The sequence below is a fragment of the Sphingopyxis fribergensis genome (assembly GCF_000803645.1).
Taxonomy (GTDB): domain Bacteria; phylum Pseudomonadota; class Alphaproteobacteria; order Sphingomonadales; family Sphingomonadaceae; genus Sphingopyxis; species Sphingopyxis fribergensis.
Window position 1 is genome coordinate 2,537,089 of record NZ_CP009122.1, and the last position, 111,956, is coordinate 2,649,044.

105 protein-coding genes, 3 tRNA genes, 1 pseudogene and 1 riboswitch (2 of these 110 only partly in view) are annotated in these 111,956 nt (G+C 64.5%); of the genes and pseudogenes, 52 read left to right on the top strand and 57 right to left on the bottom strand.

Features of this window, described 5'->3' with window-relative positions; genetic code table 11:
- Together SKP52_RS11725 and SKP52_RS11730 are read left to right on the top strand one after the other, a co-directional pair.
- On the top strand, positions 1–430 hold the 3' portion of the coding sequence (locus tag SKP52_RS11725) for an RNA polymerase sigma factor (protein ID WP_081997317.1). Its footprint begins 83 nt before the window's first position; the window shows 430 of its 513 coding nt (coding positions 84–513); its start codon lies beyond the left edge, outside the window; the stop codon is at positions 428–430.
- Positions 430–1,005 (top strand): sigma-70 family RNA polymerase sigma factor, encoded by a 576-nt coding sequence (locus SKP52_RS11730; RefSeq protein WP_160292405.1) that lies wholly within the window; start codon positions 430–432, stop codon positions 1,003–1,005. The genes SKP52_RS11725 and SKP52_RS11730 overlap by 1 nt, the downstream gene beginning before the upstream one ends.
- 22 nt (positions 1,006–1,027) lie before the next feature.
- Here SKP52_RS11730 and SKP52_RS11735 read toward each other — a convergent pair whose 3' ends face one another.
- Together SKP52_RS11735 and SKP52_RS11740 are read right to left on the bottom strand one after the other, a co-directional pair.
- Complete coding sequence (locus SKP52_RS11735; RefSeq protein ID WP_039574925.1) at positions 1,028–1,285, bottom strand: conjugal transfer protein TraD; 258 nt, start codon at positions 1,283–1,285, stop codon at positions 1,028–1,030.
- Between the two features lie 22 nt (positions 1,286–1,307).
- The gene (locus SKP52_RS11740; RefSeq protein ID WP_039574926.1) at positions 1,308–1,613 is read right to left on the bottom strand and encodes a conjugal transfer protein TraD; all 306 of its coding nucleotides are present in this window, start codon (positions 1,611–1,613) and stop codon (positions 1,308–1,310) included.
- Positions 1,614–1,786: 173 nt separating this feature from the next.
- Here SKP52_RS11740 and traA point away from each other — a divergent pair, with 173 nt between their 5' ends.
- Positions 1,787–4,732 (top strand): Ti-type conjugative transfer relaxase TraA, encoded by a 2,946-nt coding sequence (gene traA / locus SKP52_RS11745; protein ID WP_039574928.1) that lies wholly within the window; start codon positions 1,787–1,789, stop codon positions 4,730–4,732.
- A 9-nt stretch (positions 4,733–4,741) separates the two neighbouring features.
- The gene (locus SKP52_RS26755; protein WP_052208166.1) at positions 4,742–5,818 is read left to right on the top strand and encodes a DUF6118 family protein; all 1,077 of its coding nucleotides are present in this window, start codon (positions 4,742–4,744) and stop codon (positions 5,816–5,818) included.
- Here the strand turns inward: SKP52_RS26755 and SKP52_RS11755 are convergent.
- The 5 genes from SKP52_RS11755 to SKP52_RS11775 all read right to left on the bottom strand — a co-directional run bounded on the left by SKP52_RS11755 (position 5,815) and on the right by SKP52_RS11775 (position 15,360).
- Positions 5,815–8,085 (bottom strand): TonB-dependent receptor, encoded by a 2,271-nt coding sequence (locus SKP52_RS11755; protein ID WP_228383624.1) that lies wholly within the window; start codon positions 8,083–8,085, stop codon positions 5,815–5,817. The genes SKP52_RS26755 and SKP52_RS11755 overlap by 4 nt on opposite strands.
- A gap of 382 nt (positions 8,086–8,467) precedes the next feature.
- The gene (locus tag SKP52_RS11760) at positions 8,468–9,703 is read right to left on the bottom strand and encodes a CaiB/BaiF CoA transferase family protein (protein ID WP_039574932.1); all 1,236 of its coding nucleotides are present in this window, start codon (positions 9,701–9,703) and stop codon (positions 8,468–8,470) included.
- Positions 9,700–12,957 (bottom strand): carboxyl transferase domain-containing protein, encoded by a 3,258-nt coding sequence (locus SKP52_RS11765; protein ID WP_148309109.1) that lies wholly within the window; start codon positions 12,955–12,957, stop codon positions 9,700–9,702. The genes SKP52_RS11760 and SKP52_RS11765 overlap by 4 nt, the downstream gene beginning before the upstream one ends.
- 1 nt (position 12,958) lies before the next feature.
- The gene (locus SKP52_RS11770) at positions 12,959–14,041 is read right to left on the bottom strand and encodes a phosphotransferase family protein (RefSeq protein WP_052208169.1); all 1,083 of its coding nucleotides are present in this window, start codon (positions 14,039–14,041) and stop codon (positions 12,959–12,961) included.
- A gap of 14 nt (positions 14,042–14,055) precedes the next feature.
- Positions 14,056–15,360 carry a spinster family MFS transporter gene (locus tag SKP52_RS11775; protein WP_052208171.1) on the bottom strand — a complete coding sequence of 435 codons (1,305 nt, stop codon included), beginning with the start codon at positions 15,358–15,360 and terminating at the stop codon, positions 14,056–14,058.
- Between the two features lie 246 nt (positions 15,361–15,606).
- Between SKP52_RS11775 and SKP52_RS11780 the strand changes: the two genes are divergently transcribed.
- Positions 15,607–16,554 (top strand): LysR family transcriptional regulator, encoded by a 948-nt coding sequence (locus tag SKP52_RS11780; RefSeq protein ID WP_052208175.1) that lies wholly within the window; start codon positions 15,607–15,609, stop codon positions 16,552–16,554.
- Positions 16,555–16,572: 18 nt separating this feature from the next.
- Here SKP52_RS11780 and SKP52_RS24630 read toward each other — a convergent pair whose 3' ends face one another.
- Positions 16,573–17,217, bottom strand: a complete 645-nt coding sequence (locus SKP52_RS24630) for a TetR/AcrR family transcriptional regulator (protein WP_081997318.1) — start codon at positions 17,215–17,217, stop codon at positions 16,573–16,575.
- Between the two features lie 359 nt (positions 17,218–17,576).
- Between SKP52_RS24630 and SKP52_RS11790 the strand changes: the two genes are divergently transcribed.
- The 6 genes from SKP52_RS11790 to SKP52_RS11820 all read left to right on the top strand — a co-directional run bounded on the left by SKP52_RS11790 (position 17,577) and on the right by SKP52_RS11820 (position 25,577).
- Complete coding sequence (locus SKP52_RS11790; protein ID WP_052208184.1) at positions 17,577–18,338, top strand: alpha/beta hydrolase; 762 nt, start codon at positions 17,577–17,579, stop codon at positions 18,336–18,338.
- A 34-nt stretch (positions 18,339–18,372) separates the two neighbouring features.
- Positions 18,373–19,608, top strand: coding sequence for an acyl-CoA dehydrogenase family protein (locus SKP52_RS11795; RefSeq protein ID WP_039574934.1), 1,236 nt, complete (start codon positions 18,373–18,375; stop codon positions 19,606–19,608).
- Positions 19,587–22,256, top strand: a complete 2,670-nt coding sequence (locus SKP52_RS11800; RefSeq protein ID WP_081997320.1) for a beta-glucosidase — start codon at positions 19,587–19,589, stop codon at positions 22,254–22,256. The genes SKP52_RS11795 and SKP52_RS11800 overlap by 22 nt, the downstream gene beginning before the upstream one ends.
- Positions 22,257–22,298: 42 nt before the next feature.
- On the top strand, positions 22,299–23,990 hold the full coding sequence (locus tag SKP52_RS11805) for a class I adenylate-forming enzyme family protein (RefSeq protein ID WP_081997556.1): 1,692 nt from the start codon (positions 22,299–22,301) through the stop codon (positions 23,988–23,990).
- Positions 23,991–24,378: 388 nt separating this feature from the next.
- Positions 24,379–25,139, top strand: a protein-coding gene (locus tag SKP52_RS25390; protein ID WP_148309110.1) for an IS5 family transposase whose coding sequence is annotated in 2 segments (ribosomal slippage) — positions 24,379–24,703 and positions 24,703–25,139 — 762 coding nt in all. Because the reading frame shifts where the segments join, the coding sequence is not laid out codon by codon here.
- Between the two features lie 126 nt (positions 25,140–25,265).
- On the top strand, positions 25,266–25,577 hold the full coding sequence (locus SKP52_RS11820; protein ID WP_039574940.1) for a GIY-YIG nuclease family protein: 312 nt from the start codon (positions 25,266–25,268) through the stop codon (positions 25,575–25,577).
- 163 nt (positions 25,578–25,740) lie between these two features.
- Here SKP52_RS11820 and tig read toward each other — a convergent pair whose 3' ends face one another.
- Positions 25,741–27,354: a trigger factor gene (gene tig / locus SKP52_RS11825; RefSeq protein ID WP_039580839.1), complete on the bottom strand. Its 1,614-nt coding sequence runs from the start codon at positions 27,352–27,354 to the stop codon at positions 25,741–25,743.
- An 87-nt stretch (positions 27,355–27,441) separates the two neighbouring features.
- Positions 27,442–27,526 (bottom strand) — tRNA-Leu (locus SKP52_RS11830).
- 166 nt (positions 27,527–27,692) lie between these two features.
- On the opposite strand from SKP52_RS11830, the gene SKP52_RS11835 reads away from it, so the two are divergent.
- Together SKP52_RS11835 and SKP52_RS11840 are read left to right on the top strand one after the other, a co-directional pair.
- Complete coding sequence (locus SKP52_RS11835; protein ID WP_039574941.1) at positions 27,693–27,890, top strand: hypothetical protein; 198 nt, start codon at positions 27,693–27,695, stop codon at positions 27,888–27,890.
- A gap of 170 nt (positions 27,891–28,060) precedes the next feature.
- Positions 28,061–28,831, top strand: coding sequence for a hypothetical protein (locus SKP52_RS11840; protein WP_052208189.1), 771 nt, complete (start codon positions 28,061–28,063; stop codon positions 28,829–28,831).
- 37 nt (positions 28,832–28,868) lie between these two features.
- On the opposite strand, the gene gatB is transcribed toward SKP52_RS11840, so the two are convergent.
- From gatB to SKP52_RS11865, 5 genes are all read right to left on the bottom strand, one after another.
- Positions 28,869–30,341 carry an Asp-tRNA(Asn)/Glu-tRNA(Gln) amidotransferase subunit GatB gene (gatB, locus tag SKP52_RS11845; protein ID WP_039574943.1) on the bottom strand — a complete coding sequence of 491 codons (1,473 nt, stop codon included), beginning with the start codon at positions 30,339–30,341 and terminating at the stop codon, positions 28,869–28,871.
- Between the two features lie 7 nt (positions 30,342–30,348).
- The gene (locus SKP52_RS11850) at positions 30,349–30,915 is read right to left on the bottom strand and encodes a hypothetical protein (protein WP_039574945.1); all 567 of its coding nucleotides are present in this window, start codon (positions 30,913–30,915) and stop codon (positions 30,349–30,351) included.
- 1 nt (position 30,916) lies between these two features.
- The gene (gatA, locus tag SKP52_RS11855) at positions 30,917–32,398 is read right to left on the bottom strand and encodes an Asp-tRNA(Asn)/Glu-tRNA(Gln) amidotransferase subunit GatA (RefSeq protein WP_039574947.1); all 1,482 of its coding nucleotides are present in this window, start codon (positions 32,396–32,398) and stop codon (positions 30,917–30,919) included.
- 102 nt (positions 32,399–32,500) lie between these two features.
- Positions 32,501–32,803, bottom strand: a complete 303-nt coding sequence (gene gatC / locus SKP52_RS11860) for an Asp-tRNA(Asn)/Glu-tRNA(Gln) amidotransferase subunit GatC (protein WP_039574949.1) — start codon at positions 32,801–32,803, stop codon at positions 32,501–32,503.
- Positions 32,804–32,984: 181 nt separating this feature from the next.
- A complete protein-coding gene (locus SKP52_RS11865) occupies positions 32,985–34,754 on the bottom strand; it encodes a DUF4153 domain-containing protein (protein WP_039574951.1) in 1,770 nt (589 codons plus the stop codon).
- Between the two features lie 179 nt (positions 34,755–34,933).
- Between SKP52_RS11865 and SKP52_RS11870 the strand changes: the two genes are divergently transcribed.
- From SKP52_RS11870 to SKP52_RS11895, 6 genes are all read left to right on the top strand, one after another.
- Positions 34,934–36,217, top strand: coding sequence for a DUF3089 domain-containing protein (locus tag SKP52_RS11870; RefSeq protein WP_039574952.1), 1,284 nt, complete (start codon positions 34,934–34,936; stop codon positions 36,215–36,217).
- A gap of 112 nt (positions 36,218–36,329) precedes the next feature.
- Positions 36,330–36,791, top strand: a complete 462-nt coding sequence (gene ruvX, locus SKP52_RS11875; protein WP_039574953.1) for a Holliday junction resolvase RuvX — start codon at positions 36,330–36,332, stop codon at positions 36,789–36,791.
- Complete coding sequence (locus SKP52_RS11880) at positions 36,788–37,081, top strand: DUF1294 domain-containing protein (RefSeq protein WP_039574955.1); 294 nt, start codon at positions 36,788–36,790, stop codon at positions 37,079–37,081. Before ruvX ends, SKP52_RS11880 begins: the two co-directional genes overlap by 4 nt.
- Before the next feature lie 154 nt (positions 37,082–37,235).
- Positions 37,236–38,231 (top strand): aspartate carbamoyltransferase catalytic subunit, encoded by a 996-nt coding sequence (locus tag SKP52_RS11885; RefSeq protein ID WP_039574956.1) that lies wholly within the window; start codon positions 37,236–37,238, stop codon positions 38,229–38,231.
- A complete protein-coding gene (locus SKP52_RS11890; RefSeq protein WP_039574957.1) occupies positions 38,222–39,445 on the top strand; it encodes a dihydroorotase in 1,224 nt (407 codons plus the stop codon). Before SKP52_RS11885 ends, SKP52_RS11890 begins: the two co-directional genes overlap by 10 nt.
- Positions 39,446–39,805: 360 nt before the next feature.
- On the top strand, positions 39,806–40,969 hold the full coding sequence (locus SKP52_RS11895) for a helix-turn-helix transcriptional regulator (protein ID WP_039574958.1): 1,164 nt from the start codon (positions 39,806–39,808) through the stop codon (positions 40,967–40,969).
- A gap of 264 nt (positions 40,970–41,233) precedes the next feature.
- Here the strand turns inward: SKP52_RS11895 and SKP52_RS11900 are convergent, their stop codons facing one another.
- Genes SKP52_RS11900 through SKP52_RS11910 form a run of 3 tightly spaced genes read right to left on the bottom strand, consistent with a single transcriptional unit; the run spans position 41,234 to position 44,096 of the window.
- Positions 41,234–42,622, bottom strand: a complete 1,389-nt coding sequence (locus tag SKP52_RS11900; protein ID WP_039574960.1) for an SPOR domain-containing protein — start codon at positions 42,620–42,622, stop codon at positions 41,234–41,236.
- A gap of 23 nt (positions 42,623–42,645) precedes the next feature.
- Positions 42,646–43,356 (bottom strand): hypothetical protein, encoded by a 711-nt coding sequence (locus SKP52_RS11905; RefSeq protein ID WP_039574962.1) that lies wholly within the window; start codon positions 43,354–43,356, stop codon positions 42,646–42,648.
- 17 nt (positions 43,357–43,373) lie between these two features.
- Positions 43,374–44,096 (bottom strand): ParA family protein, encoded by a 723-nt coding sequence (locus SKP52_RS11910; RefSeq protein ID WP_039574964.1) that lies wholly within the window; start codon positions 44,094–44,096, stop codon positions 43,374–43,376.
- A 268-nt stretch (positions 44,097–44,364) separates the two neighbouring features.
- Between SKP52_RS11910 and SKP52_RS11915 the strand changes: the two genes are divergently transcribed.
- Positions 44,365–45,612: an SPOR domain-containing protein gene (locus SKP52_RS11915; RefSeq protein ID WP_039574966.1), complete on the top strand. Its 1,248-nt coding sequence runs from the start codon at positions 44,365–44,367 to the stop codon at positions 45,610–45,612.
- 15 nt (positions 45,613–45,627) lie between these two features.
- On the opposite strand, the gene SKP52_RS11920 is transcribed toward SKP52_RS11915, so the two are convergent.
- Both SKP52_RS11920 and bla read right to left on the bottom strand, forming a co-directional pair.
- On the bottom strand, positions 45,628–46,734 hold the full coding sequence (locus tag SKP52_RS11920; protein ID WP_052208191.1) for a TonB family protein: 1,107 nt from the start codon (positions 46,732–46,734) through the stop codon (positions 45,628–45,630).
- A gap of 79 nt (positions 46,735–46,813) precedes the next feature.
- A complete protein-coding gene (gene bla / locus SKP52_RS11925) occupies positions 46,814–47,683 on the bottom strand; it encodes a subclass B3 metallo-beta-lactamase (protein ID WP_039580852.1) in 870 nt (289 codons plus the stop codon).
- A 95-nt stretch (positions 47,684–47,778) separates the two neighbouring features.
- Here bla and SKP52_RS11930 point away from each other — a divergent pair, with 95 nt between their 5' ends.
- Complete coding sequence (locus SKP52_RS11930) at positions 47,779–48,651, top strand: LysR family transcriptional regulator (RefSeq protein ID WP_039574968.1); 873 nt, start codon at positions 47,779–47,781, stop codon at positions 48,649–48,651.
- A 152-nt stretch (positions 48,652–48,803) separates the two neighbouring features.
- Positions 48,804–49,259 carry a nuclear transport factor 2 family protein gene (locus tag SKP52_RS11935; protein ID WP_039574970.1) on the top strand — a complete coding sequence of 152 codons (456 nt, stop codon included), beginning with the start codon at positions 48,804–48,806 and terminating at the stop codon, positions 49,257–49,259.
- 106 nt (positions 49,260–49,365) lie between these two features.
- Here the strand turns inward: SKP52_RS11935 and SKP52_RS11940 are convergent, their stop codons facing one another.
- Together SKP52_RS11940 and serB are read right to left on the bottom strand one after the other, a co-directional pair.
- Entirely contained in the window at positions 49,366–49,716 is a 351-nt protein-coding gene (locus SKP52_RS11940; RefSeq protein ID WP_039574972.1) for a DUF2200 domain-containing protein, read from the bottom strand.
- Between the two features lie 202 nt (positions 49,717–49,918).
- Positions 49,919–50,803, bottom strand: coding sequence for a phosphoserine phosphatase SerB (gene serB / locus SKP52_RS11945; RefSeq protein ID WP_039574974.1), 885 nt, complete (start codon positions 50,801–50,803; stop codon positions 49,919–49,921).
- On the opposite strand from serB, the gene miaA reads away from it, so the two are divergent.
- The 7 genes from miaA to SKP52_RS11980 all read left to right on the top strand — a co-directional run bounded on the left by miaA (position 50,802) and on the right by SKP52_RS11980 (position 58,668).
- The gene (gene miaA, locus SKP52_RS11950) at positions 50,802–51,764 is read left to right on the top strand and encodes a tRNA (adenosine(37)-N6)-dimethylallyltransferase MiaA (RefSeq protein ID WP_039574975.1); all 963 of its coding nucleotides are present in this window, start codon (positions 50,802–50,804) and stop codon (positions 51,762–51,764) included. The two genes, serB and miaA, sit on opposite strands and share 2 nt — an antisense overlap.
- Before the next feature lie 75 nt (positions 51,765–51,839).
- On the top strand, positions 51,840–53,594 hold the full coding sequence (gene ilvB, locus SKP52_RS11955) for a biosynthetic-type acetolactate synthase large subunit (RefSeq protein WP_039574976.1): 1,755 nt from the start codon (positions 51,840–51,842) through the stop codon (positions 53,592–53,594).
- A gap of 163 nt (positions 53,595–53,757) precedes the next feature.
- Complete coding sequence (gene ilvN, locus SKP52_RS11960) at positions 53,758–54,273, top strand: acetolactate synthase small subunit (RefSeq protein WP_039574978.1); 516 nt, start codon at positions 53,758–53,760, stop codon at positions 54,271–54,273.
- Between the two features lie 119 nt (positions 54,274–54,392).
- The gene (ilvC, locus tag SKP52_RS11965) at positions 54,393–55,433 is read left to right on the top strand and encodes a ketol-acid reductoisomerase (RefSeq protein ID WP_039574981.1); all 1,041 of its coding nucleotides are present in this window, start codon (positions 54,393–54,395) and stop codon (positions 55,431–55,433) included.
- A 56-nt stretch (positions 55,434–55,489) separates the two neighbouring features.
- Entirely contained in the window at positions 55,490–56,674 is a 1,185-nt protein-coding gene (locus tag SKP52_RS11970; protein ID WP_052208956.1) for an 8-amino-7-oxononanoate synthase, read from the top strand.
- The gene (gene bioD, locus SKP52_RS11975) at positions 56,671–57,279 is read left to right on the top strand and encodes a dethiobiotin synthase (RefSeq protein ID WP_039574983.1); all 609 of its coding nucleotides are present in this window, start codon (positions 56,671–56,673) and stop codon (positions 57,277–57,279) included. Before SKP52_RS11970 ends, bioD begins: the two co-directional genes overlap by 4 nt.
- A 132-nt stretch (positions 57,280–57,411) precedes the next feature.
- Entirely contained in the window at positions 57,412–58,668 is a 1,257-nt protein-coding gene (locus tag SKP52_RS11980) for an adenosylmethionine--8-amino-7-oxononanoate transaminase (RefSeq protein WP_039574985.1), read from the top strand.
- A 9-nt stretch (positions 58,669–58,677) separates the two neighbouring features.
- Here the strand turns inward: SKP52_RS11980 and SKP52_RS11985 are convergent, their stop codons facing one another.
- Positions 58,678–59,166, bottom strand: coding sequence for a GAF domain-containing protein (locus SKP52_RS11985; protein WP_039574987.1), 489 nt, complete (start codon positions 59,164–59,166; stop codon positions 58,678–58,680).
- Positions 59,163–61,325: a prolyl oligopeptidase family serine peptidase gene (locus tag SKP52_RS11990; protein WP_039574989.1), complete on the bottom strand. Its 2,163-nt coding sequence runs from the start codon at positions 61,323–61,325 to the stop codon at positions 59,163–59,165. The genes SKP52_RS11985 and SKP52_RS11990 overlap by 4 nt, the downstream gene beginning before the upstream one ends.
- Before the next feature lie 75 nt (positions 61,326–61,400).
- Between SKP52_RS11990 and SKP52_RS11995 the strand changes: the two genes are divergently transcribed.
- Together SKP52_RS11995 and SKP52_RS12000 are read left to right on the top strand one after the other, a co-directional pair.
- Entirely contained in the window at positions 61,401–61,781 is a 381-nt protein-coding gene (locus SKP52_RS11995; protein ID WP_160292407.1) for a hypothetical protein, read from the top strand.
- Between the two features lie 267 nt (positions 61,782–62,048).
- Positions 62,049–62,459, top strand: coding sequence for a hypothetical protein (locus SKP52_RS12000; protein ID WP_039574991.1), 411 nt, complete (start codon positions 62,049–62,051; stop codon positions 62,457–62,459).
- A 217-nt stretch (positions 62,460–62,676) separates the two neighbouring features.
- Here SKP52_RS12000 and SKP52_RS12005 read toward each other — a convergent pair whose 3' ends face one another.
- Entirely contained in the window at positions 62,677–63,783 is a 1,107-nt protein-coding gene (locus SKP52_RS12005) for a helix-turn-helix transcriptional regulator (RefSeq protein WP_052208193.1), read from the bottom strand.
- 180 nt (positions 63,784–63,963) lie between these two features.
- On the opposite strand from SKP52_RS12005, the gene SKP52_RS12010 reads away from it, so the two are divergent.
- From SKP52_RS12010 to leuA, 4 genes are all read left to right on the top strand, one after another.
- On the top strand, positions 63,964–64,605 hold the full coding sequence (locus SKP52_RS12010; RefSeq protein WP_039574993.1) for a YceI family protein: 642 nt from the start codon (positions 63,964–63,966) through the stop codon (positions 64,603–64,605).
- Between the two features lie 189 nt (positions 64,606–64,794).
- Positions 64,795–65,148: a hypothetical protein gene (locus tag SKP52_RS12015; RefSeq protein ID WP_052208195.1), complete on the top strand. Its 354-nt coding sequence runs from the start codon at positions 64,795–64,797 to the stop codon at positions 65,146–65,148.
- 129 nt (positions 65,149–65,277) lie between these two features.
- Complete coding sequence (locus tag SKP52_RS12020; protein WP_052208197.1) at positions 65,278–65,763, top strand: rhodanese-like domain-containing protein; 486 nt, start codon at positions 65,278–65,280, stop codon at positions 65,761–65,763.
- A 297-nt stretch (positions 65,764–66,060) separates the two neighbouring features.
- Positions 66,061–67,728 carry a 2-isopropylmalate synthase gene (gene leuA, locus SKP52_RS12025; RefSeq protein WP_039574997.1) on the top strand — a complete coding sequence of 556 codons (1,668 nt, stop codon included), beginning with the start codon at positions 66,061–66,063 and terminating at the stop codon, positions 67,726–67,728.
- Position 67,729: 1 nt separating this feature from the next.
- Here leuA and SKP52_RS12030 read toward each other — a convergent pair whose 3' ends face one another.
- Together SKP52_RS12030 and SKP52_RS12035 are read right to left on the bottom strand one after the other, a co-directional pair.
- Positions 67,730–68,719 carry a GTP pyrophosphokinase gene (locus tag SKP52_RS12030; protein WP_039574999.1) on the bottom strand — a complete coding sequence of 330 codons (990 nt, stop codon included), beginning with the start codon at positions 68,717–68,719 and terminating at the stop codon, positions 67,730–67,732.
- Complete coding sequence (locus SKP52_RS12035; RefSeq protein WP_039575002.1) at positions 68,716–69,777, bottom strand: nucleoid-associated protein; 1,062 nt, start codon at positions 69,775–69,777, stop codon at positions 68,716–68,718. Before SKP52_RS12035 ends, SKP52_RS12030 begins: the two co-directional genes overlap by 4 nt.
- Positions 69,778–69,992: 215 nt before the next feature.
- On the opposite strand from SKP52_RS12035, the gene SKP52_RS12040 reads away from it, so the two are divergent.
- A complete protein-coding gene (locus tag SKP52_RS12040; protein ID WP_039575003.1) occupies positions 69,993–70,976 on the top strand; it encodes a hypothetical protein in 984 nt (327 codons plus the stop codon).
- Positions 70,977–71,147: 171 nt separating this feature from the next.
- On the opposite strand, the gene SKP52_RS12045 is transcribed toward SKP52_RS12040, so the two are convergent.
- On the bottom strand, positions 71,148–72,059 hold the full coding sequence (locus SKP52_RS12045) for an AraC family transcriptional regulator (protein WP_039580871.1): 912 nt from the start codon (positions 72,057–72,059) through the stop codon (positions 71,148–71,150).
- Positions 72,060–72,235: 176 nt separating this feature from the next.
- On the opposite strand from SKP52_RS12045, the gene SKP52_RS12050 reads away from it, so the two are divergent.
- Positions 72,236–73,198 (top strand): SDR family NAD(P)-dependent oxidoreductase, encoded by a 963-nt coding sequence (locus SKP52_RS12050; protein ID WP_039575004.1) that lies wholly within the window; start codon positions 72,236–72,238, stop codon positions 73,196–73,198.
- Positions 73,199–73,253: 55 nt separating this feature from the next.
- Here the strand turns inward: SKP52_RS12050 and SKP52_RS12055 are convergent, their stop codons facing one another.
- Positions 73,254–73,538 carry a hypothetical protein gene (locus SKP52_RS12055; protein WP_039575006.1) on the bottom strand — a complete coding sequence of 95 codons (285 nt, stop codon included), beginning with the start codon at positions 73,536–73,538 and terminating at the stop codon, positions 73,254–73,256.
- Positions 73,539–73,857: 319 nt separating this feature from the next.
- A riboswitch (cobalamin riboswitch) is annotated at positions 73,858–74,061 on the top strand.
- Positions 74,062–74,174: 113 nt separating this feature from the next.
- Between SKP52_RS12055 and metE the strand changes: the two genes are divergently transcribed.
- The 4 genes from metE to SKP52_RS12075 all read left to right on the top strand — a co-directional run bounded on the left by metE (position 74,175) and on the right by SKP52_RS12075 (position 77,576).
- Entirely contained in the window at positions 74,175–76,487 is a 2,313-nt protein-coding gene (metE, locus tag SKP52_RS12060) for a 5-methyltetrahydropteroyltriglutamate--homocysteine S-methyltransferase (RefSeq protein ID WP_039575008.1), read from the top strand.
- The gene (locus SKP52_RS12065) at positions 76,474–76,884 is read left to right on the top strand and encodes an acyl-CoA thioesterase (RefSeq protein ID WP_148309111.1); all 411 of its coding nucleotides are present in this window, start codon (positions 76,474–76,476) and stop codon (positions 76,882–76,884) included. The genes metE and SKP52_RS12065 overlap by 14 nt, the downstream gene beginning before the upstream one ends.
- Positions 76,885–77,034: 150 nt before the next feature.
- Positions 77,035–77,346, top strand: coding sequence for an RNA-binding protein (locus tag SKP52_RS24640; protein WP_052208199.1), 312 nt, complete (start codon positions 77,035–77,037; stop codon positions 77,344–77,346).
- An 8-nt stretch (positions 77,347–77,354) separates the two neighbouring features.
- Entirely contained in the window at positions 77,355–77,576 is a 222-nt protein-coding gene (locus SKP52_RS12075) for a hypothetical protein (protein WP_228383625.1), read from the top strand.
- Here the strand turns inward: SKP52_RS12075 and SKP52_RS12080 are convergent.
- The 5 genes and pseudogenes from SKP52_RS12080 to SKP52_RS12100 all read right to left on the bottom strand — a co-directional run bounded on the left by SKP52_RS12080 (position 77,527) and on the right by SKP52_RS12100 (position 82,287).
- Positions 77,527–78,633: a choice-of-anchor A family protein gene (locus SKP52_RS12080; RefSeq protein WP_407695030.1), complete on the bottom strand. Its 1,107-nt coding sequence runs from the start codon at positions 78,631–78,633 to the stop codon at positions 77,527–77,529. The genes SKP52_RS12075 and SKP52_RS12080 overlap by 50 nt on opposite strands.
- Positions 78,634–78,783: 150 nt before the next feature.
- Positions 78,784–79,455 carry a DUF6445 family protein gene (locus SKP52_RS12085; RefSeq protein ID WP_039575013.1) on the bottom strand — a complete coding sequence of 224 codons (672 nt, stop codon included), beginning with the start codon at positions 79,453–79,455 and terminating at the stop codon, positions 78,784–78,786.
- The gene (locus SKP52_RS12090; RefSeq protein ID WP_039575014.1) at positions 79,452–80,714 is read right to left on the bottom strand and encodes an RNA polymerase sigma factor; all 1,263 of its coding nucleotides are present in this window, start codon (positions 80,712–80,714) and stop codon (positions 79,452–79,454) included. Before SKP52_RS12090 ends, SKP52_RS12085 begins: the two co-directional genes overlap by 4 nt.
- Before the next feature lie 112 nt (positions 80,715–80,826).
- A pseudogene (locus tag SKP52_RS12095) lies at positions 80,827–81,186 on the bottom strand (YciI family protein); the annotation flags it as partial.
- 90 nt (positions 81,187–81,276) lie between these two features.
- Complete coding sequence (locus SKP52_RS12100) at positions 81,277–82,287, bottom strand: GlxA family transcriptional regulator (RefSeq protein ID WP_039575019.1); 1,011 nt, start codon at positions 82,285–82,287, stop codon at positions 81,277–81,279.
- A 138-nt stretch (positions 82,288–82,425) separates the two neighbouring features.
- Here SKP52_RS12100 and SKP52_RS12105 point away from each other — a divergent pair, with 138 nt between their 5' ends.
- From SKP52_RS12105 to SKP52_RS12115, 3 genes are all read left to right on the top strand, one after another.
- A complete protein-coding gene (locus tag SKP52_RS12105; protein WP_039575020.1) occupies positions 82,426–83,253 on the top strand; it encodes an alpha/beta fold hydrolase in 828 nt (275 codons plus the stop codon).
- Positions 83,254–83,309: 56 nt separating this feature from the next.
- Positions 83,310–83,804: a membrane protein gene (locus SKP52_RS12110; RefSeq protein WP_039575021.1), complete on the top strand. Its 495-nt coding sequence runs from the start codon at positions 83,310–83,312 to the stop codon at positions 83,802–83,804.
- Between the two features lie 415 nt (positions 83,805–84,219).
- Entirely contained in the window at positions 84,220–85,191 is a 972-nt protein-coding gene (locus SKP52_RS12115) for an NAD(P)H-dependent flavin oxidoreductase (RefSeq protein WP_039575023.1), read from the top strand.
- Between the two features lie 214 nt (positions 85,192–85,405).
- Here the strand turns inward: SKP52_RS12115 and SKP52_RS12120 are convergent, their stop codons facing one another.
- The 14 genes from SKP52_RS12120 to SKP52_RS12175 all read right to left on the bottom strand — a co-directional run bounded on the left by SKP52_RS12120 (position 85,406) and on the right by SKP52_RS12175 (position 95,956).
- The gene (locus SKP52_RS12120) at positions 85,406–85,882 is read right to left on the bottom strand and encodes an AHH domain-containing protein (RefSeq protein ID WP_081997322.1); all 477 of its coding nucleotides are present in this window, start codon (positions 85,880–85,882) and stop codon (positions 85,406–85,408) included.
- Positions 85,882–86,727 carry a hypothetical protein gene (locus tag SKP52_RS12125; RefSeq protein WP_039575024.1) on the bottom strand — a complete coding sequence of 282 codons (846 nt, stop codon included), beginning with the start codon at positions 86,725–86,727 and terminating at the stop codon, positions 85,882–85,884. The genes SKP52_RS12120 and SKP52_RS12125 overlap by 1 nt, the downstream gene beginning before the upstream one ends.
- A 98-nt stretch (positions 86,728–86,825) precedes the next feature.
- Positions 86,826–88,787, bottom strand: a complete 1,962-nt coding sequence (locus SKP52_RS12130; protein WP_039575025.1) for a potassium transporter Kup — start codon at positions 88,785–88,787, stop codon at positions 86,826–86,828.
- A 39-nt stretch (positions 88,788–88,826) separates the two neighbouring features.
- Positions 88,827–89,492 (bottom strand): tetratricopeptide repeat protein, encoded by a 666-nt coding sequence (locus tag SKP52_RS12135; protein WP_039575027.1) that lies wholly within the window; start codon positions 89,490–89,492, stop codon positions 88,827–88,829.
- A complete protein-coding gene (locus tag SKP52_RS12140; RefSeq protein WP_228383626.1) occupies positions 89,489–89,962 on the bottom strand; it encodes a cytochrome c-type biogenesis protein in 474 nt (157 codons plus the stop codon). Before SKP52_RS12140 ends, SKP52_RS12135 begins: the two co-directional genes overlap by 4 nt.
- 83 nt (positions 89,963–90,045) lie before the next feature.
- A complete protein-coding gene (locus SKP52_RS12145) occupies positions 90,046–90,576 on the bottom strand; it encodes a DsbE family thiol:disulfide interchange protein (RefSeq protein ID WP_039575028.1) in 531 nt (176 codons plus the stop codon).
- A complete protein-coding gene (locus tag SKP52_RS12150; protein ID WP_039575029.1) occupies positions 90,573–92,543 on the bottom strand; it encodes a heme lyase CcmF/NrfE family subunit in 1,971 nt (656 codons plus the stop codon). The genes SKP52_RS12145 and SKP52_RS12150 overlap by 4 nt, the downstream gene beginning before the upstream one ends.
- Complete coding sequence (locus SKP52_RS26485) at positions 92,540–92,689, bottom strand: hypothetical protein (protein WP_160292408.1); 150 nt, start codon at positions 92,687–92,689, stop codon at positions 92,540–92,542. Before SKP52_RS26485 ends, SKP52_RS12150 begins: the two co-directional genes overlap by 4 nt.
- Positions 92,686–93,120 carry a cytochrome c maturation protein CcmE gene (gene ccmE / locus SKP52_RS12155; RefSeq protein ID WP_039575030.1) on the bottom strand — a complete coding sequence of 145 codons (435 nt, stop codon included), beginning with the start codon at positions 93,118–93,120 and terminating at the stop codon, positions 92,686–92,688. The genes SKP52_RS26485 and ccmE overlap by 4 nt, the downstream gene beginning before the upstream one ends.
- Positions 93,117–93,272 carry a hypothetical protein gene (locus SKP52_RS26670; RefSeq protein ID WP_167702732.1) on the bottom strand — a complete coding sequence of 52 codons (156 nt, stop codon included), beginning with the start codon at positions 93,270–93,272 and terminating at the stop codon, positions 93,117–93,119. The genes ccmE and SKP52_RS26670 overlap by 4 nt, the downstream gene beginning before the upstream one ends.
- Before the next feature lie 3 nt (positions 93,273–93,275).
- Positions 93,276–94,010 (bottom strand): heme ABC transporter permease CcmC, encoded by a 735-nt coding sequence (gene ccmC, locus SKP52_RS12160; protein WP_039575031.1) that lies wholly within the window; start codon positions 94,008–94,010, stop codon positions 93,276–93,278.
- A 224-nt stretch (positions 94,011–94,234) separates the two neighbouring features.
- Positions 94,235–94,588, bottom strand: a complete 354-nt coding sequence (locus SKP52_RS12165) for a YbaN family protein (RefSeq protein ID WP_039575032.1) — start codon at positions 94,586–94,588, stop codon at positions 94,235–94,237.
- A gap of 142 nt (positions 94,589–94,730) precedes the next feature.
- Positions 94,731–95,780: a Glu/Leu/Phe/Val family dehydrogenase gene (locus SKP52_RS12170; RefSeq protein ID WP_039575034.1), complete on the bottom strand. Its 1,050-nt coding sequence runs from the start codon at positions 95,778–95,780 to the stop codon at positions 94,731–94,733.
- 99 nt (positions 95,781–95,879) lie between these two features.
- Positions 95,880–95,956, bottom strand: a tRNA-His gene (locus tag SKP52_RS12175).
- Positions 95,957–96,070: 114 nt separating this feature from the next.
- Here SKP52_RS12175 and SKP52_RS12180 point away from each other — a divergent pair.
- Complete coding sequence (locus SKP52_RS12180) at positions 96,071–96,751, top strand: prolyl hydroxylase family protein (RefSeq protein WP_228383627.1); 681 nt, start codon at positions 96,071–96,073, stop codon at positions 96,749–96,751.
- 109 nt (positions 96,752–96,860) lie between these two features.
- Here the strand turns inward: SKP52_RS12180 and SKP52_RS12185 are convergent, their stop codons facing one another.
- The gene (locus SKP52_RS12185; protein ID WP_187337253.1) at positions 96,861–97,601 is read right to left on the bottom strand and encodes an SIMPL domain-containing protein; all 741 of its coding nucleotides are present in this window, start codon (positions 97,599–97,601) and stop codon (positions 96,861–96,863) included.
- 399 nt (positions 97,602–98,000) lie between these two features.
- On the opposite strand from SKP52_RS12185, the gene SKP52_RS12190 reads away from it, so the two are divergent.
- Entirely contained in the window at positions 98,001–99,776 is a 1,776-nt protein-coding gene (locus SKP52_RS12190; protein WP_039580896.1) for an ABC-F family ATP-binding cassette domain-containing protein, read from the top strand.
- A 144-nt stretch (positions 99,777–99,920) separates the two neighbouring features.
- On the opposite strand, the gene SKP52_RS12195 is transcribed toward SKP52_RS12190, so the two are convergent.
- Entirely contained in the window at positions 99,921–100,403 is a 483-nt protein-coding gene (locus SKP52_RS12195) for a DUF6456 domain-containing protein (protein ID WP_081997557.1), read from the bottom strand.
- A gap of 88 nt (positions 100,404–100,491) precedes the next feature.
- Between SKP52_RS12195 and SKP52_RS12200 the strand changes: the two genes are divergently transcribed.
- Both SKP52_RS12200 and SKP52_RS12205 read left to right on the top strand, forming a co-directional pair.
- Positions 100,492–101,052 carry a helix-turn-helix domain-containing protein gene (locus SKP52_RS12200; protein ID WP_039580898.1) on the top strand — a complete coding sequence of 187 codons (561 nt, stop codon included), beginning with the start codon at positions 100,492–100,494 and terminating at the stop codon, positions 101,050–101,052.
- Positions 101,053–102,228 (top strand): glycosyltransferase, encoded by a 1,176-nt coding sequence (locus SKP52_RS12205; RefSeq protein ID WP_228383628.1) that lies wholly within the window; start codon positions 101,053–101,055, stop codon positions 102,226–102,228.
- A gap of 63 nt (positions 102,229–102,291) precedes the next feature.
- On the opposite strand, the gene secF is transcribed toward SKP52_RS12205, so the two are convergent.
- The 3 genes from secF to yajC are packed head-to-tail and all read right to left on the bottom strand — an operon-like array spanning position 102,292 to position 105,283.
- Positions 102,292–103,272: a protein translocase subunit SecF gene (secF, locus tag SKP52_RS12210; protein WP_039575036.1), complete on the bottom strand. Its 981-nt coding sequence runs from the start codon at positions 103,270–103,272 to the stop codon at positions 102,292–102,294.
- Between the two features lie 12 nt (positions 103,273–103,284).
- On the bottom strand, positions 103,285–104,898 hold the full coding sequence (gene secD, locus SKP52_RS12215) for a protein translocase subunit SecD (protein ID WP_039575038.1): 1,614 nt from the start codon (positions 104,896–104,898) through the stop codon (positions 103,285–103,287).
- A 55-nt stretch (positions 104,899–104,953) separates the two neighbouring features.
- The gene (yajC, locus tag SKP52_RS12220; RefSeq protein ID WP_052208205.1) at positions 104,954–105,283 is read right to left on the bottom strand and encodes a preprotein translocase subunit YajC; all 330 of its coding nucleotides are present in this window, start codon (positions 105,281–105,283) and stop codon (positions 104,954–104,956) included.
- A gap of 278 nt (positions 105,284–105,561) precedes the next feature.
- On the opposite strand from yajC, the gene SKP52_RS12225 reads away from it, so the two are divergent.
- Together SKP52_RS12225 and SKP52_RS12230 are read left to right on the top strand one after the other, a co-directional pair.
- A tRNA-Pro gene (locus SKP52_RS12225) sits at positions 105,562–105,638 on the top strand.
- Between the two features lie 28 nt (positions 105,639–105,666).
- A complete protein-coding gene (locus SKP52_RS12230; RefSeq protein WP_039575040.1) occupies positions 105,667–106,410 on the top strand; it encodes a sulfite exporter TauE/SafE family protein in 744 nt (247 codons plus the stop codon).
- Positions 106,411–106,447: 37 nt separating this feature from the next.
- Here SKP52_RS12230 and SKP52_RS12235 read toward each other — a convergent pair whose 3' ends face one another.
- A complete protein-coding gene (locus tag SKP52_RS12235; RefSeq protein WP_039575042.1) occupies positions 106,448–106,780 on the bottom strand; it encodes an EF-hand domain-containing protein in 333 nt (110 codons plus the stop codon).
- Between the two features lie 97 nt (positions 106,781–106,877).
- Entirely contained in the window at positions 106,878–107,855 is a 978-nt protein-coding gene (locus tag SKP52_RS12240) for an NADPH:quinone oxidoreductase family protein (protein ID WP_039575044.1), read from the bottom strand.
- Positions 107,856–107,926: 71 nt separating this feature from the next.
- Here SKP52_RS12240 and SKP52_RS12245 point away from each other — a divergent pair, with 71 nt between their 5' ends.
- Together SKP52_RS12245 and SKP52_RS12250 are read left to right on the top strand one after the other, a co-directional pair.
- Positions 107,927–108,496 carry a glycoside hydrolase family 108 protein gene (locus SKP52_RS12245; RefSeq protein WP_052208207.1) on the top strand — a complete coding sequence of 190 codons (570 nt, stop codon included), beginning with the start codon at positions 107,927–107,929 and terminating at the stop codon, positions 108,494–108,496.
- 61 nt (positions 108,497–108,557) lie between these two features.
- The gene (locus tag SKP52_RS12250; protein WP_039575047.1) at positions 108,558–108,971 is read left to right on the top strand and encodes a holin family protein; all 414 of its coding nucleotides are present in this window, start codon (positions 108,558–108,560) and stop codon (positions 108,969–108,971) included.
- Positions 108,972–109,072: 101 nt separating this feature from the next.
- Here the strand turns inward: SKP52_RS12250 and SKP52_RS12255 are convergent, their stop codons facing one another.
- Both SKP52_RS12255 and alaS read right to left on the bottom strand, forming a co-directional pair.
- Positions 109,073–109,555 (bottom strand): SRPBCC family protein, encoded by a 483-nt coding sequence (locus SKP52_RS12255; protein ID WP_039575049.1) that lies wholly within the window; start codon positions 109,553–109,555, stop codon positions 109,073–109,075.
- Positions 109,552–111,956, bottom strand: partial view of an alanine--tRNA ligase gene (gene alaS, locus SKP52_RS12260; protein WP_039575051.1) — the 3' portion only. Its footprint extends 253 nt past the window's final position; the window shows 2,405 of its 2,658 coding nt (coding positions 254–2,658); the start codon falls outside the window, past its right edge — the gene reads right to left on this strand; its stop codon occupies positions 109,552–109,554. Before alaS ends, SKP52_RS12255 begins: the two co-directional genes overlap by 4 nt.

Here is a 111,956-nt window from a genome sequence, read left to right on the forward strand (position 1 = left end):
GGTCGGCCCCGATGATGCGCGCGACTTTGCGCAGGAGGCCTTCGCCCGGTTCCACCACAGCGGAAAGCTGCCGGTGCTCAACCAGCCGGGCGCCTATCTCAACCGGATCGCGCGCAACATGCTGATCGATCGTGCCCGTCGGAGGAAGAAGCAGGATCGACCGATCTTCTTCCCGTTCGAGGAAGACCGTGACGCGGTTTCGCGCGCCGAGCAGACATGGCGGATCGAGGCAATCGACCTGCTGCGCCTCTATCGGCAGGCGGTGCGCGCCATGCCGCCCAAAACGCGGCGCGTCTTCGTGATGCACCGCATCCACCGCCTGACCTACAAGGAGATCGCGGAGCGGGTCGGCATTAGCGCCGCGACCGTCGAGTACCACATGATGCGGGCGTTGACGCTTTGCCGCGCCGCGGTCGCCGTACAATGGTGATGACCACGCATGTCGGCTGCGGTGACGCCGACACAAGCAAACGCGAGGCCCGTTCGGCTGCCACGTCGCCCCGTTCGCCTGCCGTTGCATTCGATGCCTTCTATCGAGCCGAACACGCACGGATGCTCGGCTATTTCAGGCGAAAGGCTGGACGCGACGACGCCGCCGACCTGGCGCAAGACGCCTTCACGCTGTTCCTGCGCAGCGGCGCGCTGGACAGGGTCGATCATCCCCAGGCCTATCTGATCCGGATCGCGCGCAACTTGCTGATCAACCGGGCACGCGGGCAGAAACGGGCTGGCGCCGTCTTCTATCCATTCGATGAAGAATGCGATGCGCCGGTTCCTCCCGATCAGTTGCGACGGATCGAAGAAATCGACATCCGGCGCGTCTTTCGGCCGACGCTACTGGCGATGCCGCCGAGGACGCGGCGCATCTTCCTGATGAGTCGGCTGCGGCAGCAGACTTACCGCGAGATCGCACAGCAACTCGGCATCACCGACAAAGCCGTCGAGCACCATATATCGCGCGCGCTGGCCCGATGCCGCAAGGCGTTCGCCGCGCGATACGCTTGAAGCGGCGCCGACATATCCCGCCTCATGGCGCGCCCATGGCAATCGAATTATTGTCGGGCAAGGCGTCCGCCTCGAACGCGCGCTTGCCGCGACGCTTCCACAGCGCGGCGGCATGATCTCCCCGTTCGCTTCGCAGCTTGTCGGCCATCCATAGGAACGCGCCATAGAGCATCGCGCGATCATCGTCGGTGAGATCGACAAGTCCCGCTTTCGTGACGAGGCCGCCCAACTCGATCAGTTGGCGCGTTCGCTCGCGGCGTTTCACGACCCATTCGCGCATGTCGGTCCGAGCCTTTCGTGCTTCAATGCGATGCCGCGCCGCCGTCGAGCGGTAGAGTGCCGTCCGGCTGGCGTTCAGATCGCGGCGCAGACTTGCGTTCCTTGCTGCGAAAGAATGCGGCGCCCGCCTTGCGCCAGCCCTCCTTCGCGCCTGCGTCTTTCATCGCAACCGCGCCGAGCAATGCGCCGGCGAGGATGTCGGCGTCGAGCGCATCGGCGCCCGTCGCAATGACGAGTTCACCGAGTTGACGAACGCGGCGTTCCTTGAGGGTCTTCGCCTTGGCTTCGAGCGCGGCGAGTTCCGAATCGATATCGCGGGGTTTACGCATCGCAAAGTCTCCATTGAGTGACGATGCCACCATGATAGAAGAAGCGTGACACCAGCGCAGTAGAGTCGCCGGGACAGTCTGACACCGCCTAGTCCCTGCCGAGAATTTATTCGAGGAGGGCGCGCTTATACGTCGTGCCGACGTGCTCTTGGTGGCGTAGATGGATTGCCGCAATGGCAATCTTCCATCTCTCGGTCAAAGTTATCAGCCGCGCTTCGGGCCGCAGTGCGGTTGCCGCCGCCGCCTATCGGGCTGGCGAGCGGCTGCACGACCAGCGGCTGGATCGCGACCATGATTTCCGTGCTAAGTCCGGCGTCGAGCATAGCGAGATCATGCTTCCCGAAGGTGCGCCCGAACGCTTCTCCGATCGCGCCACGCTCTGGAACGAGGTCGAGGTGACCGAAAAGCGCAAGGACGCGCAGCTTGCCCGCGAGGTCGAGTTTGCCATCCCGCGAGAGATGAATCAGCAGCAGGGCATCGAGCTTGCGCGCTATTTCGTTCAGGCAGAGTTCGTCGATCGCGGTATGATCGCCGACCTCAACGTGCATTGGGGCGTCGGCGCGGATGGCCAGCCCAAACCACACGCGCATGTGATGCTGACGATGCGCGAGGTAGGTGAAGATGGTTTCGGGCAGAAGGTCCGCGACTGGAACCGCACCGAAGTTGTCGAGCAATGGCGCGAACGCTGGGCCGATCACGTCAACACCCGGCTTGCCGAGCTCGATATTGACGCGCGGATCGACCACCGCTCCCTTGAGGCGCAGGGTACCGATCTGGACCCGCAAGACAAGATCGGTCCCGCCGCTTCGCGCATGGGTGAGCGCGGGCTGGAATCCGAACGCATCGAGGATCACCGCGCCGTCGCGAGAGCCAATGGCGAACGCATTATCGCCGAGCCGCGCGTCGCACTCGACGCGATCACGCACAGCCAAGCCACATTTACGAACCGCGACATGGCGATGTTCGTGCATCGCCACACCGACGGCAAAGAGCAATTTGATGCCGCCATGTCGGCGGTGCGCGCCTCACCAGAGCTGGTCGCGCTTGGCAAGGACGGACGCGGTGACGATCGGTTCACGTCGCGGGACATGATCGACGCCGAACAGCGATTGCAGCGTGCGGCAGAGGCGATGGCAGCGAGCGAGCGTCATCGCGTGTCGGATGCGGACCGGAAGGGTGCGCTGGTGCGCGCGGCGGAACGCGGACTGACGCTGTCCGGGGAGCAGCGTCCCGCGTTCGAGCATGTGACCGACCGGCAGGGTCTGAGCGTCGTCGTCGGATATGCAGGCACCGGCAAGAGCGCGATGCTCGGTGTCGCCCGCGAGGCATGGGAAGACGCGAGGCTCAACGTGCGCGGCGCGGCGCTGTCAGGCATCGCGGCGGAAGGGCTGGAGAATGGCTCCGGCATCGCCTCTCGCACCATCGCCAGCATGGAACATGGCTGGTCGCAGGGGCGCGACATGCTCACCGCCCGCGATGTGCTGGTGATCGACGAGGCGGGCATGGTCGGCACCCGCCAGATGGAGCGGGTGTTGTCCCATGCCGCCGACGCCGGCGCGAAGGTCGTGCTGGTCGGCGATCCGCAGCAATTGCAGGCGATCGAAGCCGGTGCGGCGTTCCGCGCGATCCACGAACGACATGGCGGCGTCGAGATCACCGAGGTGCGGCGCCAGCACGAAGCTTGGCAGCAGGACGCCACCCGGCATCTGGCCACGGGCCGCACCGGCGAGGCGATCCAGACCTATACCGAGCGCGGCATGGTCCATGCGGCGGACACGCGGGAACAGGCGCGCGGCGAGCTTGTCGAGCAGTGGGATCGCGAGCGCATCGCTGCGCCCGATCAGAGCCGCATCATCCTCACCCACACCAATGCCGAGGTGCGCGAACTCAATGAGGCGGCGCGCGACCGGATGCGCGCGGGAGGCGAGCTTGGTGATGACGTACTGATGAAGGCCGAGCGCGGCGAGCGTGCTTTCGCGTCGGGCGACCGCATCATGTTCCTGCGGAATGAGCGGAGCCTTGAGGTCAAAAACGGCACATTGGGCACCGTCGAGCGGGTCACCCAGCAGAGCATGCGCGTCCGCACCGACGACGGGCGCGGCATCGCGTTCGACACCAAAGACTATGCCCATGTCGATCATGGCTATGCGGCGACGATCCACAAGGCGCAGGGCGTGACCGTGGACCGTTCACATGTTCTCGCCACCCCCGGCATGGATCGCCACGGCGCTTATGTTGGCCTCACGCGCCACCGCGACGGGATGGCGCTTCATTATGGACGCGACGACTTCAAGGATGATGCGCGCCTTGTCCGCACCCTGTCGCTGGAGCGCGCCAAGGATATGGCGAGTGATTATGCGAACCGCGATCCGGCGCGGCAGTTTGCCGAGCGGCGCGGGATCGGTATCCGCGAACGTGTCGCGGAGATCGTCCGCACCGGGAAGGAGAAGGCGCGCGGGATCTTCGATGGCTTGCGCCTGTCGCGTCCCGACCAGCAGCGCGAGCCGGGCATGTTCGCGGGCTTCCGTCCGCCGGAGCGGAAGGGCGATCTGGCGAAGGCCGAGCCAGCCCATGCCAACGGCCAGCGCCGCGCGGTCGAACGCTATGCTCGCGCTGTCGATGATATCGCCCGAATGCACGATCGGGGGTTGCCGGTGCTGCCCCACCAGCATGACGCCCTGAACCGCGCAGGAGAGGCGCTGGACGCAATCCGGCCTCACGCCTCCACCGACCTCGGCAATGCCTTCCAGCGCCAGCCTGGGCTCGTCCACGACGCCACGCAGGGTCGAGGTCACGCCGCGGTGCGCGCGATGAACAAGGAGGCGGAACTTCGCGCCGATCCCTTCCAGCGCGCCGACCGGTTTGTCGAGGGTTGGAAGCAGCTTCGGCAAGCACACGAAGATCTGCGCCGCGACGGCGATGTGCGGGGCGCAAAACGCGTCGGCCAGCAAATGGCAGGCATGGCCAAAAGCCTCGAACGCGACGCGCAGGTCGAATCGCTGTTGCGCGGGCGGCGGCAAGACCTCGGCATCGGGGCAAACATGGCACGCGACGTTGGGCGCGACCTCGCGGCGTCGATCCCCACCGATCTTGGGAAGAATCTTGGCATGAGCCGATAGGAGGATGATATGGACGACGACAGACAGATACCCCGGCTACCCTATGACGATCCCGGGCCCGATCCGGCGACAGAGGCCTTTGCCCGTCTCGAAAGGGAGATGGCGATGATGCGCCGGGCTGTCGAGCATCTCGCGACCGAGAAATCCGAAATCGACATTCCCGATTACAGCAAGACGCTCGGCGAAATGGCGAACCGCCTTGTCGCCATTGAGCGCCAGCCCGCCATGCAGATGACCCCGGAGGATATGGTGGGGCGGATCGCCACAGCGGCCACGGAGGCGCGGCGCGAGGATCAGGCAACACTTGCCCAAGCGAAGCGGGAGCATGTCGAGGCCGCCCGCGGCTTGCGTGCGATCATCGGCACCGCCAACACCCTCTATGAGCAAAAGCGTCGCCGTTGGTGGCATATCGGCGGCGGCTTGTTCGCCGGGTGCCTCCTGTGGGCAGTGCTTCCCGGCTTTGGCGCGCGCATCCTGCCGACAAGCTGGCATCTGCCCGAACGCATCGCGGCGCGCACCGTTCGCGAACCGACCCTATGGGAAGCCGGCATCCGGATCATGCAGGCAGACAGCCCCGAAGCGTGGCAGGCCATTGCCGAGGCCGCCGAGATGCGTCGCGACAACCGTGAGGCCATCAACGCCTGCGTACAGCGGGCCGCCAAGTCCAAGCAGCCGGTGCGATGCACGATCAGCGTAAGGGCGCGGCAACCTCGAGTGTGCCGCGTTGGTCAAGTCGCCCGTCAGCAATCGCGCGTTGTCAATCAGAAGCGACACCATGCGCCGTTCTCGCTGACGGAACTTTACCGGTTGCCATCCGTGCACCCGCGGAGGGACATTGATCGAAGATGGGCAGCGCATGACCTACACCGCATTCGCATTCTACCATCCCTGGCATCGCCGGCCCAATATCTCGCAACGAGGACTTCAAATATGACAAACCCCACTACACATGCCGCCACCAACCGGGGCCATGTTCGGCCATCTGAAAAACTATTGGCGTTGCGCAACGAGCTCTATCATATGTCGCGTCCGGTACATGGGCGCCCAGTAGATGAACGCGCGCACTTTTTGGTTTTATCCGACTAGCTACCGCCGAATTTGACGTCGAGAGCCACGCCCAAAAGCCTCTCGGCGTCAGGGCTGGGCCATTGCACCGAGATTCCTGCGCCGCCATACACGCCCTGGCCGGTAACCCTGTTCACGAAGTGCTTGTCTAGGATATTGCGCGCGAAAAAGGACAACCGCCACTTGTCGTTGTCGGGTCCAACGCCGATGTTGGCATTCAGCAGCCCATAGGCGACCTGCGTCATCAGCGGGTTGCCGGCCGCGTCGAAGCTCACCTTGTCGCGCCAGAACCAGTTCAACGACGAATCGATGCGATAGTCGCTTACCATGTGCTGATAGCTTGCCGTGAGGCTGTAGGTCAGCTTCGGGGCGTTGGAGAGCGGATTGCCGTCGCCGTAGGTGACGGCCTGCGTCGGCGTGATCCGTATGCATTCGCGTGGAGAGGTTCTTGGCGTTCCGAGCGGCAGCACCGGCTGGCCCGAATAGCAGGAGATGTTCTTGAAATCTTTATAGGTGCTGTCGGCATAGGTAAGCGAACCGTTTAAGGACAGGCTGGGCAGGGGACGAATCTGGACATCGGCCTCCACGCCGCGTGTGCGGAGTTTGCCCGCATTCGACAGCACGAAACGCGCGGGCGACTCCCTGACGTCGAATACCGAGGCCTGGAAATCCTTGAAGTCCGTCGCGAAGCCCGTGATGTTCAGCGTGACCCTGCGGTCCAGGAATTGCGACCGCAAGCCAATCTCATAGCTCGTCGGGATTTCCGGACGAATGATCGTGAGGCTGGATTGTACCACCCCCTGGGTATCGACACCGGGCCCCTTGTAACCCCGCGCTACCGAGGCATAGACCATGATGTCCCTGTCGAAGGAATATTGGAGTGTCGCCCGGCCGGAGAAATTCTCGACCGACGAGCGTCCGTACACTGGCCCGATAAATCGTCCGGGGGTCCCTACGGTGGCCGATGGCATCGTGTACATATTGCCAGTATATTCGACCTTTTCCGCCGTGTAGCGACCACCGGCAATCAGCTTCAGCCCTTCGACGGGCTCATAGGCCAACTGCCCGAAGACAGCCGCGCTGTTGTTCTTTGTCACGCTGTCGACGGCGCTGCCGTAATATGTATCGACAGGAAAGATCTGCCCGCGGTTTCCCGCGGCTTCGACGTGACCGCGGTTTCTGGTATAGTTCAGGAACAGGCCGGCGACCCATTCGAACCGCCCGCCGGACGGTGATGTGACGCGAAATTCCTGCGAATATTGATCCAGCCAACTGGCGCCGCTGTTCACGACCAGAAAGTTTATCGGAAGAATATCCGCATCGCTATCGTCAGCTGTCTTCCATGACCGATAGGCGGAAATCGAGGTGAGCGTTGCCCAATCGACATCGAGATCCACCTGAAGCGACCCGCCCCAGTTTTCGGTATTCTGGTAGGACTGCTCGTCCGATGCCACTTCCAGATTCCTTGGTCCCGGCGTGATGCCGGCGGCGGCATTCAATTGACCGAACAGCGACGTGGACGGCGCGGAGCGCGCGGTCCAGGCGCAACAGAGTTGCTTGCTCTTGCCCCAATCGCTGAGCAAGTTGACGGTGAGACTGGAGGTCGGTTCCCACAACAGCCTGGCGCGGACGCCCCTGGAATCCCGCCCGTTGTACAGTTCGTTCCGTTCGATGTTCCTGATGATCCCGTCGCGCGTGGTCTGGGCATAGGCAACGCGGAAAGCGACCGTGTCGGACAGTTTCAGATTGGCGATCAGGTTCGCCTTCACTTCGTCCTTGGTGGCGTAGGAAATACGCCCCTGGAGGCTGTTATTATACTCCGGCGCCTTGGTGGTGATCGAAATGACGCCGGCCGAGGCGTTCTTGCCGAACAACATGCCTTGCGGACCGCGCAATATTTCCACGCGCTCGATGTCGATCAGATCGGCCACCGCCTGTCCGGGCCGCGCCAGCGGCACGCCGTCGATGACGACACCGACGCTTTGCTCGACGGTGTCCGAGAATATGGCCGTGCCGATACCGCGAATGGCGAAGCCTTCGCCGCGGGTGTTGACCGAACTCTGATAGTTCAGGCTCGGCGCCACATAGCGAAGCTCCATGGGGTTGTTGATGGAAAGCGTCTGCAGTTGGTCGCCCGACACGGCGCTGACCGCTAACGGCACGTCCTGCAACCGCTCGGCCCGCTTCTGTGCGGTGACGACGATGTCCTGCCCCTCGCCTGCGTCGACAACGGCGGCTTCCTGGGCGAAGGCAGGCGTGGCCGCACCGAAGACCGCCGCCGCGGTCACCCACAACTGCCGCTGCTTGAACTTGCTAGACATAAATCCTCCCCAGGCTTTCTCCGAATTCCGGATGTTTCAAAAGCCTTGTAAGGGGGCGCCATAAATTATAGAAATTCATATTATGAATTTCATGAAATTCATCTTGAGAATGATACTGCCGCTCAAAAGGAGTGGCAGAAATCCGATCACACGCCGCCAGAAATTAAAAATGGCTTATATTCATATATATGATTGAATTTATGCGCTCGGATCGAAGCGTCCCTCATGCCAGGATGGCTCTCAGAACTATACTGGAATGCATCATCGCATATGATATCGATGCCCCGTACTAGGCCCAGTAGCGCAACACGAACCGAAGCCAGCGGGCCCTATATCCGCGGACCAGCCGTCAGATAATGGCTTGCGCGCGTAACGCCGCGATTTCGCTGGACGAGCGGCCGAGCAGGTCGCGCAGCACGCGATCGCTGTGTTCGCCAAGCGCCGGGGGCGGCAGATGCGGCTTGCCTGCGGCACCATCGATGCGGATCGCGGCGCCGACCTGCGGCACGTCGCCCGCACCCGCCGGCGTGCGGTAGAAGACGCCGCGCCGCAGCAGTTCTGGATCGGCCACGACCTCGTCTATGCGGTTGACCGGTCCCGAAGGAACGCGTGCGCTTGCGAATTCGGCGAGCCAGTGCGCCCTCGGCTTGGTACGCAGCGTCGCCTGAATTCGGGCGACGATTGCGGTGCGCTGCTCGCGGCGCAGCGCATTGGTCGCGTAGCGCGGATCGTCAACCATCGACGGATTGCCCAGTACGTCCCAGAAACGGGCCCAGATCGCATCATTGCCGAGACCCAGCGTAATCGGTTCGTCAGCGGTCTCGAACGCTTGATAGATGGCGATCACGCTGTCCTTCGCGCCGGTGCGACGGGGGACTTCGCCCGATCCCATATAGGGGGTGACGCGGCAGGCGAGAAAACGGACCATGGAATCGACGAGCGCGATGTCGATGAAAGCACCTTGCCCCGTCGTCTGGCGGCGGAACAGCGCCGCGAGCGCACCAAAGGCCGCGTCCTGCCCCGCGAGCATGTCGGCGGCAGGTGCGCCGACCTTTTGCGGTTCGCCGTCCGCCTCCCCGGTAATGTCCATGACTCCCGAATAACCCTCAGCAATCAGGTCGTAGCACGGCATGTCGGCGCGCGCTCCGTCCGCTCCAAAGCCCGTGATCGAGGCGTGGACGATGCGCGGGTTTAGCGCCCTCGTCGCCCGATAGTCGATCCCCAGCTTCGCCGCGACACGCGCGGGCACGTTGGTGATCAGCACATCGGCCGCGCGCACCAGCTCTTCCAGTATCGCGCGGCCCCCGGGCTTCGCATAGTCGAGGCACAAGCTCTGCTTGTTGCGGTTGACGCTGAGAAACCACAGCGACTCCCCGCCCAGAAAGGGTGGCCCCCACGCGCGCGCATCGTCGCCGCCGGGCCGTTCGACCTTGATTACCTCGGCCCCCATGTCGCCGAGTAGCATCGCTGCATAGGGACCCGCGACCGAACTGGTCAGGTCGAGCACACGCACGCCCGCCAGCAACTTGAATCCGCGCCCGGACGGTACGAGCGGCAACGCGTCGAGTGGAAGCTTATGTTTCATATCGGTCGTCCCTGACATTTCCGAGCGGCAGCCGTATCGAGGCCGCGCTTCAGCCACGCGCGCGTGTCGGCGGGGTCGATCACGGCGTCGATATCGATGAACTGCGCCGCCGCCACGGCTTTCCCACTCGAATAAAGCGCGGCAACCTGCTCCTGGAAGCGAGCCTCGCGCGCCACTGGATCGGCGATCGCCTCCAACTCGCGGCGATGGCCAAGGCGCACTGCGCCTTCCAGCCCCATGCCACCAAGCTCGCCAGTCGGCCAGGCGATCGTGAAGGCACTGGCGTGGAGAGAACCGCCCGCCATCGCCATCGCGCCGAGGCCATAACCCTTCCGGACCACGATCGTGAACATCGGTACGCGCAGCGAAGCAGCGACGGTGAACATATACGCGCCTTTACGCACCGTGCCGGTTTTCTCCGCCTCCGGTCCGACCATGAATCCGGGCGTGTCGCATAGCGACAGGACCGGCAGGCCGACCCTGTCGCAAAGCTTGAGAAAATCCGTTGCCTTGCTGCATCCATCCGCGTCCATCGCGCCTGATAGGCGGCGACAGTCATTGGCAATCAGCCCCAGCGGGCGCCCGTCGACCCGCAGGAATCCCGTGATCATCCCCGAGCCGAACTCTGGGCGCAGTTCGGTCCAGCTCCGATCATCGGCGATCAGTTCGATCGCCGCGCGGATGTCGAACACGCGCAGCCGGTTTTCCGGGACGACATGGCGAAGCAGGCGCTGATCGGCATATTCGACCTGGCTGGATCGTCCCTGAAAATAGCCGAGGATATGTTTGGCCGCGGTCGTCGCTGCGGCTTCGTCGATGCTGACCACATCGATCACGCCGTTCGCCCGCATCACGTCGGTCGGTCCGATCGCTTCGGGCGCGAAAGTGCCGAGCCCGCCGCCTTCGATCATCGCCGGGCCGCCGAGCCCGATGTTCGCCCCCTCCGTCGCGATGATGATATCGCAGCAGCCGAGCATGACCGCATTGCCCGCGAAGCAGCGCCCCGAAGCGATCCCGATGCGAGGAACAAGCCCGGAAAGCGCGGCAAGATCATGAAAGCTCGGTCCGGCCAGGCCGGTGGATCTGCGCCCCTCGCTGCCGTCGCTTGGACGGCCGCCGCCGCCCTCGGTGTAGAAGACCAGTGGAATCTCGAGGTCGCGCACGATGGAGAGCAGTCGGTCGGTCTTGGCGTGATTCATCCGGCCCTGCGTGCCCGCGATCACTGTGAAGTCGTAGGCGAGCGCGGCGCATTTCGCCCTCTCTTCACCGAATTCGGCGGCATTTACCGTGCCAATCCCGGTTACCAAGCCATCGCCCGGCGTCTCCCGCATCAGATCCTCGACCGTGCCGCGCCGTCCGCTGGCGATAGCGAGGCCGCCATATTCAATGAAGCTGTCCGGGTCGAACAGGTCGGATAGATTCTCGCGCGCCGTTCGCTGACCGGACCGGCGCCGCCTGGCGACCGCTTCGGGGCGATGCTCGTCAAGCGTCAGCGCAATGCGCGCATCCAGTTCGGCGAGATCGGGGCGGCGCGCATCGAGATCGATCTCCGTCGATTCAACCGTCTCGCTTTCGCCGATCTCGGCGGGCTCGAGGAACAACAGCGGCATCCCTTCCCCGAATATTTCTCCCGGCGTCGCGACGATCGCGCGGACTAGCCCGGAAAACTCTGCGTTGACGACGTGCTGCATCTTGAGCGCTTCCATCATCGCGAGCGGCTGCCCGGCGCGCACGGCGTCACCGGGATCCACATTGACCGAAACCAGCAACCCAGTCAGCGGCGCAGGAATCGCCACGGTGCCGGCCGGGGCGGCAGGACGAGCGGCGGGGGGCGCCTGCACGATCACGCCGAAATCCTGCTCGACGCGAACCTCGGCGATTGCCATCATGTCCGGCAACGTCCGCTCAAACCAGCGCGTGTCGATCGTCGATGCGGCAAATTCGGGGCGATCGAGCAACGCCGCCAGCAGGGCCAGATTATTCTCTGCCCCCTCGATCCGAAAATCGGCGAGGGCGTAGCGCGCACGCTGGGTCGCGGCGGCAAAATCCGCGTCATGGACGATCAATTTGGCCACAAGCGAATCGAAACGCGGATTGACCGCATAGCCCACATAGCCCGCGCCATCGACGCGCACGCCCGGTCCGCCCGGCACATCATAGGCAGTGATCGCGCCGCCGGCGGGCCTTATATTTCCGACCGCGTCGATGCTCTCCGCATTTATGCGCAGCTGGATCGCACATCCGCGCGGCGTAGGGTCTTGATCCAGCCCAAGATCGACAAGCCGCGCGCCGCAGGCGATGAGCAGGCTCGCCTTGACCAAATCGACACCAAAGACCTCTTCGGTGACGGTATGCTCGACCTGGATACGCGGATTGACCTCGATGAACGCGAAAGCATGCCGATCCCCCGGTGCGGCATCGCAATCGACCAGGAACTCCACCGTCGCCAGTCCGCTATAGGGCGCGGCGGCGATCAGATGGTGGGCGGCGGCGACTATGCGCGCTTCCAGATCGAAGGCGAGCGCCGGGGCAGGCGCGATCTCCACCAATTTCTGGTTGCGGCGCTGGAGCGTGCAGTCCCGCGTACCGATCGTCGCGACATGGCCACCGGCATCTGCGACCACCTGCACCTCGATATGGCGCGCGCGTTCGACGAAGCGTTCGACGATAACGGCCCCCGATCCGAAAGCCGCCTCAGCCTCCACCGCGCAGGCATTCATCGCGGACTCAAGGTCGCCAGCGTCGCGGACCAGCCGGATGCCGCGTCCGCCTCCGCCCGCGACGGCCTTCACCATCACCGGCCCCGTGGCAAGCAACGCCAGTGCCTGCCCGACATCGGCATGATCGATGCCCTCAAGCGTGGAAACCCCCACCGTTTCCGCCAGCTTCTTGGCGTGTAGCTTGTCGCTGAACCGTTCCAGAGCCTCGGGCGGCGGGCCGACGAACCGGATTCCCGCATCGGCGCACGCTCGGGCGAAGTCGGCATTTTCGCTGAGAAGCCCATAGCCGGGATGCACCGCATCGCATCGATGGGCGACGGCCGCTTCCACCACTCCCGCAATATCCAAGTAAGCGGCAGGGCCATTTCCGGAAAGCTCCACCACCTCGTCGGCCGAGCGAAGGTGCAGAGCCCGCGCATCGTCGGACGAATGGATCGCGACGGTCGCAATGCCGAGTTCCCTCGCCCCGCGCGCGATACGGATTGCGATTTCCCCGCGATTGGCGATCAGCAGCTTCTCGATCCTATTGTTCACGTCATTCCGCTCCGGCCCGCACGGCATAGCTCCAGGCCAGTTTCGCTAGCGCTGCGACGCGTGGTTCCGCATTGGCGGCGTCGGGATGGCTTGCGGTCCCGTCGCGCACGCGCCCCAATATGCCCTGCGTGATGCCCGCCAGCCGGAAGAAATTATAGGCGAAGAACCAGTCGAGATTTTCGATCCCCGACCGTCCGGTGAGGCCGCAATATTGCTTGATCGTTTCCTCCATTGTCGGAATGCCGTGCGCCGCCAGATCGGTGATCAATGAAATCGGCCCATTGATCCAGTTGGTGAGCACATAAGTGAAATCGGCAAGCGGATCGCCCAGCGTCCCGAGTTCCCAGTCCAAAACTGCGACGACATGCGGCTCCACAGGGTGGAAGATCATATTGTCCATGCGATAGTCGCCGTGCACCACCGACGTGCGGTCCTGGTGCGGTACCGTTGTCGGCAACCACGCGATCAGCCGCTCCATCTCATCGATATGGCGGGTTTCGGACGCTTTATACTGCCGCGCCCAGCGATCGACCTGTCGCGCCATATAGTTGCCGGGTCGGCCATAGCGGGAAAGGCCGATCGCCGCATGGTCGAGATTGTGCAGCGAGGCGAGCGTCCCGATCTGCGCCCTGAAAACAGCGCTGCGTTCGGCCGGCGCGAGTTCGGGAAGGCTCTGGTCCCAGAAGATGCGTCCTTCCACCATCTCCATGATATAGAACCATGTCCCGATGACATCGTCGTCGGTGCAAAGGGCAAAGGGACGCGCCACGGGAAAGCCGGTCGGGTAGAGCGCGGAAATCACTCGGAACTCCCGGTCGACCGCATGGGCGGAGGGCAGAAGCTTGCCCGGAGGCTTGCGCCGGAGAACGTAGTTAGCCGTTGGAGTGCGAAGCTGATAGGTAGGATTCGATTGTCCGCCCCTGAACTGACGGACTGCCAGCGGTCCGTCATAGCTGTCGACATGGGTAGTCATCCACGCGGCCAGCGCGGCCGGGTCGAAACGATGGGGTCCTTCGGGTTCCTTGGTGCCGATATTGGCCCGCTCGCGCACCTGCGCGGCCGAGACATCCGGGGTTTCGGGCATGGTCTACTCTTTCTTTAGTCGTCGGGCATCCACGCTCGGGCGGCGGAACCAGACACGGAGCGAGCCGCGAGAAGATATAACCCGGCAGCCGCCAGAAAAGCGGCGCAGGGCACAAGCAGCGCCCAGCGCAATGCGTCATCTCCAAAACGCGGCGTGATGATGTCGCTGATGGCGCCCGAGATATATGGCCCGAGTCCGTTGCCCAATATGGCGATCGCAAATACCATGATGGCGATCCCCATCGCCCGCCGATGGGGTTCACAAAAGGACTGGATTGCGGAAAGCGCCACGCCGGACGCGCCGCCGGCGGCCATCGACGCGAACACCTGCATCGACAAGGCGGTTGGCACGTCGGGACTGAGGAGGACGAGGCCGTATAGCGGGGCGGAGGCGATAGACGTGATCATCGGCAGCCACATTTCCCAGCGCGTGTCCCTCTGGATAAGACGGACGGAGAGCGAGCCCCCCACCAGGACGCCGAAAATCCCTCCGGCCGCCGATGCCGCACCCATCCACGCCCCGGCCTCCGCCACGCTGAGGTGATGCGAGCGGATGAAATAGGGAATCATCCACAGCTTCAGACTGTAGCTGGCGAATGCCCCGAACGTGTTTGCCGCCACGATCAGACGGTAAGGAGGCCGCTTCATCAAGGCCACAAACGCGGTGTACCACGGCTCGCCCGCTTCGGACCGTGCTCCCCGCGGAGCCGGCTCAGGCAGGGTAAAAAGGATGAGCAGGGCCAGCGGCAGGCCGCACAGCCCGAAAGCCATTAGCGTCGTCCGCCAGCCGAAGTGCCCGGTGAGATAGGCAGCGATGATCAACCCAACGCTCAGCCCGGCGATGCCGCCCGCCTGGAAAATGCTGATCCCCAACGCGCGACGGCGCGGCGACATGTAATCACCGATGACGGAATGCGATATGGGTATGCAGCCCGCTTCCCCCACCGCTACGCCCATTCGGGCGATCGCGAGGACCAGAAAGGAACCGGCGAGCCCCATCAATGCGGTCGCTACGCTCCACACCATCACGCACAATCCGAGGATACGGACGCGCACGGTCCGATCCGCCAGCCGCGCGATGGGAATGCCGGCTACGGCGTATACCAGGGCAAATATCAAACCGGACAAAAGCCCCACATTCGCATCGCTGAGGCCAAGCTCGCGCTTCAGCGGCTCAGCGATCACGGACAGGATCATACGGTCGGCATAGTTGAAGAAGCTGACCAGCGCGAGGACGCCTAGCGCATAGGCCGTCATCGCCGGTCCGACGCCGGAATTCTCCGCATCGAATTGCGCGCGGATATCCGCTGCACCCGACATCTCAGCTGTTGCGCCGAATTAACGCATAATCGATGCGCCGTGGATCAAGGAAGGGTTTCAGCGCCGCGTCAGAAGCGGCACCTCGCCTGAAATATTCCAGATTTCCCGGCGCTTTCGCCATGCCACTCTCCCAAAGAAAGGCCGCACCGCCTTGGCGGCGATATGCGATAAGGCAATCTAGGGTCGGTACTTCAATTATCAAAATTCATATCTTGAATTTTTACCAATTCATCATATGAATGATAAATGATCGATTCCCCGGAAAAAACGCCAAGCCTGAAGCGCCTTCGCCGACAAGATCTGAATCTTTTTGTCGTGCTGGACGCCATATATCGCGAGCAGAGCCTGACTGCGGCGGGCGAGCGACTGGGCTTGACACAGCCGGCGATGAGTCACGCCCTTCGGCGGCTCCGGGAGATGATGGGCGACGACCTGTTCGGTCGCCAGGGTGCAAGCATGACGCCCACCCCGTTCGCACGGAATATCATCTCCGATGTGCGGCGTGCCCTCCTGATACTGGAGGGTCGCCTCCACGAACAGCGTCGTTTCGATCCGGTCAACGCGAACCAGATATTCCGCCTCGGCCTTTCGGAGCGTACAGAGATCATCCTGTTGCCCAATCTGATCGACTGGCTTGGCCGGGAAGCCCCTGGCGTCAGCGTCGTATCGACCGACACACGCCCCGACGGGATTGAAAGCGGCCTCGCCAACGGCCATGTCGACCTTGTCCTGGAGGCGTCGGTTCCCGTCAGCGCCGCGATACGGCGCCGCATGCTGGCGCAGGACGAATTGGTCGTTGCAGTCCGTCGCGGACATAGCGTCCTGAGCGGCAGGAGCCTGAGCCTGGAGCAATATCTGGCGCTGAATCACGTCCTGGTCGCCGGCAATAGGGGCGCTGGAGTCGAGGATCATGAATTGAGTCGACGCGGATTGCGCCGGACGGTGGTGGTTCAATGCCAATCACATAAAAGCGCTTTGGAGATCATTCTGCATTCCGACATCCTATTGACGCTGTCTCGGCTGGAAGCAGAGACGATCACGGCCGCGGATGAACTCGAATTCTATCCTTTTCCGCTCGATGCCCCCATGCCACCGCTCACCCTGTACTGGCATGCGTCCATGCAGGACGATCCCGCCAATTCATGGCTCCGACAGGCCATCGATCTTTTAATGTTAAACGATAAAACAGCCTGATTCCAAATCACTATATCTTCAGGCTAGCGCGCCTCGCTTCCGCGTCGTGAGAACGCCCAACAAAGCAAAGAGATTCTTCCGCAATGTTTCCGCGGCTTGGTCCGGAACTCGCGTATGCCGCCAGGAACTCCCCTCCACGACGGCAGACCAAAGATCGGCGGCTTCAGCGGGAGGCATGACGAGCTGCAATCCGACGGCGTCCACCAGATCAGCGATCCGCTGGCCCAGATTCGCCGACAATTGGTCCGCGATCGCTTCGTAACGCTCGGCTACATTCGTATTTCGGGCGGCCAGCAGGCGGAACTCGGCATGCAAAAGCCGCCACTTCGCATCGCTGGCTTCGGTCAGGGCATAACGGTGGGCGGCGGCGCCCAGCGGGTCGGGATGATCTGCAACACCGATCCACAAACGCGCCAGACGGCTGGCTAGACGTCGGGCTTCCTCGTCGAACACGGCAATGAACAGGTCTTCCTTCGATGCATAGCTGGAATAAAAGGCCCCTCGCGTCATATTGATGCGCTGGCAGATCGCATCGAGGCTCGCCGCCTCGAAGCCCCGTTCCGCAAAAACATCGCAAGCCGCCTCCAAAAGTCGCGCCGCCGTGTCGGCCCGGCGCATCTTCACCCTTGGCATGGGCGGCTTAAATGCCGTTGCCATCATCATCCTCCGCAATTGACATACCAATCTGAATCGGCCTACCAAACAAATATACGAACTCGTATATTAGCTTGGACCCGTTGAGAGGATAGCACGTGGCCACTGCGAAGTCCGATGAAAAAGCCGTTCCATCCAAGGAGGAGGAGCGTACTTCGCGCCCCATCGCTCCTCCGCCCCATCTGAGCGAGATGGCGCAGCAGCTTCTCTCGACGCCGCCGGCAGCCAGGCCTCCGTTCCCGGCGACGGACGATCCGGAGAGTTGGATACCCTATATTGAATCGATGAACGACAGGTTCCGGAACTTTATGAACCCCCGCCTGCGCGAACGGATGCAACGAGTCCGGACTACCTCGCTGGGAGGCCCCTTGTGCTATATAGCCGAACCGGAGCAGAATGTCATCGCAGGCAAGGTTTGCCTGTCGCTCCACGGCGGCGCGCTGATGCTTCAGGGCGGCGATCTCGTTGCCTATGATGTTCTGAAGACAGCCTCGCAAAGCGGCTGCCTGACCTTTTCGGTCGACTATCGGATGCCGCCGCACGATCCCTATCCCGCCGGCCTCGATGATTGCCTTGCTGCCTATGTCCACCTGCTGGAAAGCTGGCGCGCGCAGGATATCATTGTCATCGGCATTTCGGCGGGGGGCAATCTCGCCGCGTCGATGGTCCTGCGCGCCATCGACGAAGGGCTGCCCGCTCCAGCCGGGCTTGTGCTGCGCTCGCCAGAGGTCGATCTCACAGAATCGGGCGATACCTTCCACACAAATTTCGGGATCGACAATGTCCTGCCGGTCAAGTTGATGCCGATCAACCGCGTCTATGCCGGGGGACAGCCGCTCGATCATCCCTATATCAGCCCGCTCTTCGGCGGCTTCACGTCGGCTTTCCCGCCGACCTTCGTGCAGTCGGGCACGCGCGACCTGTTCCTGTCGAACTCCGTTCGCATCCATCGGAAGCTGCGCGATGCGGGCGTCGATGCCGAACTTCATGTCTGGGAAGCCATGCCGCATGCGGGTTTTGGGGGATTGAGCCCCGAGGATGAAGAGGTCTGGGCCGAAATCCGCCGGTTCATGGCCAGATGCTTCGGAAAAAGCAACGGACAAGCTCCGCGCGCCCGCAAGCCGCGCTGAACGGCAACACCAGATATAAGAGAGGAATGCCACAGTGGCAATTGATTTTGAGATTCCCGAAGAAGCCCAGAAAATCCGCGACGAAGTGCGCCAATGGGTGCAAGACGAATGCATCCCGGCGGAAAAGCGCGTTGTCGACGAAGAATCCTACAAGTCCGTTTTAGCCGAGCTTCGCGCGAAAGCGCGCGCCCAGGGTCTGTGGCTGCCTTTCGTGCCCAAGGAATATGGCGGCATGGGGTTAGGGCCGCTCGCCAACGCGCTGGTGCAGATGGAACTCAGCCAGAGCCATCTCGGTACACTCAGCCTGAACACGCAGGGACCTGACGACGCCACCATCCTCACGCTGCTGGAATATGGCACCGACTATCAGAAAGAGAAATTCCTCAAGCCGCTACTGAACGGCGACAAGCGCGTCTGCTATTCGATGACGGAGAAGGCCGCGGGCGCCGACGCCACCGGTATGCGAACCACCGCCGTCAAGGATGGCAACGCGAACTATATCCTCAACGGCGAGAAATGGTTCACCTCTGCTGCCAGTGCTGCCGATATCGCCGTCGTAATGGCGCGCACCGACCCGGACGCGCCGCGCCACCGGCAATTCTCTACCTTCATCGTCGAACTGCCGAATCCTGGCTATGTCATCAAGCGCGATGTTCCCACCATGGCCCTCGCAACCCCTATGTCGCACGTCATGGGCGCCAGCCACTCCGAGATAGAGATCAGAGATCTGGTAGTTCCCGCGGAGAACCTGCTGGGCGGCGAAGGAAACGGCTTTGCCATGGGGCAGCATCGGCTTGCCTATGGCCGCCTGCGGCACGGCATGCGCAACATCGCCATGGCGCAGCGCGCGCTGGACCTTGCCGCCGCGCACGTCACCAGCCGCGAAACCTTCGGCAAACCCCTTCATGAGCGCCAGGCCGTGCAGTTCATGATGGCCGAGTGCGCAAGTCAACTCTACATCGCCCGCCTCATGCTGCTGCACATCGCCTACAAGGCGGAGAAGGGCGCGGACCTGCGCCAGGAAAATTCCATAGCCAAGGTCTACCTCGCCCACATGGTCCACAAGGTCGTGGACACCGCGATCCAGCTTCACGGCGCGCTGGGCTATAGTCAGGATACGCCGCTGGCGGCCTGGTATGCGGATATCCGTTCGCAGCGGCTGGTCGACGGTCCGGACGAGGTCCATCGTTGGATGGTCGGGCGCAACGTCATCAAGGCCTATCAGCAGACGGGGACGACGGCGAGCGCATGCGGCGGGGACATGCTCTGAACGGCATGGCGGCCATGTCGTTCGGCCCGGTCTCCGCCGATGGAAAGAAGAACACCATGAAATGGCTCTCACTCACGGCGTTGGTGCTCCTGCCGGCGCCGGCACTCGCCCAGAACATCTCCGCACCGACGTTCGCTTCTGCACCAGCCGACAATATCAATGGAGATCGCATGATCTATCGTGACAGGACCGCGCCGCGCGAGGATCGCGTCGATGACCTGATGGCGCGGCTGACGCTGGACGAGAAGATATCGCTGCTCGCGGGCGCCGGATCGATGACGCTCAACGCCGTTTCCCGGCTCGGCATCCCGGAGATCAAGATGACCGACGGACCGACCGGCGTGCGCTCCCCCGAGGGCGATCCAGCCACAGTCTTTCCCGTCGGCGTGGCGCTGGCGGCGACATGGAATCCCGACCTCCTGCGCTCAGTCGGCGGCGCGATCGCCGAAGAGGCGCGCGGCTATGGCGCATCGGTGCTGCTCGCTCCGACCGTCAACATCGTCCGCACGCCGCGATGGGGGCGCAACTTCGAAACATATTCGGAAGATCCGCTGCTGGCCGGCCGGCTTGCGGTCGGCTACGTTCAGGGCGCCCAGCAGGCCGGTATCGGTGTCTCACTCAAGCATTTCGCCGCCAACAATCAGGAAACCCACCGCTTTGTCACCAACTCGCGGGTGAGTGAGCGCGCGCTGCGCGAAATCTATCTGCCTGCGTTCGAAATGGTGGTGAAGGAGGTGGATCCGTGGTCGGTGATGGCTTCATACAACAAGCTCAATGGCCCCCATGCCAGCGAAAATCGCTGGCTGCTCACCGACCTGCTCAAAGCAGAATGGCATTATCAGGGGTTCGTCGTGTCGGACTGGGGCGCGACGCGGTCGACCGCCGCGGCGGCCAATGCCGGGCTCGACCTCGAAATGCCGGGGCCGCCCCGATTTTTCGGCGACAAGCTGGAGGCCGCAGTCCGGTCCGGCGAGGTCAGCAAGGCGCAGATAGATGACAATGCCCGCCGGATCGCGCGCCTGATCGTACGCAGCGGATTGCTCGACGGCCCTTTGCCGCCCGGCGAGATCGGCGGCGACCATCACCGCGCGATCGCGCGCGCGGCGGCCGACGAAGCGATCGTCCTGCTCAAGAACAGTGGCGTGCTGCCGCTCAGGCCGGGAGTAAGGACGCTGGCGGTGATCGGCCCCAACGCCGATGTCGCGCGTATTCAGGGAGGTGGTAGTTCGGCGGTGAACCCCTTCACGATGCTCCAGACTCCACTCGATGCGATCCGCGCTGCGCTGCCCGGCGTCGACGTGATCCATGAAAAGGGCGTCGACAGCGAGGAAACGCCGCCCACGGCGGACCCGGCGCTGTTCAGCCCCACGGCCGACAGCGACGAAACGGGGCTGACGGCCAGCTATTTCGCCGATTCCGACCTTGCTGGCCCGGCGCTTCGGACCGAACGCGCGACCAGCTTTGTCAAGCGGATCAGCGGAAATATCGCGGGGCCGCAAGCAAGCGGATATGCCGCGCTGCGCTGGGCGGGTGTGTTCCGCGCGCCCGTCAGCGGAACCTATGAGTTCAGCGTACGCGGCACTGGCGCCGCTATGCTGGACTTCGACGGCAGGACCATCCTTGACGGGACAACGCCGTCCGTGATCGACAATCGCGACGTCATCGGCTCGCCGGTTGAGCGCCGGACGATAAAGGTCGAACTGGAAGGCGGCAAAACCTACCCCGTCCGTCTCGCTTATCGCAACGGCCAGACGCGATACGAATATCTGTCGTTCGGCGTTCGCCTGCCGCGACCCGATTTCGATGCGGCGATCGCGGCGGCGAAGCGTGCCGATGTCGCGATCGTCATTGTCGGATCGGAAACGCTGACGGAGGGCGAAGGTTATGACCGTCCGTCCATCGACCTGCCCGGCGATCAGGACAGACTGGTATCACAGGTCGCGGCCGTCAATCCATCGACAGTGGTCGTCGTCAACGCAGGCGCCGCAATGGCGATGCCCTGGGCCGAACAGGTGCCGGCGATCCTCGATATGTGGCTGCCCGGACAAGAGGGGGTGGCAGCGCTGGCCGATGTATTGACCGGCAAGACCAATCCATCGGGCAAGCTGCCGGTCAGCTTCCCGATGCATACCACCGATGATACCGTGGTATTAGACACGGTAGAGAGCGACTATGACGAAGGCCTTCTGGTCGGATATCGCGGTTATGAAGCGCGGGGCATCACACCGCTCTTCGCCTTCGGCCATGGGCTGTCTTATACCAGCTTCGACTACGAGGAGATGGCGATGGTAGCGCCACCCGAGCCCGGCGCGCCCGTCAGGGTCCGCCTTTCGCTGCACAACAGCGGCAAGATGGCCGGCAAGGAAGTCGTCCAGCTTTACATCGCGCGCGCCGACCGCACGCCTGACGAACCGATCAAGCAACTCGCGGCCTTCGCCAAAGTCGATCTCGCTCCCGGCGAGACGCGAAGTGTCGAATTGACGCTCGATCCACGTGTCTTTTCATCCTGGGACGTGAGCGCGCAGCGTTGGACGGCGCGCCCAGGCGCCTATCGGTTGCTGGTGGGCGGCGCGTCGGACGCTATCCGGTTGACCAAGGCCGTACGCCTCACGCCGACAGGCGAGGTCCGGCCGCAAGTCGGGGATTGACCATTGTTCCTCACAGATACTCTTCCCCCTGCATGGCCCGTGATGTCGCTTGCCGAAGCAACGGCGACGCTGACCGCGCCCGGTGCGAACTTCGAAATGGAGACGATCACTATCCAGGGAATCTCGACGCGCGTGTGGAAGAATGCGCTGCCCGGCCTCGACGCGCTACTCGACCTGTCACGCACGCACGGGGAACGGCTGTTCACCACCCTCGACGACCAGCGCATCAGCTATGAAGCAAACTGGCGCGCGACCGCGGCGCTGGCGCGCGCTTTCTTCCAAATGGGAGTGCGCAAGGGCGACCGCGTGGCTTTTGCGATGCGCAACCTGCCCGAATGGCCGGTGATCTTCTTCGCGATCACGACGATCGGTGCGATCGCAGTGCCGCTCAATGCGTGGTGGACGGGGGCCGAACTGGCCTATGGTATCCGCGATTCTGGCGCGAAGCTGCTGATCGTCGACACCGAGCGCCATGCACGCCTCGCCGGACATCTGGACGCGCTGACCGAGCTTGAACGGGTGATCGTCGCGCGCGCGACAGAGCCCGTCGCGGGCGCTACGGCGCTGGAGGATATTGTCGGCGTCCCCGGAAACTGGGCAGACCTTCCCGACCTGCCCCGCCCGCAGGTCGAGCTCGATCGCGACGACGACGCGACCATCTTCTACACCAGCGGCACAACAGGCAGCCCCAAGGGCGCGCTCGGCACGCACCGCAACCTGATGACCAACATATTGTCAGCCGCCTTTTCGGCCGCGCGCAGCTTCCTGCGCCGTGGCGAACTGGTGCCGGAGCCACAACCGCGCACGACGCTGACCGTCATCCCACTGTTCCACGTCACCGCCTGCTCGGCCATATTGATGGGCGCGATGGCTGCCGGGCACAGGATCATCTTCATGCGCAAGTGGGACACCGTGCAGGCGATGGAAATCATCGAGCGCGAGAAGGTCAATATGACGGGCGGGGTTCCGACGATCGCGTGGCAGTTGATCGAGCATCCCGACCGCGCGAAATACGACCTCTCCTCGCTGGAAGTGATCTCCTATGGCGGTGCACCTTCTGCGCCCGAGCTGGTCAAGCGCATTCGTGAGGAATTCGGCGCGATGCCCGGCAATGGTTGGGGGATGACGGAGACGATGGCGACGGTGACGTCGCACAACGCGGAGGACTATCTGAACCGCCCGGAGAGCGCCGGGCCGCCGGTCGCGACCGCCGACCTCGAAATCCGCGCCGACGATGGCGTGACGGAGTTGCCCACGAGCACGGTCGGCGAACTGTGGGCACGCGGGCCGATGATCGTGAAGGGCTATTGGAACAAGCTGGAAGCGACCGCCGAAACCTTCGTCGACGGATGGGTGCGCACTGGCGACCTCGCGCGGATCGACGATGAGGGCTTCCTCTTCGTCGTCGACCGCGCCAAGGACATGGTGTTGCGCGGCGGCGAGAATATCTATTCCTCGGAGGTCGAGAACGTGCTCTTCGAGCATCCCGCGGTCACCGATTGCGCGATTCTCGCCATCCCGCACCGCACGCTCGGCGAGGAACCGGCGGCTGTCGTCCATCTGGCGCCGGGCACGAGCGCATCCGAGGCAGAGTTGCAGGAGTGGGTGCGCGCGCGGCTCGCCGCGTTCAAGGTTCCGGTGGCGATTCGCTTCGTCGCGGATACATTGCCACGCAACGCCAATGGCAAGATATTGAAGAAGAATCTGAAGTCATTATTCACGTCGATCAAATGAATAATTGTCGCGCTACATAATCAATACGGGTCCTCGAATTTCGCTCCCGCACGGCTACCGCGGGTTTGGAGATCGCCCCTTTCCCAATGACCTCCTCGGCCCCTCGACTGTAGGAGCAAGCATCTAGCCAGAAGCGGCGACATGGAACGCCTATCTATCGTTATCTTCGGCCCAAATACTTCAAATAGCGCCAGCGAGTGAGTCATAATAGCAGAACTTTCGGGAAAGCCGGGCGCCGACATTGGTCAGGCCGATAGTGAAAGTAGCATTATAAAAAAGCGAAGGCTTTCAGCGGATCGGCTCGACGAGTTCCGAGTGCGATTTAGGGTCAGGCCCCATTGATTTGAGGGTGTGATTATGATTCAGGCGACCACGAAGGAGCCTGAATTTGAGCGATTTATTCTGGCTGACGGACGAGCAGATGGCGCGTCTTCAGCCCTATTTTCCGAAGAGCCATGGCCGCAAGCGTGTCGATGACCGGCGGGTTTTGAGCGGCATCATCTTCGTCAACCGCAATGGGCTGAGGTGGCGCGATGCGCCGAGGGAGTATGGCCCGGCGAAGACGCTCTATAATCGCTGGAAGCGGTGGAGCGACAAGGGCATCTTCATCCGCATGATGGAGGACTTGGCGACACCGCAGGCGCCAGAGCGCAAGACGATCATGATCGACGCGACCTATTTGAAGGCCCACCGCACGGCGTCGAGCCTTGGGGTAAAAAAGGGGGTCCGGGACGCCTGATCGGCCGTACGAAGGGCGGCATGAACACCAAGCTTCATGCCGTAACCGATGCAAATGGCCGCCCGATCAGCTTCTTCATGACCGCCGGGCAGGTCAGCGATTACACGGGCGCGGCCGCTTTGCTCGACAGTTTGCCCAAAGCGCAATGGATGCTCGCCGACCGGGGCTATGATGCCGACTGGTTCCGCGATGCCTTGCAGGAAAAGGGCATCACTCCCTGCATCCCGGGCCGGAAAATACGCAGCAAGACCGTCAAATATGACAAGCGCCGCTACAAACGCCGTAACCGCATCGAGATCATGTTCGGTCGCCTGAAGGACTGGAGACGCGTCGCGACGCGCTACGATCGGTGCCCGAAGGCCTTCTTCTCTGCCGTGGCTCTCGCCGCAACCGTCATCTTCTGGCTCTGATCAATGAGTCCTGACCCTAGGCGCAGATCTGTCGGGTTAGGCTACGGCGATCGAATTTAAATGACGACCTTGAGCGAGTTATAACATCGGTGTGCCCGCGAAAGCGGGAACCCAGTAGCACCCTAGATGCACGAGAACTTCGGCCCGACCGTCTACCTCCTTGCCTCGCGCCGCAACGGCACGCTCTACCTTGGCGTGACCTCCAACCTCACCCAACGTATCCACCAACACCGCGAAGGCCTCATCCCCGGTTTCACGCGCGAATATGGCGTGAAGCTGCTCGTCTGGTTCGAACAGCACGCCACGATGGACACCGCGATCCAGCGCGAAAAGCGGATCAAGAAATGGAACCGTGCGTGGAAGCTCGAACTGATCGAGAGCGCCAACCCCGACTGGCGCGACCTTGCCGAAGACTTTGGCTTTGCGCCGATAGGGTGAACTGGGTTCCCGCTTTCGCGGGAATGACGAAGGGTCTGTAGTCGCGAGATTTCCCCAACCGTCATTCCCGCGAACGCGAGAACCCAGTAGCGGCGATCGACGCAAAAAAAGGCCGGGTGGAGCATCCTCCACCCGGCCTTTTGAATAGCGCATCAGCCGAAGCTTATTTCTTGGCGGCGGCCTTCTTGGCCGGAGCCTTCTTCGCGGGCTCGGCCTTATCGGCCGCTGCCTTCGCCGGAGCCGCTTTCTTCTCCGCAGCCGGCTTTTCCTCGGCCTTGGCTTCCGCCTTCTTCGCCGGTGCCTTCTTGGCAGGAGCTTCCTCGGCCTTGGCCTCTTCCTTCACGTCGGCCTTCTTGGCAGCGGGCTTCTTTGCCGCAGCCTTCTTGGCCGGCTTGTGGTCGTGGTCATGGTCGTGGCCGCAACCCGGACCATGGACATGGCCGCTGTCGTCATCGGCTTCGATCGCCGCTTCCAGTTCCTCGCGGGTGGTTTCGCGGTCGCTGATCTCGGCCTTTTCGAACAGGAAGTCGACGACCTTGTCTTCATACAGCGGGGCACGGAGCTGCGCCGCGGCGAGCGCGTCCTGCTGGACATATTCGATGAAGCGCGTGCGGTCTTCGGGGCGATACTGCTGCGCCGCCTGTGCGATCAGGCGCTGCATTTCCTGCTGAGACACCTGGACGCCATGCGCTTGGCCGATTTCCGACAGGAGCAGGCCGAGGCGGACGCGGCGCACCGCGATCGCGCGATAATCGTCGCGGTCGTTCTCGAGTTCGGCCTTCGCCGCTTCGGGATCTTCCTCGTGGCTGACTTCATGTTCGAGCTGCTGCCAGATCTGGTTGAACTCGGCCTCGACCATCGTCGGCGGCACTTCGAAGTCGTGCGACGCCGCGAGCTGGTCGAGCAGCTTGCGCTTCATGTAGGTGCGCGTCAGGCCGTTCAGTTCCTGTTCGACCTGATCCTTCATCAGCTCTTTCAGCTTGTCGAGGCTTTCGAGGCCGAGCGTCTTGGCGAACTCGTCGTCGATCTTCGACGCCGCCGGGACCTTCACTTCCTTCACCGTGACGGCGAATTCGGCGGGCTGGCCCTTCAGGTCCGCGACCGGATACTCATCCGGGAAGGTGACCTTCAGCACCTTTTCGTCGCCGGTCTTGACGCCGACCAGCTGGTCTTCAAAGCCGGGGATCAACTGACCCGAACCGATTTCAACCGCCATGTCCTCGCCCGTGCCGCCGTCAAAGGCGACGCCGTCGACGCTGCCGGCGAAGTCGATGATGACCTGGTCGCCCTGGGCGGCCTTCTTGGTCTTCGGCGCTTCTTCGAAACGCTTCATCTGCGCGGCGAATTCTTCGATCTTGGCCATCACGGCCTTGTCGTCGGCAGGAACGGTCAGGCGTTCGAGCTTCAGGCCTTCGATCGACGGCGTTTCGATATTGGGCAGCACTTCGAGGCTGACGGTGACCTCGGCATCCTTGCCGGCTTCATAACCTTCGTCGAGCGCGACGGCGGGCTGCAGCGCCGGGCGAAGCTTTTCCTTCGCCATCAGGTCGCGCACGCCGGCGTCGATCGCCTTGTTGAGCGCGTCGGCCGACAGCGCCGGGCCGTGCATCTTGCGGATCAGGTTCGGCGGCACCTTGCCGGGGCGAAAGCCGGGCATGCGGACGGTCGGGGCGATGCTCTTCACCTCATCGTCGACGCGCGCGTCGATATCCTTGGCGGTGATGGTCACGCGATATTCGCGCTTCAGGCCTTCGTTCAGCGTTTCGACGGTCTTCATTGCCTTGGTCTTATCCTTGCTCAAAATCTCGTATCGAACCCCGCCGGAGCGGCGGAGTTCCCCATGATCCCGGCCTGCATTGCAGATTGGTGCGGGCGAAGGGACTCGAACCCCCACATCTTGCGATACTGGTACCTAAAACCAGCGCGTCTACCAATTCCGCCACGCCCGCAGGTGTTTTCGGCCGGGTGCACGAAATCGCGCGCTGCCGCGCACGCCCGTGCGGGCCGCGCGGGGCTATAGCAGACGCGTCGCCAAGGGCAAGGGCACAAAGCCCCCCTGTTCCGCAGGCGGAACATGCTTCGCGCCCGTTCGTTGTTTAACTCAAGGAGAGTATAATGACCAACGCCGCCGACCCGCTTCCCAAGCCAAAGCCCGACACGATCGAACCGCAATCGCCGCCCGAACGACCGGTGCAGCCGACCCCGCTCGAAGACCCCGCCGGCCAGCCCAGCGAAATTCCCGGCCGCCCCGGCGGCGGCGATATTGACGAACCGGGCCACGGGCCGGATGAGGTGCCGCCGCAGCAGGTTTAATCCACGGCGATTACGGACGGAACGGCGTAGAATATTCGCTTCGTTCGCAGCGGTGGGTGAGCCGTGATATTCGGTCTCGCATTAAATTTTGGGACGGACAGCCGCTATGCTTTATAAATGGCTGTCGCCGATTTAGACTGGCGATCCGACAAGCAACGGGAGTTTGTGCCATGCGTTATGCTTTGCTGTTACCGTTTTTTGCCTCCACTGCCATTTCCGCCCCGGCGCATGCCCAATCCGCGCCCGATGTCGCCGACCTTGTCGGCGCGCGCGGTGCTGGCGGCGAGACCCAGCTGCTCGCGCGCGGCTATGAATCGCGCCAGTCGAACACCGTCCGGGACCAGCGCTATACCTTCTGGTGGAACCAGCGCACCGGACGCTGCATCTCGGTCGCCACGATGGACGGACGCTATTCGGCGATCACCAGCGTACCGCCCGAAAATTGCCAAGGCGACGCGCCGCGCGGCGGCTATGCGCCGCCCGCCGACCATCACGCTCCGCCCGCCGATCCGGGGTATCGCGACCCCGCCTCGCTCGTCCTCGTCTGCTACGGCGCCGGCAACCGCCCCAGCGTCACCACCGCTCCGCGTTACGACTGGAACAGTTCAAAGCATAAATGGGAATGGGGCAATGATGTCGTCAGCACGACCCAGGGCTTCAACAGCGATGTCCAGATCGAGCTTTACGGCGATCAAGGCCGCATCCACCTCGGCCCCAAACTCGTTCCCCCCATTCACTCGGGCGGGCATGAGGGCTGGTGGGATCTCGAAAATCTCGTCGTGACGCCCGACCGCATCACCGCGACCTACCGCCTCAACGGCCTCAACAAACCCAAGGTCGACATCGACCGCCGCTCGGGCCGCATCCAGCTCAAGGCGCAGACCGACTTTTCCGGCCAATGCGATGTCGGCAATTGGGGCGCCGGGCAAAGGCGCTTCTGATCGGATGAAAGCTGGCCGGGGCGCACCCCGGCCAGCGTCAGCCGAGCGCCTTTTTCAGCAGCTCGTTGACGACCTGCGGGTTCGCCTTGCCCTGCATCGCCTTCATCGTCTGTCCGACGAAGAAGCCGAACAAGGCTTCCTTGCCGCCCCTATACTGCTCGACCTTGTCGGCATTGGCGGCCAGGATCTTGGCGATTTCGGCTTCGATCGCTCCGGTGTCACTGGTCTGCTTCAGACCGTCGCGCTCAACGATTTCGGCAGCGCCGTCGCCGCTTTCGAGCATCTTCTCGAACACCGCCTTCGCGATCGTTCCCGAAATCGTGCCGTCTGCGACGAGGCTGAGCAATTCGGCGGCATGCTCGGGCGAAACCGGCGAGTCCGAAATGTCGCGGCCCATGCGGTTGAGCGCGCCGAACAGCTCGCTCGTCACCCAGTTCGCCGCGGCAACGGGCTTCGCGCCCGCATCGAGCAACGTATCGAACCAGCGCGCCGCCTCGACCTCGGCAGTCAGCACATCGGCATTATAGGCCGAAATTCCCGCCGCCAGATAACGCGCACGCTTGGCGTCGGGCAATTCGGGCAAGCTGTCGCGGCACTCGGCCAGAAACGCATCGTCAAGCTCGAGCGGCAACAGGTCGGGATCAGGGAAGTAGCGGTAATCATGCGCGTCTTCCTTCGACCGCATCGAGCGCGTCTCGCCCCGGTCGGGATCGTAAAGCCGCGTTTCCTGCACCACAGTGCCGCCGCTTTCGATCAGTTCGACCTGGCGCTTCGCCTCGCCCTCGATCACCGCCATCACGAAGCGCACCGAATTGACGTTCTTCGTCTCGGTGCGCGTCCCGAATTCGTCGCCGGGCTTGCGAACCGACACGTTGACGTCGGCGCGCATCGATCCCTCTTCCATATTGCCGTCGCACGATCCAACATAGCGCAGGATCGCGCGCAGCTTGCGCACATAAGCGCCAGCCTCGGCGGGCGAGCGCATGTCGGGTTTCGACACGATCTCCATCAAAGCGACGCCGCTGCGGTTGAGGTCGACGTAAGACATCGTCGGATGCTGGTCGTGCATCAGCTTGCCGGCATCCTGTTCGACATGGATGCGCTCGACCCCGATCACCTTGGGCGCGGGAATCCCCGCCTTCTCGTCCGCCTCGACGGTGATCGCACCTTCTCCGACAAGCGGATGATAAAGCTGCGAGATCTGGTAACCCTGCGGCAGGTCGGCATAGAAATAATTCTTGCGGTCGAACCGCGACCATTTGTTGATCTGCGCCTCGATCGCCATGCCGGTGCGCACCGCCTGACGGATGCACTCGCGGTTCGGCACCGGCAGCATCCCCGGCATCGCGGCGTCGACCAGCGACACCTGCGTGTTCGGCTCGGCGCCAAACGCCGTCGCGGCGCCCGAGAACAGCTTGGCGTTGGTCGTGATCTGGGCGTGAACCTCCAGGCCAATCACGACCTCCCACTCGCCGGTTTCGCCCTTGATGCGATAATCTGAAACGCTCATTCTCTTCTCAATTCGCAAAAGTTCGCGATACACTGGCGTCGTATATCGCAGGAAAGAACATCAGGCCCGCCAACAGCGCCATGGCCACATTGTTATCGAGCCTTGCCGCATGCAAAGCCGTTATGGCCGCAACGCCAGCCAATGGGACGAAAGTCCAGTGCCAGGGGAACTGCCTGCGATCGAAGTTCCGGCCCAGCCGCACGGCCAGTCCAACCAGCCAAGCCAGCAGCACGGCGAAATGCGCGAGGAGCCAGCGGCTCGATACATCGAAATTGCCGATCTGTTCGCACGCGACGATCAGCAACAGAAACGACACGATCGTGATGAAAAACTGAAAAATTCGATAGCCGCTGCCCAACGCCGCCGTTGCAAAGCTTACATGGTTCTGGATGAAAATCTTTGCGACCCAGAATATTAGGAAAGCGATATAGAAAAGCAGACAGGCAACATCGATCAGCGTCGGCGCTTTCTTCACGGCATCGGCTATATTGGTGGTCAATACGACAAATGCCGTCGTGCCGAGGGAGACATTCACTCCCTGCAACATCGTCATTTGCGTCGAATTGAGCGCCATCTTACCACCACTTCTCCGCGCGAGCCGTAAACCCAGCCCGTTCCTCGATCGCCAGCCCGGCGTTCAGCACGCCCTGCTCGTCGAATGCCTTGCCGATGATCTGCAAGCCCAGCGGCAGCCCTTCGCGGTTCAGCGCCGCGGGGACCGACATCGCGGGCAGCCCCGCGAGGCTCGCGGGCACCGCGAACACGTCGTTCAGATACATTGCCAGCGGGTCGGCCATCTTTTCGCCCAGCCCGAACGCCGCCGACGGCGCGGTCGGTGCCAGGATCACGTCGCAAGTCTCGAACGCCGCAGTAAAGTCGCGCGAGATCAGCGTCCGCACCTTCTGCGCCTGCGTGTAGTACGCATCATAAAATCCCGCCGACAGCACATAGGTGCCGATCATGATGCGGCGCTTGACCTCGGGCCCGAAACCGTCGGCGCGCGTCGCGGCATACATGTCCTGCAACCCCGCGCCCTGCGGCAGGTCGCGGAGGCCATAGCGCACGCCATCATAGCGCGCGAGGTTCGACGACGCCTCGGCGGGCGCGATGATATAATAGGTCGGCAGCGCATATTTGGTGTGCGGCAGGCTGATGTCGACGACCTCGGCCCCTGCATCCTTCAGCATTGCGATCCCGGCGTCCCACATCGCGTCGATGTCGGGGTCGATGCCTTCGAGGCGATATTCCTTGGGAATACCGACCCTCTTGCCCTTGAGATCGCTCGACAAAGCGGCCTCCCAATCGGGCACCGGCAGGTTCAGGCTCGTCGCGTCCTTCGGATCGAAGCCCGCCATATTTTCGAGCATGATCGCGCAGTCGCGCACATCGCGCGCCATCGGCCCGGCCTGATCGAGCGAACTCGCGAACGCCACGATGCCCCAGCGCGAGCAGCGGCCATAGGTCGGCTTGATCCCCGAAATGCCGGTGAACGCCGCCGGCTGGCGGATCGAGCCGCCGGTGTCGGTCCCCGTCGCCGCGGGGCAGAGCCGCGCCGCGATCGCCGACGACGATCCGCCCGACGAACCGCCCGGCGCCAGCGCCGCATTGCCACCGTCCTTGCGCTTCCACGGCGAAATCACATTGCCGAAATAGCTCGTCTCGTTCGACGACCCCATCGCAAACTGGTCGAGGTTCAGCTTGCCCAGCATCCCCGCACCCGCGTCCCACAATTTCTGCGAAACGGTCGATTCATAACGCGGCACAAAACCTTCGAGCATATGGCTCGCGGCGGTCGTCTGCACGCCGTTGGTGCAGAACAGATCCTTCATCCCGATCGGCACGCCCGAAAGCGGCTTCAGCGTCCCCGCCGCACGATCGGCATCCGCTGCCTCAGCCGCGCTCAGCGCCTGCTCGGGCGTCTCGACGATAAACGCATTCAGCGCCTTCGCCCCCGCGACATTGGCGTTGAACGCCTCGGCGACCTCGACGGCCGAAAAATCGCCCGCGCGGTGCCCGTCGCGGATCTGCGCGACGGTCAGGTTGGTAAGCTCAGTCATTATTCAAAACCCCGTGCCCCTGCGAAGGCAGGGGCCCATCTTCAGACGTCTCGTGATGGATCCCCGCCTTCGCCGGGATGATCGCATGATGTCGTTCCGCCATCATTCGATCACCTTCGGCACGCCAAAGAATCCGTGCATCGCCGCCGGCGCATTGGCGAGAATATCGTCGCGGCGGTTGCCGCCGGTCAGCGGGTCGGCATCGATCACATCGTCGCGCAGCCGCAGCGTGTTCGGGATCACCGCGGTCATCGGCTCGACCCCGGTCACATCGACCTCACCGAGTTGCTCGACCCAGCCCAGAATGCCGTTCAATTCGCCTTCCATCGCGGCGGCTTCGGCATCGCTGATCGCGATGCGCGCCAGCGACGCGATTTTCCTTACTGTTGCCTGATCGATTGCCATGATCGCCCTAACTTTAACGAAGCCGCGCCGCTAGCATCCCCGCCGGATCGCTTCAAGGCGCGGCTGGCAGAACTGCCCCAAAAACCTTCGTCATTCCCGCGAAAGCGGGAACCCAGAGCGTGGCAAACTGGGTTCCCGCTTTCGCGGGAATGACGAGATGAAGAATTGCTCGCGGGGCTACCTACTCAAAAGTCCCGGATTCCTGTACGCCATCGACCAGCACCCGACGCTGCTGCACGTTCTCGACCTCGATCCGGGCCTTCGACAGGTCGACCGGCGGCTTTTTGGCGGGCGCAGCCTTCGCCCAATCGCCCTGGACCCACTGCCCCGCATCATTCCGCGTCACGAAATCGAAATTCAGCGACTCGCCCGGCGCAATCTGCCCGAGCACGCCAATCCGTTTGTCGTCGAGCCACACCGCGACACACGCCTTCGCGCGGCTGCACATATAGCTGCCCGATACGCGATCGAGGGCCTCGGCGGGCAGCGGACGATCTGCCGGAATGACGCGAAGCCGCTCGACAAAAGGCTTGAGCATGGTCGGCCCCTCGGGTCCGGTCAAATCCCAGCGGTTCTTCGCCGCCAGCGCCGCTTTCGCGGCATCGGCGCGCGGCTTCACCGGCGACTTTTCCAGCTCCTTCAACGCCGCCCGCCCGCTCGGTCCGAAATCATAGGCCAGCGCCGCCCAGTCGAATTTCTCGACCGGCGTCGCCCCCGATTTCAGCCGTGCGAGCTGGTCGCGCGTCGAAATCGCTCCGAAATCGAGGATCGGCAGCGCGAGGAACAAAGCCAGCAACGCCAGCCCGATCGCCAGCTTCTGCTGTAACGGCCGCAGCATATCATCGAAATCGCGCCGCTCCTTCACCACCGCCCACACGCCCGCCAAACCATAGGCCAGCGCGATGACAGCCGCGATCACGCCCCAGATACGCTCGGGGGTCCAGCCGTACTGGATCACCCGCAAATGCATCGAATAATAAGCGATCCCCGCCAGCGGCAGCACCGCGACGACCAGCACCGGCGCCGCCCAGCGCAACATCGGGTTCGTCGCGCGGTCCTCGCTGCCATTGCCGATCACCGCATTGGCGAGCAGCACCGCAAACGCCGCCACGCCCATCATCACCGCCGCGGTCGAGAAACCCGAATCCCAAAGCTTTTGCAGCCCCGTCCCCGCGAGCGACAGCAGGAACAGCACCAACGCGACCGCCAGCACCGGCGCCAGCACCGCAAGCACGATCATCACCAGCCGCTGCAACGTCGAAACCAGTCTGTCGCGTTCGCGCAGCAGGCCGACCGCGCCGCCGAACGCCGCGCCCGCGAGCATCCAGCCGAACCATTCGTCATTGAGCAGGTCGAAGATCAGATTGATCCCGATCAGCTTAAACATCTGCCCGATCAGCACGACGAGCAGGAAGGTGATGCCGACGAACGCCAGGCTCGCCGCGCCGATCACCGCATCGGTCCACGCATGACTGTGAAGCCGTTCATGCGGCATCTGCCACAGCTTCCAGAAGCGCCAGTCGGGCGCGACGTCGCGCCGCGTCTGGAACAACGGCGTCGCGACGAGCACCGCGACCAACCCCGACCAGAAGGGCCACTCGATCAGATTCCCCTGGATATTATACCCCGCCGTCTGCCACGCGATCAGGCCCATCACCGCGCCCCACGCCAGCGCAAAGCCCAGCGCCCAATGCCAACGCCGCAATTCGACGCCGAGCACGAAGGTGATCGTCGCCACCACGACAAAGGCGGCGGCCGCGCTCCGCCAATAGGCCGGGTCCGACTGATGGCCCGTCAGCAAATGCATCGCCAGCCCCGCCACGGCACAGATCGCCGCCATGATCCACGGGCGCAGCGGCCACGGCAGATCATTGTGGTCGAGGCGCGCCGAAGCGCGGGAGGGATTGACGGGCGAATCGGCGGCGGCGCCGGTTGCTGCAACTTCGGTCATTTTCCAAACCTAACCTCTCTTTTCGTCCTGCTGAACTTGTTTCAGAAACCATGATGCGACGCAGCGAGTTAGGGCTATGGATGCTGAAACAAGTTCAGCATGACGAGTTGTTTGTAGGCAGCCGCGGGAGCGGCTAGAGAGGCCCGAAATCCGTCTCTCCCGACCGTATGGAATCCTAATTGGCCCGCAAATTTCTCTACGTCATCGCCGCAATCATCCTCCTGATCGTCGCAGCCGGGGTCGTGTACCAGCTCTTCCCGGGCTGGATCGCGCGCACCGCCTTTGTCCCCAGCACCGAATTCAAGCCGCAGGCCGCGGTCGCGCCGAACGCCTATGACGACCCCGAAATGTGGTTCGCGCGCCCGGGGATGGAGAAAGACCCGTCGGCATGGCGCCCCGCCGCCGACGGCCGCGAAACCCCCGGGACCGAAGATGCTAAGACGGGCGGCCAGCTCATCCCGCCCGCCAACGCCGCCCAGACGACAGGTGAAACCCCATTCCCCCAGGGCGACGCCGCGGTCTTCTTCGTCCACCCGACCAGCTATTACAGCCGCTCGAGCTGGAACGCCCCGCTCGAGGACCGCGATTCGGACCACCGCGCCAACCTGTTCGTGCAGGGCATGGCGAGCGCCTTTGCCGACGCGGGCGAAATCTGGGCGCCGCGCTATCGTCAGGCGACGCTCGGCGCCTTCCTCGCCGAAGATCGCGTCACCGCGGGCAAGGCGATCGATTCGGCCTATCGCGACGTCGAGGAAGCGTTCGACGCATTTCTCGCTGCCCAGCCGAAGGACCGGCCGATCATCCTCGCAGGCCACAGCCAGGGCGCGCTTCACCTCACGACCCTGCTCAGGACCCGCATCGCGGGCACCCCGCTCGCAAAGCGGATCGTCGCCGCCTATGTCATCGGCTGGCCGATCAGCCTCGACACCGACCTCGCCGGCCTCGGCCTGCCCGCGTGCCAGACCCCCGAGCAAAAGGGCTGCATCCTCGGCTGGGCGAGCTTCGCCGATCCCGCCGACCCGGTGATGGTCACCGACGCCTATGACGGCACGATCGGCTTCGACGGCCGCCCGCGCGCGGGCACGCGGATGCTCTGCACCAACCCGCTGACGGGCGTCCCCGACACCGAAGCACCGGCAGAGGCCAATCTCGGCACGCTCAAACCCACCGAGGGTTTCAAGTCCGGGTCGCTGATCGCGGGCAGGATCGGCGCCAGATGCGACGACACGCGCGGTTTCCTGATGATCGGCGATGCCGAGGTCGCAAAGAATTATGTCGTTGCGGGCTATGTGCTCCCCGGCAACAATTATCACGTCTACGATATCACCCTCTTCTGGGCGAACGTCCGCGCCGATGCACTCCGCCGCCTCGCAACCTATGAAGGCAAGCCGTCGCCGGTGCCGCCGCCAGCGGCGCCGACCGCTCCGCCCCCTGCCTCCGCTGCCTCGTCACCCCGGACCTGATCGGGGTCCCGCTTTTCAACCCGCTTGTGTCGAGCGAAGTCGAGATACGTCGAGCCTTGCGCATCCCAAGCGTGTCTCGACTTCGCTCGACACGAACGGCTAAAGGGCAAGGATGATCACCACCGCCGCCCCCGACTTCGCCGCCAACTTCCCGGCCGGCGGGCGCCTCATGGGCCTCGACGTGGGCACCAAGACGATCGGCGTCGCCTTCTGCGATATGAACTGGAGCTTCGCGACCCCCGACAAGACGATCATCCGCAAGAAATTCTCGGTCGATCTCGAAATACTCAAAAGCCTGATCGCGCAGCACAACATCGTCGGCCTCGTCGTCGGCCTCCCCCTCAACATGGACGGCACCGACAGCCCACGCACGCAAAGCACCCGCGCCTTCGCGCGCAACCTCGCCCCACTCGCCCTCCCCCTCCTCCTCTGGGACGAACGCTGGTCGACTGCCGCGGTCGAACGCGCGATGATCGCCGCCGACGTCAGCCGCGCCAAACGCGCGACACGCGTCGACAGCGCCGCCGCGGCCTTCATCCTGCAAGGCGCGATCGACGCGATGACGCGCGGTTGAGCCTGTATATTATTGCTTGGCTGATCGCCGCGAACCTGATCGCGTTCGTGCTGATGATCCTCGACAAGAAATTCGCCGAAAGCGGCGCGCGGCGCATTTCCGAAAGCACCCTGCTCGGCTGGGCCCTCGTCAGCGGCGCGATCGGCACAGTCGCCGCTTCACGCCTCGTGCGGCACAAGACGCGCAAACAGCCTTTCGCGACGAAAATGGTCATGCTCTGCGCCGCCGAAATCGTCCTGCTCGCACTTTGGGCGCTCGGGTTTCGGGTTCAGCTCACAAGCAAAATCTGATCGTGCCCCTGCGAAGGCAGGGGCCCATCTCCGGTCGGCGCCGGGTGGAACCGGCGGGAGATGGATCCCTGCCTTCGCAGGGATACAAGAATGTGCGATTTTCGCACGTCGCGACTTGCGATTTTTACACCTTCTGCGTAGACGCTCGGCTTTAATGACAAGCTCCACACTCCGACCCGCCAGCGACTATCCGCCCGGCGGCGATGCCTTTCGCCATCGCCACCTGATCGGCATCGCCCAGCTCACTCCGTGGGAGATTTCCTACGTCCTCGACGCCGCCGAAGAGTGGGTCGACCTCAACCGTTCGGGCGCGGCCAAGCATGACGACCGGCTCGCCGGCCTCACGATCATCAACGCCTTTTTCGAAAATTCAACGCGCACGTTGCTGTCGTTCGAAATCGCCGGAAAACGCCTCGGCGCCGACGTCGTCAACATGCACGCCGCGCAGTCGAGCGTGAAAAAGGGCGAGACGCTGATCGACACCGCGATGACGCTCAACGCAATGCGCGCCGACGCGATCGTGATCCGTCACGGCAGCTCGGGCGCGGTTCAGCTGATCGCCGACAAGGTCGACTGCCCCGTACTCAACGCGGGCGACGGCCGCCACGAACATCCGACGCAGGCGCTGCTCGACGCGCTGACGATTCGCCGGCGCCTCGGCCGGGTCGAGGGCCTCACCATCGCGATCTGCGGCGACGTCCTGCACAGCCGCGTCGCGCGCTCGAACATCCTCGCGCTCACCCTGCTCGGCAACGAAGTGCGCGTCGTCGCGCCGCCGACGCTCACCCCGCCCGCAATGGAACGCATGCACGTCACCACCTTCACCGACATGGATGAAGGCTTGCACGACGCCGACGTCGTGATGATGCTCCGCCTCCAGAACGAGCGCATGGACGGCGCATACCTGCCGTCGCCACGCGAATATCACGCGCTCTACGGCCTCACCCCCAAACGCCTCGAAAAAGCGAAACCCGATGCGATCGTCATGCACCCCGGTCCGATGAACCGCGGGGTCGAGATCGACAGCAGCATCGCCGACGATCCCGTCCGCTCGACGATCACCGAACAGGTCGAAATGGGAGTCGCCGTCCGCATGGCGTGCCTCGACATTTTGACACGCCGCCAGCGGGGAGTCGCCGGATGGAACTGAAACCGCTCCACATCACGAACGCGCAGCTCATCGACGGCGACATGCCGCGTCCGGGCAGCCTGCTCGTGGTCGACGGCCGCATCGCCGCCATCAATCCCACCGACATCCCCGAGGGCGCCGAAACCGTCGACGCGCGCGGCCAGTGGCTCGCCCCCGGCATCATCGACCTCGGCGTCTTCGCGACCGACAAGCCCGCGTTCCACTTCGGCGGCATCACGCGCGCCGCGCTGATGCCCGACAATGGCCCGCTCGATGGCGCGGGGCTGGTCGAGCGTGCGGCAAAGGGCGGCAAGCCCGACCTATGGGTCCACCCGCTCGCCGCCGCGACTAAGGGCCTCGAAGGCCGGGAACTCGCCGAAATCGGCCTGATGCAACAGGCAGGCGCACGCGCCATCGCTACCGGCCGCGCGCGCATCGCCGACAGCGGCGTGATGCGGCGCGTCCTCGCCTATGCCGCCTCGCTCGGGCTCGTCACGATCATCCATGCCGAGGACGAAGGGCTGACCGCCGGCGCGGTCGCGACCGATGGCGAGATGGCGACGCGCCTCGGCCTCGCCTCCGCGCCCGCGATTGCCGAAGCGATGGCGATCGCGCGCGACCTCGCGCTCGTCGAGGAAACCGGCGCGCCCGTCCACTTCCGCCAGGTCACCACCGCGCGCGGGCTCGACCTGATCCGTGCCGCGAAGGCAAAGGGGCTGCCCGTCCTCTGCGGCATCACCCCCGCGCATCTGTTGCTTTCCGACACCGCGATCGGCGATTTCCGTACCTTCGCGCGCCTGTCGCCACCGCTCCGCTCGGAGGATGATCGCCACGCCTGCCTCGCCGCGATCGCCGACGGCACGATCGACATCCTCGCCTCGGGCCACGACCCGCGCGGCCCCGAGGACAAGCGCCTCCCCTTCGCCGAGGCCCAGCCCGGCATGGCGGGCGCCGAAACCCTGCTCGCGCTCGGGCTGAACCTCGTCCGCGACGGCCATATCTCGCCCGGCCGCCTGTTCGAACTGCTCGCGGGCACCCCCGCCTGCCTGCTCGGCGTCGACGCGGGGAAGCTCGCGGTGGGCAAAGAGGCCGATCTCATTCTGGTCGACGCGGGCACGCCTTGGCAGGTCGACGCAAAGAAGATGGCTGCCTATGCCGGCAACACCCCGTTCGACGGCATGCCCGTTCAGGGCCGCGCCACGATGCTGTGGAAGGGCGGCCAGCGAATTCGCTAGTTTGAGCGGCCACCCCACCTTCGTCATTCCCGCAAAAGCGGGAACCCAGCAGCACCGTCGGACTGGGTCCCCGCTTTCGCGGGAATGACGAATGAAGAGACGCAGCAGCCTCGGGTCGCGCCCAAAACCCACCCGCCCAAACAAATGAAGCCCGCCGGCAAAGCCGACGGACTTCAAGAGAGCAAGATGGCCTTGGTTCCACCTTTCTCGGGTCGCAGCGCATGAATGACCGATTCGGTCGATTCTTTCACTACCCACCTGGGTAGGAGACAGAAAATTTTCATTTTATCGCATTGCGCTTGCCATCGCGCCTTGCCTCCTATCAAATGAGCCTGCTGCGGGTCTTCTGGGGGGAAGTGCATGCAGAACGATCAGGGACCGACCTTTCCGTCCGACCATAATGCGCCGGCCGAATGGGAGGTGCTCAATGCGCTGATCGGCGAAATCTACGATTCGGTGCTCCATCCCGAAAGCTGGAACGAAACCCTCGCGCGCATCACGAGCACGCTCTGCCCGCTGAGCTGGGAAGCGGCCTTCATCCTCTGGGAATCGAACAGCCCGCCGAGCGCGCGCTTCGTCGCCGCGACCGGCCTCGCCGCCGGGGTGCAGGAAATCTACACCGCAGTCTACGCCGGCAACCATCCCTGGTCGCGCAAGCTGATGCGTTACGGTAACGGCAGCGTCGTCGACAGCAACGACATCATCACGCGCGACGAGTTTCTCGAAACCGAATTCTTCCGCAATTTCCTTGCCCCCTGGGGCATCGACCGGATGATCGCCGTCCTCCTCGACAAGCGCGGCAGCGAGCGGCTCGGACTGATGCTGCCCGGCCCCGGCGACCGCGATGTCGAGCGATTGAAGCGCGGGCTGCGCGTCCTCGCCCCGCATATGCAGCGCGCGATGCGGATCAGCGACCGCCTCGCGACGCTCGACCTTGCTGCGGGCGCCGCGCGCGCCGCGACCGACGCCGCGCCCTTCGCGATCTTCAGTCTCGACGATCAGCTCAATATCCTGTCAGCGAACAGTCGTGCGGTGCGCTATGAAAAGAGGGGCTTCATCCGCACCGCGCACGACCGCTTCGCCTTCAACCACCCGCCGAGCCAGAAACAATTGCTCGATCTGGTCAAAAGCGAGGCTCCCACCGGCGTTGCCTTCCAGGCGCTTGGCCCCTCGGGCGCCGAATGTCCGGTACTCGTCGCGCGCGTCACGCGCCAGTCGGCGCAGCAGCTCGGCGGCGTCCGGCTCGGAGCGTCGCTGATCGTCACCCTCGGCAGCGCGCCCGGCGAAACCCCGGTGGTCGAAATCGACCGTGTGGCGCAATGGTTCGGGCTGACTCCCGCCGAAGCCCGCCTCGCCGTCGCGCTCGCCGCGGGCGACACGGTGCAGGACTATGCGGCGCTGCGCGCGGTCAGCGTCAACGCGGTGCGCTTCCTCTTGAAGGGCATTTTCCGCAAGACCGGCGCGACCACGCAGGCACAGCTCGTCGCTCTCATCGCGCGGCTTCCGGGACCGGGTGACGGATAGATTTGTCGGCTTTGGGTTGGGAAGCGGACGTTTGAATGCAATTAGGCCCTCCCCTTCAGGGGAGGGCAGCGAGACTTGCGAACTTGTTCGTTAGTCGCAGCGGGTGGGGGCCATCGGCCTTGCGCGACGCCGATGGCCCCCACCCCAACCCCTCCCCTGAAGGGGAGGGGCTTTAGGGCAACTATCGGTCGAAACCCGCCATCTCAAAACAAAAGAGGCGCGGCCCCCCGGCCGCGCCCCTCCCCCTTATCCGGGTAAACTTGTTTAGCGCGAGGCGAGCCGCATCGCGCCGGCTTTCGACGCCCACTGGATCGCCTCGCCGCCGCCCATCGCGCGGACGAAGCAGGTCTGACCCTGCGCCTTCAGCTCGTTGCACAGGCTCGCCGCGTCGGCGCGCGTCGCGAGGCCATTGACCGTCAGGCGATAGAAATTGCGGCCGTTCACCGTCGCGGCGTGGCTCGACGCCGGGAAGCTGGCCAGAATGGCGTTGCGCTTTTTGAGGCTGCCCCATTTTTCCTTGGCAATGCCCAGACTGTCATAGGCGCCGAGTTGAACCGCCCAGCCGCTGGGTTTTTTCGCGTCGAAGCCCATCGCCTTGGGGATCAGAACCGTCGCAAGCTCGATCGCTTGCTTCTGCGCCGGGCGGATACGCCCCTCGCCCGCGACGCGCGGTGCCGCGCGATACGGCGCGGCATCGGCCAGGATCACTTCGCCCGCGCGTTTCGGCTGCGGCAATTCGGTCACCGGCACGACACCATCGGCGCCGCGTTCGGGCATCGGCAGTTCGACGCTGCGGATCGCGCTGCCCGCATCCGCAAGAACCGGCGGCGGCGGCGCAAAAGCAGCAATCGGCGCCGGATCGGCGCTGGCGAGTTCTGCCACCGGTGCGGCTGCGGCCATCTGCGTGTCGCTGAAATTGCTGAGCGCGAGGCGCACCGGCATGCCGGCATCCTGTTGCGCCGTCGCGCCGATCAGGCTCGCGATGCGGACCTGCGCGTTCGGCTGCGCTGCCAGCTTCGACCATTCGGCCATCCGCCCTTCGAGCTTTGCCGCCGACAGATCCTGCGACGCGATGATCCGCGCCTGCGCCCAGCGGTCCGACAAGGCGAGCGCCAGCGCAAAATTCTGCCGCGTCCGGGCGTCGGCGCCCTTGGCGCGCGCCGCTTCGTTCAGCACATAGATCGACCCTTCGCTATCGCCCGCGAGCGCGAGCGCCAGCCCCAGGTCCGACGCGGGCACCGTGTCGCGATGCTCGGTCAACAGCGCGACGGCCTGCCCGTTCTTGCCCTGCGCGATCTGCGCCAGCGTCAGCGACAGGACCGTGTTGCTGTCGGCCGCGCCGAGTTCCATCGCTTCGGTCAGCGCCGCGGTTGCCGACGCAAAGCGGCCGTTGTTGAGGTACGCCTGACCCAGCAACGCCCGATAACCGGCGTCGCGCGGGCTGTCCGCCACTGCCGCTTCGGCCAGGCTGACCGCCTTGCTCGCCTTGCCGGCTTCGAGCGCAACGCGCGCATCGCTGGCGGATTTGGCGGCAATCGCGGGCTTGCCCGCGGCGCGCGACGGCGCTTCGGCCATCTTCATGCCGCTGCACCCCGTGGCGGCGCCCAGGACAAAGCCCGAAACAGCCAGTTTCATCAGCATCTTGCGGTTCATGTCTGGGTCCCCCTCTTATGCGTTCAGCGCTGCGTGCGGCGCATCGGGCGCGCGGCGGGCAAACGGCTTGCCATCGCGTCGATTTCGGGCAGCGAAGCCAGATATTCGTCGAGCAGGTCGGTCAGGATGACCTGCGACGACCGGTTCGTCACCGCGCTCGCAAGGCGCAGGCGCAAATGGCGTTCGGCGTCGAGACGCAATGTGAACGCGGCCTTTTCGCGAGCCCGCAGCGCGCGCGGCGCCTTTTCCTTCTTCGGAGCGGGCTCGGCGCGCGCCTCCACCTTGCGCGCCACCGCAGCGACGCGCTCTATGAGCGATTCCTGCTGGCGGACAACCTCGGGCACTTCGGGGGCTTCGGCCCTAAATTGATCGGCCTCAAACTGGTCGGCGCCATAATCGTCTTTCAGCCCGGCACGTTCGGCCGCGAACTCGGCTCCATATTCGGGCAGCAGTTCGTGACCGGCGCTGTCGTCGACCGCATGTTCGGCCTCGGCATTATGCGCGGGCACCGATCCGGTGAGCAGCGGCTTCAAATCCACCAGGCGCGCGGGTTCGGCCGACTGGTCGGGATCGACATCATAACCCATGTCGTTCCAGCCAAGGTCGTCGTAACCGCCGGGGTTCATCGGTGCGGGGCCGCTACCGAGCGGCTGGCGGCGCATGGCGGGACGCGCTCCGCCCTTGCGGGCAAGGAGGCCAGCGCTCAGCGATGCGAGGGGTTTTGGTTCGCCCATGGTTCCGATACCTCCCGTCACTGGCCAGCGACGCGGCGGCCGAAGCCACCACCCATCGGGCGAACCGCACCATAATTGCCCTGCGTGGGCAAAGGCGCGGCAAAGACGGTCCGGCGGAAATTCTTTTCGAGACGGTCGTTCATATAAGTCCACAGCTGGCGGATTTCGTCGGCGGAGCGCCCGTTCGGGTCGACCTCCATCACCGTGCGGCCGTCGATCATCGACGCGGCATAGTCGGTGCGGTGATGCAGCGTGATCGGCGCGACGGTGCCGTGCTGCGACAGCGCAACCGCGGCTTCGCTGGTGATCTTCGCCTTCGGCGTCGCGCCGTTGACGACGAACACCAGCGGCTTGCCGGCGCGCTCGCACAGGTCGACGGTGGCGCCGACGGCGCGCAGATCATGCGGGCTCGGCCGGGTCGGGACGACGATCAGTTCGGCGACCGAAATCACGCTCTGGATCGCCATGGTGATCGCCGGCGGCGTATCGATGACCGCCAGCTTAAAGCCTTGCTGGCGCAGGATTTCAAGGTCGGATGCCAGCCGCGCGACCGTGGTCTGGGCGAACGCCGGCAGGTCGGTCTCGCGCTCGTTCCACCAGTCGGCGAGCGAGCCCTGCGGGTCGATGTCGATCAGAACGACGGGGCCGGCGCCCGCGAGCTGCGCCTGCACCGCGAGGTGCCCCGACAGCGTGGTCTTTCCCGACCCGCCTTTCTGTGAAGCCAATGCCAATACGCGCACTGCGTTACCCCCTCGGAAATCCAAAATTCGGCGAAGGGATGCCATGCGGGGCGCTAAAATTGGGTTAACGATGATAAAATGAGGGTAAACGACTTCCCCACCGACATGGTAAACGATGCCCTAACGCACACTTGTCCCAGAACGGATCAAATTCGGCGGACCCTATTTTGTCGCTAACGCCGTGTTAGCCTATTCGCGCTATAAAGCATGCGGGGACTGCAGCCGCCGGGTCATGGCTTTGGGGCGGCGCAAGTCATTGGAGAATAAGATGCGTTCATTCCGCGCCGCCCTTTTTCTGGCTCTGCCGCTCACTGCGGCATCGCTGCTCGCCGTGCCTGCCCATGCCGACGTCAAGGATGGCGTCGATGCGTGGCAGGCCGGCAATTATCAGGCCGCGGTCGCCGAATGGCGTCCGCTCGCGCTCGCCGGCGACGCCGATGCGCAATTCAATCTGGGGCAAGCGTATAAGCTCGGCCGCGGCGTTCCCGCCGATCTCACCCAGGCCGAAGCCTGGTATCGCCGCGCCGCGAAGCTGGGGCATTTGCAGGCGGAAGACAATCTCGGCCTCGTGCTCTTCACCGCGAACCGCCGGCAGGAGGCGATGCCCTTCATCATCAATTCGGCGGCGCGCGGCGAACCGCGCGCGCAATATGTCCTCGGCACCGCGCACTTCAACGGCGATCTCGCGACGAAGGACTGGCCGCTGGCTTATGCGCTGACGAAGCGCGCCAGCGACGCCGGGCTCGACATCGCCTCGGCGCGTCTCGCCCAGCTCGACGGACTGATCCCGCTCGACCAGCGCCGGCGCGGGCTCGCGATGCTTCCCGAAATCGAACGCAGCGAACAACAGGCGCGCCTCGCCGCAGTGAACGCCGCCGCGCCGCCCGCGCCCAAACCCGTACCCGCCACCTCGCCGGTAAAGGTCGCCAGCGTGCCCGCCTCGACCCCCGGCACCCGCTACACGCCGCCGCCGGTGATCGACACGCCGCCGTCCGTCGCCGTACGCCCGTCCGCCGTGCCCGAACCCATCCGCAGCGTCTCGGTGCCATCCTCACCCGTCGCCAGCGCCGCCGCGGCCGCCGCCGCCGAAGCGACCGCCAACGCCGTCGCCGCGACCGCCCAGCCGGGTACGACCTACGCCGCGCCGCCGGAAAGCGGCAAACTGCCTCCCAAGCCCGAGCCGGCAAAAGCCGCGCCCAAGCCCGCACCGGCGACGGCCGCGCCGGTCGCGGCCGTCGCGACCGCCGCGACGCCAGCGCCGGCCCGCGTCCACAACGGCACCGGCAACCCTTGGCGCGCGCAGCTCGGCGCCTTCGGCGTCGAAGCCAACGCCCGCAATCTCTGGGCCTCGCTCGAAAAGAAAAATCCCGCCTTCGCCGGCCGCCCCCCCTATCTGGTGAAAAGCGGCAAACTCACCCGCCTCCAGGCCGGCGGCTTTGCGACCAAACGCGAAGCCGAAAGCTTCTGCGCCGCCGTGAGCAAGAGCGGGCAAGCCTGTCTGGTGGTGGACAAATAGCCGGTCGCCGCGCGATCAGTCGGTCGCCGGCAGCTCTTCATCCACCCAAAAATCGTCGGTCGGCATCATGAAATTGACCGTTTTGACGCAGCCCGACGCCCCCTGCGGCGAGGGGACGACGCGCGCGCCGCGCACGATGAAGGTCGCCTGCTGGCCGAAATCGGCCGACGGCTGCGCGTCCAATATCTTCACATTGCCGATCTCGCCCCATGGCGCGACGTCGAACGAAACGATCGCCCACCCCTCGATCGCGCGCTTGCGATAGGCGGGCGGATAATAGCTGTTGGGCCGGACCGCCCATTCGATCTGCCCCGGACAGACGGCGTTCGCGGGCCGCAATTCCTGCTCTGCGGGCCGCTTGGGCGGGGCGAGCTTGGCCGCCGCGCGCCAATAGGGATAGAGGCACCCGGTGCGCGCGCCGCGGGTAAAGCGCGAAGCCTGCACCGCCGCCACCGCCGCCGCGTCGAGTTCGGCATTGCCTGTGCTGTGCGCGATCCTGGCGTTGACCGGCCGACCCGTATCGTCGGTGTCGTAACCGACCAGCGACCAGTCGCGGCTCCCGGGCGTCGGCGTCACCTTCGAAAAATCGGGATAGGCGCGCAGCAGCGTCGCCGGGCGTGGCTTGTCGCGGCAATTCCCCACGGGGGCAAATAGGTCCCATCCCTCCAGCGGCAGCTTTGCACCCGTGGGATGGATCGAATAGGCGACCAGATCGGCGATCGGCGCGCTGGCCAGCGGATCGATTTTCGGGGTGTAGTCGATTTCGCAATTCTCGCGCTTCGCGCCCGCGGGAAAGCGACTCGCGGCCAGCGCGGGGCCGATATCTTGCCCAAAGGGATGCCCGCTGTTGTCACGCATGATCGAGCGCGTCCGCCCATCCAGATCGATGGCAAAGCGATAGGTCGCCGCTTTCAGCCGTTGCGGATCCATCAGCGCCAATTCGGCCGCGGGGCGTTGCACTGCCCCGCCCTGAACCGCGACCCCGTCGCAGCGGACCTCTCCCGGATTCCACGACAGCATCTGCTGCGACGACGTCGCGCGATCGCCGGATACCGGCGGCGGGGCAGGCGGCATGTTGGCCACGATCGACAGCAAGGTGATCAGAATACCCGTTTCCAACATGATCGAGCCCCCGCAATTTCACGCCCAGATTAGCGTTATTGCGGGGGCTTACAAGGTTGAAAAGCAACGGGATTGAACGCTATTTCGTGCCGGAACGCTCGTCGGCGAGCCTCTTTTCCAGCTTCTTGCGACCGCGGTCGGCGTAGGCGCTGCACGCCCCGGGCGTTTCGTCATACCGCCCCGGTCCGGCATTGTCGGGATGCGCCGCGATCAGCACGTCGCACGGCATCGCCTCCATCTTGCGATAGCTTTCGGCAAAGCCCTTGACGAACGACGCTCCGGCCTTCGAGCTGAAGCGATAGCCGTCCGCCGACACCGGGTTCAGGCTCGATGCAAAGACGATCGCCTTGCAGACTTCTCCCTCGCACGCCTGCCAGCGCCAGCTCATGCTGCCCATCGTGTGCCCCGGCGTCGCGACCGCGGTGATCGCCGCCTTGCCCAGCTTCAACACCTCGCCATCCTTGACGACGCGCAGCCGCGTCACGGCGGGCCAGCTGCCGCCATAGGCAAGTTGCGGGTCGTCCTTGGCGTGCATGCCTGTGCGCAGCCCCTCGGCGCCGCGGGCGCTCGCGACGACCGTTGCGCCGGTATCGCGCGCCAGTGCCGCGAGCCCGCCGGCATGGTCGAAATGCGGCTCGGTGCTCAGAATAAATTTGATGTCTTTGGGGTCGAAGCCCAGCTTGCGGACATTGGCGAGGATCGCCGGCGCCGCCTGCGGCAGCGCGCCGTCGATCAGCACCAGCCCGTCGCCCGTATCGATCAGCGCGACGCTCAGCCCGCCAAACCCGACCAGATAGCTGTTACCGAAAATCTTCTCGGGCGGCAGCGGCGCGAGCCACTCCTTGGCGCGCTCGACCGCCAGCGGCCGCGTCAACGGGTCGTCGGCCGCGGGCACCGAAACCCCGCTCACTCCCGCGAGCCATGCGGCGATAGTGATTGTTGCGATCATCATTCGTCTCCCTTCATCGCCGGGATGCCAATCCACACCACGCGCGAAAAGCCATGATTTCTCGACAAAGACATGAGAATAATTGATGACGTGCCATGGATCGCGCCCAACTTCCGCTCAACGCCCTCCGCGCCTTCGAGGCCGCGGCCCGCCACCTCAATTTCACCCGCGCCGCAATCGAGCTCTGCGTCAGCCAGGGCGCGGTCAGCCATCAGGTCGCGCAGCTCGAACGCCGGCTCGGCACCCGCCTCTTCCACCGCCTGCCTCGCGGCCTCGCGCTCACCGACGAGGGCCATGCGCTCGTCCCCGTCCTTGCCGAGGCGTTCGACCGCGTCGCCGCGACGCTCGATCAGTACGCCGACGGCCGGTTCCGCGAGGCGCTCAAGGTCGGCGTCGTCGGCACCTTCGCGACCGGCTGGCTGCTCCCGCGCCTCGATGCCTTCGCGCGCGCGCACCCGTCGATCGATCTGCGCATCTCGACCAACAACAACCGCGTCGACCTCGCGGGCGAGGCGCTCGACTATGCGATCCGTTTCGGCGACGGCGCGTGGCATGGCACCCATGCCGAACCCTTGCTCGCTGCCCCGATGGCGCCGATCTGCGCGCCCGCGATCGCCGCGCGGCTCAAGACTCCCGCCGACCTGATCCACGAGCGGCTGCTGCGCTCGTACCGCGCCGACGAATGGGCGCTCTGGTTCGCCGCCGCGAGCGTCCCTGTCCCCATGCTCCGCGGTCCCATCTTCGACAGCTCGGCGCTGATGGCGACCGCCGCCGCCGCAGGCCAGGGCATCGCGCTCGCACCGCCCGCGATGTTCTCGCGCGAGCTTGCCGCCGAACTGCTCGTCCAACCCTTCGCCCTCACGATTGACGCAGGCCGCTACTGGCTCACCCGCCTGATGTCGCGCCCCGAAAGCGACGCGATGCAGCGGTTTCGCGACTGGCTGGGCGAAGAAATCGCGACGACCTAAAGCTCAAATAATGGATCATAATTAGCCATTTTTCGTCATCCCGGACTTGATCCGGGATCGATATTTTCCATACGCAGTGTTGACATCGTAAACATCATCCCCATCTGGCCGCCGTCAATGTTAACGACGTCAACTTGAGCAGGAGAAATATCATGTATCACGCGATCGTCCGCCATCAGGTCCGCAAGATCTTCGGCGGCCTCAGCAAAGGCGACTGGGAGACCGCGCTCGGCGGCATGGCCGACCGCTTCGAACATATCTTCCCCGGCGACCACGCCCTCGGCGGCACGCGCCACACCAAGGCGGGCTTACGCGCCTGGTTCCAGCGCCTGTTCGCGGTCCACCCGGTCCTCAAATTCGAAATCAAGCATATCGCATCCAGCGGCACGCCGTGGGACACCACCGCGGTGATCGAATGGCGCGACCGCGCGGTGATGGCCGACGGCGACACCAGCTACGTCAACGACGGGGTCCACATCATCCGCCTGCGCTGGGGAAAGATCGTCAGCCTGCATCCCTATCTCGACACCGCGAAATATGCGGCGGCGTTGAAGCGGCTTGCCGATACAGGATTTGCCGAAGCGGGCGCCGCGCCGATCGAGGATTGAGGTGCGGTTTAAGGTTGAGGAGCCGCATCCCATTTTCGTCATTCCCGCGAAAGCGGGAATGACGAAGGCAAGAAAGAGTGCAGCTGCAATCGGTCGAAACTGGCCGTCACCCCCGCAAAATCTTATCCATCTTCTTGCCCTTCGCCAGCTCGTCGATCAGCTTGTCCAAATATCGCAGCTCGCGCATCAGCGGGTCTTCGATATTTTCGACCCGGATGCCGCAGATCACCCCGGTGATCAGCTCGCGTGCCGGGTTCAGCTTCGGCGCCCGCGCAAAGAAGTCCTCAAACGTCGTGCCCTTCGCCAGCTCGCTCTCAAGCGCCGTCTGGCTATACCCCGTCAGCCAGCGAATAATCTCATCGACCTCGGCCTTCGTCCGCCCCTTCTTCTCCGCCTTGGCGATATAATGCGGGTACACGCTCGCAACGCTGGTCGAAAAGATGCGGTGTTTGGTCATGGGGGCCTCCACGTCGGACACCATAACCATCGCCCTCCCCTTCGTCATCCCGGATTTGATCCGGGATCCAGACGACGGCTCCGTTCATGGATGCCGGGTCAAGTCCGGGGCGACGGGAGCATGCTCGCTTGGGGGTGGGGAGCGGACGTTAGCCTCTACTGTGTACCCCGGCTAATTCCGGTCGATACCGGCCGACATAACCCTACCCCAGCACCCAGCTCCGCCGCGGATAACCTTGCGCCCACAAAAGCGCGGTCAGATCATGATGCCGGATCACCGCCGCCGCCGCCTCGCCCGCGGCGGGATGCGGATAATAGCCGACCCCGAGCCCCGCGCTCGTGATCATCGGGATATCATTCGCGCCGTCCCCCACCGCCAGCGTTTCGGCGAGCGGAAGGCCGTGCTTGGCCGCCTCGGCCTTCAGCGTCTCCAGCTTTGCCGAACTGTCGACGATCGGCTCGCGGACCTTGCCGGTCAGCTTGCCGCCGGCAATCTCCAGCTCATTCGCGACCACCTTGTCGAACCCGATCGCTTCGCCCACCGGCCCGGCAAAGGCGGTAAAGCCGCCCGAAATCAGGATCGAATGCGCGCCATGCGCCTTCATCGTCTGCACCAGCGTGCGCGCGCCGCGCGTCAGCCGCACGCGCTCCATCCGGCACTCTACCAGCGTCGTTTCGGGCATCCCCGCGAGCAGCCCGACGCGCTCCTCCAGCGCCGCGCGGAAATCGAGCTCACCCTTCATCGCACGCTCGGTGATCGCCGCGATCTGCGGCTTCAGCCCCGCATAATCGGCGAGTTCGTCGATGCACTCGACCGTGATCATCGTCGAATCCATGTCGGCGATGAACAATTTCTTCGTCCGGTCGCCCAGCGGCTGCACGACGATATCGAGCGAACCATGGTCCATCAGCGCGAGTTCCTTGCGCGCACTCACCAGGCTGCCGTGAAAGACAATATCCGCCGCGTCATGCTCGTCGATCCAGTGCGGAGCGCCGACATCATGCCCCGTCGCGGCCAGCCGGTCGATCCCTTCGCGAACCACCTCGTCGGTCAGCTTTCCTGCTGCTATCAGCGTCGCGACGAACATGGCATCTCCTTCTTTCTCGACCGCCCAGACGCGGCAGCCCGTGGCACTTATCGCCGGACCCACCGCCAGCGGCAAGAGCGCTTTGGCGGTCGCGCTCGCAAAATCGCTCAAAAAAGGGATCGTCGTCAACGCCGACGCAAGCCAGGTCTACGCCGACCTCCGCATCCTCTCGGCGCGCCCGACCGACGCAGAGATGGCGGGCATACCCCACCGCCTCTTCGGCCACATCGACGCCGCCGAAGCGCACAACGCTGTGCGCTGGGCGGACGAAGCGCGCGGCGTGATCGCCGAAGCGCGTGCCGCGGGGCAAATCCCGATCCTCGTCGGCGGCACCGGCCTCCACATGCGTACGCTTCTTTACGGCATCGCGCCGGTGCCCGAGATCGACCCCGACATCCGCGAGGCCGTCCGCGCGCTTCCCGTGGCCGACGCCCATGCCGCGCTCGCCGCCGCCGATCCCGACGCAGCCGCGCGCCTCAACCCCGCCGACACCACCCGCGTTGCACGGGCACTCGAAGTCGTGCGCTCGACCGGCCGCACCCTCGCCGACTGGCAGCGGGCGATCGCGGGCGGCATCACCGACGAAATCGCCCTCGCCCCGCTGATCCTCCTGCCCCCGCGCGAGTGGCTGCGCGACCGCTGCGACGCGCGCCTCGTTCAGATGTTCGACCATGGCGCGATCGAAGAAGTCGAAGCCTTGCTCGCACGCAATCTCGACCCCGACCTCCCCGCGATGCGCGCGATCGGCGTCCCCCAGATTGCCGGCCACCTTCGCGGCGAGATCAGCCGCGCCGGCGCGCTCGAGCAGACGCAGGCTGCGACCCGCCAATATGCAAAGCGCCAATATACGTGGTTCCGCAACCAGCCGCCCGCCGATTGGCCGCGCCACCCAGAGTCATTAAACAATGAATCCATCAATCAATTAGCAATAATATTACGTGATAGACTGTTGACAGGATAGAATCATACACCTATTGCCCGCACCCTGTTGCAGCGCACAAGCGCTGCCCTTTTTGTATTCGGAGGGAGTTTCGTCGTGACGGAAATGAGTGGTGCCGACATGGTGGTTCAGGCGCTGGTCGACCTCGGGGTCGATACAGTGTTCGGCTATCCGGGCGGCGCGGTGCTTCCGATCTATGACGCGCTCTATAAACACCCGACGATCCAGCATATTCTCGTCCGCCACGAACAGGCGGCGACGCACGCGGCGGAGGGTTACGCGCGCTCGACCGGCAAGCCCGGCGTCGTGCTCGTGACGTCAGGCCCCGGCGCGACCAACGCCGTCACCGGCATCACCGACGCGCTGCTCGACAGTATCCCGATGGTCGTGCTGACGGGGCAGGTTCCGACGACGTTGATCGGCACCGACGCCTTTCAGGAATGCGACACCGTCGGCATCACGCGCCATTGCACCAAGCATAATTATCTCGTCATGGACCCCGACCGTTTGGGGCCGATCATGCACGAGGCGTTCCACATCGCGACGCACGGTCGCCCCGGCCCGGTGGTGATCGACATTCCGAAAAATGTGCAGGTCGCGACCGGCACTTACAGCGTGCCCGAATTCATCCAGCACAACAGCTATCGCCCGCAGGTCGAACCCGACGCCGACGCCATCGCCCAGGCGATCGACATGATCGCCGCGTCCGAACGCCCGATCTTCTACACCGGCGGCGGCGTCATCAACGCCGGTCCCGATGCCAGCGCGGCGCTGCGCCAGCTTGTCGCGCTTACCGGGGCGCCCGTGACCTCGACCTTGATGGGGCTCGGCGCCTTTCCCGCCGACGATGACAAATGGCTCGGCATGCTCGGCATGCACGGCACGTACGAAGCAAATATGGCGATGAACCGCGCCGACCTGATCATCGCCGTGGGCGCGCGCTTCGACGACCGCGTCACGGGGCGCCTCGACGCCTTCTCGCCCGATTCCAAGAAAATCCATATCGACATCGACCGCAGCTCGATCAACAAGATCGTCCCCGTCGACCTCGCGATCGTCGGCGACGCCGGCCGCGCGCTCGATGCGATCATTACGGGCTGGCAGGATGCGGGCCACAAAGCACGCGACCTGGGCGAATGGTGGCGCCGCATCGACGGCTGGCGCGCAACGCGCTGCCTCGACTTCCCCGAAAAGAAGGAGCCGGGCGCCGACATCATGCCGCAGCGCGCGGTGAAGGCGCTGTTCGACGCCACCCGCGGCATGGACCCGATCATCACGACCGAGGTTGGCCAGCACCAGATGTGGGCAGCGCAGCACTTCGGCTTCGCGGCGCCCAACCGCTGGCTCACCAGCGGCGGACTCGGCACGATGGGCTATGGTTTCCCTGCCGCGGTCGGCGCGCAGATCGCGCATCCGGGCCGCCTCGTCATCTGCATCGCGGGCGAAGCCAGCCTCCAGATGAACATTCAGGAAATGGGCACCGTCGCGCAATATCGCCTGCCGGTGAAAATCTTCATCCTCAATAATGAGTGGATGGGGATGGTCCGCCAGTGGCAGGAACTGACCTACGAAAGCCGCTATTCGAACAGCTATTCGGACAGCCTGCCCGATTTCGTGAAGCTCGCCGACGCCTATGGCTGGACGGGCCTGCGCATCGACACGCTCGGTCAGCTCGATGACGGTATCCAGACGATGTTGGGCACCCCCGGCCCGGTGATCGTCGACTGCCGCGTCGCACAGCTCGCCAACTGCTTCCCGATGATCCCCTCGGGCGCGGCGCACACCGAAATGCTCCTCCAGCCGAGCGACGTCACCGGCACGATGGACGACGAAGCCAAGGCGCTGGTGTGATGATCGCGAACGCTTTCCATCCCCTCCCGCCTGCGGGAGGGGCAGCGAGGCTTGCGAACTTGTTCGCTAGCCGCAGCGGGGTGGGCACCGCCACGCCGTCTGCTCGCTTCGCTCGCGCCCACCCCTCAATCCCCTCCCGCAAGCGGGAGGGGAAGGAATAACAATGAAAATAAAAACCGAAGCCGGCGAGCGCCATGTGCTCGCCATCACCGTCGATAACGAGGCCGGGGTGCTCGCCAAGATCACCGGGCTGTTCACCGCGCGCGGCTATAATATCGAAAGCCTGACCGTGGCGGACATCAGCTCCGACCACGCGCTCAGCCGCATCACGATCGTCACCTCGGGCTCGCCCGCGATCATCGACCAGATCATCGCGCAGCTTGACCGCCTCGTCCCCGTGCACAAGGTCATCGACCTTGCCGACGGCGGCGCGCATGTCGAACGCGAGATCGCGTTGGTCAAGGTCGCGGGCAGCGGCGAAAAACGCATCGAGGCGCTGCGCATGGCCGACGTGTTCCGCGCCAAGGTCGTCGACACGACGCTCACCAGCTTCATCTTCGAAATCACCGGAACGAGCGACAAGGTCGACCGCTTCGTCGCGCTCATGCGCGAATGCGGGCTGGTCGAGGTCGGCCGCACCGGCGTCGTCGCCATCGCCCGCGGGGCGGAGGCGGTTTAAAAACATATCTTTTAACTCTCGTCATCCCCGCGAAAGCGGGGACCCAGCGAGCAAGCGTTGCAACTGGGTTCCCGCTTTCGCGGGAATGACGACCAAATAACCATCGAAGGGGTTAAGAAATGCAGGTTTATTACGATCGCGACGCCGACCAGGATCTGATCAAGGGCAAGAAGGTCGCCGTCGTCGGCTATGGCAGCCAAGGCCACGCCCACGCGCAGAACATGCGCGACAGCGGCGTGCGTGAAGTCGCTATCGCTCTCCGCCCCGGTTCGGCAACCGCTAAGAAGGCCGAAGCCGCGGGCTTCAAGGTCATGTCGAACAAGGAAGCCGCCGAATGGGCCGACGTCATCATGATCGCCGCCCCCGATGAAGCACAGGCGAAAATCTACGCCGACGACATCGGCCCGAACATGAAGCCCGGCGCCGCGCTCGCTTTCGCGCACGGGCTCAACATCCACTTCGGCCTCATCGACGCGCGTCCCGACATCGACGTCTTCATGGTCGCGCCCAAGGGCCCCGGCCACACGGTCCGCAGCGAATATCAAAAGGGCGGCGGCGTCCCCTGCCTGATCGCGGTCGCACAGGAAGCCGAGGGCGCGGGCGCGTCGGGCAACGGCTATGCCAAGGCGCTCGCCCTCAGCTACGCAAGTGCGGTCGGCGGCGGCCGCAGCGGCATCATCGAAACCACCTTCAAGGAAGAGTGCGAAACCGACCTCTTCGGCGAACAGGCCGTGCTCTGCGGCGGCATCACCCACCTGATCCAGGCCGGGTTCGAAACGCTGGTTGAGGCGGGCTACGCCCCCGAAATGGCCTATTTCGAATGCCTCCACGAAACCAAGCTGATCGTCGACCTCCTTTATGAAGGCGGCATCGCGAACATGCGCTATTCGATCTCGAACACCGCCGAATATGGCGACATCAAGACCGGCCCGCGCATCATCACCGACGAAACCAAGGCCGAAATGAAGCGCGTCCTCGCCGACATCCAGTCGGGCCGCTTCGTCAAGGATTTCGTGCTCGACAACCAGGCCGGCCAGCCCGAACTGAAGGCCAGCCGCAAGGCGGCCGCGGCGCACCCGATCGAACAGACCGGCGCCGAACTCCGCGCCATGATGCCGTGGATCGCAAAGAACCAGCTCGTCGACAAATCGAAGAACTAATCTGACCATCCCCAACTTCGTCATCCCCGCGAAAGCGGGGACCCTGCGAGCCAATGATGCAGCTGGGTTCCCGCTTTCGCGGGAATGACGAAAGAGGAGAAAACGTGCCGAACTCTCCCTTCGACACCCACCGCGCCGACCTCGACGCGCTCGCCGCCGACAGCCGCCGCCGCACCCTCGCGCCGCGCGCCGGCCGCGATTTCGCGTCGAACGACTATCTCGGCCTCGCCGATAGCGAAGCACTCCGCACCGCGCTCGTCGCAGGCATCGAGCGCGGGCTTCCCGCGGGCTCGGGCGGCTCGCGTCTCCTCCGCGGCAATCACGCCGAGCATGAAGCGCTCGAAGCCCATGCCGCGCGCCATTATGGCAGCGAGGCCGCGCTCTTCTTCGCCACCGGCTTCGCCGCCAACGCCGCGCTATTCGCCACGCTCCCGCAGCGCGGCGACCTCGTCGTCCACGACGAACTCATCCACGCGAGCGCGCACGACGGCATGAAACTCGGCCGCGCCGGCAGCATCGCCGCCGCGCACAACGACGCGCAGTCGTTCGACGACATCATCGCGCGCTGGCGCGCTGGCGGCGGCATGGGCACCCCCTGGATCGCGGTCGAAAGCCTCTACAGCATGGACGGCGACCGCGCCCCACTCGCCGACCTTGCCGACGTCGCCGACCGCCACGACGCCGTCCTCGTCGTCGACGAGGCGCACGCCACCGGCGTGTTCGGCCCCGGCGGCGCTGGCCTCGCCCACGCCCTGCCGCGCCGCGACAACCTCATCACCCTCCACACCTGCGGCAAGGCTTTGGGCGCCGAAGGTGCACTGCTCTGCGCCCCCCGGATCGCGACCGACTTCCTCGTCAACCGCGGCCGCCCCTTCATCTTCTCGACCGCCCCCTCGCCCTTGATGGCGTGGCTCGTCCGCCAGGCGATCGAGATTGTCGCGAACGAACCCGAACGGCAGGCGCGCCTCCACGCCCTTGTCCGCCACGCCGCCGAACGCCTCGTGCCCCTCGGCATCCCCGCCAGCGGCACGCAAATCCTGCCCGTCATCATCGGCGACAACGACCGCACGATGCGCATCGCAGGCCAGCTCCGCGATGCCGGCTTCGACATTCGCGGTATCCGCCCGCCCACGGTGGCACAGGGAACCGCGCGCCTCCGCATCGCGATCACGCTCAATGTTGACGAAGCTAACATCGACGATATGGCCGACGCTTTGGAACAAGCGATGGCCGCCGCATGACCCGCTTCGTCGTAACCGGCACCGACACCGGCATCGGAAAAACAATCTTTTCCGCCGCTTTGGCGCAGGCGACCCGCGCGCCTTACTGGAAACCGATCCAATCGGGCCTCGAAGAAGAAACCGACAGCGAGGTCGTCGCACGCCTCGCCGGCGTGCCGATCCATCCGGAAGCCCACCGCCTCTCCGCCCCGGCCTCGCCGCATATCGCGGCCGAAATTGACGGCGTTAACATCGACGTCGAAACGCTCACCCCGCCGCCCGGCAACCTCATCGTCGAGGGTGCCGGCGGCGCGCTCGTCCCCGTCACGCGCACCACGCTCTACGCCGACCTGTTCGCTAAATGGCAAATCCCCGTCATCGTCTGCGCGCGCACCAGCCTCGGCACGATCAACCACAGCCTGCTCACGATCGAGGCCTTGCGCGCGCGCGGCGTCCCGATCCACGGCCTCGCCTTCCTCGGCCACGCGGTGGAGGACAGCGAGGCGATCATCACGACCATATCGGGCGTCCGCCGCCTAGGCAGGTTACCGATCATAGATCCGCTGACGCCGGAAAAGCTGTCGGAGGCGTTCGCCGATAACTTCGACCGCGCCAATTTCCTCTAATTTTCGTCATCCCCGCGAAAGCGGGGACCCAGTCCAAAAAAAGAACTCCACCCGCAGGGTGACAATCCGAAACGCGACGGCAGAACTGGGTTCCCGCTTTCGCGGGAATGACGAAGGTGTAAGGAGCGCACGATGAGCACCCCCACTTCCCCCGTCTGGCACCCCTTCACCCAGCACGGCCTCGGCGACCCCATCCCGCTGATTTCGCACGCCAAAGACGCCAAACTCTACGCCGCCGACGGCACCAGCTGGATCGACGCCATCTCGAGCTGGTGGGTCACCACCCACGGCCACGCGCACCCGCGCATCATGGCCGCGATCCGCGACCAGTCCGAAAAGCTCGACCAGCTCATCTTCGCCGGCTGGACGCACGAACCCGCCGAGACGCTCGCCGCCGAACTGATCCGCATCACCCCCGCCCCGCTCACCCGCGTCTTCTTCTCGGACTCGGGCTCGACCAGCGTCGAGGTCGCGCTGAAAATGGCGCTCGGCTATTGGTACAACATTGGCGAGCCGCGCAGCCGCATCCTCGTCCTCGACCACAGCTATCATGGCGACACGATTGGCACGATGTCGGTCGGCGAGCGCGGCGTCTATAACCGCGCCTGGCAGCCTTTGCTCTTCGACGTCGACACCATCCCCTTCCCGCACGAAGGCATGGAACAAGCCACGCTCGACGCGCTCGAAGCCGCGTGCCGACAAAAACCTGCCGCCTTCATCGTCGAACCGCTGATCCTCGGCGCCGGCGGCATGCTCATCTACCCAGCGTGGGTGCTCGCCGAAATGCGCAGCATCTGCGCACGCCACGACGTCCTCTTCATCGCCGACGAGGTGATGACCGGCTGGGGGCGCACCGGCACACGCTTCGCCTGCGACCAGGCGGGGGTCATCCCCGACATCGTCTGCCTGTCGAAAGGCCTCACCGGCGGCGCGCTCCCGCTCGCGGTCACTCTCTGCATCGAGCCGATTTTCGCAGCGCATTATTCGACCGACCGCGCGAAAACCTTCTATCATTCGTCGAGCTACACCGCGAACCCGATCGCCTGCGCCGCCGCCGCCGCCAATCTCGCCATCTGGCGCGACGAGCCCGTCCAGCAGCGCATCGACACGCTCGCCGACGCACAGGCGGCACACCTTTCGCTGCTTTCGCAGGACCCGCGCGCCCAAAACCCCCGCCGCCTCGGCACAATCGCCGCGCTCGACATCGTCGTACCCGACGCAGGCTATCTCTCGACCCTCGCCCCGCGCCTGATCGCCTTCTACCGCGACCGTGGCGTCCTCCTCCGCCCGCTCGGCAACACGCTCTACGTTATGCCGCCCTATTGCATCACGCCCGACGAGCTGGAGCAGGTGTGGAGCGCGATAAAGGCATCGCTCGGCGCCGTATAAGGCGGCTTGCTAAGAAGCCAGCGCGCTCGCGATGCGCGCGATAAGCGCCTCGGCCCCCGCTTCGTCGGCGGCGGTAAAGCGTCCGGCAACCGGGCTGTCGAGGTCGAGCACGCCGACCAGCCGGTCGCCCGCGATCACCGGCACCACCAATTCGCTGCGGCTGTCGGCGTCGCACGCGATATGGCCGGGAAAGGCGTGGACATCATCGACGCGCTGGGTGGAACGAAGCCGCGCCGCAGCGCCGCACACGCCCTTATCGAGCGGAATACGGATGCACGCCGCCTTGCCCTGGAACGGGCCGAGCACCAGTTCCTGCCCGTCAAACCGATAAAAGCCCGCCCAGTTGAGGTCGGGGATCGCCTGCCAGATCAGCGCCGCGACATTCGCCATATTGGCAATGCCGTCGGGCTCGCCCGCGACGAGCGCCGCGGCGGCATCGCCCGCCTCGGCCCAGAGTGCGGCGGGATCGGTGGCCGAGAAGGACAGCGCGAAGCTCATTTTTCGACGCTCAGCCCCGTCCATTTCGCCGCAAAGGCATATTTGTCGGCCGCCTCGGCGATGATCTTGTCGGTCGGTTTGCCCGACCCGTGGCCGGCGCGCGTTTCGACGCGGATCAGGTGCGGCTTGTCGCCCGCCTTCGCATGCTGGAGCGCGGCGGTATATTTGAAGCTGTGCCCCGGCACGACGCGGTCGTCGGTGTCGGCGGTCGTCACCAGCACCGCGGGATAGGCCGTGCCGTCCTTGATATTATGGTACGGCGAGTAAGCGAGCAGATTCTTGAAATCGCTTTCCTTGGACGGATAGCCATAATCGTCGACCCAGTAACGCCCCGCAGTAAAGCGGTCGAAGCGCAGCATGTCCATCACGCCGACCGCGGGCAGCGCCGCAGCGAACAGGTCGGGGCGCTGGTTGGTCACCGCACCGACGAGCAGCCCGCCGTTCGACCCGCCCTCGATCGCGACCTGGCCCTTGCCCGCGATCCCTTGCGCAATCAGATATTCGCCCGCGGCGATGAAATCGTCGAAGACATTCTGCTTCTTGTCGAGCCGCCCCGCGTCGTGCCACGCCTTGCCATATTCGCCGCCGCCGCGCAGGTTCGCGATCGCCAGCACGCCGCCCTTGTCGACCCACGCGAGCCGCGTCGGCGAAAAGCCGGGGGTCATCGAAACATTGAAGCCGCCATAGCCATAGAGCAATGTCGGCGACCCCTTGCTGCGGTCGAGGCCCTTTTTCATCACGACGAACATCGGCACCTCGGTACCGTCTTTCGACTTATAGAAGCGCTGCTCGACCGAGAAGTCGGCGGGGTTGAAGGTCAGCTTGGGCTCGGCGAAAATCTCGCTCTTCCCCGTCTGCGTGTCGAAGCGATAGATCGTCGTCGGGCGCGCATAGCTCGAGAAGCTGTAGAAGGTTTCGGGATCGCTCGACTTGCCGCCGAACCCCGTCGCCGCGCCAATGTCGGCGAGGTTGATATTGGCGATCGGCTTGCCGTCGAGTGCGACCATGCGCGCCTCCGACTTGGCATCGCCGAGGTAGGACAGGATCAGGCGATTGCCGACGCGCGACGCGCCGACCAATGTCGCCTCATTCTCGCCGACGAGCTGCGTCAGTTCGGCGGGTTTGCGGATATCCAGCGAAACGATCCGCCCGCGCGGCGCGCCCTTGTTTGTGACAAAGGTAAAGCGCGTCCCTTCGTTGGTCACATATTCCCAGTTGTTCGCAAAATCGTCGACCAGCACGATCGGCTTCGCGCCGGGCTTGCCCACCGGATGCAGCGTCAGGCCATAGCGATCGTCGGTCCCCTCGGACGAGACAACGAGCAGATATTTGCCGTCGTCGGTGACGACCGCGCTGTTGTTGAGCTTGGGCTTGTCGGGGGTCGCGTGGATCAGCACGTCGGCGCTCTGCGGCGTGCCGAGCTTGTGGAAATAGACGCTGTGGTTTTCGTTCAGCGACTGGAACGCTGCGCCCTTGGCGGGCTCGGGAAAGCGCGAATAATAAAAGCCGCTGCCGTCCTTCGCCCAGTCGAGCGCCGAAAATTTCACCCAGCGCACCTCGTCGGACAGGTCCTCGCCGGTCGCGACATCCTTGACGCGCACGATGCGCCAGTCGGTGCCGCCGTCCTGCACCGAATAGAGGAGATGCTTGCCATCCTCCGACGGGTTCCATTCGCCGAGCGCGGTCGCGCCGTCCTTCGCCCATGCGTTCGGGTCGATCAGCACGCGCCCTTCGCCCTTCAGCCCCTCGCGGACATAGAGCACCGACTGCGGCTGCAGCCCGTCGTTGCGCGTATAGAAATAGCGGCTCCCCGCCTTGGTCGGCAGCCCGAAGCGTTCGTAATTGTAAAGCTCGGTCATCCGCTTTTTGAAGCTGTCACGGCCGGGGAGCGTTTCGAGATAGGTGTCGGTGACCCTGTTCTGCGCCGCGACCCAGTCTGCGACCTTCGGATTGACGCGAACATCATCCTCCAGCCAGCGATAGGGATCGGCAACATCGACCCCGAACTGCGGGTCGACCGTGTCGCCGCGCGCCGTGTCGGGATAGGCAAGCGCCTTGACCGTGGCCGACGCCGCCGCGGCATCGGCCGCCTGCGCTGTTCCCGGAATCATCGTCATAAGGGCGAGCGCCAGCGGCGCGGACGGGGTTTTACGGGGCATGGCAAGGCGACCTCTTTTCTGGGGAAATTTTCGTGCGCCGATATGTAAGCATCGGCAAGGGACGGGCAAGAGGATTTGCGCGCATTTCCAATTCGGATCGATGTCCGGCAACGACCGGTTGCGGCCATTGGCGCGCAGCGGCAAGATGAGTGGCGAACGGATAAAGCAATGCGCCAACGCCAACGATTTTGTTCCCTGCGGTTCCTGCTGGAACTGGCGATCATCCCGATCAGCCTAATCGCGGCTTATGCACTGTTCGTTGGGGTGACGTTCGGATTTAACCTTTGGCGTGCGGAGGCACCCTTAGTTACCGCCGTATGGCTGATGATCGTGACGTCTCCGCTATGGTTCTACCTTCTTCTCAAATGGTCTCAGACATCCGCAACTAGAACGGCGTTCCTCGCCGCAGGAGTGGCCATCCCTGCGAGCTATTTTGCATTTCAAGTGTTCGCCTGATCATGCCCGGACGACGTCCGCTTCCCACCCCAAAGCGAACCTTCCCGACCATCTCCCCACATTTCGCATCCACGGCGAGCCACAACATAGAGCCTTGGTTTTTCCCGCTCGATACCCATCTGAAAGCCAACGCCCCGTCGGCCAGGCCCTCGCCCCTCCCCCTTTCCCGCCTCGGCGCGAAGGACAGGCAAGGCAGGTTCGGCTTAGGTTCATCTCGGCACGCCAATCTGCGCCGCGGGGATATGGGGCCTTGGAATGCGATTGATAATGAAGAATAAAGCCGGCCTCCTCCTCCCCCTCTTCGCGGCGCTCGCCTTCGCCGCCCCCGCGCTCGCGCAGAATGACAGCTCGCTCGCGCAATCGAGCGAGCCGCCGCAGCGCACCTCGGTCCTTTACACCTATGGCGACGAACCCTGCCCCGAGCCCAAAGGCGATGAGATCGTCGTCTGCGCGCAGCAGCCCGAAACCGAACGCTACCGCGTACCCAAGGAATTGCGCGAGGAACTGAAGGACGACGCCCCCGTCGGCGGCGGCAGTTGGGCCTCGGCGGTCGAGGGCTATGACAATGTCGCGCGCGCGACGCGCCCGGGCAGCTGCTCGCCCGTCGGCAGCTACGGCTTCACCGGCTGCGCCGCCGCCGCGATGCGCGAATGGTTCGAAGCGCGCCGCGCGCCCTGAGCGTTCGCGCGCCCGATCAAACTCGGCTCGTCGCATATACCCCGCACGGGGTATGCCACCGTCGTAAATCGCTGATAACCGGCCCGCCAGAGGGATTTGATTGTGTGGGGGCAATCGAAAACCGGGCGTGGCCGCACCCGTGGCACGAACGTCCGGCTGGGGGATATCGGCGGCTAGCGACCCGCCGTCGGTATCCTTTCCCGCTCAGGACCCTAACCTAACGCAACAACCGGTTCACCAGCGCCGTCAATTCGGCCTCGCGGGCGACATCGCTCTTGCGCAGGATCGATTTGATCTGCGTGCTCAGCGTCTGCGCGCTCGTACCGCGCGTCGCAGCTATATCCTCGCGCGCCTCACCATTCGCCAGCCGCACCGCGATCGCGGCCTCGGCTGCGGTCAGGCCCAACGCGGCGCGCAGCGGTGCGATCCGCGTCGCGGGAATATCCGCCGCGCGCCGCGCGACGACCAGCACGCGCGGGTCGAACCCGAAATCCCATTCGCGCCGCGGCAGGCGAAAGATTTCGCAAAGCAGGCCGGCCCCGCCCTCAAGCGGGGACCCGATCCAATATTGCTGCATCACCGCGCCGCTCTGCGCCCGGCCAAGCGCCGCCTGAAGCACCGCATCGGCATCGCGCCGCGCCGCGCCCAGCCGGCCCCGGCGCACGCACAACGCGCCGCCCGCCCGGTCGCCGACGATCGCCTCCGCCGACCCCGACAGCGCCGCGACGGCGCCATGCCGGTCGATCAGGAACGCCGCGACACCGATCGCATCGAACGCCCCGACGGTCATCGCCGCGCCGCGCCGCGCCATCGCCTGCTGCATCCTGACCGCCGCCAGCGCATAGCTCGCCCCCGCCGCGAACATCTTCTGGTCGCGCTCGTCGCTCCGTCCCTCGCGCTCGGACCGCAGCGACGCCAGCCCGACGAGCAGCCCTTCGCCCTCGACCAGCACCGTCTGGCAGCCGTGGACGCCGTCCCACTTGCGGACATGCTCCTCATAATCGTCGGTGCCGCTGTGTTGGCGCGCGATGTCGTAATGAACCTCGCTCAAAATCTCCATCGGCCGCCCGGATGCTGCGACGCGCCAGTTGACCTCGGGCCGCCATCCCTCGATTTCCAGGAACTCGCGCTGATAGGCGGCGTCGATATCGGGCATGAAATTGAACAAAGTCGCCTCATCGCCGAGCCCCAGCAATTGCGCGCGCGACGAGCCGGTCCGGCGCGCGAACAGACGCAGCGCCATGTTCCAGCCGTCCTCCTCGAACGGCGCCGCCAGAAAGGTATTTTCGACCTCGCCCGCTTCGCGGGCAAACAGGCTATCCATAGACGTCGGCCCCCCAGCCTTCGTGCTTCGCCGCGTTGCAGCATGAAACCGGGTGCGACACAAGCGCCTTGCGACGACGTGCGCACCGCGACCCGAACCGAAACGCTGCGTTTCAGTGGGGCTTATTGACGCCGCCGGGCGCCTTCGCCTAGCTTCCGCCTCCCCAACAGGAGATTTTCCATGCGCCGCATCGTCCCCTACGCCGCCGCCGCTCTCGTCGCCGTCGTCGCGACCCCGATCGTCCTCGCACAGGGCGGTTCCGCCCCCGGCGCGCCCGACAAGACGCGCGTCACCGCGGGCACCTACGCCGCCGACGCCGGCCACACGATGGTCGTGTGGGAAGTCGATCATCTCGGCTTCAGCAAATATACCGGCATCTTCGGTGACGTGACCGGAACGCTCGTCATCGATCCCAAGAACCCCGCTGCGGCCAAGGTCGATGTGACGATCCCGGTGGCAAAGGTCACGACCGCCAGCGCCGGGCTCACCAGCCACCTCCTCCGCGCAGGCAAGGACGGCGGCAAGCCCGACTTCTTTGGCGCCGCCCCCGCCGACGCCAAATTCGTCTCGACCAGCGTCGTCCTTGACGATGACGGCGACGAAGCCAAGGTTACGGGCAACCTCACCCTCAACGGCGTGACCAAGCCGGTCACCCTCGACGTCGATTTCCACGGTGCCGGCGTCGGCATGAACAAGAAGGAAACCGTGGGGTTCGAGGCCGAAACCACGATCAAGCGCAGCGACTTCGGCATCAACATGGGCATCCCCTATGTCAGCGACGCTGTCGAACTCGAAATCCACGCCGCGTTCGAAAAGCAGTAAGAAAAAATACTCGTCATTCCCGCGAAAGCCGGAACCCAGCGAGCAACCGTTGCAGCTGGGTCCCCGCTTTCGCGGGGATGACAAGAAATGGGGGAGCGTTCACTCCCTCACGCCAATCTGTCACACGCGCCGACTATGCGGGGGCGGGACCAGCGATGGCCCCGCCCCTTTTCGTACAGGAGCTATGCGATGAGCGAACTGGTACGCGAAATTGTCGAAGTGGACGCCTCGATCGACGGCGACGAGGAAAACCCGCTGCTGGTCGTCGAGGCCGAGGGTCTTGCCCCCACCGCGGGCTGGAACAATGTCCGGCTCGATCCCCATGTCTACATCACCCCGCCCGAGGACGGCGTACAGGACTTCGACCTTGTCGGCGACCGCCCTTCGGACGCCGGCGCCGACGCGCTCGCCGAAGTCGAGGCTGCATGGGAAGGTCCGCTTCAGGACTGGTGCATCGCCGTCCGCGTCCACGCGATCGACAATCTGATCGAGGACGAGATTTTCGAACCCTGGGACGAGGACGACGAGAGCGAAGCCGCCTGACGCTCGCCCCTCGACGATCCCCTGCACTGCGCCGGGCCGCCGCATGCCGCGCGGCCCGGCGACATTTTCGGTTCATCGCAGAGCCAGCCAGCGCGGCGTAGCGTCCCTCGGCTTCAAGGGAGGATCCTCATGCGCACCCCGCTTCTCGCTCTCGCCCTCACCGCCACCCCCGCGCTGGCCCAGGCCAACCCGCAAATCGACTATCCCGCCTTCCAGGCGCTCACCGCCAGCGTCGCCCCCGAACGCGCGACGCGCCTCGTCAGGTTCGACGCGTTCAAGGCCGAGGCCGCGAAACCCGACACCCTCCTCCTCGACGCCCGCTCGAAGGACGCCTTCGCCGGCGGCCATATCAAGGGCGCGGTCAACCTCCCCCTCACCGACTTCACCGCCGAAAGCCTCGCCGCGGTGATCGGCGCCAACCCCGACCGCCCCATCCTCATCTATTGCAACAATAATTTCTCGAACCACCGCAGCCCCGTGCCGCTCAAATCGGCGCCGCTCGCGCTCAATATCCAGACCTTCATCAACCTCGTCGGCTATGGCTATCCGAACGTCCTCGAACTCGCCGACGTCGTCGATTTCACCGATCCCAAGGTGGAATGGGTCACGGGCTGAGCCCCTCACAAACAAACCTCGTCATTCCCGCGAAAGCGGGAACCCAGCGAGCTACCGTTGCAACTGGGTTCCCGCTTTCGCGGGAATGACGAAGGCAAGAGGATGACGCAATTTTCCCACTCCCCCCTTGCCAAGCACGACATTTTGCATCACTAGAGCGCCCATGCGCGGCAACGCCCTTCTTCTTCTGCGACTTACACGCCCTTGGGCGTGACACTGGCTGCGCGCTAGTCGCGGCCACCCGCTCAAGGGTCCGATCGACACAGCACCGCAACCACCAGAAGAAGTTACCTCACCATGACCATGCTCCGCGACCCCTCGGTCAAATATAGCGCCTTTCCGCAGATTCCCCTGGGAACCCGCGAATGGCCCGGCCGCACGATCACCCAGGCGCCGATCTGGCTCTCCACCGACATGCGCGACGGCAATCAGGCGCTGATCGACCCGATGGATGCCGAGAAAAAGGCACGCTTCTTCGACCTGCTCGTCCGCATCGGCCTCAAAGAAATCGAAGTCGGCTTCCCCAGCGCCGGCGCGACCGAGTATGACTTCATCTCGGGCCTCGTCCGCGATGGCCGCATCCCCGACGACGTCACCCCGCAGGTGCTGACCCAGAGCCGCGCCGACCTCATCCGCACCAGCTTCGACAGCCTCGCGGGCGCGAAAACCGCGATCGTCCACGTCTATAACGCGGTCAGCCCCGCGTGGCGCAAGATCGTCTTCGGCATGGACATGGCCGACATCAAACAGATCGCGATCGACGGCGCCAAGCAGCTGCGCGACAATGCCGCGCGCCTGCCGCAAACCAACTGGCGTTTCGAGTACAGCCCCGAAACCTTCTCGACCGCCGAACTCGATTTCAGCATCGAAGTATGCGCCGCGGTGATGGACATTCTCCAGCCCACCACCGACAACCCGATCATCCTCAACCTGCCCGCAACGGTCGAGGCCGCGACCGCGAACATCTACGCCGACCAGATCGAATATTTCGGCAAGAACCTGCCGAACCGCGACCGCGCGCTGATATCCTTGCACACCCACAACGACCGCGGCACCGGCGTCGCGGCGGCCGAGCTCGGCCTGCTCGCGGGCGCCGACCGCGTCGAGGGCTGCCTGTTCGGCAATGGCGAGCGCACCGGCAACACCTGCCTCGTCACCATCGCGCTCAACATGTACACACAGGGCGTCGACCCCGAACTCGACTTCTCGAACATCGACGAGGTCATCCAGACGGTCGAATATTGCAACCAGCTCCCCGTCCACCCGCGCCACCCCTATGGCGGCGAACTCGTCTACACCGCTTTCTCGGGCAGCCATCAGGACGCGATCAAGAAAGGCTTCGCCGCGCGCGAACGCCAGAATGACGAGCGCTGGGAAGTCCCCTACCTGCCCATCGACCCCGCCGACCTCGGCCGCAGCTATGAAGCGGTGATCCGCGTCAACAGCCAGTCGGGCAAGGGCGGCGTCGCATGGGTGCTCGAACAGGACAAGGGCCTGAAACTCCCGAAGAAAATGCAGGCGAGCTTCAGCCATGTCGTGCAGGCGCTCGCCGACGAGACGAGTCGCGAGCTCGGCGCCGAGGATATCTGGGGCGCCTTCGACCACGCCTATCTCGTGACCGAGGGTAAGCGCTTCCAGCTCGTCGACTGGTCCGAAACGCACTCGGGGCCCGACCGCATCTTCGCCGGCAAGCTCACCATCGACGGCGCCACCCGCAGCGTCAGCGGCCGCGGCAACGGCCTGATGAGCAGCGTCATCGCCGCGCTGGCCGAAAGCGGCGGCCCGATCATGGACATCGTCGATTACAGCGAGCACGCGATCGGCCAGGGCAGCAAGGTGCAAGCCGCCGCCTATGTCGAATGCCGCACCGCCGACGGCAAAAGCATCTTCGGCTGCGGCCTCGACACCGACGTTGCGACGGCGAGCGTGCGGGCGATTTTGTCGGCGGCGAATGGGGCGGAGTAATCTAGCCGTCCGCACTTTCTCCGATGTCATTTAGGAGCGGCTCTAACTGGCTCGTGGTCATGGGCCAGTCCCTGATAGCCTCTCGGTAATTCGCGGAAGCGGCCAAGTAAACTAGAAGCACCGATGGCTGAGAGAATATCGGATTTCTCTCAGCCAAATGATCCCTGATCTTCTGAGGGATGTAAGGTTTTGATCTTACAAGATCATTTATCTGCTCTGAAAACTCATTAGTGAAAAATTTCTCGAATGAACCAGCAAGTAGACCCTCTATTGCGTTCGGCTTTGGCGCGACTCCGACGATCGCCTGATAGACCTCAGACGCCTTTCGGGTAAGCTCTCTTACAGAGGCAAGCGCCTTGTTCACGTCTTCTGTGACGCGTTCAAAATAGTCGTTCGTCGCCTCCAGCAAAGCCATGCTCTTTGCAGCATTTCTTTGCATAATTGGCGTTGCAGCGACTTGAGGCTTATATATAGTATCATGCGTCAATTCGCTATACGCATGCTGAAGTATTGTCTTAATTTGTACTTCACACGGTATATCTTTCGGTACGACTATGTCGCCGTAGGAAAATTCTTCATTCGGTCGAACAACGTAGTGGAATGCCGCGTAGTCAAACTCGATTGGTCGCGCTTTTCGCTCCTCCTCATGGTCCCTATCTTTCGAGAACGACCATCCTTGGATCGAGGTCAGCACCTCCTGAACCAACTTCATGTCGGAGCCCAAAAGGACAACCAACCGAATGCCGACCTTGTCGGTTATCTCTTCATATGGGTTCTGATAGTTTTTTCCCGGTCTGTAAAACGCCTTTTCGACCAGTTTGTGCCCGTCCTTCAATCGAGGGGTCACGTGAATCTTGAGGAAATAATCTACATCGACAGACAAACGCCCACGAAGGCCATCCTTGACCGCGTCGGCAATGCAGTGCCCCCAAGCAAGGTAAGCATCCTTTTCAACATTCCAACGATCGAGCAAATCACTTTCACGGGTCATTCCGGATTTTCGATCCCACCCTTAATGGTAATGTGCGTAACAACACCGCCATCCGCCGCCTCGACAGTTTCCATGGTCACCATTTCAGCAAACGCCTGCGGCGGCCCGGATAGTGTGACCTTATTCCCAAACCTCACCTGACGCACCTTAAGGCTCCCTTGAACCTCCCGCAGATCCTTGTCCACGGCCCGCGCTGGGAACCCCTGACCTCGCATAAACGCGACGTAGTTGTTCGCTACATCGTTTGGAAGATAGTTATCGGCAAATTGCTGAACCTGAATGGTCGGAGATTGATCGACCTTAAGATAGGTGTAGAGGCCATTAAACAGGTCTACTTTTTGGTCTCGGGGAAGGTTCGAAGATCTTATGTAACCCTTTGTTTGCTCAAAGAATTGCTTCACCCTGTGTGCGCTATCTTCTGGAATATCCAAACCAAGAAAGTTACTATAAAAATAGTTAGCAGCACCATCCCGGCGAGAAGCCGTGAGCAGCTGGTCAAAGAGCAAGGGGGACCAACCATCAGGAAAATCTGCGCCGTCGGCCGCGCCCTCATCCATAAACAGGCCGATTTTGTATAGCTTTGTCCCCTTGCTGAGAAACAAATCACTAACAAATCTAGCTTGGAGATTTCCTGTTTTCTGAAACGCCTCGTGAAGCTCTGCCTTCATAACCGCAAAAAATCGGTTTGCCGGCTGACCTACCGATCCCTCGAATACGACAACAACACCGCCAGGGATTCTCTGCGATGTCTGCGAGGCAGCAAGCTTATCAGCAAAATGTCGCGACTGGATAATGAAGTCACCGTCATTTGCAGCATTCAACAACTCTGCCCCGGCAGCTACAGCCGAACCCGCTCCAGAGTCCCTGATAGCCATCTCCATGCAGTGTCCATCGCTCTTAAATGCTGCGAGAACCCGACTTCGAAAAGCATTCAAAGCTGCTCCTTGCAGCTGAAATAGCCCCTGAGCATATTGGGGTTGCACAACATTACCGGCATCGTCACGTACGTAAACTTCATGCAGACAAACTCGGCCAACCGTAAGGTTTTCTAACGCCATACCCCCTCCATCATACTAAACCACGCCCCGCTTCGTCACGATCATAGAAGCTTGCCACATATTGTAAGCTACATTGAAGTGGTGATTTTTCATATCAAAGAAAAGACCGTATTTGAGGCACTCCGGCCTTAGCCGATCCGACCAAATTTTCTCTTTCCTACAATTCACCCATATGGTTCATTCTATCGGTTTCACCTAACCGAAAGGACGAATCGATGGACGACGCCGCGCATAACCCCGCCACCATCCCCGCCCCCGGCAGCTATCACTGGACCCCCAAACTCCAGCGCGAGTTTCTCAAGGCCTTCGCCACCAACGGGTCGGTGAAGATTTCCGCGGCCAAGGTCTGCATGTCGCCGTCCGCCGTCTATCAGCTGAAGCAGCGGCCCGAGGGCGCGGCGTTCCGGCTCGGCTGCGCCGCGGCGACGCTGATCGCGCGCGGGCGGCTGGTCGACGAGCTGCTCGACCGCGCGATCTGGGGCTATGAGGAAACGAGCACGATCATGCGCGAGGAGGGACGCAGCTTCGTCAAGCGCCAACGCCTCGACCCGCGCCTCGGCCTCGCGATGCTCGCGCGGCTCGACAAGATGGTCGAAACCCGCGCCCGCGAAGGAGAAGAGATGCTGGCGCAGATCATCGCCGGCGACTGGCCGGGCTTCCTCTCGCTCTTCGACGCGACCGAAGTTTTGGCGCCTGACGGCGCCGGGCCCGAAAGCACCGACGCCGAGGGGGACCAAAAGAGCGGGATGGCGGCCGCCCTCGCCCTCTGGCTCGCCGCGCGCGACAACCGCGCCAACCCGCTCGCCACCCTGTGGCGCGGAACCGCAATCGCGAATGAAGTTGCGCAGTTTTCCGCCGATTCCGACGCCGAACCCGAACGCGCTGACGAGGAGCCGACCCCCGAGGAACAGGCCGCGCAAATGACCATCTGGCACGACGAGGAAAGCGGCGAATGGCGCACCGACTTCCCGCCGCCGGACGATTATGTCGGGATCGAGGAAGGCGTGTTCGGCGACGAGCATTATGAACGCACCCTCGACGCCGAGGAAGAAGAAGCCTGGAACGCCGCGCATACCGAGGCCGTCGAACCGCTGCGCCGCGCCGGCGAAGCCGCCCGCCGCGCCTTCTTCGCCCTCCCCGACCCCGCGAACGATCCCGAGGCCGAAGGCGGCAAAGTGCGGAAATCGGCGAGCGGTTGAGCGATGGCAGGAGGAGAAACGGAAGCCGTAGCTTCTGTCGATATTTGGTTCAGGGTGAGCCGAAAATGGTGATTTTTCGTGACCCGGAGCGCAGCGTACTTCTGTACGTGAGCACCGGAAGCGCGGGAAATCGCCATTTGCAGGCCGCCATGGGCCGAATATCGATAGAAGCTAAACCGCCCCGACCCCCGCCTGCACCATCCCGCGCAACCTTTCGGCATCGCGCGAGGGCGGCATACCGAACGCGCGCGCATATTCGCGGCTGAACTGCGACGCGCTCTCGTAGCCAACGGAGTAAGCCGCGCGGCTCGCCTCGCTGCCGCTGGCCAGAAGCCGCCGCGCCGCGTGCAGGCGCAGCGTCTTCTGGAACTGCAGCGGGCTCATCGCGGTCGCGGCCTTGAAATGACGATGGAAGGACGCAACGCTCATCCCGGCAATCTCGGCCAGCGCCGACGTGCGCAGCATCTCCTGATAATGATCGTGCATCCACAGGATCGCCCGCCGCACCCGCGACAGGCGGCTGTCCTCCTGCGCAATCGCGCACAGCTGCCCGCCGAGCGGCCCCTGGAGCAGGCGATAGAGGATCTCGCGCTCGCGCATCGGGGCGAGCATCGCGATGTCGCCCGGCTGGTCGAGCAATGCGAGCAACCCAGCCCACGCCTCGAGCATCTCGGGCGTCACCGCGGAGACCGCAAAGCCCGTCATCTCGCCGCGCGACGCCGCGTTGCCGATCGATGCGGGGTCCATGCTCGCGATCAGGTCGGCAAGCACAGCGCGGTCGAGGCGCAGCGCCGCCGCGACATAGGGTTTTTCGGCGGTCGCCTCGACCACGCGGCCCACCGCGGGCAGGTCGAGCGAGGCGACGAAATAGCTCGACGCATCGTATCGCAGCACCGCGTCGCCGATCACGACCTGCTTCGTTCCTTGCAGGATCAGGCAGGTGACGGGCTCGTAAACCGTCGCGACCCCGCTCGTCGGCGCGCATTGCGTCGCGACGACCAGCCGCGGCACCGGCGACTCATAATAGGGGGAAACCGCGTGCCGCAGCACCTGAGCGCATATCGAGTCGAGCCTGTCCTGCATCGCCCCCACATCGGTCTTCGCGCGCCCGCGCGCAAGAAGCGCCCGCCCGCCCGCTTTCGTTTTGAGAGGAATGGGCAAGCAGATGCCATGATCGGGCAGCGAAGCGGCGGCCGCACCGCCTATCTTGCCGGGGTCAGGGCACTCCCCTCCGCCCTGCATCATCCAAGGAGTTTTCCATGACCCAGTTCAACGCCAAATCGACCACCGACGACGTCCTCACCGGGGTCGACCTGTCGGGGCAGCGCTTCCTCGTCACCGGCGTCTCGGCCGGGCTCGGCGTCGAAACCGCCCGCGCCCTCGCCGCGCATGGCGCCGATGTCGTCGGCGCGGCGCGCGACCTGACCAAAGCCGAAGGCGCAACCGGCGCCGTCCGCGACGCGGCAAAGGCCGGCGGCGGCAGCTTCGAACTGATCCAGCTCGACCTCGCCTCGCTCGCCAGCGTTCGCGCCGCCGCCGATGCGCTCAATGCCGATGGCCGCCAATTCGACGTCGTCATCGCCAACGCCGGCGTGATGGCCGCCCCCTTCGGCAAGACCGAAGACGGCTTCGAGACGCAATTCGGCACCAATCACCTGGGCCACTTCACCTTCGTCAATCGCATCGCTTCGCTGATCAAGGACGGCGGCCGCTTCGTCAGCCTCGCCTCGTCGGGGCACCGCTTTTCCGACGTGAACCTCGAAGATCCGAACTTCGACAATGGCGATTATGAGCCCTGGGCCGCCTATGGCCGTTCGAAGACCGCGAACATCCTCTTCGCGGTCGAGTTCGACCGCCGCCACAAGGCCCGCGGCGTGCGCGCCACCGCGCTCCACCCAGGCGGCATCCACACCGAGCTCGCCCGCCACCTCGACGACGGCGCGATCGAGGCGCTGCTCGAACAGATCAACGCGACCGCGAGGGAAGCGGGCGGCGAGGAATTCGAGTTCAAGTCGATCCCGCAGGGCGCGGCCACCTCGGTCTGGGCCGCGGCGGTCGCCGATCCGGCCGAGGTCGGCGGGCGCTATCTCGAGGATTGCCACGTCGCCGAACTGGCCGACGACGATGGCCTGCGCGCCGGGGTCCGCGCCTATGCGATCGACCCCGACAACGCCAAGGCGCTGTGGGCAAAGAGCGAGGAGATGGTCGGCGAGCGTTTCTGACGCCTCGACAATGACAAGCGAGCGGGCGGCCATGCGCCGTCCGCTCTGCGTCGTTCTAGTCGACGACCCAATAGTCGGCGGCTCCGCCGGGTTCGAACCCGCGGCGGCAAATCACATTTCCATCGTGCGTCAGTTCCGCCCACGCCCCGATCGGCTCACGCTCCATCATCACCAGCGCCGCCGAGACATCTTCCGCCTCGAACGCGACCCGCTTTTCCATCCCGAACCAGGCATCCTGGTATCGCAGGACAAAGGTGGTCAAAGCCGGGGTTTCCGGGCGCGGCAGACAGTCACATTCGCCGTCGCTGGAGCCGCTGGGATAGTCTTGGGGGAGCTTCATGGGGAGACCTTCGGTGGGGGAAACGAAGGGGGCAGTCCCGACGGCCTGTTCGGCCGTGACCGCCGCCAGGGCGAAAGGATTTTGGTCGGCGATGCATCTCCTGCGCCCCGCGGGCGTGCGAACGGCACCGCGAAAAGCGACGCAAGGCGTCCGAAAACTATGCCATATCATTGCCATACGCCCCGGCATCGGCCCCTTTCCGTTCGACGGGCCGCCCGTTCGAATCGACAAACGACTTGACGATTGCATCGCGAGCAGCAGCCTCCGATCAGATATAAAGAATTCTTTATATCTGTATTGACACGCATCGCCGCTGCGCTATGTTCCAGGCTGTCGAGGTTCTCCGCGCCCGTTGCACGGCATGGAGCTAAGACGGGAAGCCGGTTCAAAGCCGGCGCTGCCCCCGCAACTGTAAGCGGTGAGCGATGGTCGCTACGTGTCACTGGTCCGGCAAGGGATCGGGAAGGCCAGACCACCGCGTCGATCCGTGAGCCAGGAGACCTGCCTCGTCAGATACGTCCTCCGGCGGGGTGTCCGGTCAGGCCGCATGCATGGCTGCGCCCGACCTTGCTTCGTGGGCGTCGACGCGTGCCTGCTCGTCTGCCCGGCGCCTTGCCCCTTGCAAGGTGTTTAAAAATGACTGTCAGCGTCGCCACCCTCGGCTTCCCCCGCATTGGCCTTCGCCGCGAACTCAAATTCGCACTCGAAAGCTATTGGGCGGGCAAATCGACCCTCTCCGAATTGCAAATCTCGGCCGCGGGCCTCCGCGCCCTGAACTGGACACGGCAGAAAGCGCTCGGCGCCGACATCCTGCCCTCGAACGACTTCTCGCTCTACGACCATGTTCTCGACACCAGCGCAATGATCGGCGCGGTCCCCGCCCGCTTTGACTGGGACAGCGACACCGTCGATAGCGACCTTTATTTCGCCATGGCCCGCGGCGCCCAGGGCCCCTCAGCGTGCGGCCACAGCCACGACACTACCGCACAGGAAATGACAAAATGGTTCGACACCAACTATCATTTCATGGTCCCCGAACTCACCGCGGGCCAGACGTTCAGAATCGCGTCGACCAAGATTTTCGACGAATTTGAAGAAGCGAAGGCGCTCGGTTACACCACCCGTCCCGTCCTCCTCGGCCCCGTCTCCTATCTGATGCTCGCCAAGGGCAAGGCGGTCGAACCGCTCGCGCTGCTACCGCAGCTCCTCGATACCTACGCCGAAATCCTCGCCCGCCTCGCTAAGGCCGGCGCCGAATGGGTCCAGATCGACGAGCCCTGCCTCGTGCTTGATCTCACCACCGAACAGCGCACCGCATTCGAACGCGCCTACGCCCGCCTCGCCACCCGCGGGCCCAAGCTCATGCTCACCACTTATTTCGGCGGCCTGGGCGACAATCTCGACCTCGTCGCCGATCTGCCCGTCCACGGCCTCCACCTCGACCTCGTCCGCGCGCCCGAGCAGCTCGAACCGGCCGTGGCAAAGCTCCAACCGCACGTCCTGCTCTCGCTCGGCGTCATCGACGGCCGCAACATCTGGCGCTCCAACCTCCCCGACCTCTATTGGCGCCTCAAGGAACTCGCCGGCAAACGCGACCTCATCCTCGCGCCGTCCTGCTCCTTGCTCCACACGCCCGTCGACCTCGCGCTCGAAACCGGCCTCGACCCCGAAATCGCCCAGTGGCTGAGCTTCGCGGTGCAAAAAATCGAGGAACTTGCCGCGCTCGCCAAGGCGCTGAACGAAGGCGAGGACGCCAGTTTCGCTGCCTTCTCCGCCTCGCGCATCGCCGCAGTCGCGCGCCAGACCTCGGCGAAAATCCATAACGCCGAAGTCGCTTCTCGCCTTGCCGCGCTCGACGAACGCGCCACCCACCGCACCTCGTCCTTCGCCGCGCGCCGCGAAGTCCAGCAAGCCCGCCTCGCCCTCCCCGCTTACCCCACCACCACAATCGGCAGCTTCCCGCAGACCCCGGAGGTTCGCAAGGCCCGCTCCGCGCACATCAAGGGCGAGATCGACGACGCCGCCTACGAACAATATCTCCGTGTCGAAACGCGCGCCGCGGTCAAATGGCAGGAGGAGATCGGCCTCGACGTCCTCGTCCACGGCGAGTTCGAGAGGAACGATATGGTGCAATATTTCGGTGAGCAACTCGCCGGCTTCGCCTTCACCCGCGCCGGATGGGTACAGAGCTATGGCTCGCGCTGCGTCCGCCCGCCAATCCTCTACGGCGACGTCTCGCGCCCCTATCCCATGACCGTCGATTGGTGGCGCTATGCGCAGGAACAGACCGACAAGCCGATGAAGGGCATGCTCACCGGCCCCGTCACCATCCTCAACTGGTCGTTCGTCCGCGACGATCAGCCGCGCGAGACGAGCTGCCGCCAGATCGCCCTCGCGATCCGTGACGAGGTGCAGGACTTGGAGGCTGCCGGCGCCGCGATCATCCAGATCGACGAGGCCGCGCTCCGCGAAGGCCTCCCCCTTCGCCGCTCAGAGTGGCAGCACTACCTCGATTGGGCGGTCGAAAGTTTCCGCATCACGTCATCGGGCGTCCGCGACGACACGCAGATTCACACCCATATGTGCTATTCGGAGTTCAACGACATCATCCGCGCAATCGGTGCGATGGACGCCGACGTCATCTCGATCGAGACGGCCCGCTCGCAAATGGAACTGCTCGACGCCTTCGCCAGCTATGCCTATCCCAACGAGATCGGCCCCGGCGTTTACGACATCCACAGCCCGCGCATCCCGGCCGTGCGCGAGATGACCGATCTCCTCACCCTCGCGGGCAAGCATGTCCCGCCACAGCAAATCTGGGTGAACCCCGACTGCGGGCTCAAAACGCGCAAATGGGATGATGTGCGTCCGGCGCTCGTCGCGATGGTGGCCGCAGCTCAGGCGATGCGCACGAAAGTACGGATCAAGGAGGCTTATGATGCCAATTGACCAAGCGACCATGCCCGACGGCCAGCCCGCCGTCCGCGTCACTGCAATGCCCGCCAACGCCAATGTCTATGGCGACATCTTCGGCGGCTGGCTGATGGCGCAGATGGACCTCGCGGCCTCATCCGTGGCCTCGCGCCACGCACGCGGGCGCGCGGTAACGATCTCGGTGGAAGGCATGTCCTTCCACCGCCCCGTCTTCGTCGGCGACGAGGTATCGGTGTTCGGGCGGCTGGTAAAAGTCGGCCGTACCTCGATGCACGTCGAGGTCGAAGCCTGGGCGCGCGATCGCCATGCCGACGAGGACAACAAGGTCACGCAAGCGGTCTTCATCTTCGTAGCGGTCGGCCCCGACCGCCGCCCGCGCGCCGTCCGCCCGCTCGCTGAAAGCATTATCTAACCAAAAACGCATCGCCGGGGACCATTCCCGGCGGTGCCTTACAATGTCCCGACGGCGTCCCCATATACCGCTCACCACGGCACACGTTTTTCGTAGGCCGCCGCGGCTGAGAGACATGCGCGCTCCCGCTTACAAGGAGGATCCGCGCCCATGAGCCCCACGACCAGCCCCAGCGACCCGATTGTCCCCGACGAGACCCCGTCCCCTACCAAGACGCGGTCGAACAGCTTCTTTCGCCAGAAACGCACGCCGCTGCCCCGCGACGATGCGCGCCGACAGGGCGACATCAGCCAGCTCGCCTTCCTGACCATGGGTGGGCGCGATCCCGCAATCGCCTTCCTCAACACTGAAAACGCCGAACTCGGCGGCCGCCCGCTTGCCGTCGCGACCGCCAGCGACACCGGCTATGAACAGGTCGCCACGGCGATCCGTGCGTGGACCCGCGATCCGGGCTTCGAATGAGCCGCGCGATGAACCTCGCGCTTCCCGAAGCCGAGGTGAAGCAAATCTGCCTGTCGCAAGGCGTCAGCATCAGCGCTATCGAGCCGCTGCACTCGGGCGGCACCCGTCTCATCTGCACCACCCCCGCCGGCGCCGAGGAAATGCGCCTGCGCCTGCGCAGTCACATCATCGACGGCGCGGTCACTCGTCATCGCTTCTATCGTCCGCCGGGCGCACAGGGGGGCTATTAGCCCGACGCCGCCGCCACAATATCAGCCCCGCCACGCCCAACCCGAACAGTCCGACCATTCCCGGTTCGGGCACGGGTACCGCGCCGCCGCCGGTCGAACTGTCGCCGCCGCTCGACCCACCGCCGGACGGCGACGTCGAATATCCGCCCGTGAACGTCCCGATACGCATTGCGCCATTCTGCTTGAGGTTGCCGAACACCGCTGACCCCTGGATATAGTTGCGCGTCTCGGCATCGGCGAGCGGCGCAAGCACCGATCCGCCCCACGCTGTGGTCAGCGTCAGATCCTCGGCCTCGGGGAAATTCCAGATCACCCTTTCGCCGAGGTTGTTGGTGCCGCCGAGGAAATTGTCGTTGAGGTTGATCGACCGGCCGCTGACATTGACGATCGCGGTGTCGGCGCCATTGAGGTTGAACTGTATCTCGCCAATCTTGTCGAGGTCGGCCGCGCTGATGTTGAACACCGCCAGCCCCTGCGCATTCGGCTGTGCAGTGAACGTGCCGCGGTTGCCCTGCACCGTCAGCTGGCTGTTCAACTTGAGCGTACCCATTTCGAACGACAGGCTGCCCATGCTGCCCTTCAGATCGGTTTTCTGCTGTTGCAGCCCCAGCCCGAACGCCGGATTGCTCGCGTCGAGGTTCGACAGGACGCTGTTCTGGTTGACGTTGGTGTTGCGGATCATCCCGCCAACCTGGACCGTCTGGTTCGGGCCGTTGAGGTTGAAGCCGCTCGTCACATTGCCGCCGATGGCCGCTCCCGATCCGTTGTTGAGGTTCTTGTGGCTGCCCGTGACATTGCCGACGACGGTCAGCCCGGGCTGCCCGTTCGGCGAGGTCGTCGCGCGGATGCCATAATTCGACGAACTGCCGGTGAGGTTGCCGCCGACGAAGGTCCGCCCTTCGACTTCGGACGAGGATTCGAGGTTGCCAAGTACGACGAGGTTCCACGCGCGCAGCGCATCGACGCCGGTGATCGCCTTGCCTTGCGCAAGAGCGGGCAGTGTCAGCGCTATCGCCACGATTGCGGCGGGGAACAGAATGCGGGTCGAAGGGGCCACAGCTTATCGTCCAGTCTTCAAAGGGAAGGCGCGGGTCCATAGGGCGTCCGTCGTACCACCTACACCGAAGCGCGATGGGCCTTTGTCCCGTTCCGGAACAGCAGCCCCAAACCGTCGCACAGTCGTGCCAAAATCGCGGCGGGCGCGCGTCTATCCTATCGAAAAGAAGCCAGTGACCGTCAGCCGCCCGTCGTCGGCGTTTGCGGATAGCGCATTGTCTGGCGCGATCGCCCCGCTGTGAAGGTTCCAGCTGCGATAGAGCAGCGCGCGATTGTAGCGCGCCGGCTCGGTGGTGATGCATTCAAACAACGGCGTGTCGCCCAGCAAATAACCGGGCGGCGGCGGCCCCCGATGACGCAGTTCGGTGTCGAGGTGGCGAAAGAAAAGGTCGCGCCGCCGCTCGTCAACCGTCTCGAACCCCGTTGCGCGGTGGCGAAAGAAAGCCGTGCCGTCGCCTCCCTCGGGCGACAGATAATGGACGAGCGCGATGCGATCCTCGGTGAAGGCGTCGATGTGCGGCAGACGTTGTGGAATGGTCAGATCGCCCACCGGGGTCGAGACGATCGAAAAGCTCGCATCGACGACCCTGATCGGCCCGGTCCGCCCGAACGCTTCAGCCGCGGCCGCAGCAACGATCGGTAGCTGGGTCGCGAGATAGGAAGGCGGGAGATCGGCTCGAACGCCGGGATAATGGTTGAGCGCCGGCGCGAAATCGGCCGTCATGGCAAAACGCCGCAAGCCTTCAGGATCGGGCACGAAGTCGTCAAGGATGGCCAGCGGTTGCGCTTCGACCCCGATGCTCTCGACCGTGACCGTCGTCATTCGGCGCACGCCGCCGCGCGCGCGAGTAGGAAGTCGCGTTCGCGCTCGTTTCCCGACAGCGCGGCCGCCGCCTCGAACTCTGCTCTCGCCTCGCCCGGCCGCCCGGCGCGCAGCAGGAAATCGCCGCGCGCAGCGGGCAGCGGTGCATAGTTGCGCAGCGCCGCCCCATCGGCGATCGCATCGACGAGCCGCAACCCGGCCTCGGGGCCGAACGCCATGCTATACGCGACCGCGCGATTGAGCTCGACCACCGGCGACGGCATCGCCTGCCGCAAGCGGTCATAGAGAGCGGCAATGCGGACCCAATCGGTGTCCTCGGCAGAGTGCGCCCGCGCATGACAGGCCGCCAGCGCCGCCTGCAACACATAGGATCCATCCGCCCCGCCGAGCGCCTCGGCGCGGTCCAGCGCATTCAGCCCGCGGCGGATCAGCAACTGGTCCCACCGCGCCCGGTCCTGTTCGGTCAGAGGGACAAACCGCCCATCCGGCCCTGCCCGCGCCGCCAGCCGCGATGCCTGGATTTCCATCAGCGCGAGCAACCCCAGCACCTCGGGCTGCTCGGGCATCAACCCGGCGAGGATGCGCCCCAGGCGCTGCGCTTCGCCGCACAGCGGCGGACGCACGAGCGACGGCCCGACGGTCGCGGCATAGCCTTCGTTGAAGATCAGATAGACGACCTCGAGCACCGACCCGAGCCGCGCCTGAAGCTCGGCCCCGCGCGGCACCTCGAACGCCACCCCCGCCTTGGCGATCGCCTTCTTGGCCCGCGTAATCCGTGCCGCGATCGCGGCCTCGTTCGACAGGAAGGCGCGCGCAATCTCTTCGACCGTCAGCCCGCCAACCAGCCGCAGCGTCAGCGCCGCGCGCGCCTCGGGCGCAATCACCGGATGGCATGCGGCAAAGATCAGCCCGAGCAGTTCGTCGCCCAGCGGATCGTCGAGCGCCGCCTCGACCGCCTCCGCGCTCATGTTGCGCTCCTCATCCAATTCACGGGCGATTTCGGCATGTTTTCGCTCCCGCATCGCATGGTGCCGGGCCCCGTCGATCGCACGCCGCTTCGCCGCCGCAGTCAGCCAGGCGCCCGGATTGCCGGGCACGCCCGACGTCGGCCACTCGGTCAGCGCAATCAGCAGCGCCTCCTGTGCCAATTCCTCGGCCCGGTCGACGTCGCGCGTCAGTCGGGCGAGCGCGGCGATCAGCCGCGCCTGCTCGATCCGGAACACCGCCTCGATCGCCCGGTGGGTTGGGTCCGCCGCCATGCGCAAACGTTAGAGGCGCATGGCGGGCCGGACAAGCGAATCAGCGGTTCGCAAGTTTCTCGCCCACGCCGTCGTGGATCTCGGCGGCTTCGGCCGGAATGACATCGACGAAATCCTCCATCTCGTAGAAGGGTCGAATCTCGATCTCGCTCGGGCCGAACATCGGGTTGGGGCAGCGCTTCACCCATTCGACGGCCTCATCCATGTCCTTGACCTCCCAGATCCAGTAACCGGCGACCAGTTCGCGGGCTTCCGCGAAAGGCCCGTCGATCACGGTCCGCCTCGAACCGTCGAACGCCACACGCTTGCCGAACGACGAAGGCTTGAGACCGTCACCGGCGACCAGCACCCCGGCATTGACCAATTCCTCATTGAATTTGCCCATGTCGATGAACATCTGGTTGAGCTCGGGCGAGGGCTGCATGCCTTGTTCACTGTCTTCGGTCGCCTTTACGAACACCATCACGCGCATTTTCCATCTCCTCGTTACCGGGCCAACGGCGGCCTCGTATCTTTACGACGAACGAGCCATCACCAAATCGACACGAGGCAAGAAAAAATTTCAGGCGACCTCGGCCAGCGACCGCGGCGTCGAGAAACGCTGGCGATACTCATGCGGCGACAGGCCGATGATACGGTGGAACAATTTGCGGAACGCCGCCGCATCCTCATAGCCAACGCGCCATGCGATCTGGTCGACCGTCCGCTTGGTAAACTCAAGCAGTTCGCGCGCCTTGCCGACGCGGATATGCTGGACATATTCGACCGGGGTCATTCCCGTCGCGGCCTTGAAGCGGCGCTGAAAGGTGCGCTCCTCCATCCCCGCCTCGCCCGCCATCTCGGGCACCGCAACCGGACCCGCGCCCTTCGCCTGCAACCAGTGCTGCACCTTCAATATCGCCTCGTCGCCATGGTTGAGCCTCGGCGCAAAGCTCGCATAATTTTTCTGCTCGCGTCCCGACGGGTCGATCAGCAGGAAACGCGCCGTCTCCATCATCACCGTCGGCCCGAGCAACCGTTCGACGATGCGTAGCCCGAGATCGGTCCACGCCATCAGTCCGCCCGCGGTGACGATGTCGCCATCGTCGACGACCATCCGATCGGTCTCCATCCTTACGTCGGGAAAGCGCGCCCTGAACTCCTCGGCGAAGAACCAGTGTGTCGTCGCCGGCCGCCCCGCGAGCAATCCCGTCGCCGCCAGCGCGAACGCCCCGCCGCAATTCGACGCGAGCACCGTGCCCTGCGCGTGCCGGTCGAGCAGCCAGCGCGCATAGGGTTCGACCTCGCCCGGTTCGAGCAATTTGTGCAGGCTGCCCGGCGCGATCAGCACCGCCGGCGAATTGGCCGCGCGTTCCTCGGCATGACTGTCGTAACAGCGGGCAAATCCGCCGCCCTCCTGCAGCCGCCAATGGCTGACGCGGATCGGGCTGCGACCATGATCGACCGCGAAACGCCCGGCGACGTGGAACAGGTCGGTGATGCCATGCACCATCCCGGTCTGGCAGTCGGGGTACAGCATCATCCCGACCTCGACCAACGCGGGCGCGGCGTCGGGCACCTTCAACTTGGGCATCTCGCCTCCCCCTAATTGCACATATGTCGGATTTGACCCGCATAATGTCGCGTCCGCCAATCCCGCGCAAGGCCGGGCCGGTCTATTTCCAGATCACCGGGACGGACACCCGCCCTTCAAGTTGAAAGGAACCATATCATGACCACCATCACCACCAAGGACGGCACGAACATCTTCTTCAAGGATTGGGGCCCGAAGGATGCCCAGCCGATCGTCTTCTCACACGGCTGGCCGCTCAGCGCCGACGCATGGGACGCCCAGATGGTCTTCTTCGCGAACCAGGGCTTCCGCACCATCGCCCACGACCGCCGCAGCCACGGCCGCTCGGACCAGGTCTGGGACAACAACAATATGGACCAATATGCCGACGACCTCGCCGAACTGATCGAACAGCTCGACCTGAAAGACGTCATCTTCGTCGGCCACTCGACCGGCGGCGGCGAAGTCACCCGCTATATCGGCCGCCATGGGACCAGCCGCGTCGCCAAGGTCGCCCTCATCGGCGCCGTTCCCCCGCTGATGCTCAAGACCGAAGCCAATCCGGACGGCCTGCCGATCGACGTCTTCGACGGCATCCGCAAGGGCACTTTCGACAACCGCCCGCAGTTCTTCAAGGATCTGACCTTGCCCTTCTACGGCTACAACCGCGACGGCGCGGCGGTTTCGGAAGCGGTGCGCGACGAATTCGTGCGGCAGGGCATGAACGGCGGCCTCAAGGGCCTGCTCGACAGCATCCGCGCCTTTTCCGAAAGCGACTTCAACGAAGATTTGAAGAAGTTCGACAAGCCGACGCTCGTCCTCCACGGCGACGACGACCAGATCGTGCCGATCGGCGCCGCGGCGCTCTCGACCGTCAAGATCGTCAAGCAGGCGGTGCTCAAGGTCTACGAGGGCGGTAGCCACGGACTGACCATCACCGAGCAGGACCGGTTCAACGCCGATCTTCTCGAATTCATCAACAGCTGATGGGTAAGAGGCGCGGGCCCCCGACCGCGCCTCCTCGCCTTTTAAGGAGACGTGCCATGATCCTCGGTCTGACCATCCCGCAATTCACCACGCTTCACGTGCTGATCAGCTTCGTCGGTATTATCGCCGGCCTCATCGCGCTCCCCGCTTCCGCCCGCGGCCGCCTCCTGCCCCGCACCAACATCATCTTCCTCTGGTTCACGCTGCTCACCAGCCTCACGGGTTTCCTCTTCCCGATCCTCGCCTTCACCCCGGCGCTCGGCACGGGAATCGTCTCGATGCTGGTGCTCGCAGTCGCCTTCTGGGCTTGGTACGCCCGCAAGCTCGCCGACCGCGCCGCACCGATCTATGTGGTCACCGCGACGATGGCGCTCTGGCTCAACCTGTTCGTGCTGGTCGTCCAGTCGTTTCTGAAAGTACCCGCGCTCAACGCGCTCGCCCCCAATGGAACCGAACCGCCATTCGCAGCGGCACAGGGCGCACTGCTGATCGTCATGATCGGCCTTGGCTATCTTGCCTTCAAGGCCAGCCGGCGGCGCCTAATGGTCTAGGATATAAGCCTCATACAAATGGGGATGGCGGAATGGCGGCTAGCGACCGATAGCGGCCATAAAGCCCTCTCCCTTTGGGAGAGGGTTGGGTGAGGGTGTCTGAGGTTCGTTTTCGTCGTCGAGTGCCGATCCCTCACCCAACTTCGGCTAGGTTGCTGCGCAACCAAGCCTGCGTATCCCTCTCCCGACGGGAGAGGGTGAATGGCAGCTCACCACCCCAAAAACGGACATTCCATCTTCGCCATGCCGGCGTCGGCCGCCCGGACCCGGATCATGTCGGAGTGACGAAGTGGCGCGGGATGACGAAGCATGGAGGTCGACCGCTCACCCTAATCCCACAAACCGCCCCCTCACCCCTTGCACCACTTTCCGTTTACGTTAAGGTCAGTTTCAAACTGCTACCGGAGAGTGATTCATGGCCCTTCCCCCGATTTTCGACCGCCTGCGCCTGCCCGTGATCGGCTCGCCGCTGTTTATCGTTTCGGGGCCCGAACTCGTCATCGCCCAGTGCAAGGCGGGCGTCGTCGGCAGCTTCCCGGCGCTCAACGCCCGCCCGCAATCGTTGCTCGACGAATGGCTGCACCAGATCACCGAAGAACTCGCCGCGTGGGACCGCGCCAATCCAGACCGCCTCTCGGCGCCCTATGCGGTCAACCAGATCGTCCATAAATCGAACGACCGGCTGCTCGACGACATTGCGACCTGCGAAAAATGGAAAGTGCCGATCACCATCACCTCGCTCGGCGCACGCGAAGAGCTCAATCAGGCGGTGCACGGCTGGGGCGGCATCACGCTCCACGACATCATCGACGACCGCTTCGCGCGCAAGGCGATCGACAAGGGCGCCGACGGCCTCATCCCCGTCGCCGCGGGCGCCGGCGGCCATGCCGGCCGCCAGTCGCCCTTCGCGCTCGTGCAGGAAATCCGTGAATGGTTCGACGGCCCGATCGCGCTGTCGGGCGCGATTGGGCACGGCCGCTCGATCCTCGCGGCGCAGGCGTGCGGCGCCGATCTCGCTTATATCGGCAGCGCGTTCATCGCCACGGCCGAAGCCAATGCCGATGAGAGCTACAAGAACGGCATTGTCGAAGGGCGCGCGGGTGATATCGTCTATTCGAACCTCTTCACCGGGGTGCACGGCAACTACCTGCGCCAGTCGATCGTCGCCGCGGGCATGGACCCCGACAACCTTCCCGAAGGCGATCTCAAGACGATGAATTTCGGCTCGGGCGGCAACACCAAGGTCAAGGCGTGGAAGGATATCTGGGGTTCGGGTCAGGGCATCGGCCCGGTCACCGCGGTGCGCCCGGTCGCCGAATATGTCGCCGAACTTGAAGCCCAATATCTCGCCGCACGCCGTGAACTAGAGGCCAAGGTCCGGCTTTGAGCCGATCAACTGGGTCGCTTGCCAAGCCGTTTAACAATGTCCGCTTTGGGTAGGGAACAGTCCTTAACCTCGTCATGCTGAACTTGTTTCAGCATCCATGGACGACCTTCTCGTCCAATGCGGCGGCTGATCAAACGGCAGGCCATGGACACTGAAACAAGCTCAGGGCGACGAGAGAAGGAACGTCCCAAATCGGCCGAAAGCCGATATCACCCTACGCACCAAACAGCATTTCGATCGCTTCATCGAGATAGGGGCGATCGACGAACAGCCGCATCGGGTCGCGCCGGTTCAGCCAGAATCCTGCACCATGCCGGTCGGTCAGCGCGCGGCGTGTCGTGTCCTGTAACAGGCGCAGCCGCATCACCGCGGTGCGCCGTGCCGCTCGCAGATCGGCCGACGCGTGCAGCGTGAAATGCGCCCTGATCCGTTCGACCCGCGCCGTGATGACGTCGCTATAGCCATGGTGTGGGCCGCGATGCAGCGCATGGCCGGAGCGCAAAGCCGCCGGCTCGCTCGCGGGAAGCATCAACCCGTTGCGCCCGAAATTCTGGAGCGCAAATCCCTCCGTATGCAGTTCCTCGAACATTGCTTCCATTTGCGGTCGTTGCATCAGCGCGAAGGGGATCAAATGATGCCGCTGGAAGCCAGTTTGCGGCGGTGGTGCCCCATACCAGCCGCGTCCCGGCATCAACTATCGCGGCCGAAATCGACGACCACCGTCGACCGCTGGCTCGCGCCGCCCGCGCTTGGCAACAGGTCGATCCATTCGCCGGCCTCCAGCCCGCGCATCGTGCGCGCATGGCGGATCGGGCCGTTGAGCATCATGTCGAGAGCCAGGCGCGAGAGCCGCCGGACCATTTCGGCGACGGTCCAGCCTTCGGGAATCCGCGCTTCCAGTTCCTGACCCGCGAAAAGCACCAGCCCCCGCGTCCCCACACTGGCGCCCGCGCCATTGTCCTGGCGTCGGAACGCAACGAGGTGGAGCACCGGCGGCATGCCGCTCGCCAGCATTTCAGCGATCGACGCCCGAAATTGCGGCGCATCCGACCACAGCCGCGCCGGCGACCAGAAAATATGGCTGGCATCGAACAGGTCGATCAGCAGCACCATCATCTTGAAAAATTCGCGCATCCGCGTCGGTTGCTCGCTCGATGACGCCGCCGCGCCGTCGCCTCCGGGCTCGCGTTCTGGAATAAAAACCCAGCACGCCCCGCGCTCGCGCCATCGTCGCGGCAAGCTGGCAGCCAGCAGGCTGGTCGACGGATGATCGGGGTCGGCCAGGTCCAGCGCGGCACCTGCCGCGGGGCCGGCCAGCACCGACACCGCGCCGAACGTCAAACGAAAGCGCGGTTCCGCAATGCGCGCAGCGACATCAGCGCCGTCGCCGTCAATCCGTTCGGGCTTCAGCCCCATCCGGCGGAGGGAGGCTTCGGCGGCCTCACTCGACCCGCCCTCCATCCCCGCGCCGACGATCAGGGCAAAGGGTTCCGGGGGAACCGGCAGGATCAGAGCGTCAAGATTGCCGACATCCATAGTTGCACGGCCTTTATTGGGTCGCCCCTGCATCGCAAGACCGGCCCCGATGTTCAAACGCTTATTTTCACATGTCGCGAAGTTAACCTTCGCCGTGCTCAGATGGCGACCTGACTGCCCAGTTCGACGACGCGATTGGTCGGCAGGCGGAAATATTCCATAGCGCTTTCCGAATTGCGCAGCATCCACGCGAACAGCTTTTCGCGCCAGATCGGCATACCCGGCTTGCTCGCCGCGATCAGCGTTTGACGCGACAGGAAAAAGCTCGTTTCCAGCATCTTGAACTCGCCGCCGCAGCTCGTGACGCGGGTCAGTGCCTCGGGCACGTCGATCGGCTGCATGAAGCCGTAGTTGAGGACCAGCCGGTGGAACCCCTGCCCCAGATCCTCGAGCAGGCAGAATTTCTCCTCGGGGACGAAGGGCACGTCGGCGATCTTGATCGTCAGCAGGATGATCCGCGCGTGCAGCACCTTGTTGTGCTTGAGGTTGTGGAGCAGCGCGTGCGGCACGCCGTCGCTGCTCGACGTCATGAACACTGCGGTCCCGGGAACGCGCGTCGCGCTGTTCGCCGCCGATTTGACGAACACCGGGATCGGCATCGCGCCCTCGGCCATTTCCTGCTGCATCAGCTTGCGCCCGCGCGACCAGGTGGTGAGAAGCGTGAAGATGGTGAGGCCGATCGCCAGTGGCACCCACCCGCCGTCGGGCACCTTGATCAAATTCGCGCCGAAATAGGCGATGTCGACGATGAAGAAGATCGCAAGGAGCGGCAGCGCCTTCCACGCCGGCCATTTCCACAGCGTGAAGAGCACGACGCTGAGCAGGCAGGTGTCGATGAACATCGCCCCGGTCACCGCAATGCCATAGGCTGCGGCGAGGTTGCTCGACGATCCGAAGAAGAGGACGAGGATGATCACCATCACCATCAGCCCCCAATTGACCACCGGGATATAAATCTGCCCCGCCGCCGACGCGCTGGTGTGCTCGACGCGCAGCCGCGGCATAAAGCCCAATTGGATCGCCTGCTGGGTCAGCGAGAAGGCGCCCGAAATCACCGCCTGGCTCGCGATGATCGTCGCGAGGATCGCGAGAATGACGACGGGCACCTGCCACGCCTCGGGCATCATCTGGAAAAAGGGGTCGGCGATCAGGTCGCCGCGCGGCCCCATGTCCGCCTCGAGCACCATCGCGCCCTGCCCCATATAATTCAGCATCAGCGCGGGCAGTACGAAGGTCATCCAGCTCAGCCCGATCGGCCCGCGCCCGAAATGCCCCATGTCGGCATAAAGCGCCTCGGCCCCGGTCACCGCGAGCACGACCGCGCCGAGCGCGATGAACGCCGTAAACCCATCGACGTAGAAGAAACGCAGCGCGTTCACCGGGTTCAGCGTTTCGATGACGATCCCCGGATGATCGACGATATGGATCATGCCGAGGATCGCGAGCATCGTGAAATAGGCGAGCATGATCGGCCCGAACAGCGCCCCGACCTTCGCCGTCCCGCGCGCCTGGATCGCGAACAGCCCGATCAGGATCGCGAGCGCGATCGGCACGATATAGGGCTCGAACCCCTTGTTGACATAGCTCAGCCCCTCGGTCGCCGAGAGCACCGACATCGCGGGGGTGATCATGCTGTCGCCATAGAAGAGCGCAGTCGCGAACACGCCGAGCAGGATGATCGGCCACGTCCAGCGCTTCTCGCCCGACGAGCGGCTGATCAGCGCGAGCAGCGCCAGGCTGCCCCCCTCGCCCTTGTTGTCCGCCTTCATGATCGTCAGCACATATTTGAACGTGACGACCAGCATCATCGACCAGAAGACGAGGCTCAGCACGCCATAGATGTGCAGCCTGTCGGCCTCGATCGGATGATGTCCCGCAAAAGTCTCGCGAAACGCGTAAAGCGGGCTGGTCCCGATGTCGCCGAACACGACGCCGATCGCGCCGACGGCGAGCTTCAGCCTGCCATCGCTGTGATGTCCGTGCCCGTAATGGGCCGTTTCGGCGGCAGCAGTCGCGACGCCCCCGGCGCCGCCTGCCGCCTGTTGCGACTCAACAGTCATGGCGGGCCTTTAGACGAGCCTGAGCCTTTGTAATAGGTTTCAATTTGGGACGTCCGCGGGCGGCACGTCGACCGGGGCTTCGGCGGGCAGCCCACGCGCGTCACGCAATCGCGCCAATCGCATTTCCAGATCGGGCCGCCACGGCGCATCGGCGGGACTGCGCGCGAGCAGCTGGCTCCACACCGCCTCGGCGCCCTTCAGGTCGCCGCCCTGCGCCAGCGCCAGCCCCGCGAAGAAAGGCGGTGCGGGATGCGTCGGATCGCGCTTCGCCGCCTCGTCGAAAGCCAGCGCCGCCGCGGGCGACATCGTTCCGCCGCCATGCTGCGCCAGCGCATTGCCCAGCCCGACCCACAGGTCGACATTGTCGGGATATCGCTCCAGCCCCTTTTCGAGCGTCTTTGCCGCGAGTTCGGTCTTGCCGGTGCGCGCGAAACCGTCGGACATGCCGAGCCATTGCGCCGCGGGGCCGAAGCGTTCGGACATGCCCTGCCGTTGGTCGGTCAGCGCTTTGCCGAAATTCTCGGGCTCCTCGATCGTAGCGACCGGCTTGCCGGGCAGCGACGGATGGCCCTGCAACGCATAGCCCGCCAGCCCCAGCATCACCGCCGCTCCCGCCAGCGGCCGCGCCGCGGCGGGCAGCTTGCCGAGCCAGAAGATGCCGCCGATCGTCAGCAGCGCGGCGAGCAGGACCCACAGCCAGATCATGCCGCCTCCTCCTCGTCATCACGCGCCCCGCGGCGGAAACGGCCAAAGGCCAGCCACCCGCCGAGCGCGAGGAAGAGCAAAGGCCCGAGCCAGAGCAACGCCGTGGCACCATCGAACGGCGGGTCATAGCTGACCCAGTTCCCGTAACGCGCGACGAGCCATGTCTTGATTTCGGCCGGACTTTCCCCCGCCGCGATCTTGCTGCGCACCTCGTGCCGCATATCGCCCGCGAGCGGCGCATCGCTGTCCGCAATCGACTGCCCCTGACAGACGAGGCAGCGCAGTTCCTCCATCAGCGCCTTTGCCTTCGCTTCCTGCGCCGGATCCCGTAGCTGCTGATAGGCGTAAGGCGCGGGCGGCAGGCGATCCTGCGCGGCGGCGGGCGGTGCGAGGCCAAGGAAAAGGATGGCGAGCCCAAAAAACCACGTGCCCCTGCCAAGGCACGGGCCCATCTCCGGTCGGCGGGCCATGGAACGGCCATAGGCTCGGAATCGCACGGGCAGATGAAGGGCCCCTGCCTTCGCAGGGGCGCGGCGGCTTTGAAACAGGGGACTCACTTCATTGCCTCGAGCTTGGCGACAATCTCGGGCACCTGATCCGCCAGGATCACGCCCTGAATCTGCTCGCGGATAATCCCCTTGCCGTCGATCAGGAACGTCTCCGGCACGCCCGACGACCCCAGCGCGATCTGGACGCTGCTCTGCATGTCCGATCCGATGCGGTCGAACGGATTGCCATATTCGCGCAGGAACATCGCGACATCGTCGGGCCGGTCGCGGATTGCGATGCCGTCGATCGGCACGCCCGCGGCCTTCAGCGCCTCGAGTTGCGGCGCCTCGGCACGGCACGGGATGCACCAGCTCGCAAAGACATTGACCAGCCGCGGCCGGCCGTCGGCGAGCTGACTGCTCTTCAAGCCCTCAACGCCGGCGGTTGCCGGCGGCAAGTCGAAGAGCGGCATCGGCTTGTTGATCCACTGCGACTGGATCAGCGTCTCGGCGGGTGTCACCAGCCGATAGACAAAGGCGCCGAACAGCAATCCCATGATCGCCAGCGGCACAAACAGGACCCAGCGGTTCTTCATGGCGCGAAACGCTCCTGCGATTTGCGGCTGCGTCGCGCGCGCCAGATGTTCGGCAATTGGGCGCGGCCCAGCAGCGACAGAGATGCGCCCACCGCGATCAGCGCGCCGCCCAGCCATATCCACCATACCAGCGGCTTCCACCACAGCCGGATCTGATAGCGGCCGGCGCTGCCATCCTCGTTTGCTACCGGCTGTCCCAGCACGGCATAGAGCTGCCCGCCCGGCCGCGTCAGCAGCGCTGCCTCGTTGGTCTCAACCGGCGCACTGCCCATAAGGCCGGGAAACGTGCGGGCTTCCGGCCGCATGGTGAAGCTGCTGTCCGACGATGTCGTCGCAACCAGCGTGCCTTCGATCGCAGTATAATTCGGCCCCGCCACCGGCCTCACACCCACGAACTTCACCGCAAAATCGCCGATCTTGATTATCTCGCCGGGTGCGGCTGCAACCAACCGCTCCTTGATGAAGGCGCTTTCCGCCCCCATCCCGGCGAGGCAGACCGCTACGCCGAAATGCGCGACCACCATGCCCCAGGTCGGGAGCGGCGTGCGGCGCAGGTTACGGCCCCACAAGGGCGCAAGGCTGGCGACCGCGACGACGCCCGCGACGGTCATGCCCAAGAGCGGCAATATGCCGACCTTGCCGCCGAACAGAATCAGCGCGAACAGCACCGCCGCCCCGGCAAAAATCGCCAGCGGCAACCGCGACCACAGCCGCTTCCCGTCATCCTTGCGCCAGCTCAAGAGCGGCCCGGCGACCATCACAAGGCAGAGGATCAGCGCGAGCGGCCCCGCGACCTTGTTATAATAGGGCGGCCCGACCGAAATCTTCTCCCCCATTGCCTCGGCGACGATCGGATAGAGCGTGCCGAGCAGCACGAGCGCAAGGATCGTCGTCAGCAGCAGATTGTTGATGACGAGCGAACCTTCGCGGCTCAGCAGCGCGAATTTTTTGCCCTCCGCCACGCTCCCCGCACGCAAGGCGAACAGGGTCAAGGCGCCGCCGATATAGATCGCCATCAGCGCGAGCAGGAAGGTCCCGCGTTCGGGATCGACAGCAAAGCTGTGCACGCTGGTGAGCAGCCCCGACCGCACGATGAAGGTGCCGACCATCGACATCGAAAAGCCGATCACCGCCAGCATCACCGTCCACGCGCGCAAGGCGTTGCGCGTCGCCGTCACCGCCACTGAATGGAGCAAGGCTGCACCCGCAAGCCACGGAACGAGCGAGACATTCTCGACCGGGTCCCAGAACCACCAGCCGCCCCAGCCAAGCTCATAATAAGCCCAGTAACTGCCAGCAGTGATACCGAGCGTCAGGAAAATCCAGCTGCCGAGCACCCACGGCCGCATCGCGCGGGCGAACGCAGGTCCGATCTCGCGCGTGATCAGCGCGCCGACGGCAAAGCTGAACGCGACCGAGAGGCCGACATAGCCGACGTAAAGCGTCGGCGGATGGAAGGCGAGCCCGATGTCCTGCAGCAGCGGGTTCAGCCCCTGCCCGTCGGGCGGCGCCACCGGCAACCGCTTGAACGGGTTCGACGAGAAGAGAAGAAACGCGAAAAAGCCGAGGCTCAGCGCCGCTTGCGCCGCCAGCGTCGCGACCAGCGTATCTTCGCGCAGCCGCTTCTCGAAAATCGCGATCAGCCCGCCCGACAAGGACAGGATCATCAGCCACAGCAGCATCGACCCTTCGTGATTGCCCCACGCCCCCGCGACCTTGAAGATCATCGGCTTCAAGCTGTTGCTGTTGCGCGCAACCAGCTCGACCGACATGTCGGACCGCACGAACAGCGCGATCAGCAGGCCGAATGCGGCGGCGGTCAGCACACCCTGCGCCACGCTTGCCGGGCGAACGAGCGCTGCCAGATCCTTGGACCCGCCGCGAAGGAACAAGGTGCCCGCGACGAGCGACAGGCACGCGAGCGCGGCCGCGATCCACAGCAGTGCGAGGCCCAGTTCGGCGATCATGCAAAAATCTCGAGCGTATCGCGGCTCTTCGCCGTCTCCACCTTTTTCGTCACCCCGGCGAAGGCCGGGGTCTCACCCTCCGCTTTCATACGCACCGGCGAGATCCCGGCCTTCGCCGGGATGACGATGAAAGAGGGATGCCTCACGCCTTCGGCGCCTTCATATTCTTCGGCATATCGCCCATCTGCGGCGGCATATAGCGCTCGTCATGCTTGGCAAGGATGCGGTCGGCGACGAAAGTCCCGTCGGCGCGCATCCGGCCGTCGGCGACCATGCCGCTCTCCTCGCCGAACAGGTCGGGGACGATGCCCTTATATTCAACCGGCACCGACGCCTTGCCATCGGTCGCGACGAACCGGATCGTCAGCCCATCGGCCTGCCGGGCGATACTGCCCTTTGCGACCATGCCGCCAAGCCGCATCGCTTCGCCGACCGCGGCCTTGCCGCCCTCGATCTCGACCGGCGTGCGGAAATAGGCCGCCTCGTCGCGCAGCGCGCTTGCCGCGAGCACGCCTGCACCCGCAACGCCGCACAGCGCGACCAGCGCCAGAATCAGCCGTTGATGCTTGGCCTTCACTTGCGGTCCTTCCGCAGCGCGTCGCTGCGCCTCTCGGCCTTTTTCATCGCATGCCAGCTATACCATAGCACCGCCCCGGTCAGTACGACCGTCAGCCCATAGGCCGCGGCGACAAACGCCCATTGCCCGCCCCCGCTGATTACCCCCGTCACGCGCTAAATCCCCTCGTCGTCCGCGAGCCGTCGCAATCGCGCCGCAACGCGGTTGTCGGCAATGATCCGCCGCATCCGCATCAATACGATCGCACCGAATAGCAAAGAAAAGCCGAACACGGTCAAGCCCAATGGCCACAAGAGCGCCCCGTCGATGCTCGATCCGCCCAGCGTGATGCTCGGCCCTTGGTGCAGGCTGTTCCACCACACGACGCTCCTGTTGATGATCGGAATATTGATCGCCCCGACCAACGCATAGACCGCCGCGCCCCGCGACAGCGAGCCGCCTTGCCTTTGCCCGTCGTCGCCGCTCGTCAGCGCAATAAAGCCTGCATAGAGAAAGAGGAGAATGAGCATCGAGGTCATCCGCCCGTCCCATTCCCACCAGGTCCCCCAGGTCGGGCGGCCCCAGATCGATCCGGTCGCAAGGCACAGCGCGGTAAACAGCATCCCCGGCACCGCGATCGCGCGCGCCGCGATGCCCGACAACGGATGCCGCCACACCAGCTGCACCAACCCGGCGATCGCCAGTGACGTCCAGCCTCCCATGCCGAGCCACGCCGAAGGGACATGCACATAGAGAATGCGCGCGGTCTCGCCTTGCTTGTAATCCCCCGGTACCATCGCGAGCCCGGCCCAGCCGCCAGCGAGAACGAGCAACAGCCCAACGCCCAGCAGCCACGGTGTCAGCGGCTTGGCAATCGCAAGAAAGCGCGTGGGATTAGCGTAAGCGTGCATCGGGTCGCGTCGTCCTTAGGCGAGCCGGAGAAAGCGGTCCAGCAATTTGCCCGGTGCCCGCATCGGCGGATGACCGGCTTCGACCAGAAGTTGCCGTCCCACTTGCTACTTCGTCATTCTCGCGAAAGCGGGGACCCAGCGAGCTGACGTCGCAACTGGGTTCCCGCTTTCGCGGGGATGACGAAATTGGAGATGTACGCTCACCACCCCAAATCCGACGAAACTCAACCCTCCGGCCGCGTCCATATCCAGCTCCCGGTGACGGCGGCAGCAATCACCGGGATCATCAGCCAGGGCCAGGGCGCAAAGATCGCGGCAAGCATGATACTGAAGGCAAAGGCGGCCGTCGCGGCGATCTTGCCCTTTCGGCTGATCGCCCCCTTCTCGCGCCACGCGGCGATATGACGCCCGAAATGCGGGTGCGTCAGCAGCCAAGTCTCGAGCCGCGGCGACGATCGCGCAAAGCAAAAGGCCGCCAGGATCACGAACGGCACCGTGGGCAGCAGCGGCAGGAAAGCGCCGATCGCGCCAAGCCCCAACGATGCCCAGCCCGCGATCAGATAGAAATGCCGTTTCATCGGGAATGAGGCTTAGCGAATTCCAAGCTCGGCGCTAGCCCCTACCCCGTTCCCCGGCGAAGTCCGGGGTCCAGAGCGTTTGAGAGCCAGCATTGAGTTAGACCGCTCTGCGCCCCGGCCTTCGCCGGGGCGCAGCTGGAGCTCAACCCCGCCCGATCAGCTTCTGCGCCATCCGATCGGCAACCGACGAAGCGGGCGTGCCACTCGCCTTGCTTTCGGCCCAGATTTCCGCAAGCCGGCCGGGGATCAGGTGGATGCGGCTCTCGACTTCTTCGCGGCTGCCCTGTCCCAGATATTCGAGCGCGACGTTGATGATGCCGCCCGCGTTGATCACATAATCGGGGGCATAGACGATGCCGCGATCGTGGATACGCTGGCCGTCGAGTGCGGTCGCCAGCTGGTTGTTCGCGCCGCCCGCGACGATCGGCACGCGCAGCTTTTCGATGCTCGCCTCGGTCAGGATCGCGCCCAGCGCATTGGGGCTCAGCACGTCGGCCTCGACCTCCATGATCGCCGCCGAATCGGCGAGTTCGGCTCCGAGCTCGTCGGCCAGCTGCTTCGCGCGCGCCAGATTGACATCGGCGAGCGTCAGCTTCGCGCCCTCGGCCGCCAGCCGCCGCGCAACGCCGCCACCGACGCTGCCGACTCCCTGAATCGCGATCCGCACATCCTTCGCGCTGTCGGTGTTCAGCCCCTCGCGAATCGCCGCCTTGATCCCGAGATAGACGCCCAGCGCGGTCAGCGGGCCGGGATCGCCGCCCGCCTCGCCGCTCGCCACGGGCAGGCCGCTGACATGCTTCGTGTGCTGCGAGATCTGGACCATGTCGGCGTCGGTGATGCCGACATCCTCGGCGGTCACATAGGCGCCGCCAAGCGATTCGACCGCGCGGCCGAACGCCGCGAGCAATTCGGGGGTCTTCGCGGCGCCCTCGTCAGCGAGAATCACGCCCTTGCCGCCGCCCATCGGCAGCCCCGCCATCGCATTTTTATAGCTCATGCCGCGCGACAGGCGCAGCGCATCGGTGATCGCCGCCGCGCGCTGCGGGTAATGCCAGTAACGCACGCCACCGGCGCCGGGGCCGAGGTGGGTCGAGTGGACGGCGATTACCGCCGTCAGCCCGCTGGCGCGATCGCGGAACATGTGAACATGTTCATGATCGTCGAAATCGGCGAAATCCCAGACTGCGGACATTGGCTCCATCCTCGCATAAGAAAATTACGTAAGGGCGCAATAATGCAACGGACGCCACGAGTCATCCCAAAAGCGCTTGTGCGCGATGATCATAGAAAATGGGGCGACCAACGGGGCTCGAACCCGCGACCTCCGGTACCACAAACCGGCGCTCTAACCAACTGAGCTATGGTCGCCACATAAGCGAAGAGCGGCGCACGAAGCACCCTCGACAGCGCGCGGCGAATAGGCGCGCATCCCCCCGCTCGTCAAGCATTGTTCGCACGCGCTTCCCTGCTAAAAAGCGCGCCATGGCTGCGAATGAACATGTCGACATGGCGACCTCGGGCGCCGACCGTACCGCCGAACGGCTCGCCGCCGTGCCGGGTATCCGCCGCGCGCCGACACCAAAGCTGCAACAGTTCATGCTGCCCGGCTTCCTCGACACCGAAACTTGCGCTGCGCTGATGGCGCAGATCGACCGCGACGTGCGGCCGTCGACGATCGCCGACCCGAACGGCGACAAGACGTTTCGCACCAGCACGACCTGCGACCTCGACCACCGCGACCCGATCGTGGTCGCAGTCAACAACCGCCTCCACGACCTCACTGGCATCCCGCGCGAATATGGCGAACCGATGCAGGGCCAGCGCTACGACGTCGGGCAGGAATTCAAGGCGCACACCGACTATTTCGACCCGCACGGCGCCGATTGGGAAACCTATTGCGCGATCCCCGGCCAGCGCAGCTGGACGCTGATGATCTATCTCAACGAACCCGATGCCGGCGGCGCGACGCGCTTCCTTGCGACGGGCAAGATGCACCAGCCCGAAGCCGGCAAGCTGCTCGCGTGGAACAATGTCCATCTTGACGGCACCGCGAACCCCGACACGCTCCACCACGGGATGAAAGTCCGCAAGGGCCGCAAATATATCATCACCAAATGGTTTCGCGAACGCCCATGGCCGTGGGCCGAGGGGGATCTGGGCTAGGCCCACCAAATAAAATCCGCTCGCATCGAGCGAAGTCGAGATGCCCATCGGCATTTTGCACCTTCAGGGTGTCTCGACTTCGCTCGACACGAACGGGATAGGTCGATTATTATTTCACCAACCGATACTGGAAGTTCAACGTCAACGTGTTGCCGACCTGACCCGGCTCGACCGGCGTGGCCTTTGCGTCCATCGCCTGAACGCGCACCATCGGCATCGGTGGATTGGGGCCAAAGCTGCCGCCCTCGCTGATCGACACCAGCTCGACGCCGCGGAAGCCCGCAAGACGCGCATAATCCTGCGCCTTCGCTTCAGCCGCCTTGATCGCGGTGCCGCGCGCGCCGACCAGCTGGGCATCGGGATCCTTCATGCCGAACGACGGGCCGTCGATGTTGGTGCCACCCGCGGCGACCAGCGCATCGAGCAGCGGACCGATATCTTCGATCTTCGACGTCGTCACGCGGACGCTGTTCGACACCTGATAGCCCAGAAAGCGCGGCGGCTGGCCGTCGGTGCGGTTGTTATAGTCGTACTGCGGCGCCAGATTGATGCCGCTCGTCTGGATATCCTCGGCCTTGATCCCGCGTGCTTTCACGGCGGCGATCAGCTTGTCCATCGCGGCGGCATTGGCGCGCATCGATTCGACCGCGGTCGGCGCGGTCGTCGTGACGCCGGCGCCGACGGTCGCCTGGTCGGGACGCGAACGCACTTCCTCGCTGACCGAGAAGGTCAGGATCGGACCCTGGGTCGTTGCTGCTGTCACCGTCGAACCTCCCTGCTGCGCGAGCGCGGGCGTTGCCGCCATCAGCGCCAGTCCGCTTGCCATAACGGCGAACATTTGCTTCGTCATTTCATTCTCCTGTGAACCGGGGTTCCGGCCGTTTCGATCTCCGCCCCGTAACGCAGACGGAACAGACCCGTTCCGGCCTTTGTGCGCAGCGCGCTTGCATGATGCTGAACGTGTCGGTAGCGCGCCGTTCATATGGGTCAGGGTCTGTTTCTTGCGCGTCCGAGGTTTGAAGCGATTTCGTTCAGGGCGAGGAAGCGGGGCGCAGGCATATGACTATATTCCAAGGCGCGCTGACGCTGCCATGGACGAAATCGATCAAATCCCGCAGGGACGTCGAAATGGCTTCGATCTCGACTCCGTGCGCCCTTGCAGATGGAACCACCATCCGCGGCGGCCGCACGAAGCCGATATCTTCGCCATTTCGACGCCTCGGACGCGCAAGAAGCAGACCCTGACCCAATGGCAGCACCGATCTTATCTTATGAAGGCCTCGGCCTCGTCCAGGGCAGCGGCTGGCTGTTCCAGGATCTCGACATCTATGTCGGCGAACGCGACCGGCTGGCACTGATCGGCCGCAACGGCGCGGGCAAGACGACCTTGCTCAGGCTGCTCGCTGGGCAGATCGACGCCGACAAGGGCAAGCGCGTGATCGTGCCGGGCACGCATGTCGTGATGCTCGAACAGGAACCCGATTTCTCGTCGTTCGCGACCCTGATGGATTTCGCCATCGCGGCGCCCGATGCGCCCGAGGCCTATGAGGTCGCCGCGATCGCCGACCAGCTCGGCATCGACATGTCGCGCACCGCGTCCAGCGCCTCGGGCGGCGAACGTCGCCGCGCCGCGCTCGCCCGGGCGCTCGCGCAGAACCCCGACGTGCTATTGCTCGACGAGCCGACCAACCACCTCGACCTCGCCGCGATCGACTGGCTCGAAAGCTGGCTCGCGCGCTACACCGGCGCGTTCGTCGCGATCAGCCACGACCGTACCTTCCTCACCCGCCTGACGCGCCAGACCTTGTGGCTCGACCGCGGCAGCATCCGCCGCAAGGAAATCGGCTTCGGCGGTTTCGAGGAATGGAGCGACGCTGTCGCCGCCGAAGAAGCCCGCGCCGCCCAGCGCCTCGATTCGAAATTGCGGCTCGAGGCGCATTGGCTCGAACGCGGCGTCACCGCGCGCCGCAAGCGCAACCAGGGCCGGCTCGAAAAGCTCAAGGAAATGCGCGCAACCCGCGCCGCGATGATCGGCGGCCCCGGCGTCGCCAAGCTCGGCCTCGCCAACGACGACGTCCGCTCGAAATCGGTGATCGTCGCCGAGGGCGTGTCCAAAAGCTTCGGCGACCGAACGATCATCAAGGATTTCGATTTCCGCGTTCAGCGCGGCGACCGCATCGGCATCGTCGGCGCGAACGGCGCGGGCAAGTCGACCCTGCTCAAGCTTCTCACCGGCGAAATCCAGCCCGACAAGGGCAAGATCATCCTCGCCCCGACGCTCGACGGCATCGTCATCGACCAGCAACGCAGCCTGATGTCGCCCGACAAAACCGTCCGCGACATCCTCTCCGACGGCGGTGACTGGATCGAAGTGCGCGGGGTCAAAAAGCATATCCAGGGCTATTTGAAAGAATTCCTCTTCGACCCCGGCGTCATCGAGGCCAGCGTCGGCGCACTGTCCGGCGGCGAACGCTCGCGCCTCCTCCTCGCGCGCGAATTCGCTCGCGAATCGAACCTGCTGGTGCTCGACGAGCCGACCAACGACCTCGACCTCGAAACGCTCGACCTCTTGCAGGAAGTCATCGCCGACTATGCCGGGACCGTGCTGCTCGTCAGCCACGACCGCGACTTCCTCGACCGCACCGTCACGGTGACGCTCGGCCTCGACGGATCGGGCAAGGTCGATATCGTCGCGGGCGGCTATGCCGACTGGGAAGCGAAGCGGACCAAGCCGAACAGCGTCAAAGCCAAGGCAGCGACCGCCGCACCGCCGCCCTCGCCCACCGCGCGCAAAAAGCTCAGCTATAAGGACCAGCGCGACTACGACCTGCTGCCAGGCCGCATCGAAGAGATCGAAGCCGAGATGGCAAAGGCCGAAACCGAACTCTCCGATGGCAACCTGTTCGTTCGCGACAACGCCCGCTTTAATACGCTGACCGCAAAACTCGATACATTGCGCGCAGAAAAGGCGGCCGCCGAAGATCGCTGGCTGGCGCTGGCGGAGGAAGTCGAGGGCTTGGCCTAGCCCGCATCGTCATCCCGGTCCCCTCTTCTCTTTCATGGACGCCGTGGCCGCTAACGACCGATAGTTGCCATAAAGCCCTCTCCCTTTGGGAGAGGGTTGGGTGAGGGTGTCTGAGGTTCGTTTTCGTCGTCGAGTGCCGATCCCTCACCCCGTCCCGTAAAACCGCGCCAGCCGGTCGAGCGCCAACCCCAGCACCAGCTTCCCCGACCGCGCCGGCCACCCCAACGCCTTCTCTGCACCCCCAATCCCTTCGCCGCCGCAGATCACGCGCCAGCAGATATCCGCCAGCCCCGGCCCCACGGCGTCGAGCGCCGCATGAAAACGCCGGTGCGCGTCGATCCGCGCCAGCGACGCGTCCGAAGCCTGCGCCCCGCCCCGGCTCTTCCCCGGCGGCGCGGCATCCCAGCGCATCGTCACCCGCGCCGACAGCCCTGCGCGCTCATAATCGGCGCGGAGCCTCTCCCCCGCACTCAACTGCGCCGCGCTAAGCAACCCCCGCGATGCCAGCCACGCAATTGGGCTTTCACCGACATTCACCGTCACATGCCGCATCACCTGCGGCCCCGTCTTGCCCGGATCGATCCGGTCGTCGGGGTGAAGGCGGGTTTCGAGGCGGCGTGCGGTCATGCGATTCTCCTTGGTTTGCACGCCGCACTTGACACTGGAATATTTTGTAGGAAAGAAGAAACCGATTTGGTTATTTGAGGGTTTTGCGATGATCAACAGCATCCGCTCGGTCCGCCGCGCCAAGGGCCTGACGCTCGAAGAAGTCGGGCATCGCTGCGACCCGCCGACCACCGCCCAGACGATCGGCCGCCTCGAAACCGGCACGCGCACCCTCACGCTCGGCTGGATGAACCGCATCGCCATCGCGCTCGGCGTCGATGCCGCTGAACTGGTGCAACTCCCCCAAGACACCCAGCTTACTATCACCGCACTCCTCGGCGCCGAGGGGGCTCAAGCGCCGACGCGCGTCGAACAGGCGCTCACCGCGCGCCCGGGCGAAGATATGGTAGCGGTGCGCGTCACCTCATCGATCGGTGACTATCGCGCCGGCGACGAAATCTGGTGCCGCCGGATCGAGGGCGACTGGACGAACGCGCTCAACCGCGACCTGCTCGTCCCCCGCCCCGCCGGCCGTTTCTTCTTCGCCCGCCTGCTCAACGTCGACGGCGAGAAACTCCACCTCCTCCCGCTCGGCACCGGACAGCGCCAGCAGGTCGTCAGCAATCCGCCCTGGGCCGCGGTCGCCGTCCGTCTGTTCCGCACCCTCTGAGTGCCCACCGCAACGCCCTTGCGCGTCCTGTCGATCGCAACGCTTTTCCCCGACGCCGCGCGGCCGAACTTCGGCCTGTTCGTCGAGAAAAGCCTGCGCGCGCTCTCAGCGCAGCCGGGCATCGACCTCACGATCGTCGCGCCGGTCGGCTTGCCGCCCTTTCCGCTCTCGCTTCACCAACGCTACCGGGCGCTGCGCGACCTGCCGCATAGCGAACAATGGAACGGCCTGACCGTCCTCCGCCCGCGCTTTACGCTGATCCCGCGCTACGGCGCCCGTTTCAACCCCGCGCAAGTTGCGCGCTCGGTTCTCGCGGCCGTGCGCGGCCAGTGCTTCGACGTGATCGACGCGCAATTCTTCTACCCCGACGCCCCCGCCGCGATGCGCGTCGCAGCGACACTGAGCCTCCCTTTCTCGGCCAAGGCGCGCGGCGCCGATATCAGCCACTTCGGCCATGACCCGGCAACGCGCTCGCAGGTGATCGAAGCGGGCGCGAAGGCAGCTGGCCTCCTCGCCGTCTCCGAAGCGATGCGCGGCGACATGGCCGCAATCGGCCTCGATCCGGCCAAGATCGCCGTCCACTACACCGGCATCGACACCGCGCGCTTCCACCCCGGCGACCGCGCCGCAGCGCGCGCGGCGCTCGGAGTGCACGGTGCCGCGACGATCCTCACCGTCGGCGCGCTTATCGCGCGCAAGGGACAAGCGCTCGTGATCGAAGCCATGCCGGCGCTACCCGGCGTCGACTATTGGCTCGCCGGCGCGGGCGAAGAGGAGGGCCGCTACCGCGCGCTCGCGCAGAAACTCGGGGTCGGAACGCGCGTTCATTTCATGGGCCCCGTGGCGAACGCCAACCTCCCCCAGCTCTATCGGGCAGCCGACGTGGTCGTCATGCCCTCAGCCAGTGAGGGGCTCGCCAATGCCTGGGTCGAGGCGCTCGCCTGCGGCACGCCCATCGTGATCAGCGATGCGGGCGGCGCCTACGAACTGCTAACAACGCCGGTTGCGGGCCGGATCGTCGATCGCACACCAGGCGCGATTGCCGAAGCCGTGCAGGCCATTCTCGCAAACCCGCCCGCGCCTTCGGACGTCGCGGCGACCCTCGGCGGGCGGTTCGACTGGGATCGCAATGGCCGCGAATTCGCCGCGCATCTGCGCCGCTGCGCCGACCTCTAGATACGGCAACGCCGGCCCACCTCGAAAGGGGACCGGCGCCAATTTCACCCGAATGAAGCCGGCTCAGACGACCGCACCGTCGTCCTTGCGTTCAACGCGCTCGCCGCCGTCCATCCCCGCCGTCGTGCGCGGCACGAAGCTGTGCGGACCGACCTTCAGCCACACCAGCACCGGCGTCGACATCAGCACCGACGAATAGCCGCCGATAAACACGCCGAACAGCATCGCCGCGGTAAAGCCGAAAATCACGTCCGGGCCAAAGAGCAACAGCATGCCGAGCGCCAGGACCATGGCGACCGTCGTCATGACCGTGCGCGACAGCGTTTCGTTGATGCTGAGATTGAGTAGCGGAACGATCTCCATCTTGCGATATTTTTTCAGATTTTCTCGAATGCGGTCGTACACGACGATCGTGTCGTTGAGCGAATAGCCGACGATCGTCAGCAGCGCCGCGACGCTGTTCAGGTCGAACTGCATCTGCGTCACCGCGAACAGGCCGAACGTCAGCGACACTTCGTGAAACAGGCGGCCAAGCGCGCCGACACCGAACTGCCACTCGAAGCGTATCCATATATAAATGGAAATGCCGAGGATCGCGAGGCCCAGGCTGATCGCCCCGGTGCGGATCAATTCGCCCGACACCTTGCCCGAAACGGTTTCGACCGAACCGGTCTTCGCGGTCGGGAAGGCCTTTTGAATGCCCGATACCAGCTGTTGCCCCGCGCGCTCGGCGGCGGACTTGTCGCCGTCGGGAAGTGCGGTGCGGATCGACACCGCCTTGTCCGACCCGAACTGCTGGATCGTCGCTTCACCAAGGCCGATGTCGCCGACCTTTTCGCGAATTTCGTCGATCGGCGGCATCCCCTGGGTGAATTCGACGCGGACCGACTGGCCGCCGACGAAGTCGACGCCGAGGTTCAGCCCCTTCACCGCGACCAGTGCAATCGACACCGCCACGAGGAAAAAGCTCATGAACGAGGCGACTTTCCGCCAGCGCAGGAAGTCGATATTGGTGTCGTCGGGGACGAGTTTCAGCAAGCGCATCGTTTCGCTCCCTTAAATATTGATCGACGTCGGGCGCTTGGTCCGCAGCCAATGGGCTACGAACATGCGCGTGACGGTGACGGCGGTGAAAACGCTGGTGACGATGCCGATGGTCAAAACCACGGCAAAGCCCTTGATCGGGCCGGAACCGAACCAGAACATCAGCGCGGCGGCGATGACGTTGGTGACGTTAGCGTCGAAAATTGCGCGGCTGGCTTCGGAATAGCCAAGCTCCACGGCCTGGAATATCTTTCGACCGCGCTTCAGCTCTTCGCGTATGCGTTCGTTGATGAGCACGTTGGCGTCGACCGCGGCGCCGATGGTGAGCACGAAGCCCGCGATGCCCGGCAGGGTCAGCGTCGCGTTGAACGCCGCCATCGTCGCGATAATCAGGAAGACGTTGAAAGCGAGCGCGATGCAGGCATAGACGCCGAAGCGGCCATAGACGACGAGCATCAGCACCAGCACCGAAACCGTTGCGATAATGCCCGCGATCGCGCCCTTGCGGATCGAATCGGCACCAAGCTCCGGCGTCACCGTGCGTTCTTCGACAACGGTCATCTTCACCGGGAGCGCACCCGAACGGAGCGAAATCGCCAGCGCATTGGCGCTCGCGACGCTGAAGCTGCCCGAAATCTGCGCGCTACCGCCCAGGATCGGCTCGTTGATCGACGGCGCCGACAGCACTTTGCCGTCGAGGACCATCGCGAAACGCTTGCCGACGCTCTGCGCCGTCACCTTGGCAAAGGTGCTCGAACCGCCCGAATCGAACCGGATCGACACGACCGGCTGGTTGTTCTGCGGGTCATAGCTTTGCTTGGCGTCGATCAACTGCTCGCCGCTGATCATCACCTGGCGGCGCAATACCTCGAACGGCGCCCCGCTGCCCTCGCCCTCGGCATAGGGGACGATCTCGCTGCCCACGGGAACGCGGCCCGCGGCGGCTTCGGCTGGATCGGCGTTGGCGTCGACCATGCGGAATTCGAGCCGCGCGGTCTTGCCGATCAATTCCTTGAGCGCCGCAGGGTCATCGAGCCCGGGGACCTGCACAACGACGCGGTCGTCGCCCTCACGGATGATCGTCGGTTCGCGCGTGCCGAGCGCGTTGACGCGCTTGTCGATGATGTCGCGCGCGGTATCCATGGCGTTCTTGACCGCCTGCGCCTGTCCGGCGCTGGTCGGGGTCATCACGATCCGCGCCGAATCGATGACGTTGATGCTCCAGTCGCGCTGCCCGGTCAGCCCGGCGCCCTGCGTCTCGCTGAACAAACGCTCGCGTGCAGCGTCGAGCTTCGTCTGGTCGCGAACGAGGAAGCTGATCTTGCCGCCCGCAGTCGACAGTTCGCCGATCGCGATATCGTCGTCGGGGCCGCTCTCGCCGCGCATCGCGGTGCGCACGGTCTTTTCCATATTCGCCAGCTGCGTCTTGCGCAGGTCGACGATGTCGGCCTCGAGCAGCAAATGGCTCCCGCCAGCAAGATCGAGGCCCAGATTGACCTTCGCCTGCAGGAAGGACGGCAGGCTATCCATCGTCTTCTGGGGCAAGAAAGTGGGGATCGAGAAGATGATACCGAGCAGCAAGATGATGCTGATACCGATGGTCTTCCAGCGCGGGAAATCGAGCATGGTCTAAAGATCCGATAGCAAGAGCGGGACCGCAACGGGCGCGGGCTCCGCCGCGTCAGTCGTTGGCGGGCTTGCCACCGGGCTGCAGGACGTCGGCGAGAGTCGACTTGACGACCTTGATCTTCACCCCCTGCGCGATTTCGACATCGACGAACTCATCGTCGACGCGCGTGACCTTACCGACGATACCGCCGCCGGTCACGACCTGGTCGCGCGGCTTGACCGCCGCGACCTTGTTGCGATGTTCCTTTGCGCGAACCTGCTGCGGGCGGATCAGGAAGAACCAGAACACCGCAAAAATCAGCAGATAGGGAACCAGCATCAGGAAACCGGCAGCCCCGCCGCCCGATCCGGCCGCCTGGGTCAGAAGCAATTGCGTCGACATGGATGAAAAACTTTCCGTTCGTAAGCAGCGCCAAATTCCCCTCCGGAACCGGCACGCAAATATGGCGCGGCGCCTATCACGCAGGGAAGATGCGCGCAACCGGTCGCTGCGCTCCTCCCCGCGCGCCCAAGGCCAAGAACTTGGGGAAGCGCCGCCGAAATGGGAATCATGCCCGCCATATCAAGACTGCGGGCCCGATCGATCGAAAGCAAGCCATCGCCGCTTGCATCGCCCGCCAACCCGCGCTAGGGGCCTCGCCTGCCCTTAAGGGGGCCGGTCGGGACGTAGCGCAGCCTGGTAGCGCATCACACTGGGGGTGTGGGGGTCGGAGGTTCGAATCCTCTCGTCCCGACCAATTTTACCGTCACCAAAGGCGAGGAACGATGCAGGCAAGCGCGCTGATCGTAATCGCCGCCTTCCTCACATCGATCGTGTCGGGCGTTTTCGGGATGGCCGGCGGCATCATCTTCATGGGTGTGCTGACGTGGTTACTGCCCGCCGCACTCGCGCTGGCGCTGCACGGCGTCATCCAGTTCGCGTCGAACCTATGGCGCTTCCTGATCCATCGGCGGCACGTCGTCTGGTCGGTTCTCATCTGGTTCGGGCTCGGATCGGTCGCTTCGCTCGGCTTTTTCTCGCTGGTGCTCTTCGCGCCAACCAAATTCCTCGTTTTCCTGGGGCTGGGCCTCACGCCGATCCTAGTCTGGCTCCCCGAAAGATGGCTGCGGCTCGATGCGAGCAATCGTTGGCATGCGATCGGCGGCGGTTTCGTATCGAACGGCCTGTCGCTCGTCTCGGGAGTGTCGGGTCCGGTGACCGATCTGTTGTTCGTGAATACCACGCTCAATCGCCATCAGGTCGTCGCTACCAAGGCGGTGATGCAGGCGATGGGCCACGCATCGAAGATCCTCGTCTACGGCGGCCTGCTGCTGGGCGCCGCGGCGCGCGAGGCCATCGCGCTTCCCGCGACCCTCATCGCCGTCGCGGCGTCGATGGCGGGCATCATGGTCGGCGGCTATATCCTCCACCGGATCAGCGACGCACAATTCCGCAGCAGCCGCCGCTGGATCGTGACCATCGTCGGCGCCGCCTTCCTGTTTCAGGCGATCCGGATCGCGCTGGCCTGACAAGGCGGGGCGACCAAAAGGCCGCCCCGCACAACAGTCAGTTCGCGTCTAGCGGCGCATCTTCGGGCGGCGGCGGCGCGGCGCGGGCATTGCGCATCGCTTCCATTTCGGACTTTTCGATCGCGCCGTCGCCGTTCGAATCGATATGCTTGATGAAGGCGTCGACCTTCTCCGGCGAGGCCATCGAGGGATCGCCCTGCCGCTGTGCCCGCATTTCGGCCATTTTGGTGATCTCGGCCTTGTCGAGCTTGCCGTCGCTGTTGCTGTCCAGCATCGCAAAGATGCGGCCACCGTCCTGCGGCGGCTGCGCGGCCGCGATGCCCGGCACAGTCAGGCCGATCAAAGCGGCCATCATCGTCAATTTCTTCATTCCATGTCCTTTGGTCATATCGGCAATAGCGCCGGGACGCCCCGGAGCGGACATGGCATTTCGCGTGTCGCAAAACTATGGCAGCGGTTTCGGCTCGTCACGGTTTCAGCACGACCTTGCCCACCACCTCGCGCCGCTCGAGCATCGCAAAGCCCTCGCGCCAGTCGGCAAGGTCGAGTGACGCATGGACGTGCGGGCAGATTTTCTCCGCCGCCGCCAGCGCGTCGATCGCGGCGATATTCTCCGCGCCCTGCTCGGGAAAGCGCCGTCCATATTCGCCGGCGCGCACCCCGACGACCGAGAAGCCCTTGATCAGGGGCATGTTCACCGACAGCTCGGGGATGCGGCCCGATGCAAAGCCGACGACGAGCAAGCGGCCGCCAAAGGCGATGCAGCGTGTCGACTCGTCAAATATATCGCCGCCGACGGGATCGAAGATGACGTCGGCGCCCGCCCCGCCGGTCAATAGCTTCACCGTCTCGCGAAACCCCGGCGCGCCGTCGATCACCGCATCGGGACCATAGAGCCGCGTGATCGCCGCGCGCTTCTGTGCGCTGCTCGCCACTGCGATCACCCGCGCGCCCATTGCTTTGGCAAGATCGACCGCCGCCAGCCCGACACCCCCCGCCGCGCCATGCACCAGCACCCATTCGCCGGGCTCGACGCGCGCGCAGCGCACCAGCGCGACATAGGCGGTGAGGTAAGCGACCGGATAAGCCGCAGCCTCGTCCCAGTTCAACCGTTCGGGCTTCGCGCGCAGCGCCGTCGCCGGGACAGTGCAATATTCGGCCATCGCACCAAAACGATTGCCGCCAGCCACCGCGTCGCCCGGGCGCCACGCAGTCACGCCCTCGCCCACGGCGTCGACCTCGCCCGCAAATTCCAGCCCCGACACGAACGGCAGGTCGGGTTTCAGCTGATAGTCGCCGCGCGTCATCAACAGGTCGGGGAAATTGACCGCCGCCGCGCGCACGCGCACGCGCACCTCGCCCGGCCCCGGTTCGGGCAGCGGCACATCGGCCAGCGTCGCGCCGCGATGATCGGACAGCAATTCGCGCACCTGCAATGCCCGCATGGTGAAAACCCTTTCCTACAATATTCCAATATGGTTCGTTTTGACCGTTCAACAAACCAAAGGAGCGAATCATGCCACGACCCGACCCATCGGCCTGCGATGCCGACGCGTTGATCGACGCCGTCATCGACCGCGAAGGCCGATATGTAAACCACCCCGCCGACCGCGGCGGCCCGACCTGCTGGGGGATCACCGAGGCGGTCGCGCGCGCCGAGGGCTATGCCGGCGCCATGCGCGATCTGCCGCGAAGCGAAGCCGCGTCCATCTATCGCCGCCTCTATTGGCTGCGCCCCGGCTTCGACAAGGTCGCGCTACGCGCACCCAAAATCGCCGCCGAGCTCTTCGACACCGGCGTCAACATGGGAACAGGCACCGCGGTAGCTTTCCTCCAGCGCGCGCTCAACGCGCTCAACCGTACCGCGCGCGACTATCCCGACATTGCGGTCGACCGCGATATCGGCCCGCGCACATTGTCGGCGCTCGACGGTTTCCTGAAGGCGCGCGGCAAGGGCGGCGAAACCGTCCTCCTCCGCGCGATGGAGGCGCTGCAGGGCGAACGCTACATCGCGCTCGCCGAACGCCGTCCTTCCCAGGAAGCCTTTCTCTACGGCTGGCTCGCCAATCGCATCGGCGACGGTTGACGCGCCGCGGCGCGCCATTGGGCTGAACTTCCCTGAACTTTGAACAGACAGGAGAACCGGAATGAGCATTATCGAAGGCTTGATCGGCCCCATCGCCAAGTTGATCGACAAGATCATCCCCGACCCCGAAGCGCGCGACCGCGCCAAGCTGGAACTGCTGAAAATGGAGGGCAGCCAGGAAATGGACGCGATCCGCACCCGAATGACGGCGATCGTCGCCGAGGCGAACAGCGCCGACCCCTGGACCAGCCGCGCGCGGCCGAGCTTCCTCTATGTCATGTATGCGTTGTTGCTCTGGGCGATCCCGATGGGCCTCATCGCCGCAGCACGGCCCGAAATGGCCAAGGGCATCGCAGAGGGCATGAACGCCTATCTCGCCGGGATTCCCGAGCCGCTCTACGCGCTCTTCGGCACGGGGTATCTGGGTTACACCGCCGCAAGGGCGTGGGGGAAAGCCAAGGGGGTCGAGGGCTGATTTCCCCGTGCCCCTGCGAAGGCAGGGGCCCATCTCCGGTCTGTACTATCTTGAACCGGCGGGAGATGGGTCCCCGCCTCCGCGGGGACACGCGCATTTCTCTAAGGGCCGCCCTCCACAACGCCTGCCAGATTGGCGAGCGAGCTGTTCAGCCCCGCCACATGATCCTTCGCCGAAATCCCCGGCGGCACATGATGCGCGTCGATCGTGACCAATGTGCCGCCGCTCTGCCGCGACAGATACCAGTGCATCTCCATCGTCCCCGAAAAGCGCGGATCATCGGACTCGAATTCGACCTGCCACACGACCAGCCGCCCGTCGTCGAGCGTCGGAATATAGACTTCGACAACATCGCTATCGTCGTCGCTCTTGGTCTCGACATCGGCGTCGTCGAAGGTCAGCCGCATCAAAAAGCCGCCACCCGCGCGCAAGTCGACATGCTCGAACGTCCCCGTCGCGCCCTCCGGCGGCAACCATATCGCGAGCTTCGCCGCGCTCGTGAACGCCGCAAAGACATCGACCAGCGGCGCGGCGATCAGCCGTTCGGCATGATCGATGCGCCGTGTCTTCTTGGTCGGTTTCAAGCGAGCGCGGCTTTGACCGCCGCAACGGCGTCGTTCGCCGCCCCGCCGTCGGGTCCGCCGCCCTGCGCCATGTCGGGCCGCCCGCCGCCGCCCTGCCCGCCGAGCGCCGCGACTGCGGTCTTGACGAGATCGACGGCGCTCAGGCTGCCGGTCTTGTCGTCGGTGACACCGACCGCAACCGAAGCGCGGCCGTCGTTGACCGCAACCAGCATCGCGACGCCGCTGCCGACCTGCTTCTTCAGCCCATCGACCGTGCCGCGCAGATCCTTTGGGTCGAGCCCGTCGACGACTTGCGCAAGGAACGCCGTATCGCCGACCTGCTCGACCGCCGGCCCAGCCGCCGCGCCGCCACCGCCGCCCCCAGCACCGCCAAGCGCCAGCGCCTTCTTCGCATCGGCGAGCTCACGCTCAGCCTTCTTCAGCGCCTCGGCCAGCTGCGCGACTCGTGCCGGCACATCGTCGGGCGAGGTCTTGAGCGCCGCCGCAGCGGCCTTCAATGCCTCGTCACGGCCATTCAACCACTGGCGGGCGGCATCGCCGGTCAGCGCCTCGATTCGCCGCACGCCCGAAGACACCGCGCTCTCGCTGATGATCTTGAACAAGGCGATGTCGCCCAATGCCCGCACATGCGTTCCGCCGCAAAGCTCGACCGAATAATGGCTGTCGTCGGACGCACCCATCGAAAGCACGCGCACCTCGTCGCCATATTTCTCGCCGAACAACGCCAGAGCGCCCGCCGCGACGGCATCGTCGGGGGTCATCAGCCGCGTCGTCACCGCCTCGTTACCGCGGATCTGCGCGTTAACGTCGGCTTCGACGTCGGCGATCTCCTCAGCGCTCAGCGCCTTGGGATGCGAAAAGTCGAAGCGGAAGCGGTCCTCGGCGACCAGACTGCCCTTTTGCGTGACATGCCCGCCCAGCCGATTGCGGAGCGCCGCATGCAACAGGTGCGTCGCGCTGTGATTGGCGCGGATCCGGTCGCGGCGTTCGGCATCGACGGTCAGCTGCACGGTATCGCCGACGCGCAACGTACCGGCCTCCAGCTTCGCCTGATGCGCATGCAGCCGCCCGAGCGGTTTGCCGGTATCGCTCACCGACGCACGCGCGCCTTCCAGCGTCGCGATCGTGCCGGCGTCGCCCATCTGGCCGCCGCTCTCGCCGTAAAAAGGTGTCTGGTTCGTCAATACGACCAACTCGTCGCCGGCCTTGGCCTCATTGACGGGCACGCCGTCCTTGACCAGCGCGATAATCTGTCCCTCGCCCGCTGTCGCGCCATAACCAGTGAATTCGGTGCTGCCATTGGTTTCGGCCAGGTCGAACCAGATTTCCTCCGACGCCTTTTGCCCGCTGCCCTTCCACGCCGCGCGCGCCGCTGCCTTCTGCTGCGCCATCGCCGCATCGAAGCCTTCGCGATCGACCGCAATATCTTGCGTGCGCAGCGCATCTTCGGTCAGGTCATATGGGAAACCGAACGTATCGTAGAGCTTGAACGCAACATCGCCCGGCAGTGTCGCACCCGCGCTCATCCCGACGGTTGCCTCGTCGAGCAGGCGCAGCCCCTTGTCAAGTGTCTGGCGGAACTTGGTTTCTTCGCGCTCCAGCGTCTCGGCGATCAGCGGCTGGGCGCGGATAAGCTCAGGATAGGCGGCACCCATCTCCGCGGTCAGCGACGGCAGCAGCCGGTACATCAACGGATCCTTGGCGCCGAGCAGATGCGCGTGGCGCATGGCGCGGCGCATGATCCGGCGCAGCACATAGCCGCGGCCTTCGTTCGACGGCAGCACGCCGTCGGCAACGAGAAAGCTCGACGCGCGCAAATGGTCGGCGATCACGCGGTGGCTGGCCTGCGTCGCGCCCTCGGCCGGAACGCCGGTCAGGTCGACCGATGCGGCGATCAGCGCTTTGAACGTGTCGGTGTCATAATTGTCGTGGACGCCCTGCAGCACCGCCGCAACGCGCTCCAGCCCCATGCCGGTGTCGATGCTGGGCCGCGGCAGGTCGACGCGGTCGCCGGGGCCGCGCTGGTCGTACTGCATGAAAACCAGGTTCCAGATTTCGACGAAGCGGTCGCCGTCCTCTTCGGGCGATCCCGGGGGGCCGCCCCAGATATGGTCGCCATGGTCATAGAAGATTTCGCTGCACGGGCCGCATGGCCCCGTGTCGCCCATCGACCAAAAATTGTCGCTCGTCGCGATGCGGATGATCCGCTCGTCGGGCAGGCCGGCGATCTTCTTCCACAGGGCGAACGCCTCGTCGTCGGTGTGATAGACGGTGACGGTCAGCCGCTCGGGCGCGAGGCCCCAGGTCTTGGTGACCAGGGTCCACGCATGATGGATCGCCTGTTCCTTGAAATAGTCGCCGAAGGAGAAATTCCCCAGCATTTCAAAGAAGGTGTGATGCC

What these genes read in the sequence shown, in the direction of transcription:
- SKP52_RS11730 (WP_160292405.1), top strand. Translation starts at nt 430, where the DNA reads ATGACCACGCATGTCGGCTGCGGTGACGCCGACACAAGCAAACGCGAG.
- SKP52_RS11735 (WP_039574925.1), bottom strand. Translation starts at nt 1,285, where the DNA reads ATGCGCGAATGGGTCGTGAAACGCCGCGAGCGAACGCGCCAACTGATC.
- SKP52_RS11740 (WP_039574926.1), bottom strand. Translation starts at nt 1,613, where the DNA reads ATGCGTAAACCCCGCGATATCGATTCGGAACTCGCCGCGCTCGAAGCC.
- traA (WP_039574928.1), top strand. Translation starts at nt 1,787, where the DNA reads ATGGCAATCTTCCATCTCTCGGTCAAAGTTATCAGCCGCGCTTCGGGC.
- SKP52_RS26755 (WP_052208166.1), top strand. Translation starts at nt 4,742, where the DNA reads ATGGACGACGACAGACAGATACCCCGGCTACCCTATGACGATCCCGGG.
- SKP52_RS11760 (WP_039574932.1), bottom strand. Translation starts at nt 9,703, where the DNA reads ATGAAACATAAGCTTCCACTCGACGCGTTGCCGCTCGTACCGTCCGGG.
- SKP52_RS11770 (WP_052208169.1), bottom strand. Translation starts at nt 14,041, where the DNA reads ATGCCCGAAACCCCGGATGTCTCGGCCGCGCAGGTGCGCGAGCGGGCC.
- SKP52_RS11775 (WP_052208171.1), bottom strand. Translation starts at nt 15,360, where the DNA reads ATGTCGGGTGCAGCGGATATCCGCGCGCAATTCGATGCGGAGAATTCC.
- SKP52_RS11780 (WP_052208175.1), top strand. Translation starts at nt 15,607, where the DNA reads ATGATCGATTCCCCGGAAAAAACGCCAAGCCTGAAGCGCCTTCGCCGA.
- SKP52_RS24630 (WP_081997318.1), bottom strand. Translation starts at nt 17,217, where the DNA reads ATGATGATGGCAACGGCATTTAAGCCGCCCATGCCAAGGGTGAAGATG.
- SKP52_RS11800 (WP_081997320.1), top strand. Translation starts at nt 19,587, where the DNA reads ATGCGGCGGGGACATGCTCTGAACGGCATGGCGGCCATGTCGTTCGGC.
- SKP52_RS11805 (WP_081997556.1), top strand. Translation starts at nt 22,299, where the DNA reads ATGTCGCTTGCCGAAGCAACGGCGACGCTGACCGCGCCCGGTGCGAAC.
- SKP52_RS11820 (WP_039574940.1), top strand. Translation starts at nt 25,266, where the DNA reads ATGCACGAGAACTTCGGCCCGACCGTCTACCTCCTTGCCTCGCGCCGC.
- tig (WP_039580839.1), bottom strand. Translation starts at nt 27,354, where the DNA reads ATGAAGACCGTCGAAACGCTGAACGAAGGCCTGAAGCGCGAATATCGC.
- SKP52_RS11835 (WP_039574941.1), top strand. Translation starts at nt 27,693, where the DNA reads ATGACCAACGCCGCCGACCCGCTTCCCAAGCCAAAGCCCGACACGATC.
- SKP52_RS11840 (WP_052208189.1), top strand. Translation starts at nt 28,061, where the DNA reads ATGCGTTATGCTTTGCTGTTACCGTTTTTTGCCTCCACTGCCATTTCC.
- gatB (WP_039574943.1), bottom strand. Translation starts at nt 30,341, where the DNA reads ATGAGCGTTTCAGATTATCGCATCAAGGGCGAAACCGGCGAGTGGGAG.
- SKP52_RS11850 (WP_039574945.1), bottom strand. Translation starts at nt 30,915, where the DNA reads ATGGCGCTCAATTCGACGCAAATGACGATGTTGCAGGGAGTGAATGTC.
- gatA (WP_039574947.1), bottom strand. Translation starts at nt 32,398, where the DNA reads ATGACTGAGCTTACCAACCTGACCGTCGCGCAGATCCGCGACGGGCAC.
- gatC (WP_039574949.1), bottom strand. Translation starts at nt 32,803, where the DNA reads ATGGCAATCGATCAGGCAACAGTAAGGAAAATCGCGTCGCTGGCGCGC.
- SKP52_RS11865 (WP_039574951.1), bottom strand. Translation starts at nt 34,754, where the DNA reads ATGACCGAAGTTGCAGCAACCGGCGCCGCCGCCGATTCGCCCGTCAAT.
- ruvX (WP_039574953.1), top strand. Translation starts at nt 36,330, where the DNA reads ATGATCACCACCGCCGCCCCCGACTTCGCCGCCAACTTCCCGGCCGGC.
- SKP52_RS11885 (WP_039574956.1), top strand. Translation starts at nt 37,236, where the DNA reads ATGACAAGCTCCACACTCCGACCCGCCAGCGACTATCCGCCCGGCGGC.
- SKP52_RS11890 (WP_039574957.1), top strand. Translation starts at nt 38,222, where the DNA reads ATGGAACTGAAACCGCTCCACATCACGAACGCGCAGCTCATCGACGGC.
- SKP52_RS11895 (WP_039574958.1), top strand. Translation starts at nt 39,806, where the DNA reads ATGCAGAACGATCAGGGACCGACCTTTCCGTCCGACCATAATGCGCCG.
- SKP52_RS11900 (WP_039574960.1), bottom strand. Translation starts at nt 42,622, where the DNA reads ATGAACCGCAAGATGCTGATGAAACTGGCTGTTTCGGGCTTTGTCCTG.
- SKP52_RS11905 (WP_039574962.1), bottom strand. Translation starts at nt 43,356, where the DNA reads ATGGGCGAACCAAAACCCCTCGCATCGCTGAGCGCTGGCCTCCTTGCC.
- SKP52_RS11915 (WP_039574966.1), top strand. Translation starts at nt 44,365, where the DNA reads ATGCGTTCATTCCGCGCCGCCCTTTTTCTGGCTCTGCCGCTCACTGCG.
- SKP52_RS11920 (WP_052208191.1), bottom strand. Translation starts at nt 46,734, where the DNA reads ATGTTGGAAACGGGTATTCTGATCACCTTGCTGTCGATCGTGGCCAAC.
- bla (WP_039580852.1), bottom strand. Translation starts at nt 47,683, where the DNA reads ATGATCGCAACAATCACTATCGCCGCATGGCTCGCGGGAGTGAGCGGG.
- SKP52_RS11930 (WP_039574968.1), top strand. Translation starts at nt 47,779, where the DNA reads ATGGATCGCGCCCAACTTCCGCTCAACGCCCTCCGCGCCTTCGAGGCC.
- SKP52_RS11935 (WP_039574970.1), top strand. Translation starts at nt 48,804, where the DNA reads ATGTATCACGCGATCGTCCGCCATCAGGTCCGCAAGATCTTCGGCGGC.
- SKP52_RS11940 (WP_039574972.1), bottom strand. Translation starts at nt 49,716, where the DNA reads ATGACCAAACACCGCATCTTTTCGACCAGCGTTGCGAGCGTGTACCCG.
- miaA (WP_039574975.1), top strand. Translation starts at nt 50,802, where the DNA reads ATGGCATCTCCTTCTTTCTCGACCGCCCAGACGCGGCAGCCCGTGGCA.
- serB (WP_039574974.1), bottom strand. Translation starts at nt 50,803, where the DNA reads ATGTTCGTCGCGACGCTGATAGCAGCAGGAAAGCTGACCGACGAGGTG.
- ilvN (WP_039574978.1), top strand. Translation starts at nt 53,758, where the DNA reads ATGAAAATAAAAACCGAAGCCGGCGAGCGCCATGTGCTCGCCATCACC.
- ilvC (WP_039574981.1), top strand. Translation starts at nt 54,393, where the DNA reads ATGCAGGTTTATTACGATCGCGACGCCGACCAGGATCTGATCAAGGGC.
- SKP52_RS11970 (WP_052208956.1), top strand. Translation starts at nt 55,490, where the DNA reads ATGCAGCTGGGTTCCCGCTTTCGCGGGAATGACGAAAGAGGAGAAAAC.
- bioD (WP_039574983.1), top strand. Translation starts at nt 56,671, where the DNA reads ATGACCCGCTTCGTCGTAACCGGCACCGACACCGGCATCGGAAAAACA.
- SKP52_RS11980 (WP_039574985.1), top strand. Translation starts at nt 57,412, where the DNA reads ATGAGCACCCCCACTTCCCCCGTCTGGCACCCCTTCACCCAGCACGGC.
- SKP52_RS11985 (WP_039574987.1), bottom strand. Translation starts at nt 59,166, where the DNA reads ATGAGCTTCGCGCTGTCCTTCTCGGCCACCGATCCCGCCGCACTCTGG.
- SKP52_RS11990 (WP_039574989.1), bottom strand. Translation starts at nt 61,325, where the DNA reads ATGCCCCGTAAAACCCCGTCCGCGCCGCTGGCGCTCGCCCTTATGACG.
- SKP52_RS12000 (WP_039574991.1), top strand. Translation starts at nt 62,049, where the DNA reads ATGAAGAATAAAGCCGGCCTCCTCCTCCCCCTCTTCGCGGCGCTCGCC.
- SKP52_RS12005 (WP_052208193.1), bottom strand. Translation starts at nt 63,783, where the DNA reads ATGGATAGCCTGTTTGCCCGCGAAGCGGGCGAGGTCGAAAATACCTTT.
- SKP52_RS12010 (WP_039574993.1), top strand. Translation starts at nt 63,964, where the DNA reads ATGCGCCGCATCGTCCCCTACGCCGCCGCCGCTCTCGTCGCCGTCGTC.
- SKP52_RS12015 (WP_052208195.1), top strand. Translation starts at nt 64,795, where the DNA reads ATGAGCGAACTGGTACGCGAAATTGTCGAAGTGGACGCCTCGATCGAC.
- SKP52_RS12020 (WP_052208197.1), top strand. Translation starts at nt 65,278, where the DNA reads ATGCGCACCCCGCTTCTCGCTCTCGCCCTCACCGCCACCCCCGCGCTG.
- leuA (WP_039574997.1), top strand. Translation starts at nt 66,061, where the DNA reads ATGACCATGCTCCGCGACCCCTCGGTCAAATATAGCGCCTTTCCGCAG.
- SKP52_RS12030 (WP_039574999.1), bottom strand. Translation starts at nt 68,719, where the DNA reads ATGACCCGTGAAAGTGATTTGCTCGATCGTTGGAATGTTGAAAAGGAT.
- SKP52_RS12035 (WP_039575002.1), bottom strand. Translation starts at nt 69,777, where the DNA reads ATGGCGTTAGAAAACCTTACGGTTGGCCGAGTTTGTCTGCATGAAGTT.
- SKP52_RS12040 (WP_039575003.1), top strand. Translation starts at nt 69,993, where the DNA reads ATGGACGACGCCGCGCATAACCCCGCCACCATCCCCGCCCCCGGCAGC.
- SKP52_RS12045 (WP_039580871.1), bottom strand. Translation starts at nt 72,059, where the DNA reads ATGCAGGACAGGCTCGACTCGATATGCGCTCAGGTGCTGCGGCACGCG.
- SKP52_RS12050 (WP_039575004.1), top strand. Translation starts at nt 72,236, where the DNA reads ATGACCCAGTTCAACGCCAAATCGACCACCGACGACGTCCTCACCGGG.
- SKP52_RS12055 (WP_039575006.1), bottom strand. Translation starts at nt 73,538, where the DNA reads ATGAAGCTCCCCCAAGACTATCCCAGCGGCTCCAGCGACGGCGAATGT.
- metE (WP_039575008.1), top strand. Translation starts at nt 74,175, where the DNA reads ATGACTGTCAGCGTCGCCACCCTCGGCTTCCCCCGCATTGGCCTTCGC.
- SKP52_RS12065 (WP_148309111.1), top strand. Translation starts at nt 76,474, where the DNA reads ATGATGCCAATTGACCAAGCGACCATGCCCGACGGCCAGCCCGCCGTC.
- SKP52_RS24640 (WP_052208199.1), top strand. Translation starts at nt 77,035, where the DNA reads ATGAGCCCCACGACCAGCCCCAGCGACCCGATTGTCCCCGACGAGACC.
- SKP52_RS12075 (WP_228383625.1), top strand. Translation starts at nt 77,355, where the DNA reads ATGAACCTCGCGCTTCCCGAAGCCGAGGTGAAGCAAATCTGCCTGTCG.
- SKP52_RS12085 (WP_039575013.1), bottom strand. Translation starts at nt 79,455, where the DNA reads ATGACGACGGTCACGGTCGAGAGCATCGGGGTCGAAGCGCAACCGCTG.
- SKP52_RS12090 (WP_039575014.1), bottom strand. Translation starts at nt 80,714, where the DNA reads ATGGCGGCGGACCCAACCCACCGGGCGATCGAGGCGGTGTTCCGGATC.
- SKP52_RS12100 (WP_039575019.1), bottom strand. Translation starts at nt 82,287, where the DNA reads ATGCCCAAGTTGAAGGTGCCCGACGCCGCGCCCGCGTTGGTCGAGGTC.
- SKP52_RS12105 (WP_039575020.1), top strand. Translation starts at nt 82,426, where the DNA reads ATGACCACCATCACCACCAAGGACGGCACGAACATCTTCTTCAAGGAT.
- SKP52_RS12110 (WP_039575021.1), top strand. Translation starts at nt 83,310, where the DNA reads ATGATCCTCGGTCTGACCATCCCGCAATTCACCACGCTTCACGTGCTG.
- SKP52_RS12115 (WP_039575023.1), top strand. Translation starts at nt 84,220, where the DNA reads ATGGCCCTTCCCCCGATTTTCGACCGCCTGCGCCTGCCCGTGATCGGC.
- SKP52_RS12120 (WP_081997322.1), bottom strand. Translation starts at nt 85,882, where the DNA reads ATGCCGGGACGCGGCTGGTATGGGGCACCACCGCCGCAAACTGGCTTC.
- SKP52_RS12125 (WP_039575024.1), bottom strand. Translation starts at nt 86,727, where the DNA reads ATGGATGTCGGCAATCTTGACGCTCTGATCCTGCCGGTTCCCCCGGAA.
- SKP52_RS12130 (WP_039575025.1), bottom strand. Translation starts at nt 88,787, where the DNA reads ATGACTGTTGAGTCGCAACAGGCGGCAGGCGGCGCCGGGGGCGTCGCG.
- SKP52_RS12135 (WP_039575027.1), bottom strand. Translation starts at nt 89,492, where the DNA reads ATGATCTGGCTGTGGGTCCTGCTCGCCGCGCTGCTGACGATCGGCGGC.
- SKP52_RS12140 (WP_228383626.1), bottom strand. Translation starts at nt 89,962, where the DNA reads ATGGCCCGCCGACCGGAGATGGGCCCGTGCCTTGGCAGGGGCACGTGG.
- SKP52_RS12145 (WP_039575028.1), bottom strand. Translation starts at nt 90,576, where the DNA reads ATGAAGAACCGCTGGGTCCTGTTTGTGCCGCTGGCGATCATGGGATTG.
- SKP52_RS12150 (WP_039575029.1), bottom strand. Translation starts at nt 92,543, where the DNA reads ATGATCGCCGAACTGGGCCTCGCACTGCTGTGGATCGCGGCCGCGCTC.
- ccmC (WP_039575031.1), bottom strand. Translation starts at nt 94,010, where the DNA reads ATGCACGCTTACGCTAATCCCACGCGCTTTCTTGCGATTGCCAAGCCG.
- SKP52_RS12165 (WP_039575032.1), bottom strand. Translation starts at nt 94,588, where the DNA reads ATGAAACGGCATTTCTATCTGATCGCGGGCTGGGCATCGTTGGGGCTT.
- SKP52_RS12170 (WP_039575034.1), bottom strand. Translation starts at nt 95,780, where the DNA reads ATGTCCGCAGTCTGGGATTTCGCCGATTTCGACGATCATGAACATGTT.
- SKP52_RS12180 (WP_228383627.1), top strand. Translation starts at nt 96,071, where the DNA reads ATGGCTGCGAATGAACATGTCGACATGGCGACCTCGGGCGCCGACCGT.
- SKP52_RS12185 (WP_187337253.1), bottom strand. Translation starts at nt 97,601, where the DNA reads ATGACGAAGCAAATGTTCGCCGTTATGGCAAGCGGACTGGCGCTGATG.
- SKP52_RS12190 (WP_039580896.1), top strand. Translation starts at nt 98,001, where the DNA reads ATGGCAGCACCGATCTTATCTTATGAAGGCCTCGGCCTCGTCCAGGGC.
- SKP52_RS12195 (WP_081997557.1), bottom strand. Translation starts at nt 100,403, where the DNA reads ATGACCGCACGCCGCCTCGAAACCCGCCTTCACCCCGACGACCGGATC.
- SKP52_RS12200 (WP_039580898.1), top strand. Translation starts at nt 100,492, where the DNA reads ATGATCAACAGCATCCGCTCGGTCCGCCGCGCCAAGGGCCTGACGCTC.
- secF (WP_039575036.1), bottom strand. Translation starts at nt 103,272, where the DNA reads ATGCGCTTGCTGAAACTCGTCCCCGACGACACCAATATCGACTTCCTG.
- secD (WP_039575038.1), bottom strand. Translation starts at nt 104,898, where the DNA reads ATGCTCGATTTCCCGCGCTGGAAGACCATCGGTATCAGCATCATCTTG.
- yajC (WP_052208205.1), bottom strand. Translation starts at nt 105,283, where the DNA reads ATGTCGACGCAATTGCTTCTGACCCAGGCGGCCGGATCGGGCGGCGGG.
- SKP52_RS12230 (WP_039575040.1), top strand. Translation starts at nt 105,667, where the DNA reads ATGCAGGCAAGCGCGCTGATCGTAATCGCCGCCTTCCTCACATCGATC.
- SKP52_RS12235 (WP_039575042.1), bottom strand. Translation starts at nt 106,780, where the DNA reads ATGAAGAAATTGACGATGATGGCCGCTTTGATCGGCCTGACTGTGCCG.
- SKP52_RS12240 (WP_039575044.1), bottom strand. Translation starts at nt 107,855, where the DNA reads ATGCGGGCATTGCAGGTGCGCGAATTGCTGTCCGATCATCGCGGCGCG.
- SKP52_RS12245 (WP_052208207.1), top strand. Translation starts at nt 107,927, where the DNA reads ATGCCACGACCCGACCCATCGGCCTGCGATGCCGACGCGTTGATCGAC.
- SKP52_RS12250 (WP_039575047.1), top strand. Translation starts at nt 108,558, where the DNA reads ATGAGCATTATCGAAGGCTTGATCGGCCCCATCGCCAAGTTGATCGAC.